General features: G+C 67.4%; 105 protein-coding genes and 3 tRNA genes (2 of these 108 cut by a window edge). 53 read left to right on the top strand and 55 right to left on the bottom strand.

The window, feature by feature from the left end:
• The 4 genes in view from QGN30_RS02820 to QGN30_RS02805 are tightly spaced (at most 26 nt apart) and all read right to left on the bottom strand, a layout consistent with a single transcriptional unit that may run on beyond the window.
• Window positions 1-1,014, bottom strand: the 5' portion of a protein-coding gene (locus QGN30_RS02820) for a thiolase family protein (RefSeq protein WP_009953155.1). Its footprint begins 147 nt before the window's first position; only the first 1,014 of its 1,161 coding nucleotides appear in the window; it begins with the start codon at window positions 1,012-1,014; the stop codon falls past the left edge of the window.
• Window positions 1,015-1,040: 26 nt separating this feature from the next.
• Window positions 1,041-1,373, bottom strand: coding sequence for a hypothetical protein (locus QGN30_RS02815; RefSeq protein ID WP_009953154.1), 333 nt, complete (start codon window positions 1,371-1,373; stop codon window positions 1,041-1,043).
• 1 nt (window position 1,374) lies between these two features.
• The gene (locus QGN30_RS02810; RefSeq protein WP_038538272.1) at window positions 1,375-3,711 is read right to left on the bottom strand and encodes a CaiB/BaiF CoA-transferase family protein; all 2,337 of its coding nucleotides are present in this window, start codon (window positions 3,709-3,711) and stop codon (window positions 1,375-1,377) included.
• A 2-nt stretch (window positions 3,712-3,713) separates the two neighbouring features.
• On the bottom strand, window positions 3,714-5,063 hold the full coding sequence (locus QGN30_RS02805; protein ID WP_009953152.1) for an amidohydrolase family protein: 1,350 nt from the start codon (window positions 5,061-5,063) through the stop codon (window positions 3,714-3,716).
• A gap of 291 nt (window positions 5,064-5,354) precedes the next feature.
• On the opposite strand from QGN30_RS02805, the gene QGN30_RS02800 reads away from it, so the two are divergent.
• Window positions 5,355-6,332, top strand: a complete 978-nt coding sequence (locus tag QGN30_RS02800; protein WP_038538275.1) for a LacI family DNA-binding transcriptional regulator — start codon at window positions 5,355-5,357, stop codon at window positions 6,330-6,332.
• Window positions 6,333-6,335: 3 nt separating this feature from the next.
• Here QGN30_RS02800 and QGN30_RS02795 read toward each other — a convergent pair whose 3' ends face one another.
• The 3 genes from QGN30_RS02795 to QGN30_RS02785 are packed head-to-tail and all read right to left on the bottom strand — an operon-like array spanning window position 6,336 to window position 10,198.
• Window positions 6,336-6,749 (bottom strand): Zn-ribbon domain-containing OB-fold protein, encoded by a 414-nt coding sequence (locus QGN30_RS02795; RefSeq protein WP_038538278.1) that lies wholly within the window; start codon window positions 6,747-6,749, stop codon window positions 6,336-6,338.
• Window positions 6,750-6,755: 6 nt separating this feature from the next.
• Window positions 6,756-7,964, bottom strand: coding sequence for a thiolase family protein (locus QGN30_RS02790; protein ID WP_038538281.1), 1,209 nt, complete (start codon window positions 7,962-7,964; stop codon window positions 6,756-6,758).
• A gap of 8 nt (window positions 7,965-7,972) precedes the next feature.
• The gene (locus QGN30_RS02785) at window positions 7,973-10,198 is read right to left on the bottom strand and encodes an acyl-CoA dehydrogenase (RefSeq protein ID WP_038538284.1); all 2,226 of its coding nucleotides are present in this window, start codon (window positions 10,196-10,198) and stop codon (window positions 7,973-7,975) included.
• A gap of 157 nt (window positions 10,199-10,355) precedes the next feature.
• On the opposite strand from QGN30_RS02785, the gene QGN30_RS02780 reads away from it, so the two are divergent.
• On the top strand, window positions 10,356-10,952 hold the full coding sequence (locus QGN30_RS02780; RefSeq protein WP_038538287.1) for a TetR/AcrR family transcriptional regulator: 597 nt from the start codon (window positions 10,356-10,358) through the stop codon (window positions 10,950-10,952).
• Here the strand turns inward: QGN30_RS02780 and QGN30_RS02775 are convergent.
• Entirely contained in the window at window positions 10,939-11,577 is a 639-nt protein-coding gene (locus QGN30_RS02775) for a TetR family transcriptional regulator (protein WP_051475349.1), read from the bottom strand. The two genes, QGN30_RS02780 and QGN30_RS02775, sit on opposite strands and share 14 nt — an antisense overlap.
• A gap of 62 nt (window positions 11,578-11,639) precedes the next feature.
• Between QGN30_RS02775 and QGN30_RS02770 the strand changes: the two genes are divergently transcribed.
• The 3 genes from QGN30_RS02770 (at window position 11,640) to QGN30_RS02760 (ending at window position 15,066) form a co-directional block, all read left to right on the top strand.
• Window positions 11,640-12,734, top strand: a complete 1,095-nt coding sequence (locus QGN30_RS02770) for a DUF1214 domain-containing protein (RefSeq protein ID WP_038538290.1) — start codon at window positions 11,640-11,642, stop codon at window positions 12,732-12,734.
• The gene (locus QGN30_RS02765; RefSeq protein WP_009953140.1) at window positions 12,734-13,906 is read left to right on the top strand and encodes a sulfotransferase family protein; all 1,173 of its coding nucleotides are present in this window, start codon (window positions 12,734-12,736) and stop codon (window positions 13,904-13,906) included. The genes QGN30_RS02770 and QGN30_RS02765 overlap by 1 nt, the downstream gene beginning before the upstream one ends.
• Before the next feature lie 80 nt (window positions 13,907-13,986).
• Window positions 13,987-15,066, top strand: a complete 1,080-nt coding sequence (locus tag QGN30_RS02760; protein WP_198347150.1) for a DUF190 domain-containing protein — start codon at window positions 13,987-13,989, stop codon at window positions 15,064-15,066.
• 19 nt (window positions 15,067-15,085) lie between these two features.
• On the opposite strand, the gene QGN30_RS02755 is transcribed toward QGN30_RS02760, so the two are convergent.
• Complete coding sequence (locus QGN30_RS02755) at window positions 15,086-15,979, bottom strand: fructose bisphosphate aldolase (RefSeq protein WP_009953137.1); 894 nt, start codon at window positions 15,977-15,979, stop codon at window positions 15,086-15,088.
• A gap of 349 nt (window positions 15,980-16,328) precedes the next feature.
• Here QGN30_RS02755 and QGN30_RS02750 point away from each other — a divergent pair, with 349 nt between their 5' ends.
• Entirely contained in the window at window positions 16,329-16,706 is a 378-nt protein-coding gene (locus QGN30_RS02750) for an STAS domain-containing protein (RefSeq protein WP_009953136.1), read from the top strand.
• A gap of 60 nt (window positions 16,707-16,766) precedes the next feature.
• Window positions 16,767-17,210 carry an ATP-binding protein gene (locus QGN30_RS02745; RefSeq protein WP_038538296.1) on the top strand — a complete coding sequence of 148 codons (444 nt, stop codon included), beginning with the start codon at window positions 16,767-16,769 and terminating at the stop codon, window positions 17,208-17,210.
• Window positions 17,211-17,214: 4 nt separating this feature from the next.
• On the opposite strand, the gene QGN30_RS02740 is transcribed toward QGN30_RS02745, so the two are convergent.
• A complete protein-coding gene (locus tag QGN30_RS02740) occupies window positions 17,215-18,294 on the bottom strand; it encodes a phosphotransferase family protein (protein WP_038538299.1) in 1,080 nt (359 codons plus the stop codon).
• Window positions 18,291-19,427 carry a DUF7064 domain-containing protein gene (locus QGN30_RS02735; RefSeq protein ID WP_198347201.1) on the bottom strand — a complete coding sequence of 379 codons (1,137 nt, stop codon included), beginning with the start codon at window positions 19,425-19,427 and terminating at the stop codon, window positions 18,291-18,293. The genes QGN30_RS02740 and QGN30_RS02735 overlap by 4 nt, the downstream gene beginning before the upstream one ends.
• Before the next feature lie 121 nt (window positions 19,428-19,548).
• On the opposite strand from QGN30_RS02735, the gene QGN30_RS02730 reads away from it, so the two are divergent.
• The 5 genes from QGN30_RS02730 to QGN30_RS02710 all read left to right on the top strand — a co-directional run bounded on the left by QGN30_RS02730 (window position 19,549) and on the right by QGN30_RS02710 (window position 25,096).
• The gene (locus QGN30_RS02730; protein WP_038538305.1) at window positions 19,549-20,169 is read left to right on the top strand and encodes a TetR/AcrR family transcriptional regulator; all 621 of its coding nucleotides are present in this window, start codon (window positions 19,549-19,551) and stop codon (window positions 20,167-20,169) included.
• Window positions 20,170-20,271: 102 nt separating this feature from the next.
• A complete protein-coding gene (locus QGN30_RS02725) occupies window positions 20,272-21,408 on the top strand; it encodes a phosphotransferase (RefSeq protein WP_179293371.1) in 1,137 nt (378 codons plus the stop codon).
• Between the two features lie 126 nt (window positions 21,409-21,534).
• Window positions 21,535-23,295 (top strand): N-acyl-D-amino-acid deacylase family protein, encoded by a 1,761-nt coding sequence (locus QGN30_RS02720; RefSeq protein ID WP_225331069.1) that lies wholly within the window; start codon window positions 21,535-21,537, stop codon window positions 23,293-23,295.
• A gap of 12 nt (window positions 23,296-23,307) precedes the next feature.
• Window positions 23,308-24,651, top strand: coding sequence for an aromatic ring-hydroxylating oxygenase subunit alpha (locus tag QGN30_RS02715; protein WP_233042310.1), 1,344 nt, complete (start codon window positions 23,308-23,310; stop codon window positions 24,649-24,651).
• Between the two features lie 184 nt (window positions 24,652-24,835).
• Entirely contained in the window at window positions 24,836-25,096 is a 261-nt protein-coding gene (locus tag QGN30_RS02710; RefSeq protein WP_014381536.1) for a hypothetical protein, read from the top strand.
• 4 nt (window positions 25,097-25,100) lie between these two features.
• On the opposite strand, the gene QGN30_RS02705 is transcribed toward QGN30_RS02710, so the two are convergent.
• A complete protein-coding gene (locus QGN30_RS02705) occupies window positions 25,101-25,757 on the bottom strand; it encodes a response regulator (RefSeq protein WP_008262428.1) in 657 nt (218 codons plus the stop codon).
• Complete coding sequence (locus tag QGN30_RS02700; RefSeq protein ID WP_225331068.1) at window positions 25,754-26,971, bottom strand: sensor histidine kinase; 1,218 nt, start codon at window positions 26,969-26,971, stop codon at window positions 25,754-25,756. Before QGN30_RS02700 ends, QGN30_RS02705 begins: the two co-directional genes overlap by 4 nt.
• A gap of 133 nt (window positions 26,972-27,104) precedes the next feature.
• On the opposite strand from QGN30_RS02700, the gene QGN30_RS02695 reads away from it, so the two are divergent.
• Together QGN30_RS02695 and QGN30_RS02690 are read left to right on the top strand one after the other, a co-directional pair.
• The gene (locus tag QGN30_RS02695) at window positions 27,105-27,485 is read left to right on the top strand and encodes a hypothetical protein (protein ID WP_014381537.1); all 381 of its coding nucleotides are present in this window, start codon (window positions 27,105-27,107) and stop codon (window positions 27,483-27,485) included.
• On the top strand, window positions 27,478-30,333 hold the full coding sequence (locus QGN30_RS02690) for an MMPL/RND family transporter (RefSeq protein WP_014381538.1): 2,856 nt from the start codon (window positions 27,478-27,480) through the stop codon (window positions 30,331-30,333). Before QGN30_RS02695 ends, QGN30_RS02690 begins: the two co-directional genes overlap by 8 nt.
• Here QGN30_RS02690 and QGN30_RS02685 read toward each other — a convergent pair.
• The 12 genes from QGN30_RS02685 to QGN30_RS02630 form a co-directional block, all read right to left on the bottom strand.
• Complete coding sequence (locus QGN30_RS02685; RefSeq protein ID WP_009953125.1) at window positions 30,314-34,528, bottom strand: type VII secretion protein EccC; 4,215 nt, start codon at window positions 34,526-34,528, stop codon at window positions 30,314-30,316. The two genes, QGN30_RS02690 and QGN30_RS02685, sit on opposite strands and share 20 nt — an antisense overlap.
• A 3-nt stretch (window positions 34,529-34,531) precedes the next feature.
• The gene (gene eccB, locus QGN30_RS02680; RefSeq protein WP_014381539.1) at window positions 34,532-36,019 is read right to left on the bottom strand and encodes a type VII secretion protein EccB; all 1,488 of its coding nucleotides are present in this window, start codon (window positions 36,017-36,019) and stop codon (window positions 34,532-34,534) included.
• A 2-nt stretch (window positions 36,020-36,021) separates the two neighbouring features.
• Window positions 36,022-36,858, bottom strand: a complete 837-nt coding sequence (locus QGN30_RS02675) for a transglycosylase SLT domain-containing protein (protein WP_014381540.1) — start codon at window positions 36,856-36,858, stop codon at window positions 36,022-36,024.
• A gap of 273 nt (window positions 36,859-37,131) precedes the next feature.
• Window positions 37,132-37,908 (bottom strand): hypothetical protein, encoded by a 777-nt coding sequence (locus tag QGN30_RS02670; RefSeq protein ID WP_014381541.1) that lies wholly within the window; start codon window positions 37,906-37,908, stop codon window positions 37,132-37,134.
• 261 nt (window positions 37,909-38,169) lie between these two features.
• The gene (locus QGN30_RS02665; RefSeq protein ID WP_225341804.1) at window positions 38,170-39,021 is read right to left on the bottom strand and encodes a DUF5631 domain-containing protein; all 852 of its coding nucleotides are present in this window, start codon (window positions 39,019-39,021) and stop codon (window positions 38,170-38,172) included.
• Between the two features lie 470 nt (window positions 39,022-39,491).
• Window positions 39,492-39,746 (bottom strand): hypothetical protein, encoded by a 255-nt coding sequence (locus tag QGN30_RS02660; RefSeq protein WP_014381543.1) that lies wholly within the window; start codon window positions 39,744-39,746, stop codon window positions 39,492-39,494.
• Window positions 39,747-41,292: 1,546 nt separating this feature from the next.
• Window positions 41,293-41,718 carry a hypothetical protein gene (locus QGN30_RS02655; protein ID WP_225331063.1) on the bottom strand — a complete coding sequence of 142 codons (426 nt, stop codon included), beginning with the start codon at window positions 41,716-41,718 and terminating at the stop codon, window positions 41,293-41,295.
• 438 nt (window positions 41,719-42,156) lie between these two features.
• On the bottom strand, window positions 42,157-42,438 hold the full coding sequence (locus QGN30_RS02650; RefSeq protein ID WP_052315301.1) for a hypothetical protein: 282 nt from the start codon (window positions 42,436-42,438) through the stop codon (window positions 42,157-42,159).
• A 175-nt stretch (window positions 42,439-42,613) separates the two neighbouring features.
• The gene (locus QGN30_RS02645; RefSeq protein ID WP_014381545.1) at window positions 42,614-42,943 is read right to left on the bottom strand and encodes a DUF2563 family protein; all 330 of its coding nucleotides are present in this window, start codon (window positions 42,941-42,943) and stop codon (window positions 42,614-42,616) included.
• A 129-nt stretch (window positions 42,944-43,072) separates the two neighbouring features.
• Window positions 43,073-45,052, bottom strand: coding sequence for a putative alpha/beta hydrolase (locus QGN30_RS02640; protein ID WP_014381546.1), 1,980 nt, complete (start codon window positions 45,050-45,052; stop codon window positions 43,073-43,075).
• Between the two features lie 39 nt (window positions 45,053-45,091).
• A complete protein-coding gene (locus tag QGN30_RS02635) occupies window positions 45,092-45,601 on the bottom strand; it encodes a hypothetical protein (RefSeq protein ID WP_009957442.1) in 510 nt (169 codons plus the stop codon).
• Between the two features lie 24 nt (window positions 45,602-45,625).
• A complete protein-coding gene (locus tag QGN30_RS02630; protein ID WP_009957441.1) occupies window positions 45,626-47,068 on the bottom strand; it encodes a CCA tRNA nucleotidyltransferase in 1,443 nt (480 codons plus the stop codon).
• Between the two features lie 191 nt (window positions 47,069-47,259).
• On the opposite strand from QGN30_RS02630, the gene QGN30_RS02625 reads away from it, so the two are divergent.
• From QGN30_RS02625 to QGN30_RS02575, 11 genes are all read left to right on the top strand, one after another.
• Window positions 47,260-48,765, top strand: coding sequence for a putative alpha/beta hydrolase (locus tag QGN30_RS02625; RefSeq protein ID WP_326566281.1), 1,506 nt, complete (start codon window positions 47,260-47,262; stop codon window positions 48,763-48,765).
• A 107-nt stretch (window positions 48,766-48,872) separates the two neighbouring features.
• Entirely contained in the window at window positions 48,873-49,115 is a 243-nt protein-coding gene (locus QGN30_RS02620) for a hypothetical protein (RefSeq protein WP_026071095.1), read from the top strand.
• Between the two features lie 65 nt (window positions 49,116-49,180).
• Window positions 49,181-49,423: a hypothetical protein gene (locus tag QGN30_RS02615; protein ID WP_020188382.1), complete on the top strand. Its 243-nt coding sequence runs from the start codon at window positions 49,181-49,183 to the stop codon at window positions 49,421-49,423.
• Window positions 49,424-49,517: 94 nt separating this feature from the next.
• On the top strand, window positions 49,518-50,252 hold the full coding sequence (locus QGN30_RS02610; RefSeq protein ID WP_014386139.1) for an NUDIX hydrolase: 735 nt from the start codon (window positions 49,518-49,520) through the stop codon (window positions 50,250-50,252).
• A complete protein-coding gene (locus QGN30_RS02605) occupies window positions 50,249-52,651 on the top strand; it encodes a hypothetical protein (protein ID WP_248923290.1) in 2,403 nt (800 codons plus the stop codon). The genes QGN30_RS02610 and QGN30_RS02605 overlap by 4 nt, the downstream gene beginning before the upstream one ends.
• Before the next feature lie 65 nt (window positions 52,652-52,716).
• Window positions 52,717-56,286 carry a murein biosynthesis integral membrane protein MurJ gene (locus tag QGN30_RS02600; protein ID WP_009957435.1) on the top strand — a complete coding sequence of 1,190 codons (3,570 nt, stop codon included), beginning with the start codon at window positions 52,717-52,719 and terminating at the stop codon, window positions 56,284-56,286.
• Window positions 56,287-56,365: 79 nt separating this feature from the next.
• Window positions 56,366-56,953 (top strand): RNA polymerase sigma factor SigM, encoded by a 588-nt coding sequence (gene sigM / locus QGN30_RS02595; RefSeq protein ID WP_009957433.1) that lies wholly within the window; start codon window positions 56,366-56,368, stop codon window positions 56,951-56,953.
• A gap of 59 nt (window positions 56,954-57,012) precedes the next feature.
• Window positions 57,013-57,783: a hypothetical protein gene (locus QGN30_RS02590; protein WP_014386141.1), complete on the top strand. Its 771-nt coding sequence runs from the start codon at window positions 57,013-57,015 to the stop codon at window positions 57,781-57,783.
• Window positions 57,784-57,886: 103 nt separating this feature from the next.
• Window positions 57,887-58,897 (top strand): thioredoxin-disulfide reductase, encoded by a 1,011-nt coding sequence (gene trxB / locus QGN30_RS02585; protein WP_014386142.1) that lies wholly within the window; start codon window positions 57,887-57,889, stop codon window positions 58,895-58,897.
• On the top strand, window positions 58,894-59,247 hold the full coding sequence (trxA, locus tag QGN30_RS02580) for a thioredoxin (protein WP_008262471.1): 354 nt from the start codon (window positions 58,894-58,896) through the stop codon (window positions 59,245-59,247). Before trxB ends, trxA begins: the two co-directional genes overlap by 4 nt.
• 130 nt (window positions 59,248-59,377) lie before the next feature.
• Entirely contained in the window at window positions 59,378-60,601 is a 1,224-nt protein-coding gene (locus QGN30_RS02575) for an N-acetylmuramoyl-L-alanine amidase (RefSeq protein ID WP_008262474.1), read from the top strand.
• Between the two features lie 4 nt (window positions 60,602-60,605).
• On the opposite strand, the gene QGN30_RS02570 is transcribed toward QGN30_RS02575, so the two are convergent.
• From QGN30_RS02570 to rpmH, 9 genes are all read right to left on the bottom strand, one after another.
• Complete coding sequence (locus QGN30_RS02570; RefSeq protein ID WP_014381551.1) at window positions 60,606-61,358, bottom strand: hypothetical protein; 753 nt, start codon at window positions 61,356-61,358, stop codon at window positions 60,606-60,608.
• 263 nt (window positions 61,359-61,621) lie between these two features.
• On the bottom strand, window positions 61,622-62,617 hold the full coding sequence (locus tag QGN30_RS02565) for a ParB/RepB/Spo0J family partition protein (protein WP_041785343.1): 996 nt from the start codon (window positions 62,615-62,617) through the stop codon (window positions 61,622-61,624).
• A 23-nt stretch (window positions 62,618-62,640) separates the two neighbouring features.
• Window positions 62,641-63,633 (bottom strand): ParA family protein, encoded by a 993-nt coding sequence (locus QGN30_RS02560; RefSeq protein WP_263645948.1) that lies wholly within the window; start codon window positions 63,631-63,633, stop codon window positions 62,641-62,643.
• Window positions 63,630-64,370, bottom strand: a complete 741-nt coding sequence (rsmG, locus tag QGN30_RS02555; RefSeq protein ID WP_248923291.1) for a 16S rRNA (guanine(527)-N(7))-methyltransferase RsmG — start codon at window positions 64,368-64,370, stop codon at window positions 63,630-63,632. Before rsmG ends, QGN30_RS02560 begins: the two co-directional genes overlap by 4 nt.
• A gap of 77 nt (window positions 64,371-64,447) precedes the next feature.
• The gene (locus QGN30_RS02550; protein ID WP_009952226.1) at window positions 64,448-65,014 is read right to left on the bottom strand and encodes a Jag family protein; all 567 of its coding nucleotides are present in this window, start codon (window positions 65,012-65,014) and stop codon (window positions 64,448-64,450) included.
• A gap of 81 nt (window positions 65,015-65,095) precedes the next feature.
• Window positions 65,096-66,193, bottom strand: coding sequence for a membrane protein insertase YidC (gene yidC, locus QGN30_RS02545; protein ID WP_014381554.1), 1,098 nt, complete (start codon window positions 66,191-66,193; stop codon window positions 65,096-65,098).
• Window positions 66,174-66,524 (bottom strand): membrane protein insertion efficiency factor YidD, encoded by a 351-nt coding sequence (gene yidD, locus QGN30_RS02540; protein WP_009952229.1) that lies wholly within the window; start codon window positions 66,522-66,524, stop codon window positions 66,174-66,176. The genes yidC and yidD overlap by 20 nt, the downstream gene beginning before the upstream one ends.
• On the bottom strand, window positions 66,521-66,880 hold the full coding sequence (gene rnpA, locus QGN30_RS02535) for a ribonuclease P protein component (RefSeq protein WP_026071092.1): 360 nt from the start codon (window positions 66,878-66,880) through the stop codon (window positions 66,521-66,523). The genes yidD and rnpA overlap by 4 nt, the downstream gene beginning before the upstream one ends.
• Before the next feature lie 22 nt (window positions 66,881-66,902).
• A complete protein-coding gene (gene rpmH, locus QGN30_RS02530; protein WP_003874369.1) occupies window positions 66,903-67,046 on the bottom strand; it encodes a 50S ribosomal protein L34 in 144 nt (47 codons plus the stop codon).
• A gap of 602 nt (window positions 67,047-67,648) precedes the next feature.
• Between rpmH and dnaA the strand changes: the two genes are divergently transcribed.
• The 9 genes from dnaA to QGN30_RS02485 all read left to right on the top strand — a co-directional run bounded on the left by dnaA (window position 67,649) and on the right by QGN30_RS02485 (window position 80,162).
• The gene (gene dnaA / locus QGN30_RS02525; RefSeq protein WP_009952232.1) at window positions 67,649-69,184 is read left to right on the top strand and encodes a chromosomal replication initiator protein DnaA; all 1,536 of its coding nucleotides are present in this window, start codon (window positions 67,649-67,651) and stop codon (window positions 69,182-69,184) included.
• Between the two features lie 534 nt (window positions 69,185-69,718).
• On the top strand, window positions 69,719-70,918 hold the full coding sequence (gene dnaN, locus QGN30_RS02520; RefSeq protein ID WP_038534613.1) for a DNA polymerase III subunit beta: 1,200 nt from the start codon (window positions 69,719-69,721) through the stop codon (window positions 70,916-70,918).
• Window positions 70,919-72,076 carry a DNA replication/repair protein RecF gene (recF, locus tag QGN30_RS02515; protein WP_038534615.1) on the top strand — a complete coding sequence of 386 codons (1,158 nt, stop codon included), beginning with the start codon at window positions 70,919-70,921 and terminating at the stop codon, window positions 72,074-72,076.
• Entirely contained in the window at window positions 72,073-72,636 is a 564-nt protein-coding gene (locus QGN30_RS02510; RefSeq protein WP_014940902.1) for a DUF721 family protein, read from the top strand. Before recF ends, QGN30_RS02510 begins: the two co-directional genes overlap by 4 nt.
• A gap of 257 nt (window positions 72,637-72,893) precedes the next feature.
• Window positions 72,894-74,927, top strand: a complete 2,034-nt coding sequence (gyrB, locus tag QGN30_RS02505; RefSeq protein WP_009954877.1) for a DNA topoisomerase (ATP-hydrolyzing) subunit B — start codon at window positions 72,894-72,896, stop codon at window positions 74,925-74,927.
• Between the two features lie 51 nt (window positions 74,928-74,978).
• Window positions 74,979-78,755: an intein-containing DNA gyrase subunit A gene (gyrA, locus tag QGN30_RS02500; RefSeq protein WP_248923292.1), complete on the top strand. Its 3,777-nt coding sequence runs from the start codon at window positions 74,979-74,981 to the stop codon at window positions 78,753-78,755.
• A 146-nt stretch (window positions 78,756-78,901) separates the two neighbouring features.
• Complete coding sequence (locus QGN30_RS02495; RefSeq protein ID WP_014378744.1) at window positions 78,902-79,786, top strand: DUF3566 domain-containing protein; 885 nt, start codon at window positions 78,902-78,904, stop codon at window positions 79,784-79,786.
• A gap of 81 nt (window positions 79,787-79,867) precedes the next feature.
• Window positions 79,868-79,941, top strand: a tRNA-Ile gene (locus tag QGN30_RS02490).
• 148 nt (window positions 79,942-80,089) lie between these two features.
• Window positions 80,090-80,162, top strand: a tRNA-Ala gene (locus tag QGN30_RS02485).
• Between the two features lie 22 nt (window positions 80,163-80,184).
• Here QGN30_RS02485 and QGN30_RS02480 read toward each other — a convergent pair.
• Entirely contained in the window at window positions 80,185-80,751 is a 567-nt protein-coding gene (locus QGN30_RS02480) for a TetR/AcrR family transcriptional regulator (protein ID WP_008262523.1), read from the bottom strand.
• A gap of 196 nt (window positions 80,752-80,947) precedes the next feature.
• On the opposite strand from QGN30_RS02480, the gene QGN30_RS02475 reads away from it, so the two are divergent.
• Complete coding sequence (locus QGN30_RS02475) at window positions 80,948-82,162, top strand: cytochrome P450 (RefSeq protein ID WP_225331057.1); 1,215 nt, start codon at window positions 80,948-80,950, stop codon at window positions 82,160-82,162.
• Window positions 82,163-82,164: 2 nt separating this feature from the next.
• Here QGN30_RS02475 and cwsA read toward each other — a convergent pair whose 3' ends face one another.
• A complete protein-coding gene (gene cwsA / locus QGN30_RS02470; RefSeq protein ID WP_248923293.1) occupies window positions 82,165-82,599 on the bottom strand; it encodes a cell wall synthesis protein CwsA in 435 nt (144 codons plus the stop codon).
• 170 nt (window positions 82,600-82,769) lie between these two features.
• Here cwsA and QGN30_RS02465 point away from each other — a divergent pair, with 170 nt between their 5' ends.
• Window positions 82,770-83,318 carry a peptidylprolyl isomerase gene (locus QGN30_RS02465; RefSeq protein WP_008262529.1) on the top strand — a complete coding sequence of 183 codons (549 nt, stop codon included), beginning with the start codon at window positions 82,770-82,772 and terminating at the stop codon, window positions 83,316-83,318.
• 21 nt (window positions 83,319-83,339) lie between these two features.
• Here QGN30_RS02465 and QGN30_RS02460 read toward each other — a convergent pair whose 3' ends face one another.
• A complete protein-coding gene (locus QGN30_RS02460; protein ID WP_248923294.1) occupies window positions 83,340-83,765 on the bottom strand; it encodes a PH domain-containing protein in 426 nt (141 codons plus the stop codon).
• Window positions 83,766-83,920: 155 nt separating this feature from the next.
• Entirely contained in the window at window positions 83,921-84,202 is a 282-nt protein-coding gene (gene crgA / locus QGN30_RS02455; protein WP_003872098.1) for a cell division protein CrgA, read from the bottom strand.
• A gap of 129 nt (window positions 84,203-84,331) precedes the next feature.
• Between crgA and QGN30_RS02450 the strand changes: the two genes are divergently transcribed.
• Both QGN30_RS02450 and QGN30_RS02445 read left to right on the top strand, forming a co-directional pair.
• A complete protein-coding gene (locus QGN30_RS02450) occupies window positions 84,332-85,075 on the top strand; it encodes a DUF881 domain-containing protein (RefSeq protein ID WP_233042313.1) in 744 nt (247 codons plus the stop codon).
• A 44-nt stretch (window positions 85,076-85,119) separates the two neighbouring features.
• The gene (locus QGN30_RS02445; RefSeq protein ID WP_014940906.1) at window positions 85,120-85,806 is read left to right on the top strand and encodes an aminodeoxychorismate/anthranilate synthase component II; all 687 of its coding nucleotides are present in this window, start codon (window positions 85,120-85,122) and stop codon (window positions 85,804-85,806) included.
• Here the strand turns inward: QGN30_RS02445 and pknB are convergent.
• The 7 genes from pknB to QGN30_RS02410 form a co-directional block, all read right to left on the bottom strand.
• Window positions 85,784-87,664, bottom strand: coding sequence for a Stk1 family PASTA domain-containing Ser/Thr kinase (pknB, locus tag QGN30_RS02440; RefSeq protein ID WP_009955363.1), 1,881 nt, complete (start codon window positions 87,662-87,664; stop codon window positions 85,784-85,786). The two genes, QGN30_RS02445 and pknB, sit on opposite strands and share 23 nt — an antisense overlap.
• Window positions 87,661-88,932 (bottom strand): serine/threonine-protein kinase, encoded by a 1,272-nt coding sequence (locus QGN30_RS02435; RefSeq protein ID WP_041297605.1) that lies wholly within the window; start codon window positions 88,930-88,932, stop codon window positions 87,661-87,663. Before QGN30_RS02435 ends, pknB begins: the two co-directional genes overlap by 4 nt.
• On the bottom strand, window positions 88,929-90,407 hold the full coding sequence (gene pbpA / locus QGN30_RS02430) for a D,D-transpeptidase PbpA (protein ID WP_009952767.1): 1,479 nt from the start codon (window positions 90,405-90,407) through the stop codon (window positions 88,929-88,931). The genes QGN30_RS02435 and pbpA overlap by 4 nt, the downstream gene beginning before the upstream one ends.
• Entirely contained in the window at window positions 90,404-91,813 is a 1,410-nt protein-coding gene (locus QGN30_RS02425; protein WP_326566271.1) for an FtsW/RodA/SpoVE family cell cycle protein, read from the bottom strand. The genes pbpA and QGN30_RS02425 overlap by 4 nt, the downstream gene beginning before the upstream one ends.
• Window positions 91,810-93,315, bottom strand: coding sequence for a PP2C family protein-serine/threonine phosphatase (locus tag QGN30_RS02420; RefSeq protein WP_225331056.1), 1,506 nt, complete (start codon window positions 93,313-93,315; stop codon window positions 91,810-91,812). The genes QGN30_RS02425 and QGN30_RS02420 overlap by 4 nt, the downstream gene beginning before the upstream one ends.
• A gap of 64 nt (window positions 93,316-93,379) precedes the next feature.
• Complete coding sequence (locus QGN30_RS02415) at window positions 93,380-93,847, bottom strand: FHA domain-containing protein FhaB/FipA (RefSeq protein WP_007771646.1); 468 nt, start codon at window positions 93,845-93,847, stop codon at window positions 93,380-93,382.
• Window positions 93,848-93,971: 124 nt separating this feature from the next.
• The gene (locus QGN30_RS02410; protein WP_248923295.1) at window positions 93,972-95,600 is read right to left on the bottom strand and encodes a DUF3662 and FHA domain-containing protein; all 1,629 of its coding nucleotides are present in this window, start codon (window positions 95,598-95,600) and stop codon (window positions 93,972-93,974) included.
• A gap of 247 nt (window positions 95,601-95,847) precedes the next feature.
• Here QGN30_RS02410 and QGN30_RS02405 point away from each other — a divergent pair.
• Both QGN30_RS02405 and QGN30_RS02400 read left to right on the top strand, forming a co-directional pair.
• Window positions 95,848-95,930: transfer RNA gene (locus tag QGN30_RS02405), tRNA-Leu, on the top strand.
• A gap of 100 nt (window positions 95,931-96,030) precedes the next feature.
• Window positions 96,031-96,468, top strand: a complete 438-nt coding sequence (locus tag QGN30_RS02400; RefSeq protein ID WP_095562359.1) for an Imm63 family immunity protein — start codon at window positions 96,031-96,033, stop codon at window positions 96,466-96,468.
• A 20-nt stretch (window positions 96,469-96,488) separates the two neighbouring features.
• Here QGN30_RS02400 and QGN30_RS02395 read toward each other — a convergent pair whose 3' ends face one another.
• Together QGN30_RS02395 and QGN30_RS02390 are read right to left on the bottom strand one after the other, a co-directional pair.
• Complete coding sequence (locus tag QGN30_RS02395; protein WP_095762687.1) at window positions 96,489-96,845, bottom strand: nuclear transport factor 2 family protein; 357 nt, start codon at window positions 96,843-96,845, stop codon at window positions 96,489-96,491.
• 66 nt (window positions 96,846-96,911) lie between these two features.
• A complete protein-coding gene (locus tag QGN30_RS02390; protein WP_248923296.1) occupies window positions 96,912-97,352 on the bottom strand; it encodes a DinB family protein in 441 nt (146 codons plus the stop codon).
• A gap of 281 nt (window positions 97,353-97,633) precedes the next feature.
• Here QGN30_RS02390 and QGN30_RS02385 point away from each other — a divergent pair, with 281 nt between their 5' ends.
• Window positions 97,634-97,897, top strand: a complete 264-nt coding sequence (locus QGN30_RS02385) for an acyl carrier protein (RefSeq protein WP_029384183.1) — start codon at window positions 97,634-97,636, stop codon at window positions 97,895-97,897.
• Window positions 97,894-99,453: a long-chain-fatty acid--ACP ligase MbtM gene (gene mbtM / locus QGN30_RS02380; protein WP_248923297.1), complete on the top strand. Its 1,560-nt coding sequence runs from the start codon at window positions 97,894-97,896 to the stop codon at window positions 99,451-99,453. The genes QGN30_RS02385 and mbtM overlap by 4 nt, the downstream gene beginning before the upstream one ends.
• 12 nt (window positions 99,454-99,465) lie before the next feature.
• Here mbtM and QGN30_RS02375 read toward each other — a convergent pair whose 3' ends face one another.
• Window positions 99,466-100,053, bottom strand: a complete 588-nt coding sequence (locus tag QGN30_RS02375; protein ID WP_248923298.1) for a GNAT family N-acetyltransferase — start codon at window positions 100,051-100,053, stop codon at window positions 99,466-99,468.
• Window positions 100,054-100,350: 297 nt separating this feature from the next.
• Here QGN30_RS02375 and QGN30_RS02370 point away from each other — a divergent pair, with 297 nt between their 5' ends.
• Window positions 100,351-102,207: a putative alpha/beta hydrolase gene (locus QGN30_RS02370; RefSeq protein WP_248923299.1), complete on the top strand. Its 1,857-nt coding sequence runs from the start codon at window positions 100,351-100,353 to the stop codon at window positions 102,205-102,207.
• Window positions 102,208-102,209: 2 nt separating this feature from the next.
• Window positions 102,210-102,644 carry a hypothetical protein gene (locus tag QGN30_RS02365; protein ID WP_248923300.1) on the top strand — a complete coding sequence of 145 codons (435 nt, stop codon included), beginning with the start codon at window positions 102,210-102,212 and terminating at the stop codon, window positions 102,642-102,644.
• Window positions 102,645-102,712: 68 nt separating this feature from the next.
• Here QGN30_RS02365 and QGN30_RS02360 read toward each other — a convergent pair whose 3' ends face one another.
• The 4 genes from QGN30_RS02360 to QGN30_RS02345 all read right to left on the bottom strand — a co-directional run bounded on the left by QGN30_RS02360 (window position 102,713) and on the right by QGN30_RS02345 (window position 105,980).
• Complete coding sequence (locus QGN30_RS02360) at window positions 102,713-103,042, bottom strand: GNAT family N-acetyltransferase (RefSeq protein ID WP_248923301.1); 330 nt, start codon at window positions 103,040-103,042, stop codon at window positions 102,713-102,715.
• Window positions 103,029-104,024: a pirin family protein gene (locus QGN30_RS02355; protein ID WP_248923302.1), complete on the bottom strand. Its 996-nt coding sequence runs from the start codon at window positions 104,022-104,024 to the stop codon at window positions 103,029-103,031. The genes QGN30_RS02360 and QGN30_RS02355 overlap by 14 nt, the downstream gene beginning before the upstream one ends.
• Before the next feature lie 61 nt (window positions 104,025-104,085).
• Complete coding sequence (locus QGN30_RS02350) at window positions 104,086-105,468, bottom strand: acyl-CoA dehydrogenase family protein (RefSeq protein ID WP_009952748.1); 1,383 nt, start codon at window positions 105,466-105,468, stop codon at window positions 104,086-104,088.
• A gap of 95 nt (window positions 105,469-105,563) precedes the next feature.
• Window positions 105,564-105,980 (bottom strand): WhiB family transcriptional regulator, encoded by a 417-nt coding sequence (locus tag QGN30_RS02345; RefSeq protein WP_008262579.1) that lies wholly within the window; start codon window positions 105,978-105,980, stop codon window positions 105,564-105,566.
• 144 nt (window positions 105,981-106,124) lie between these two features.
• On the opposite strand from QGN30_RS02345, the gene QGN30_RS02340 reads away from it, so the two are divergent.
• From QGN30_RS02340 to QGN30_RS02315, 6 genes are all read left to right on the top strand, one after another.
• On the top strand, window positions 106,125-106,916 hold the full coding sequence (locus QGN30_RS02340; protein WP_248923303.1) for a helix-turn-helix domain-containing protein: 792 nt from the start codon (window positions 106,125-106,127) through the stop codon (window positions 106,914-106,916).
• The gene (locus tag QGN30_RS02335; protein ID WP_248923304.1) at window positions 106,913-107,731 is read left to right on the top strand and encodes a C40 family peptidase; all 819 of its coding nucleotides are present in this window, start codon (window positions 106,913-106,915) and stop codon (window positions 107,729-107,731) included. Before QGN30_RS02340 ends, QGN30_RS02335 begins: the two co-directional genes overlap by 4 nt.
• A 48-nt stretch (window positions 107,732-107,779) precedes the next feature.
• On the top strand, window positions 107,780-108,142 hold the full coding sequence (locus QGN30_RS02330; protein ID WP_014381562.1) for a DUF4226 domain-containing protein: 363 nt from the start codon (window positions 107,780-107,782) through the stop codon (window positions 108,140-108,142).
• Between the two features lie 130 nt (window positions 108,143-108,272).
• Entirely contained in the window at window positions 108,273-109,730 is a 1,458-nt protein-coding gene (locus tag QGN30_RS02325) for a DUF4226 domain-containing protein (protein WP_248923305.1), read from the top strand.
• 50 nt (window positions 109,731-109,780) lie between these two features.
• Window positions 109,781-110,098 (top strand): ESX-1 secretion-associated protein, encoded by a 318-nt coding sequence (locus QGN30_RS02320; protein WP_008262603.1) that lies wholly within the window; start codon window positions 109,781-109,783, stop codon window positions 110,096-110,098.
• A complete protein-coding gene (locus tag QGN30_RS02315; protein ID WP_008262605.1) occupies window positions 110,095-110,406 on the top strand; it encodes a DUF2694 family protein in 312 nt (103 codons plus the stop codon). Before QGN30_RS02320 ends, QGN30_RS02315 begins: the two co-directional genes overlap by 4 nt.
• A 33-nt stretch (window positions 110,407-110,439) precedes the next feature.
• Here the strand turns inward: QGN30_RS02315 and QGN30_RS02310 are convergent, their stop codons facing one another.
• A complete protein-coding gene (locus tag QGN30_RS02310) occupies window positions 110,440-110,583 on the bottom strand; it encodes a hypothetical protein (RefSeq protein ID WP_014378759.1) in 144 nt (47 codons plus the stop codon).
• 82 nt (window positions 110,584-110,665) lie between these two features.
• On the opposite strand from QGN30_RS02310, the gene QGN30_RS02305 reads away from it, so the two are divergent.
• Window positions 110,666-112,372 (top strand): DUF5631 domain-containing protein, encoded by a 1,707-nt coding sequence (locus tag QGN30_RS02305; RefSeq protein WP_248923306.1) that lies wholly within the window; start codon window positions 110,666-110,668, stop codon window positions 112,370-112,372.
• Window positions 112,373-112,423: 51 nt separating this feature from the next.
• On the top strand, window positions 112,424-112,750 hold the full coding sequence (locus tag QGN30_RS02300; RefSeq protein ID WP_170320646.1) for a DUF2710 family protein: 327 nt from the start codon (window positions 112,424-112,426) through the stop codon (window positions 112,748-112,750).
• Window positions 112,751-113,004: 254 nt separating this feature from the next.
• On the opposite strand, the gene QGN30_RS02295 is transcribed toward QGN30_RS02300, so the two are convergent.
• Both QGN30_RS02295 and QGN30_RS02290 read right to left on the bottom strand, forming a co-directional pair.
• Window positions 113,005-113,778: a TIGR03084 family metal-binding protein gene (locus QGN30_RS02295; RefSeq protein ID WP_095562363.1), complete on the bottom strand. Its 774-nt coding sequence runs from the start codon at window positions 113,776-113,778 to the stop codon at window positions 113,005-113,007.
• Between the two features lie 50 nt (window positions 113,779-113,828).
• Window positions 113,829-115,115 (bottom strand): MFS transporter, encoded by a 1,287-nt coding sequence (locus QGN30_RS02290; protein WP_038534669.1) that lies wholly within the window; start codon window positions 115,113-115,115, stop codon window positions 113,829-113,831.
• A 145-nt stretch (window positions 115,116-115,260) separates the two neighbouring features.
• Here QGN30_RS02290 and QGN30_RS02285 point away from each other — a divergent pair, with 145 nt between their 5' ends.
• Window positions 115,261-115,343, top strand: partial view of a YqgE/AlgH family protein gene (locus tag QGN30_RS02285; protein ID WP_014381568.1) — the 5' end (the start) only. 523 nt of this gene lie beyond the right edge of the window; only the first 83 of its 606 coding nucleotides appear in the window; the start codon lies at window positions 115,261-115,263; the stop codon falls past the right edge of the window.

Raw genomic sequence — 115,343 nt, 5'->3', positions numbered from 1 at the left:
CATCTGCGGGTTGGAGCCCGCGTGGCTGAACGACATGGTCCCCCCGTCGGTGGTGATCGGATGGCTGCCGTCGATGGCGATGTGGCCATCGGCGACGAACGGCCCGCCCTCGCCGTCGCCGCAGAAGCCGAATGCCTCGAGCTGGCGGATGATTTCGAAGGAGAACGGGTCGTAGAGTTCCAGCACGTCGACGTCTTCGCGGCGCAGCCCGGCGTGGCTGAATGCGCACTCGGCCGCGCGCCTTCCCACCACACCGTTCACGTGATCGCCGCGCCGCCCGGCCAGGTCGTACGCCGGTGGGTGCTGGTAGGAGGGGCCGTGAAAGTCCGCGCCGCTGCCCAGGACGTAGATGGGTTGACTCTTGACGTCGATGGCTGCGACGTTGGCCACAACGAGCGCGCAGCCGCCTTCGGACGTTGTCGCGCAGTCCAGGAGATGGAACGGGTCCGCGATGGGCCGCGACGCGGTGATGTCCTCCGGCGCGAACGGGCCCCGCTGGTAGTAGACGGCTTCGGGGTTGCGCGAACCGTTGTTGCGGATGGTCGCGGCGACGAGCGAGAGTTGTTCGCGCGTGGTGCCGTAGACGTGCATGTGGCGCCGGGCGATGAGCGCGAATTCGGCGGTGGTGAACATGCCCCAGGGCGCGACGAATTCGTTTTCGGGCCGGGTCCACGGCGCGGTGGCCTCGTGGTCGCGGTATTCGCCGGCCTGCGCCGCGACCAGCACCACCACGTCCGCCATGCCGTGCTCGATCGCGGTGACCGCCTCGGTGATCATCCCGACCCCGAAAGCCAGGCCCTGCCAGGCCGGGCCGATCCGCAGGTCGTAGATCAACGAGGTCGACTGCGGGCTCGCGCTGATGCCGTCGACGTCGTCGAGGGTCAGCCCGGCATCGTCGAGCGCGCCCAGGATCGCCTTGATCGCCAGGCCGCGCGACGTTTCGCCGTCCAACCGACGTCCCTGCCGGGTGTTGTGCACCCCGACGATCGCCGCGGTGCGCCTCGTCGCGCTCACCGATGTTCCATTCCCGTTACCGCCGTTCAGTTTTCGTCCGCGACGACACCCAGGTAGGTGCCCCTGACCTCGTATCGTCTCCCGTCGCGGGTGATGGTGCCGATGATGGTGCCGGGCGCGGGGCTGTGATCGGTGCCGGCCACTTCCACGACGTCGATCCGCACGTCCACCGGTCGCGCCGTCTGCGGGTCGGTGATCTCGACGACCATCGCCACCGCGTGTTCGTCCTCGTCCCATTCCACGCTGGTGATGCGGTGGCGGGCGGTCAGCTCCATCACCACCGAATCCCGGCGCACCAAGAAGCGCACCGGCGCGCACAGCTCCCCGGCACGGGGCGGCACGCACAGGCTGACCGCCATGTCACAGGCCCGCCGGCCGGTCGCTGATGGTGCCCGAGCGCCGCAGGTCGGCCAGGTCCGCTTCGCTGTGCCCGAGAATGTCGGTGAGTACCTCTTGGGTGTGCTGCCCGTAGAGCGGTGGCACCCGCCGGATCCAGCGTCTCGGCCGGTCGAGGAATGCGAAAGGCATTCCGGTGCACAGGAAAGAACCGGCGACGGGATGGTCGACCGTCTCCCAGAAGCCGCGTGCGTGCAGGTGTGGATCGGTCAGCAGCGCCGCGGCGGGGGTGACGCGCGCGGCGGCCACGCCGGCGGCGCGCAGCGCGTCGACCGCTTCGGTCACCGAGCGCGTCGCGGCCCAGGCGCAGATCAATTTATCGATGTCGTCGGCCCGTTCGTCCCACGCGGTGTCGTGTAGATCCGGCTGGTCGAGCAGCCCGGCCAGCGACCCCCGGGCGGCGGCGTCCAGCGCGGCGAGCGCGACCCATTCGTCGTCGCCGCGACAGCGGTACACGCCCTGGGGGGACGCGCCGGGGCCGCGGTTCCCGTTGCGCCGCAGGACGATTCCGTTGCGCGAGTACTCGACCAGCATTTCGGCGGCCACGTTGAGCGCCGCCTCGACCATGGTCGATTCGACCTGCATGCCGGCACCCTCGCGGTCGCGGATCGCCAGTGCGGCCACGGCGGCGAAGGCGGCGTGCAAGCCGGCGATCGGGTCGCACACTCCGCGCGGAATCACGGGCGGACCGTCGGCGTGGCCGGTCATCCACGCCATGCCGGTCGCCTGCTCCATCGTCTGCGCGAACCCGACGCGATCGCGCCACGGGCCATCGAGGCCGAAGGCGGGCATCCGCACCATGATGGCGTGTGGGTTGGCGGCGCGGACCGCGTCCCATTCCAGGCCGAAGTTCGCCATCACCCGGGGCGAGAAGTTCTCGATGACCAGATCGCTGGCGGCGATGAGTTCCAGCGCGACGGATCGCCCGGCATCGGTGCCCAGATCGACGCTGACCCCGCGCTTGTTGTTGTTGCTGCACAAGAAGACCGGGCCCCACTCCCACCATTGATCCCAGTCGGGCGGGCGGCCCGCGGAGAACCGCATGCCGTCGGGCCGCCGGACGCCCTCGACCTTGATCACGTCGGCGCCCAGGGCGCCGAGCAGTTGCGTGGCGACCGGGCCGGCCCAGAACGCGGTGAAATCGGTGATCCGCACGTCGGACAGCGGAAGCGCGTCGGCCTCGTCGGTGCGGGGCGGCTCGGGTCGCGGCGGCCAGTGCAGGCGTGCGTTGTCGGCGCCGAGCGCCGGGGGCTGCCTGGGCGGCCTGGTCGCCATCGCCTCGCTGCGATACGGCACCCGCGGCGCCAGCACCCCGTCCCGCGATTCGACGAACACGCCGCGTTCCACGAAATGGTCCAGTTTGGGCAGCATCTCGGGAGACGCTATGGGGGCGACCGGGATCCGGAAGGCCACGGCGACGTCGACGATCTCCTGGGTGGTGCGGCTTCTGGTCCAGGCGGTGACCATGTCCAGGAACTCGTCGCGGCGCGCGACCCGTCCGGCGAAGGACGCCAGCTCGGCGTCGCCGACGAGATCGGCGCGGTCGATCATCACCAGGAAGTCCTGGAACTGCTGCGCGGTGATGGTGCAGAAGCCGACCATGCCGTCGGCGGTGGGAACGATCGACGGCAGCTCCAAACTGCGTTCGTGTAGCAGCGAATCGGGGCCCAGCACGCTCGCCGACATCGCCGATAGGCCGCCCATGGCGATCACCATGGCCTCGTACGTCGAGACGTCGATGACCCGGCCGCGGCCGCTTCGGGCGGCGTGCCGCGCCGTGGCCGCGGCGGCCGCCGCGGCGAACGTGCCCGCCAGCCATTCCCCGAGCCGCCCGCCGGCTTGCACCGGTTCGTCGTCCGGCCAGCCCCGCCCGGCGATCGATCCGCACAGTGCCTGCAGGATGAATTCGTTGGCCGCGACCTGGTTTTCGGCGTAGGGGCCGGTGGTGCCGAACGGTGTCACGGCCACCACCACCGCCGACGCGGCGCTGAGCGCGGTGATGCCGTCGAGCGTCCATCCGTCGGTCAGGTCGGTGAGCACGAGGTCGGCGCCGGCCAGCAGCGACGCGACCTCTGCCTGGCCGCGGTTGATCACCGACTTCTTGCCCGCGGCCAGATATCCGAACAGCGCCCCCGGTGGCCCGCCCGCCGCCGACCAGGCGCGCAGCGAATCGCCCTGCGGGGATTCGATTTTCACCACCTCGGCCCCGGCGTCGGCGAACATCTTCCCGCAGTAGGACACCGCCAGTCCGTTGCACAACTCCAGCACGCGCCAACCCGCGAACGGCGCCGCACCCGCCACGTTCAGTTACCCAGGGTGGTGGCGCGTCCGGCGATGCCCGCCGCCTCGGCCGTCACGGGCGCGGCCGCTCCGGCCTGCAGGGCGAACTGCGTCATCCGGGTCCACGCGTCCCGGTCGCGCTGGCTGGCTCGGCGGCCGACGTGGGTGACGACGTCGACATCGGTGGCCTGCGCGCGCAGCCGGCCGGCCCTCGCCTGTTCCTTCGGGATGTGTTGGAACGGGTCGAATGAGTACGCGGCCATGGCGTTTTCGTGGGTGATCTTGTCGATGACCCGGTCGTCGAGGTGGCCCATGGTGGCGATGATGTCCTCCGGCGCGAACGGCCAGTTGCTGTCGGAGTGCGGGAAGTCGGACTCCCAGCACAGCATGTCCTCGTTGAACCACTCCATGTTGTGGACGCCGACCTTGTCACTGATGAAGCAGGTGTAGAAATGCCGCTTGAACACATCGGTGGGACCACTGTAACCGGGCGGGAACGTCGCCAGCGTCCACCCCGAGTGACGGTTGTACACATGCTCGGCGCGCCAGAGGAAGTACGGTATCCAGCCGACGTCGCCCTCGGTGAGCGAGAACTTCAATTGCGGGAAGTCCGCCCAGAACTCCGCCCAGATCAGTTCGGTGAAGGTGAACATGCTCATCATCGACGACGCCGTCATCTGCACGCTGGGCGGCGCGTCGGTCGACACCTGCGGGGAGCGGGAGGCGGAGCCGACGTGCGTGCACAGCACCGTCTTGTTCTCGCAGGCGGCCTCGAACAGCGGATACCAGTACTTGGTGTGAATGCTGGGCATCTGCAACGCTTCCGGATTCTCCGAGAACGTCACCGCGTGACAACCCTTGTCGGCCAGGCGTTTGACTTCCTTGGCGGCCTCGGCCACATCGAACAGCGGCAGGATGCCGCACGGGATGAACCGGCCCGGGTACGCCCCGCACCATTCGTCGACGTGCCAGTCGTTGTAGGCCTTGATCATCACCAGGTTGACCTCGCGGTCGGGGCCCTGGTTGAGGACCTGGCCGGAGAATCCGGTGAAGTTCGGAAAGTTCAACCCCGCCAGCTGCCCGCCGGCGTTCATGTCGCGGACCCGCTCATCGACGTTGAAGCAGCCCGGCCGCATCTCGTCGTAGCGCGAGGCGTCGATGTTGTACATCTCGCGGGGCTTGCCGGCCACGGCGTTCAGGCCCATGTTTCGGCCGCGGACCTCGCCGTAGTACCACTGCTGGACGCCGTCGGGTTCGAGGACCACCCGCGGGGCGCGGTCCTTGTACTTGGCGGGAACGTGGGCGTCGAACATGTCGGCCGGCTCGGCGATGTGATCATCCACGCTGATCAGGATCAGATCGTCCTTGTTCATGCCGCGCTCCTCGGTCAATTTATAGTGACTAGTAGATAATGGTGCCGATCACAGTGTCAACGACGCGCGGTGCGTTGGACACAGCGCGCCGCCCTTGTGTCTTCCGCTGCATCGCAACGAGACAAGGCGCTGGCGGGCTTCGCGTCCTGTTCCTGGCGGCTCGGGCACGACGTTCCCGGCACATGTGGACTAATAGTCCACGTGATGCGGCTCCACCACACGACATCCTGCGGTGCCGGTGGGTCTCGCATGCCACCATGGGGCATGACCGGGCCCGGAAGGTGACGGAAGTTGAGCAGCAATAAGGCGGCGCGTCCGACCACCGCGGACGTGGCCCGGTTGGCCAGCGTGTCAACCGCCACGGTCAGCTACGTGCTGAACAACGCGCAGGGCCGGCGGATCTCCCCCGAAACCCGCGACGCCGTCTACCGCGCCGCCAAACTCCTCGGTTATCGGCCCAACCTCGCCGCCCGCAACCTCGCGCGCGGCAAAAGCGGTGTGGTGCTCTACGTGGTGCCGCACGTGGCCGTGGGCGAGATGCCGATGCAGGCGGGCAGCCGCATGACCACGGCGCTGGCCCGCCAGGGTCTGCTTCAGGTCCAGGTTTTCGAGACCGACGACGATCATCATGTCGTCGATGCGATCGAGAACCTGGACCCGGTCGCGATCACCAGCCTGTTCCCGCTGAGCGCGGCCGCCCGCGAGGCGGTGGCCAAGGCCGGCATCCCGCACATCGAGATCGGGACACTGCCCGCACTCAACAACCCGCATCTTTCGGTCGGCGAGATGCGAGTCGAGCACCTCGTCGAGCGCGGCCATCGGCGAATCGCCTTCGCGTACACCGGGGTTGACCGCTGGAGGCCGCTGGGCGACTACTGGTTCGAAGGCGTGTCGCGGGCCGCGCAGGCGCGCGACCTGCCACCCGTGCGAGTCGACCAGGTCACCCTGGACAACGCCGCCGACGTGGTCACCGGATGGGTGGGCGACGGGGTCACCGCCGTCTGCGCCCAAAGCGACGAGATCGCCTGCCTCGTCCTCTACGGCATCCATCGGGCGCGGCTGCGCTGTCCGAGCGACCTCGCGGTGATGGGTGTCGACGCGAGTCCCATGGGCATGGTCAGCACCCCACCGCTGACCACCGTGCAGTTCGACCCCTGCGCCGTCGCCGACGCCGCCCTCGCCGCCGTCTTCGAGCGGCTGGGGCAACCCGCCCCGCCCTCCCCCGAGCTCACGGACATCGCCCACCTGGTGGTGCGGGCGTCGACGTGAGCGTCAGTCGGCTGGCTCGTAACGCAGGAGCGTGACGTCGTGTTCCGGGTAGTCGCAGAACACCGGCTTCACCCGCATCCCCACCCGCAGGCGGGCCGGGTCGACATTGACCATTTCGGTGGAAAACCTTGGGCCCTCGTCCCATTCGACGATGGCGAGTAGCTGGGGCACGGCATCGGCGAAGTGCGGGCTGACCGGCCGGTGGGCCACGGTGTAGGAGTACAGCGTGCCCATCCCGGAGATCTCGCGCCATTCCAGGTCGTCGGCCAGGGTGCGCGGCGCGCGCACCCGCGGATAGAACACATACGCCTGCAGCGACGGCGAATACTGGATGACGATGCGGTGCTGCGCGAGCGCGTCCCAAAACGGCGCGCTGGTAGGGGTTTTGGCGGGCATCGGCCGCTCTAAGGTGGTCATCGGTGATCAGTCTCCCTCGAGGATGAGCGTGGTCTGCTCGGACAGGATCCCGCCGTTGCCGGACACGAAGGCGCGGTGGCAGTCGGCGACCTGCGCCGCCCCGGCGCGGCCCATGATTTGGCGGGTGGCGTCGCAGACGTGGTGCATGCCGCCGGCCAGACCCGCCTGGCCGAAGCCTAATTGGCCGCCGGCGGTGTTGAGAGGGAAGTCGCCGCGGAACGTGAGGTCGTGGCCGGCGACGAACTCCATCCCCTTGCCCTTCTCGCAGAATCCGGCGTCTTCGAGGGAGAGCAGCACGGTGATGGTGTAGCAGTCGTAGATCGAAACCATGTCCATCTGCTCCCGGGTCAGGTCCGTCATGGCGAAGGCCGTGTCGGCGGCGGCGGCGATCGGGGTCTGCAGCAGGTCCTGGGCGTAGGTCGGCGTCTTGAACGGCACGTGCTCGCCAAATCCCTTGACCCACACCGGCCGATTGCGGGAGCGCCTGGCGACGTCGGCGTTCGCGACCACGACGGCGGCGCCCCCCACACACGGCATCACGATCTCCAGCATGTGCAGCGGGTCGGCGATGACCGGGCTGGCCAGGACGTCATCGACGGTCAGTGGCTTGTCCTTCCAGATCGCGCCCTCGGTGTGATTGGCGTTGGTGCGCTGGTCGACGACGATCTTGGCCATCGCCCTCTCGTCGTAGCCGTAGATCGCCGCGTAGCGTTGGGCGACCTGGCCATACGGTCCGTTCTGGCCGAGATTTCCGTAGGGGATCTCGAATTCGGCCTGGGGAGAGCCGTATTGGTTGCTCGACGACCCGAAATACAATGCGTCGCCGAGCGATCTGGGTTTCTTCGGCGACATCGGGGTGATGTACCGGGCGGGCAGCGCGCACAAGACGGCGTCGCAGATGCCGAGTTCGACGGCGGCGGCGGCCCGCCACACCATGGCCGCGGCGCTGGCGCCACCCAGGTCCACGTGTTCGGCGAACCTCGCCCCCACTCCGAGGTATTCGGCGATGGTGGAGGGGACGAAGATCTCCGACTCGGCCAGGTGTGACGCCACGATGCCGTCGACAACCTCGAAGGGCAGTCCCGCATCGGCGAGCGCGGCGGCGCCGAGTTCGGCCCATTGCTCGATGACGAAGGGGGCGGGCGACGCCTTGGTCATTCGTTCGGGTGGCAGTTCGACGTACCCGACGATCGCGGCCTCGCCACGTAAACCCATGAGCTGTCCTACTTTCGGGGTAGTCCGAGGATCATCTGCGCGATGATGTTGAGCTGGATCTCCCTGGTTCCCCCGCCGATCAGCTCGGCCGGCAGATGCAGATAAGGCTCCACGACCGCGGTGTCGGGGTCGTGGACCATCGCGACCTGCCCGGTGAGCTGCAGCGTGGCCTGGAAGGTGCGCCGCAGCAGCACATTCATCGCGACCTTGGCGATGCTGGACGCCGGGCCGGATGCCTGACCGTCGAGCAGCCGAATGGTTTCGCGCACCCCGAGTGCCCTGATCGCGTTGGTGTAGGCGTCGAGCTCGCCGAGCTCACGCAACGCGTCGTCACGGTCCGGTCCGGGTCGAGCGGCGAGCCGGCGCAGCGCGACGGCCCGGTCGAACTTGACGTATCCGCTGATGGCCGAACGCTCTTCGGCCATCGTCGCGATCGCCAGGCTCCAACCATCGGTGGGGCCACCCAGCAGCATCTCGTCGGGAATGAACACGTCGTTGAGGAACACCTCGTTGAAATGCGCCTGCCCCGTCGCCGTCTTGATCGGCTGGATCTCCACCCCGGGGGAACGCATATCGAGGATGAAATAGCCGATGCCGCGGTGCTTGCTGGCTTCGGGGTCGGTGCGCGCAAGGAGCGCACCCAGGTCGGCGTATTGGGCCAACGACGTCCAGATCTTGTGGCCGTTGATCCGCCAGCCGCCATCGACCTTGGTCGCGCGGGTGGTCAGCGACGCGAGGTCGGAGCCGGCTCCCGGTTCGCTGAACAGCTGACACCACAGGGTGTCGCCGCGTTGGGTCGCCGGGATCAGCCGCTCCTGCAGGTCTTTTGGCGCGGCGGCCAAGACCGAGGGCAGGATCCATTCGGCGATGTTCAGCGAGGGCCGAACCAGGCCGGGTCGCTTGGCGAACTCCTCGTCGATGATGAGCTGTTTCAACGGATCCGCATCGATGCCCCACGGCGCCGGCCAGTGCGGCGCCATGAGGCCGGCGTCGGCGATCAGCGTGCGTTGCGGCCCGGTGGCGAGGTGCTCATAGTCGCCGTGCGGCGCGGGTTTGTCGTTGCGCAACTGCAGGGCCGCATCGAGCGTCTCGGCCACCCAGGAACGGAATTCGGGCTCGGCGTCGCCGAGGTTCACCGACATGTCGCGCGTCTGGGTGCAGGTGAGCTCCCCCAGCCGCCGCGCCCAGCGGTTCGCCGGGCCGATGGATCCCGCCAGGCTGATGGCCCGCCGCCAGTACAGGTGCACGTCGTGCTCCCAGGTGAAACCGATGGCGCCGAGCATCGTCAACGCGTCGAGCACCAGGTCCGGGGCGGGCGAGATCGCGATCACGGCCGCTCCGGCGGCGGCCATCCTGTGCTGATCGAGTGATTCGTCGACGGCGCGCACCGCGTCCCAGGCCGCCGCGGTGGCCAATTCGCTGTTGACCAATAGCATTGCCGCGCTGTGTTGCAACGCCTGGAACGTGCCGATCACCTTGCCGAATTGTTCGCGGCTGCGCAGGTGGGCGGTGACGGCCTGCAGGCACCACTGGACGATGCCGGCCGTCGTAGCGGCGACGAGACCCAACAGCACACAGCGCGCGCGTTCCGCGTCGATCCCGGTGAGTGCCTCGTCGTCTGTCGCCGTGTAGTCGTCCAGACGCATGATCCCGGCATCGGCGACGAGGTCGGTGCCGCGGACGGGTTCGACTGTCACCGCGCGCTTTTGGGTGTCGACCGGCACCCAGACGACGTCGCCTTCCCGGGTCGGCGCGCCGACCAGGATGATCCGCGCCGCGCACACGCCCGGTGTTACCTCCGACGCCCCGCTGAGAGACCACCGCCCGTCCACGGCCCGGGCGTGCAGATCCCCGTCGCCCGGAAGCACGACGGCAGCGGTGACGCCGGCCGCGAGGTCACGCACCAGTGATTGCGCGCTCGGTGTCGGATCGGCCAGCAAGGCGACCGCACCCGCGGCCACCGTCGGCAGCAGCGGGCCGGGCAACAGCGACTTGCCCGCCGCCTCCAGCACGCACGCGGCGTCGATCAGCCGTCCGCCCTGGCCGCCGAGGTCCTCCGGCAGGTGCACGGCATGAAACCCGTTGCCGACCAGCGCATCCCACCATCCGGGTGGGCGGCCTGCCGCGAGCTCGTCGAAGCTGCCGCGTGTCGTGGCGATGGGGGCATTGCGGGCAGCGAACTGCCCGACGGCGTCGCAGAGCTCCTGTTGTTCCGGGCTCAGCCCCAGGGTCATGCGGGCGGCCGCATAGTGACTGACGATGGCCGCACTGATTGCTACCCTTTCGGCTCCGGATGCGAGTCTGACAAGACGGACCGTCTCGTCTTGTGGCAGACTACCGGGGGTAGTCAGGATATGTAAAGCGGGCCAGCGCCGCAGTGAGGACCACCAGATGCCAAGCGATCTCACCGAGGTGGGCGCGCCGGCGAACACGCCCCGGCGTCGCAGCGAGAAGTCCCGCACGGCGATCGTCACGGCGACGCGCGAACTGCTCCTCGAGCGCGGGTTCGACGGCCTGTCCATCGAGGCGGTCGCCGCCCGGGCCGGCGTGGGCAAGCAGACCATCTACCGCTGGTGGCCCACCCGACCCGCGCTGGTCGCCGACGTCATGCTGGAAGACGCCGACACGCTGCTCGCGTCGGTCAACCACAGCGGCGATCTGGCTGCCGATCTGGTGAGGTGGGTCGGCAAGCTGTTCGCCAGCCTGACCACACCGCGGGGTTCGGCCATGCTGCGCACCCTGACCGTCGCCTGCATGGAGCACGAGGACACCGCCGTCAAGTTGCGCGCGGGATTCAGTGCGCCGCTGCACGATAGCGTGCGGGCCCGGTTGCTCGCCGGCGGCATCGACGAGGCGGTCGCCGAATCGGCCGCGGACGCCATCGTCGGCGGCGTGGTGTATCCGATCCTGTCCGGCGCGCAGCCCTACTCCCGACGGCGGGCGGAACGGACCACCCGGCTCATCGTGGACGCACTCACCCGGGGCTGACCGCCGCCGCGCGGTCGACCGAGATTGCGGCCAGCCCCCGGCTCACCCGGTCGGGCAACGAGCCGCCGTGGCTCAGCCAGTCGTCGAGGGCGATGCGCACCGCCGCCATCGCCAGCGCGCCGATCAGGCGCGGCCGCGGATCGTGCTCGGCCAGCCCGGCCATCCGCGGCGCGACGAGCTCGGCGATCGCCACTTCGTAGCGCACATAGACGTGCAGCGTCCACGCATCCAGCGTCTCGGATGACCTTGTCAGCGTGGCTAATTCGCGGACCTGGTTCTCGATCTCGGCGAAGTCGCGGGCGAGTTCGCCGAACGCGCCGATGACCGCCTCCATCGCGCCAAGCTCCGGAGGCTGGGCCGCGAGGGCGGCGGTGATCCGGTCGAGCCAGTGGCCATTCATGCCCTCGGCCACGGCGTCTTCCTTGGAGTTGAAGTACCGGAAGAAGGTCGCGCGGCCGATGTCGGCGGCGTCGGCGATGCGGTCCACGGTCGCCCCCGCCAGACCGCGACTGGCGACCAGCCGGGCGGCGGCGGTGGCGATGCGCTGACGCATGGCCGCTCGCTTCCGTTCGGCCAGCGACGTCACGGCCTCCGAAGCCGGCACCGACGCGGACGTTGCAGACATGCCCCCACCCTGTTCTCCCAAATCGCCACCAAAAGCCTAAGACATAGTCTTAGCATGAGACGATGTCTCAGACTGGTGTTCCGTCCGTCCAGGCCGCCCCGAAGGCCCGCGCCGCGCTGGAGTTCTTCCAGCAGATGCTCACCGACGTCAGCAAGATCGTGGCCGAGGACGCCGAGTCCGAACGCGAACTCGCCGAGGGGTTGCGGGTGGTGGCGCGGGTGTCCTCGCTGTGCGCGCAAATGTCGGTCGAGGCCGACCCGGACCGGCCGTCGTTCTTCGATATGTGTTCGGACAACCGGATGGTGGGCGGCCCCAACCCCGACGGCAACTACTACCTGGCCATGATCCGCGGGGATCGCCGCTACCGGATCACCGGCTCCCGCGGCACCAGCGCCTACCTCGGCTTTCAGATCCTGGCCGGCACCGGGCTGACCCCGCGGCGGATGGCGGGCTACGTCAGCGACACCGACCTGAAGCTGGACTCGGGCGACTTCACGCTCGTCCTGTCCGCCGACGAACCGCCCGACCTGGCCGGCGCGCAGTGGGTGAAGATCCCGGCCGACGCGTCGTCGGTGGTCGTGCGGGAGTACATCGGTGACCGGACCGCCGAGAAACTCGCCGCGCTGCGCATCGAAGCGCTGGACCCGGGCCCGCTGACGGCGCTGACCGACGACGAACTCGCCGATCAGTTCACCGCGATGGCGTGGTCCCTGATGAAGCTCACGACCCTGCACCGCACCATCAAGCCCGAACTCCTGGAAGCCCCGAACACCTTGCTGACGGCCCAGGCCGCCGATCTGGGCGCGGCCGACACCACGCCCGACAACCTCTACATGATGGGAACCTTCCGGCTCGAGCCCGGCCAGGCCCTCGTACTCGACATCGCACCACCCGACACGCGGTACTGGAACGTCACCCTGGAAAGCATCTGGCACGAATGCCTGGAGCCGCGCCGCCGGCACAGTTCGGTGACCAACCGCGGTGTGCGACCCGACGCCGACGGCCGCGTGCGAATCGCGGTCTCCGACGAGGATTTTGGGCTCGGTCATTGGCTCGACACCGGCGGCCGGCAGCGCGGGTTCATCGTCCTGCGCTGGCTGGACAACCCGAGCCCACCCGACGTGACGGTGTCGGTGCACCAGGGACGGCAGCGGTGATGACGCTGCAGGACCGGTTCGCCCCCGAACGGCTGATCGCCGCCGCCTGCGAGGAAGTCGGCAGCGACGACTTCGGCGCCGAGGGCTGGCGTCCCGGGCTGCACCGCGTCACCGACGGGTTGATCAACGATGCGCGGCTATCGGATATCGGCGTCGAGATCGCTCACCTCGACCTCATGCGCGCCCTGAAGAACCGGCTCGGCGTAATCGCTTGGCGCAAGCAACATCCCGAGGTCGCCGAGCAGAAGATCACCGCGCCGATATTCATCGTCGGCCAGCCACGCACCGGCACCACGATCCTCTACGACCTGCTCGCCCAGGATCCCGAGCTGCGCGCCCCACTGACCTGGGAGGTCGACGAGCCCTGCCCCGTCCCGCAGCCCGAGACCTATCACGACGATCCGCGTATCGCCCAGATTCAGGCCAGCATCGACATGTCCGAACAGATCATGCCCGGCTTCTTGGCTTTTCATCCGATGGGCGCCCTGGTCGGGCAGGAATGCGTGCGCATCACCGCGGCCGAGTTCGTCAGCATGATCTTCTCGGTGCAGTATCGGCTGCCGGGCTATTACCGCTGGCTGCTGTATGAAGCCGACCACGCGGGGGCGTATCGCTTCCATCGAATCTTCTTGCAGCACTTGCAGTCCGGTGTGGCCGGCCAGTGGTTGTTGAAGTCGCCCGCGCACCTGTGGCAGCTGGACGCGTTGCTGGCCGAATACCCGGACGCGCTGATCGTGCAGACACACCGCGATCCGGTCAACGTCATCTCGTCGATCGCCGCGCTCACCCATCACCTGCGCCGGATGTGCAGCGACGAATCCAGCATCACCGAGTGTGCGGCCCAGTCCTACGAGGAGATCGTCGTCGGCCTGGACCGGGAGATGGCGTTGCGCGACAGCGGCGCCGTGCCCGCGGGGCGCGTCATCGACGTGCGGTTCGCCGATTTCATGACCGACCCGTGGACCACGATCAAAGACATCTACCGGCGGCTGGACCGCGAGCTGCGGCCCGACACCGAGCAGAAGATGCGCGAGTTCCTCGCCTCCCATCCCTCCGACGGTGGGCGCGGCCGTTACACCTGGTCGGACACGGGGCTCGACGCCGGTGAGGTCCGCGAGCGGGTGACCGCGTATCAGGACCGCTACGGGGTACCGGCCGAACCGCTGCGGTGAGGCGTCCGGACGGCATCGAACGCGCCTGCGGCGCATAGCCTCTCCGAGCGGTAGGCTCGCCGCAAGCGATGGGAGCGGCGGTGGATGAAGATTGTCTGAAGCTCACCACCTATCTGGCGGAGCGCCGGCGGACCGGCGACGGCTTTGTCTCCGATGTGCTGCTCGGCCTTTATGAGCGGCACCGCATCGCTGCCGGCGTGGCGCTGCGCGGCATCAGCGGCTTCGGCACGATGCGCCGTTTTCGTACTGATCAGTCGTTGACGCTGTCCGAAGATCCGCCCGTCGTGATCGTCGCGGTCGACACCAGAACGAAGATCGAGGCACTGCTCGACCCCGTGCTGACGATCAAACAACGCGGCCTGGTCACCCTGGAGCGTGCGCGGCTCCTGCACGAGGACATCGGATCCCCGCAGCTGCCCGAGGACCTGCACGACGCCGTCAAATTGACGATCTACGTCGGCCGCAAGCAACGCGTCAACGGGACGCCGGCCTACATCGCGCTCTGCGACTTGATGCACCGGCGCGGCCTGGCCGGCGCCACGGTGCTGTTGGGCGTGGACGGTGTCGCGCACGGAGAACGCCAGCGCGCCAACTTCTTTGGCCGCAACGCTGACGTTCCGATGATGATCGTCGTCGTCGGCTCCGGCGAGCGCATCGGCCGCGTGTTGCCCGAACTCGCCGGGCTGCTGCGCACGCCGTTGTTCACCCTCGAACGGGTCCGAGTCTGCAAGCGCGACGGACAGTTTTTGGAACGACCGCACGCCCTGCCCGGAACGGACGAGCACGGCTTGCCGCTGTGGCAGAAGCTGACGATCTATACCTCCGAGTCGGCGCAGCGCGGCGGCGCGCCGATTCACCGCGCGATCGTCCAGCGGCTGCGCCAGGCCGGGACCGCGGACGGCGCCACCGTCCTGCGTGGCGTGTGGGGGTTTCACGGCGATCACCCGCCCCACGGCGACAAGCTGCTCTCGCTGACTCGCCGGGTACCCGTGGTGACCATCGTGATCGACACCCCGGCCAACGTCGCCGAATCCTTCGCTGTCATCGACGAATTGACGAGCGAAGAGGGACTGGTCACCAGTGAAATGGTGCCCGCGTTGGTGTCCGACGAAGGCGACAGCGGGCAGGGGCCGCCGCGCATGGCCCGGCACCGCTATTAGCTATTAGCGGCGCAACAGGTCAGCCGGCGACCGAGGCGTCGTAGATCGACTGGATCGCCTTGTCCAGCGTGGTGTTGAACTGCTCGTCGGTCTGGTCGACCGAAAGCCCCTCGGTAAGCGCGCGGCTGAAGCTGGCGATCAGGCCGGTGTTCTTGGCGAGCAGCTCGTTGGCCTCCTCGCGCGAGTAGCCGCCGGAGAGGGCCACCACCCGCATGACCTTCGGGTGTTCGATCAGCGGACGGTAGTAGTTGGCCTCGGTGGGCAGGCTCAGCTTGAGCATCACGCGCTGCCCGTCGGGCACGCTGTCGAGCTGCTTGGTGATCTCGTCGCGCAGGATGCGCTCGGCCTCGGCCTTGTCCGAGATCGAGATGGTGACCTCGGGCTCGATGATCGGCACCAGACCGTGCGCGAGCACCTGACGGGCGACCTCGAACTGCTGGGCGACCACGGCGGCGATGCCTTCGGCGTTGGCCCCGCCGATCACCGACCGCTCCTTGGTGCCGAACACGCCCTTGCCCACGGCCCGCTCCAGCAGCTCGTCAAGCCCCGGCATGGGCTTCATCAGCTGGACGTCGTTCGACGCGTCCGCCAGCCCCTTGTCGATCTTGAGGATCGGCACCACGCCCTTGGTCTCCCAGAGGTAGGTGGTCGACGGCTTGCCCTCGATCTCCCGGTCCATGGTCTGTTCGAACAGGATCGCCGCCAGCACCCGGTCACCGGTGAACGACGGGGCGGTGATGATCCGCGAACGCATCTCGTGGATGAGGTCGAACATCTCCTTGTCGGAGGAGTACGCGCTGTCCTCGATGCCGTACAGGCGCAGCGCCTTCGGCGTCGAGCCGCCGCTCTGGTCGAGCGCAGCGATGAATCCCTTGCCCGACGTCATCCGGTCCGCTTGCTGCTGGTTCGACATTGAACTCTTCACTCCCTCGTAATGGGCGCACCCGGCCGGGGAGGCCACGCACGCTCAAGCCTGAATCGTGCCGATCATATTCGGCCAGCCCCGACCGCAAGAGACAGGCCGTCGCGGGACCGCCGGGCGGCGGGAATCGTGCAGCATTTTGAGGCGGGATTGGTGCGTGTCCTACCATTGACCAAACACTTGTAGCTGTATCTGCACTGAGCGGCGCAGATCGACCGGGGTGGATCCCCGCGTAGGCAAGCGTGTTCCCCGAGGGGTTGAATCAGCAGCCCCCGGATATGGCAGTGGCTGTACCAGAGCTAGCGGTGTCCCGCACGGGACCGAATGTGAGTGATAGACCATGGGCGAACAATCCGGCGATGTCGTCGACCCAACCGCTTTTGAAGTGGGCAAACACCAGGTAGATCAGGCGGTCGTGCTGACCGTCTCGGGTGAAGTGGACATGCTGAGCTCGCCGCAGCTGGCCGACGCCATCCAGACCGCGTTGGCCACCAAGCCCGCGGCGCTGATCGTCGACCTGTCGAAGGTCGGTTTCTTGGCCTCGGCCGGGATGACCGTGCTGGTGACCGCGCAGGCCGAGGTCGAACCGCCGACGAAGTTCGCGGTCGTCGCCAACGGCTCGGCCACGAGCAGGCCGATCAAGCTGATGGGGATCGACAGCGTGCTCGCGCTGTACAGCAGCCTGGACGGCGCGCTGAGCGGTATCGCCGGGGAATGAGCCTCGACGCGAGTGCGAACACACCTGGGGGCGATGGGTCGGTTCGATCGGCCACATAACGTGTCGAACCTCGATGACCGCACTCTTTTCGTCCGAACGGGCGTGGCGGCCGACGCACGCAGCGCCGCCCGGACCCGCGCCGAGTTCGGCGCCTGGTTGAACCGGTATTTCTCACCGTGCGCCGATCGCTTCAGCGACCTGCTCCTCGCGGTGAACGAAGCGATCGCCAATGCCGCGGAGTTCGCGTACGTCGGCGCGACGCAGCGCGGGACCGTGGATGTGCGGGCGGCCTACGACGCCGGCTCCGACACCCTCGCCGTGACCGTCGACGACCGCGGCCGTTGGCGGCAGCAGGTGCCGGCACAGCGCAACGCGCAGATGCGTGGCCGCGGCATCCCGTTGATGGAGGCGCTCGCCGACGAGGCGGCCATCGAGTGCACACCGCGGGGCACCCGCGTCACCTTGATCTGGACCGGCCTGACCCGGTCGGCCTGCACCGCCTGAACGCCTATCCGGCCAGCACCTGCGCGATGCGGTCTTCGCGCGGCAGCACCGGCCCGTCGTCGAGGGGTTCGTCGATTCCGAGGTCGGTGAGCCCGGCTTTGGTCAGCAGCGAGGTGCCGTAGGCGGCGAGCACGAGTTTTTGATCGTCGCTGTGGCCGTCCTCGACGAGCATCGCGCCGATGAGGCAGATGACGGCCATCTTGTAGGCGTTGAACGCCCGGTACCAGGGCCGGTTGGCAACGCTGATCCCGCTGGCCGATTCGTAATGCGCCAGCAGGGCATCGATGGACAGGGCCGCGGGGTGGCTGTTGATCCCTACCGGCTGCATCCACAGCATCTCCAGCCAGCCGATGTCGGTAAGCGGGTCACCGACGGTCGTCATCTCCCAATCGAAGACGGCACTCACCTCGCCGGCGGTGAAGGCGAAGTTTCCCGGCTTCGCGTCGCCGTGCACCAGCGAAACCGTGGGGCACGGGTCCGGCTTGCCGGCGAGCAGGGCCCCATGAAGGCGCTCCAGGGCGGGCAGGCGGTCGCGCTTGACCCGGTTCATCTCCGCGGCCCAGTGGTCCAGTTCGCGCTCCAGGTGGTCGGCGCCGTCGTCCAGGGTGGCCAGCCCGGTCCGGGTGAGGTCGACCGTATGGATGGCGGCAAGTTGTTCGACGAGGCTCTGGCACATCCGAACCACCGTGTGGTCGGCCGCACCGGTGGGTGGCTCCATTTCGTACACGTCGCCGGCGACGTGTTCCATCACGAAGAACGGCCGGCCGAGGACCTCGCCGGTCGGTTCGAGCCACAGCGCCGCCGGGACGCGGACCGGCGTGCCGGCCAGGGCGCGCAGGATGGCGAACTGGCGCCCGAGGTCGTAGGGCTCCAGCAGAGCGGGTGGTCTGGGCCGCAGCCGCAACACCACGTCGCGGCGGTCGTGGCGGCCGGCGCGCCGGGTGACGACGCTGAGCGTCATCATCTCCGCCGAGTGCCCGAAGCTCACCCGGTCGATGCCCTCGAGGCGGACGTCGTCGGCGTCGCGCACCTGGGTGCGCACCCAGTCGGTCAACCGCCGTTCCCGATCGGCGTCCAGGGTCATCGCCGCGCCCCGTCGCTGTCCTCCTGCAAGCGATCGACCGGGGTCTTGTCCTGGGTGAAGGCGGACATGTCCATCGCGGTCCAGTTGGGGTAGCGGGCATAGCCCTGCCCGCCCATCAGCAATTCGAAGATGCCCCAACCGGTCTCGCCGCCCCGCTCGAATCGCATCAGCTGGTCGAGCGCCATCGATCTGCTCTCGGTCTCGGACAGCTGGTCGGGATCGCTGCTGTCCCAGGCGAAATGAATGAAGTAGGCGCCCCCACCCAAGTCTTCGTATTGGCAGTGTGCCATCGGCAGGCCGTAGTAGGCGTTGACCTGCTGGTGGGGTGCCTCGGCGATCACGCGATGGGCCTGGCCGGCTTCATCGGTGAACACGAGTATCGCGCGGGCGGGTCGCTTGCGGTCGCCGTCGAATTCGACATCGTGCTCGATCTTGACGAATCGTTTCGACAGCCTCCCATCCGCGTAGGTGATGCCGCCGTCGACGTAATTGACTGTGCCGTCGGAGGATTCGATGATCCACGCTTCGATCGCGTGGTCGTCGAACCCGGCGTCGAGCCACAACCAGAAGTCGATCTTGTCCGAGACCCGCACGCCGAAGGTGCGGTCGCGGCCGCCGTGGAAGCCGTCGACGCTGACGCGTTCCCCATCGATCGTCACCCAGCCGCTCCATCGCCCGGGTTCTTTCATGTGGTACATATCGGCGAGCAACTCGCCGTTTTTGCCGCGCACCTTCATGGGCAACAGCTCCCACATCGGCGCGGTGGGTTCGTAGTAGAGCTCCCACTCGATCCCGGAGTTGTTGGGCTCGACGTCCAGCCGCCACTTCTTCAGCGGCTCGACGCAGGTCCAGCGCATCGGTCCGGCGCTCAGGTCGCCGCGGTCATCGCCGGTGACGGGCCGCCCGGACAGCAGGTCCCAGTGCCGGCCGTCGGCGAGGCTGACCTTGACGTAGCCCAGCCCGGTGCCGGTGTTCGGGTTGTTGCCGTAGCCGCTGGCCAGCAGCAAGGTGCCGTCCGGCGACGCGGCGAAGAAGTAGCAGCGATCCGACCACGTCGGGTCGGCGTTGTGCACCTGGTCGAACGTGCTGGGGAGCTGGTGGGTGAACGACTCGTCGGCGGCGGAATACGCCATCATTCGGCCTTTCTGGCGGGGTTTGTCGTTGCGCCGCAAGGCGTTTCGGCAAGGGACTGCGGCCGGGGCAAATTGGCATCCGATACCGAAGCAGCACAACGCATCCCGTAACATCGCCGCCATGGAACCGAGCCGGCGGTGGGGCGACGACCGCGCGATCCTCGACGACGAGGAGGCCCGTAGACGGATCCTGGATGCCGCCGGGCGCTGCATCGTCCGGCGCGGCAACACCCAGTTCCGCATGGGCGAAGTCGCCGACGAGGCCGAGGTGTCGCGCTCGACGGTGTACCGCTACTTTCCCGGTCGCGACGACGTCCTGCTGGGATTGATGCTGGCGCGGATCGACACCGCGCTCGGCGAGTTGGTGCGCTCGCTGCCCGCACCCGACGACCCCGTTCGGTCGGTGCCCGAGATGGTGCTGGCAAGGGTGGAATCCGTGGACGGCAACCCGCTGAACGAAGCGCTGTTCGCGGCCGAGAGCACCGCGGTGGCCTCGGCGCTCGAGAAGGGTTCCGAACCGATCGTCGAACTGCTGTTGCGGCATTACGGGCCGTTGCTCGACCGTTGGAAGGCGGCCGGGCTGCTCTACCCGGACGTCGATTTCCGCTCGATCGTCCAGTGGCTGCACGCCGCGACCCTTTTCCTGCTGGCGCCCTCGTGGCGCTACCGCCCCGCGGCCGACAAACGCGAATTCGTCGAACAGCTCGTGGTGAGGGCCCTGGTTCCACAGATCAGACAATAATCGTATATTGTCTGATGTCCAGATGTTCGATTGGATTTCTCCGACGGCGTCGGTGTCGCTGGCGCAGCACCGGCGTCGGGTTGAGAGCCGGGATGGATGGACATGAAAAACCCTGTGGGACAAGCCTTCTCCTTCGTCGGCCTGGCCGCGCACCTGGGCCGGGGCGCGGGCCGGGTGGCGACCGACGCGCTGGTGGGCGGCCGGTTCGGCTTGCCTCGATCGGCCGACGAGATCGATCCCGCGGTCCTGTCCCGCGTCATGGGAACCACCGTCCGGTCGGTGCGCGTGCTGAGCAGGGACGCGGGCACGTCCTCGCGCGCGCGGCTGGTGCTGACCGGCAAGAACGTCCCGGAGTCGGTGTTCGTCAAGGTCGCGGCGCAGACCGCCGCCACCCGCCTGATGGGTGAGCTCGGCCGGCTCGGGCACACCGAGGTGCGTTTCTACCGCCAGCTCGCGCCGCAGGTCATCGGCGTTCCCTACTGCTACGGCGCGGCCTTCGACCCGTGGACGGGCCGGTACCTGCTGGTGCTGGAGGATCTCCCGGCAGAGTCGTGCGAGTTCCCCGACACCTTGCACCCGCTCTCGACCGACCAGGCCGGCCTCATCGTCGAACTGCTGGCCGAACTGCACGCCACGTTCTGGGACCGGCTGCCGCGCGACGGGCGTGGGCCGCTGGGCTGGCTGTACACGCCGTCCGGCGACGTGACGTCGTTGTTGACCGGCTCGCTGATGCACACCTCGATCAAGCGCCTTGCCGAGCGGACCACGATCCCGGTCGAGAACGGGGCGTTCATCGCCGACAACTACCGCGACGTGGCCGCGCTCATCGACACTCCCCCGCACACCGTCATGCACGGCGACGCCCATCCCGGCAACATGTACTTCCACGGCGGCAAGGCCGGGCTGCTGGACTGGCAGGCGGTGCGACGCGGGCACCCCAGCCGCGAGCTCGCCTACACCCTGATCACCAGCCTGACCCCGGAAGACCGGCGGGCCAGCCAACGCGAGCTGCTCGACGACTACCGGCGGGCGCTGGTGGCGGCGGGAGGCCCCGAGCTGGACCGCGACGACCTGTGGCTGCGGTTCCGCCAGGGCGCGCTGTATGCCTATGTCGCCCCGCTGATCACCACCGGGATGGGCGGAATGCAGGTCGAAGACATCGCCATGGAAGGCCTGCGCCGGGGCGTCGCCGCGCTCGACGACCTGGAAACCGTCGCCGCCCTGAAGAGTTCTCTGTAGGGCGTGCGAATTCCGCTGAAGCTATTGCCTTCGCCGCGCGACGAGTTACGCTACCTACCGTAGCGAAATGCGGTATGCCTTCCGCTCAGCCCTCCGAGACAGCCCGCGGCGGCGAAGAGGAGTCTCATGTTCGACCTCAAAATCACCGGTGGAACCATCGTCGACGGCACGGGAGCCGAGCGCTACCGCGCCGACATCGGTATCAAGGGCGGCAAGATCGTCGACGTCGTCCGCCGCTCCGCTGACGGGCCCGAGATGGGCGGGGAGGCGGCCGAAACCATCGATGCGACAGGGCATGTGGTGGCCCCCGGTTTCGTGGACATCCACACCCACTACGACGGCCAGGTGACCTGGGACGGCCTGCTGGAGCCGTCCAGCGGCCATGGCGTCACGACGATCGTGACCGGTAACTGCGGCGTCGGCTTCGCGCCCGTGCGGCCCGGCACCGAGCAGTGGCTGATCGAACTGATGGAGGGCGTCGAAGACATCCCCGGCACCGCGCTGACCGAGGGCATCACGTGGGGTTGGGAAACCTACCCCGAGTACCTCGACGCGATCGACAAGCACAAGTTCTCCGTCGACGTGGGCAGCCAGGTCGCGCACGGCGCGATCCGCGCCTACGCGATGGGCGAGCGGGGTGCGCGCAACGAGCCCGCGACCCCCGACGACATTGAGGCGATGGGCCGGTTGGTCCGCGAGGCGATCGAGGCCGGCGCGCTCGGCTTCTCGACGTCACGCACGATGGGGCACCGCGCGATGGACGGCGAGCCCGTACCCGGCACGTTCGCCGCCGAGGAAGAACTGTTCGGCCTCGGCCGCGCCATGGCCGCCGGCGGCCAGGCGGTGTTCGAGCTGGCCCCGCAGGGCGCCGCGGGTGAAGACATCATCGGCCCCAAGAAGGAGCTCGATTGGATGCGACGGCTGAGCGGCGAGATCGACCGCCCGGTGTCGTTCGCGCTGATCCAGGTGGACGCCGATCCGAACCTGTGGCGCGAGATGCTGGACCTGTCCGCGGACGCACACGCCGCGGGCGCGCGCCTGTATCCGCAGATCGCGGCGCGCCCGTTCGGCATGATGATCGGTTTCCAGGGCCACCACGGCTTCAGCCACCGGCCCACGTACCGCCGGTTGAAGGCCGAGTGCAGCCGCGAGGAGCTCGCACGGCGGCTCGCCGATCCCGCGGTGAAGGCGGCGATCCTGTCCGAGGACGACCTGCCGGTGGACCCGACCCTGTTGTTCGACGGGATGTTCGCTTTGGTGCAGCACTCGCTGGGGCGGCTCTACTCGCTGGGTAACCCGCCTGACTACGAGCCCACCCCGGACCGCACCGTCGCCGCGATCGCCCAGGCCCGCGGTGAGGACCCGCTGTCCACGCTGTACGACCTCATGCTCGAGTCCGACGCGACCAACATGCTGATGCTGCCGCTGTTCAACTACGCCGACGGAAACTGCGACGCGATCCGCGAGATGATGCTGCACCCCGCCGGCGTGCTCGGGCTGTCCGACGGCGGCGCGCACTGCGGGATGATCTGCGACGCTTCCTATCCGACGTTCCTGCTGACGCACTGGGCGCGGGACCGTAAGCGGGGCGAGAAATTGTCGCTGGAATACGTGATCCGCAAACAGTCCCGTGACACCGCGCATCTGTTCGGCCTCACCGACCGCGGCACCATCGAACCCGGCAAGAAGGCCGACATCAACGTCATCGACATGGACGCGCTGAGGCTGCACCCGGCGGCGATGGCGTTCGACCTGCCGGCCGGGGGAAACCGGATCCTGCAGGGCGCCAGCGGTTATGCGGCGACCATCGTCAGCGGGACCGTCACCCGCCGCAAGGACGTCGACACCGGGGCCCGCCCCGGACGCCTGGTTCGCGGAGCCCGCTGAGAGCTCCGAACCATGGCAACGGCCGCCCGCAACCCGACGCGCACCCGCTCGCACGTCCAGGAGGATGCGATCGGCACGCCGCCGGAGAACCCGACGCTGGTGCCGGCCGAGCGGTACTACTCCCCGGCCTTCGCCGCACTCGAGGTGGAGCGGATGTGGCCGAGGGTGTGGCAGCTCGCGTGCATGGTCGACCACATCGCGGCGCCCGGTGACTATTTCGAGTACCGCTGCGGGCCGTACGGGGTGCTGATCGTCCGCGACGACGACGGGGAGATCCGCGCGTTCCAGAACGTGTGCCGGCATCGCGGCAACTCGTTGTGCACGGGCTCGGGTTCGGGCCTGCGCGAACTCAAGTGCGGCTATCACGGGTGGACCTGGGACCTGGCCGGCGCGCTGAAGCGGGTGCCGAACCGCAAGGGCTTCGGCTCGCTGCGCATGTCCGACTTTCCGCTGATACCGGCCCGGGTAGAGACGTGGGCGGGGCTCGTCTTCGTCAACCTCGACCTCGACGCGATGCCCCTGATCGAATACCTGGAGGCGGTGCCCGACGACATCGCCTGGTGCCGGCTGGAGGATTTCCGCTGCTACGCCACGCTCACGGTCGACGTCGACGCCAATTGGAAGACGATCGCGGACGGCTACAGCGAGACCTACCACATCCAGACCCTGCATCCCGAGCTGCTGCGTTGCGTCGACGACACCCATGCGCCGCAACGGATTTGGGGCCATACCGGAAAGTCGGATCAGCCCTACGGCGTGCCGAGCCCTCGCCTGCGCGGCACGCTGACCGACGAAGAGGTGTGGGACGCCTACGTCTACACGCAGGGAGCGCTGATGGGCGCGGCCGAGGGCACACCGTTTCCCGCCGACGAACGCCGGCCCGGGCAGACGGTGGCCGAACTGATCGCCGAGCGAACCCGGGCCTTCGCCGCGGGCCGCGGCGTCGATCTCAACTGGGCCGACACCGACCGAATGACCCGATTGCACCAGTACAACGTGTTCCCCAACATGACCCTGCTAGCCAACGCCGACCACCTGACCGTCATGTGTTCGCGCCCGGGCGCCGACCCCGATAAGGGCGAGCTGGTGATGTTCTTGACGACCCGGATGCCGCCGGGCGCGCCGCGCGCCAAGCCGGCCGATGTGCGCATGGCCGCCGACGCGGCCGAGCCGGGCGTCGTGCTCACCCAGGACATCGCGGTGCTCCCCGGCCTGCAGCGCGGCATGCACCAACCCGGCTTCACTCACTTGGTGTTGTCCAGCGAGGAACGCCGCGTGATCAACATGCACCGCAACCTGGAGCGCTACCTCGACCTGCCGGCCGCCCAGCAAATGAGCGGCGGCGCGGCGAAATGATCTGTCGCAACATAGTTCGTGTACACAGGGCGAAAGTGCCCTCGGGCGATTTAGAATCCCGCTTGTGATGACCCCGTCTTACCCCTGGGGGGACGATCGAGGGCAACTTGCGCGGCAGCTACGGCTGCCGTATCACACACTCCGCCGCAGGCGGGAGCGGCGCCTGTGCCACCGTTTCGCGCGGGTGGGCGTCCGCACGGCGCCGGAGCGGCTGCGGGCAATGCTGGAGGGCGCGCCGCTGGCCGCTCACGAAATGATCAACCTGAATTTTGCGTTGATCGCGATCCGGCTCGACCGCGAGTCTCGCGCCGCCAGGTACAAGCGGCTCCGGCAACGCGGCGCCCGATCGCTGATGTTCGCGGGCCTGGTCATGGTGGTGCTGAACTTCCTGGTGTGCATGGCCTACCTCCTGCTGAACCTCGCGGAGCCGACGGCGCCGCTGTAGCTCCTCAGCGCGGGGCGACGATGCCGTTGTCGTACGCATAGACGATCGCGGCCGCGCGATCGCGCAGGTCGAGCTTGCCGAAGATCCGCCCGATGTGGCTCTTGACGGTGACGCCGGAAATGCAGAGTTTGCCGGCGATTTCGGTATTGGACAGGCCCTGGCCGATCAATGTCAGGACGTCGAGCTCGCGGGTCGTCAGCTCGGCGATCGCCGCGCCGCGCGGGCCGGGAGCCGCCTTGCGGTAGGTGGTGAGCACCCGCGAGGTCACCGCGGGATCCAGGTAACTGTCTCCCCTGGCGACCGCGCGCACCGCGCGGATCAACTCCTCGGCCGAGGAGTCTTTGAGTACGAAACCGGCCGCCCCGGCGCGCAGCGCCCCCGACAGCAGCTCGTCCTCGTTGAAGGTGGTGAGCGCAAGCACCGGCGGCCTGCCGCCCAGCCTGCGGGTCGCCTCGATGCCGTCGACGCGGCGCATCCGCAGATCCATCACGACGACGTCGGGTCGATGCTCGGCCACCGCGGCGGGCACCTCGTCACCGTCGGCGCACTCCGCGACGATGACGAAACCGTCCTTGCGGCGCAGGATTCGGCGCAGGCCCGAACGCACCAGGTCTTGGTCGTCCACGAGGAGGACGGTGATCTCGGGCGCCGGGTCGGTCACAGCTTGCACCACCGCGGGCGCCAGGTGGTGTCGCCTTCATGCAGCGGGATCTCGGCGCGCACCGACCACCCGTCCCGGGTCGGGCCGACGTCGAGGGCGCCGCCGAGCAGGTCGACGCGCTGGCGCATGCCGCGCAAGCCACGCCCCTCCGCCGATTTCGCGGCCACCAAGGCGGCCGGGAGCAGATTGCTGACCGCGAGCCGTGCCGACACCGGCGAAATATCGAGCACCACACTGGCTTTCGACTCCGGCGCGTGCTTGGCGATGTTTGCCAGCGACTCCTGGGTGATGCGGTAGAGCGCGAGACCCACCGCGGCCGAGACGTGGTCCGTGGGCCCTTCGACGCACAGCGTGACGGCCAGGCCCGCTTGCTGAAAGCCCGCGACGAGCGCCGGGACGTCGTCGATGCCGGGTTCGGGCGTGGTCTGCGCCGTTTTGGTCGGCCAGTTGTCGAGCAGGCCGACGGTGCGGCGGATGTCGGCCATCGCCTGGCGGCCGAGCTTCTCGGCCTGCTCCAGCGCATCGACTGCGTCATCGACGTCGCGATCCTGCTGCAGCGCGCGGCGCGCGCCCGTCACGTGCAACAGGGTGATGCTGAGCGAATGCGCGATGACGTCGTGCACTTCGCGCGCGATGCGGCGGCGTTCGTCGGCGGCGGCGTGCTCGGCCAACAAGTTCTGCGCCTCGATTTGTTCGGCCAGCAGCAGCCGCTGGGCGCGCATCACGTAGCCCAGTAGCCAGCCCACCGCGATGAAACCCAGGTACAACGCGATCGCGTCGAGGCGGTGCAGCGCGGACGCCGTGAGCAACAGCGCGGCCGCCGAGACGGCCGCCAGCAAGCCGGCCAGAACCGAGGCCAACGTCGCGACGACCAAGACCATCAGGATTAACAACGCCGGTGCGAAATCGGCCTGTATGGGCGTCGACGTGCCGAACAGCGTCAGCGCGGTGGCCGCCGACCAGGTCGCCCACAACGGCCCCGGCGTGATCTTCATGTTGAAAACGAAGAACGCCAGCTCGGTTGACAGGGCCAGGGCGAACGCGGACAGCGACACGGGCAGGTCGGCCGCGGGCCGCTGCAGCGTCCCGATCACGCCGCCGAGCACGAGGCTGACATCGACGGCGATCAGCGACGTCCACGTGATGCCGACGGGAAGCAGCTCGCTGCGTCGGCGAAGCTGCTCCCGCAGGTGATCGGCTGCGGCGCGCAACATCGTCCAATCCTAGAAGAGCTGGGCGTCCCGCCACATCCTGCTGGGGTCGGCGCCGGTCTCCGCCCGTGGTAGGAGACAAAGACTGCACTTCGGCACGACGCGCAGCCAGGGCCCGCATTCCTAACGTCGAGTCATGACATGGACACTGCTGCACGACCGCATGGCCTTCATGGCCGAAGTGATCAAGGCCGCCGACACGGACCCGCAGGCGGCACTTGCGTTGATCGACAACTCATCCGAGGTGCCCGAGCTGTTCGGCGACGAGGAAGGCCTGATGCTCTCGCTCGGCCAGCGCTGGATCACCATGCTGGTGGCCAAGCTGGACCAGGCGGCCTACGAGGGCGCGTCGGCCGAACAGGTGCGGGCCGATCTCGAAGCCGCCGAGCCCGGCCTGCACGCTCTGGTGAAGATCGGCTCGCGCCGGTCGATCCGGGTGCGGTCACTGTCTCGCGGCGAACACGTGGCGGTGGGCCTCTTCGGCGGCCCGACCGGCGATCGGCAGACCGTTGCATGACCGCACCGGATTGCTTGCGCGACTGACCGGTCGGTACGCGGTTCTGGTCGTCGGTCTATGGGTGCTGGCGGCCGCCGCCGCCAATCTGGCGGTCCCCCAACTGGAGCGAGTCGTCGACTCCCACGCGCGCTCCTTCATGCCCCCCGAGGCACCGAGCGCGGTGGCCGCCGCCCGGGCGGCCCAGCTGTTCAACCAGACGCCCAGCAACAACTTCGTTTACGTTGTGCTGGAACGCGATCAGCGGCTGGCCCCGGGCGACCGCCAGTTCTATGATGCGCTGACGACGAAGCTGGGTTCCGATCACCGTCACGTGTATGCGGTGACCGATCTCTGGTCGCAACCCGCGACGGCCGCCGGCGCGCAGAGCTCCGACGGTCGGGCCGTCAGCGTGATGGTGCGGCTCGCAGGAATGCTCGGCACCTCCCAGGCACGCGACTCGGTGAATTCCGTGCGCGCCGCCATCCAGACCCTGTCGCCGCCGGCCGGCCTCGAAGTCCATGTCACGGGTCCCGGCGCCACGATCGTCGACGAGTTCTCCGCGATCGACCGGCAGATGCTCGGAATCACCGCAGCCACCATCGGTCTCATCCTGCTGCTGTTGCTGATGGTGTACCGCTCGCCGGTAGCCGCCGCGATTCCGCTGATCTCGGTCGGGCTGGCGCTGGCGCTGGCCCGCGCGATCGTCGCCGCGCTGGGCCGGGCCAATGTCGTTGAGGTGTCGCTGTTTTCGGTGGCGCTCATGGCGGCGATGACGTTGGGCGCCGGCACCGATTACGCGATCTTCCTGGTCGGGCGCTATCACGAAGGCCGCCGCCACGGCATCCCGCCGGAGCGGGCGCTGACGCAGGCCTACCGTTCCGTCGCGCCCGTCGTGATCGGATCGGCGCTGACCGTGTCGGTGGCGCTGGCATGCCTGGTGTTCGCCCATGTGGGCGCTTTCCGCAGCGCCGGATTGCCCTGCGCCATCGGGATTCTGGCGACGATGGTGGCCGCGCTGACCCTGACGCCCGCGCTGATGGGTCTGGCCGTGCGACGCGGGTATCTCGAACCGCGCCCATCGAGAACGGCGCGGCGCTGGCGCCGGGTCGGCACCGCCGTGGCCCGCTGGCCCGGGCCGATTCTGGTTGCCGCGCTGGGATTGACCCTGCTGGCCGCGCTGCCGCTGGCCGGGATGCGCGTCGGCTTCAACGAGCCCGCGGCCACGCCGTCGTCCACCGACTCCAACCGCGGCTATGCCAGCGCCGACCGGCATTTTTCGGCGAACGCGCTGTTGCCGGACGTCATCGCGATCCAGGCGGATCACGACCTGCGCAACCCGGCCGGTTTGATCGCGATCGAGCGGGTCACCCGCCACATCATGGCCCTACCGGGTGTGCGCGCGGTCCAGTCCGCGAGCCGCCCCGACGGCAAGGTGCCCGAACAGGCCACGCTCAGCTATCAGGCGGGCGTGCTGGGCCGTCAGTTCGGCGACACCATGGACTCGCTGACCCGTCGCCTGCAGCGGGTCTCCGAGCTGGACGGCGCGCTGGCGCAGACTCAGGCCGCGGTCGACGGTCTCGGCAATGGGTTGCGCGGCGGCAGTGCGGGGCTGGCCGACATGTCGGGGGCCGCCGAAGACATGCGCGCCGGGATGGACGGCTTGCAGCGCAATGTCACGACGGTGTCGGGCTATCTCGACCCGCTGCGCGACATCGTCGGGCGGACCCCCGACTGCGCCGCCAATCCGATCTGCTCGACGGTGGACCGGGTGCTGCAGCCGGTCGACAGCCTGGTGCAGACCTCCGCGCGGCTCGATGCCGGCGCGACGAAACTGACCAGCGGCTCCAGCACGGCCGCCACGGCGATGGCCGGCCTGCCGCAAAGTGTGTCCGCGATGAAAGGGGCGTTGGGGCAGGCACGTTCGGCCGCCCATGACCTGCTCGAGCTCACCGACACGCTCGGCCCGCAGATGCGTCAGTTGACCGACTACATGAACGAGATCGCCACGCAATTTCAGGGCAGCGCCGCGGCGGACTTCTACATGCCGCAGCGCGCGCTGACCGATCCGCGCTACACGGCCGTGCTCGGCCATTTGGTCTCCGAGAACGGACGCGCCGCTTACCTTCTCGTCTACGGCGACGGGTCGGAGTGGGGCGCCGATGGGGCCAACCGGGCGGACCAGGTTCGCGCCGCCATCAAGGAGGCCACCAAGGAGGGAACCCTGACGCCGCTGGAGGTCGACCTCGCCGGCGTCGGGCCGGTGACCGCCGATCTGCAGCGCTTCGTCGCCAGTGACACCACGCTGCTGGTCGGCGCCGCGCTGGTGCTCATCTTCTTGATCGTCACCGCGATGCTGCGCAGCCCGGTCGCCGGACTCGTCGTCGTCGGCACCGTCGTGTTGTCCTACGCCTCGGCCGTCGGTGCCAGCGTGCTGATTTGGCAGCACCTGCTTCATCAGGATCTGCATTGGTCCGTCGCCCCGATCGCGTTCATCGCGCTGATCGCCGTCGGCGCGGACTACAACCTGTTGCTCGCCTTGCGCATCAAGCAGGAGGCGGCGGCGGGCCTGCGCACCGGCATCATTCGCGCTTTCGGCGGCACCGGCGGAGTGGTCACGGTCGCGGGCATCGTCTTCGGTCTGACCATGCTGGCCTTGCTGAGCAGCAGCGTGCTCAGCATCGCCCAGATTGGCACGACGATCGCCGTCGGGCTGTTGCTCGACACCCTGGTGGTGCGGGCGTTCGTCGTGCCGTCCATCGTGGCGCTGCTGGGCCGGTGGTTCTGGTGGCCGAGCCGTCCGCCCCGCCGCGCCATGGCCGAGGCGGTGAAAACGCCTGAGCCGCAGCTGCTTACTGCGGCGGGGGTGTGAACGTCGACGGCAGCCCGACCAGCACGCCTTCGACGTCGCCGTCGGCGCTCACCAGCAGGCCGCGTCCCGGTGGGAGCGCCTGGGCGCGCACGTTGCGGTTGATCCGGTTCTGCGGGTCGTTGTCCATGTAGAGCTGGGCGACTTTCGCCGAGTTCTGGAACCTGATCCATGGATCCATTTGCAGCGTCGCCCAGTTCGCGCTGTTGCGGGTGGTGAACACGTGCAGGCCGATCTGGCGGGCACGTTCCATCAGCTTCCACAATGCGGCTCCCACCGGCGGTTTGGGCGGGTAACTCTGATCCGGGCGCAGGTCTCCGATGTCGTCGATGAGCACGAAGTGCCGCGGCCCTTCCCACGGCTTGAGCGCGCGCAGCTCCTCCTGGCTCAGACCCTTGGGAGGCAGCCGGGGCAGCAGCACCTGCTGCGCCAAGGCGGTGATCACCTCGTCGATCTCGTCCTGGTCGTATGCGTAGGCCCGCACGTAGCCCGGCCCGTGCAGATCGCGCAGGCCGTGCGGGGCGGTCTTGGGGTCGATCAGGGTCAGCTGCGCTTCCTCGGGGCTGAAGCGATTCATGATCGCCTCGCCAATTGAGACCAGCGACAACGTTTTTCCGCAGCCCTGCCGGCCCAGGATCATCACGCCCGGGCTTTCGCGCAGCTTGATCGGCACCGGCCCGAGTTCGTGGCGCTCTCCGATAGCAAAAGAGATCGACAGATGGTCGCCGGTCGGGTGGGCGGCCTCGTATTCCAGGATCGCCTTGAGTTCCACCCGCTGCGGCAGCCGCTGCAGGGTTGCGTGCTTGGTGACGCCGGCGACGTCCGCGATGCGGGCTCCGACGTCCACGATGCTGACCATCGCGCCGGTCGCCGGGTCGGACAGGGCCGGCACGCCGACGCGCAGCTCGTGCAGGCTGTCGGTCAGACCAAAGCCGGGGCGGTTCAGTGTCCGGCGGGCCGCGTCGCGCGACTCGAGCGACGAGTGCCCCATCTGGCTTTCGCTCGGATCTGCCAAGCGCAATTGGATTCGCGCCGTGGCGTTTTGCAGCAGGCTTTGCCGTTGCCCGTGAATCCAGCCGCCGGCGCTGCACATGACGTGCACCCCGTACTCGGGACCCCGGCTGCTCAACGAGATGATGCGGTCACCCAGAACGGTGTCCTTCGAATACAGATCGTCGTAGTCGTCCACCACCACGAAGACATCGCCGAACGGGTCGTTCGCGTCGGTGCCGCCCAGCCCGTCGCTGCCGGGCGCGAACCGGCGCTCGCGGAACCCGTCGAGGTCGATCTTGAGCCGCCGGAACGAGTCTTCGCGGGCATCGATCAGCGCGTCCATGCTGCTCAAAATGCGTTCGATGCCCTCGGCGTCCTTCGGCGACACGATGTCGGTGACGTGCGGCAACGACGCGGCCTGCGCGAGGGTCGCCCCGCCGATGCAGAAGAACGTGACGCGGGCCGGGCTGTACATCGTTGCCGCCGAACACATCAGCGTCATCAAGGTGGTCGTCTTGCCGCGCTGCTTGGCCCCGACCACGATCACGTTGCTGCGCAGCGCGTCGACCGCGTGCACCACCTGCTTGGACTCTTCGGGGATGTCCATGACACCCACCGGGAACATCAGGCCCGGGTTTTGCCCGTAGTCGACGTGCCAGGGCTTGCCCCGGTAACCCGCGACCAGAACGTCGATCGGCTCCGGATCCTCCAGGGGCTCCAGCCACGGCCGGCGCGGCGAGCGGTGCGGCACGTTGTGCAACGACTCCCGCAGCACGTCCACGATCTTCTTCCGCTTGAAACCGTCGTCGTAGTACAGGAATTCGTCGGGCTCGGCGTCCACGGCGGCGGCGGCTTCCAACGCCGTGGCGTCCGCGGCGTCCAACGGCTGGAACTGCCAGTTGTACAGGCGGGGCTTGGTCAGCGTCATGTCGACCGTCTCGGCGACTTCCTTGGTCTTCGGCACCACGAACGGGGCGGAGAGGTAGAAGCAGCGGAACGGCTCCAGATCGCGCGGCCCCACCTTCAGCAGGCCGAAGCCGTTCTCCTTCGACGGCAGGTGGTAGGCGGCGTCCGAGCCGATCACCTCGCGGCTGTCGTCGCCGGACTCGGCGCGCAGCGCGATGCGGAAGGCGATGTTGGACTTGACCTTTTGCAGCGAGGACAGGTCCAGGCGCTGGCCGCCCAGCATGAAGAACACGTTGGCGCCGCGGCCTTCCTGACCGATGTGGATGATGAGGTTGATCCACTTCTCGTGGTTGGCGAACAGCTCCAGGTACTCGTCGACGATGACGAGCAGCACCGGTACCGGGGGCAGGTCGCGTCCGGCGAGGCGGATCTCCTCGTAGTCGTTCGCGTCGCGGGCGCCCACCGAGGTGAAAAGCTCGTAGCGCTGTTTGATCTCACCATCGATGACCCGGCGCATCCGCTCGGCCAGGTGGCGCTCGTCCTTGCCGAGGTTGGACAGCGCGGCCACCACGTGGGGGATGCCCAGGATGTCCTGGGCCGCCGACTCGAACTTCATGTCGACGAAGATGACGTTGAACGTCTCCGGGGAGTGGGTCAGCGCGATGCCGTAAACCAGCGACAAGAAGAACTCAGACTTGCCGGACCCGCTGGTGCCGATCACCACCGAGTGGAAACCGAAGCCGCCGAAGTCCTTGGCGCGGATGGTGATGTTCTGCAGCTCGCCGTTGGGTTTGGCCCCGACCGGGACCTCGCACCAGCGCTCGTCGCCGCGGCCGCGCCGCTCGGCCCATAGCCGGTCGACGTCCAGGTCGCGCGGGTCGCTGATCCCCAGGGCGCGCAGCAATTCGGTTGCGCCGCTGACGGAATCGGCGATCTCGCTGCGGCTGGTCGGTGACCAGCGGGCCATCGCGCGCGCGTAGCGGTAGGCGCGGTGCACCGAAAGCTGGTCGGCGTGCGCGAAGAACTTGTTGCGCACGCGCAGCAGGGGCGCGGGGCGGCCGTCTTCCCCGTCGGAGTCCGATCCGTTCCGGCGCAGGGCCACTTCGCCGTTGACCGAGCCGTTGGGTGAGCTGTGCCGCTCGCTGAGCTCGAACACCTGGTCGGTGGCGAAGCCCACGCCGGTGCCGACGCGTGAGGCGATGCGCAGCAGGGTGATTCCCGCCTTGCCGACCTGGCCGACGACGCTCTCCCAGGCGTCGGGGCTGCCGGTGTTGTCGTCGACGATTACCAGGTGTGGTCCCAAATCGACGGTGTCCGTGGCGGTTTCCAGGGCCGAGCCCATGGCGGTGGGGCTGGCCGCGGCCAGCGGAGTCCAGGCGCCGCGCTTGCCCTTCATGTGCAGCTCGGCGCCCAGGGTCTCTTCGAGTTCCTCCGGCGTGGCGAAGACCAGGCGCCGAAAACCGCACGCGTCGAACAGTTCGTCGTGCAGGTTGTGCGGCAGCCACACGATCCACGACCACACCTCGGGGTTGCGGGTCACCACCATCAGCTTGACGTCGCGCGGGTTGTGAAACACCGCCAGCGAGCACAACACGGAGCGCATCAGTGACCGCAGCCGGTCCAGGTCCTCGCCCACGAAGCTGAATCCGGGCGCCGACCGCAGGTTCACCACCTTGGCGATGTCGCGAATCTTGCGCTGCTCCAAAATGAAATCGCGCAGCGCCTGCCCGGTGACGGGTTCGAGCTCCTCGTCGGACGCGATGTCGGGCCAGGTCACCGACAGCACCGAGTCAGGGGCGTGCTGGACCCCTGTGCCGAGCCGTACCTCCAGGAAGTCCGCGTCGGCGCGGCCGCGTTCCCACATGCGTGGGCCGCCGATGATGGCGCCTAGGCCGCGTGGGTCGGAGTGCACGGAGTTCTGCCACTCGCGTTGCGCGCACACGGCGGTCTGGATTTCGTCGCGGTTGCTGTCGAGGTCGCGAAGGTAGCGTCGGCGGCCCTTTTCCATTTCGCCCCAGGTGATCTTGCGGGCTCGGCCGAAGCGTCCGGAGAACGCCAGCATGCTGAAGGCGCCGATGCCCATCAGTGGGAAGAAGCCGGTGGTCAGGCTGCGGACGCCGGAGACATAGAGCATGACGATGGTGCCGATGAGCGCGACGATCAGCGCCGGCACACCGATCATCACCCAGATGTTGCGGGGCTCGCGTTCCGGCAGCGCGATGGGCGCGCTGGGGGCCACCCGAACCGGTTTCGGCGGCTCGATCTTGACGCGGTTGATGGGGAACGCTTTCTTGGACATTCTCTAGCCTCCCGGCTTCGCCGATGTCGTCACCACAGCCACCTTGCCCAGCGCCGGCACAGTGTCGCGCGCCAAAAGCGCTGCCTCCCGAGACAGCGCGGGACCCGCAGCGAAAGTCCGCAGCAGCGGCCAGGGCGCCTGGACCGCCGAGCCCGGATCAAGCCCGAGGGCCCGCAGCGTGGTCTCGTCGTTCGCGATCCCGAACCGAACCCCGTTGTCGGACACCCAGAACAGCGATTCACGCGAGTCCGAGGTGACCACGCCGCTGGTCGATGTCACGAAGTTCGCCGCGCCCGGCAACACCAGCACCTGGTTGGCGACTACCGATGCCGGGTCGTTGTCGTCACGCACCAAATGGACGATGCGGTTGTCCAGGTAGGACGGTGTCGGCAGGCCGCGCCCGTTATAGACCACGACGCGCGCCCGCGGATCCGTCGACGCCTTCTCCCAGCCGACGCAGGTGGTCGGATCGGCCGCCGTGTCAATGAAATTCAGGCGCTTGGTCGGGTAGTAGTCGACGGCCAGCGACGTCACCTCGGGGATGTTGACCAGCACGTCGGGGGTCACCACGCGCGGCGCCGTCGACCCGTAGGAGTTGGCGCTGCGCAACAGGTCGGCCACGAAGCTGGTGATCTTTTGCACGCCCTCGGGCAGCAGGACGTAGAACTGCTTGCCGCCGCTGGCGGTTTGGGCCTGCAGCACCGCGCCCACCTGTGATCCCGAGACCCATGTCGACGGGGTCCCCGCCAGGGGCACTTGCGGGACGCCGAGCGGCTCGGTCGCCGGCAACGCGTCATACAGGGCCCGCGAAATCTCCACCGGCAGCGTCACTCCCGGGTCGAGCCCCAGGCTCAGCGTGACCGCCCGGTTGACCGGATCGATCTGGGAGCGTTTGCCGCCCCAGATGACAAAGGTGTTGCCCTCGAACGTGACCAGCAGCCCGGCGTCGTCGCGCAGCGGAGTGGCGCGATCGTAGGCGTCGAGCTGGCCGGCGATCGAGGTCACCACGGGCCTTTCCGGGCTGCGCGGGCGTCCGGCGGTGTCGCACACCGCCCAGGCCGAGGTGGCGCCCCGATGGACCGGCATCGCCGCCGGCGCGCCGGGGATACCGACCAGTGGCCCGGTCGGATACTTCGCTATCTCAGCGGGTTTCACCCACGTCGGCTGGTTCGCCGTTCCCGTCGCCAGCCGCGCGGAGGTCAAATTCAACGCCGGGTAGAGCCGACCGTCGATCTTGGCGTAGAGCGCCCCGGAGTCGCGGTCGCCGATGATCGCCGAATCGCCCACGATGCCAGTGGGTTTCAGCACGTTCAGCAGAAGCATCCAGCCCGAGGCGATAGCCACGAGGAGTATGGACAGCATCAGCGCGGCCGTCTGCTTGCGGTCGTCGTGTTTCATGCGGACCGAGAACCGGGTGGTCGCCGCCCGCAGCCGCCGGTTGTAGAACAGGTGCCCGGAGTTCTGGTCGCGATTAGACAAACTCAGCGGCATGCTCAGTACCCCTTGGGTGATCGGCGAGGATCGGCCTGCTGAATCCGATCGGCGAGATTCGACGCGTCGACCGCGACCCCGTAGCGGCCCATCGCGTAGTTGATGAACGCGCATGCCTGCGCGACGAGGTTGTGAATGTCGCGCGAGGTCCCTGGCTGGTGGTAGGCCGCGAACGTGGGCGCGATGAATTGAAAGGCACCCTTGCTGGGGGTTCCCCGCGCCGCGTTGGAATCCCAGTTGTTGATCGCGTTTGCGTTGTAATTGGACTCGCGGCGGGCGACCAGGTCCATCCCGCGTTCCCAGCGGGCGCGCGCCGCCGGGTCATGAATGCCTTTGATATCCAGCGCTTTACGGATGGCCGCCAAGACCGCCTGGCGCCCGCTCGCGTGATTTCCGTGCATCGAGCGCCTCTGCGGGTAGTGCAGGCGTCGCAATCGGTGCGCGAGCAGCTTTGCGCGCCGTCGTGCTTTGGTGACGTGGCGGTGTTGGGTGCGCAGCCGTGTCGCCGTGCGCGCCATGGCTTCCCGCCGGCCCATCGGCGTATCGGCGGCCGGGGTCACGTCCGATTCGGCGGCTTCGAGCACCGCGCGCGTCGCCGCCCGAGCGTGCACGTGATCGGCGCGCGCCGCCGCGATGATGTCCCCCACCGTCCGGTCGGCGTGGCTTGAGTGGTTCAGCAGTTTTATCGAGGCGCCCGAGCGTGCGGACGCCGTTTTCGGCAGCCCCGCGGCGTGGCGCGCTATCGCGTGCGTCTGCTCCGCCACGTCACCGATGTGCGGGCTGATCGGGGTGCCCGCGAACAGGTTGTGGGCGCGGACCAATGCCGCGACCGCTTGCATTCTCGGGGGATCGGTCATCGACGTCCCCGCCCCAATCCACCTGTGCGCCGCCACGGCGCCGCATCCTTGCCGGACACTCGAGCTAGTACTCCCACACCCTCCTGGCCGCGGATTCCGCGGTCGCTGCAGACGTACCTCATAGCATGCACGTATCGACAGTTCTGCTGTCAATAACGGGCAACCCAATATGACTTGGGGCCGGCCGGCCGCGATTACGTAGCGACCCTACTGCCGGACGGACTACCGAACCACTCACCTATCGGTCGGTTGGGACTAGTCCTTCGGCTCGTCCTCGGACGGCATGATCACGATCCGGCGATTGGGCCTGTTGGTGACCACCGTCGGCTTGGCCTCGCCGGATTTGCTGCCCGGGGCGCTCGGCGGGACCGTCAGGCGGCCCTTGACCGGCTGGCCGTTGGGCACGCCCGGGGCGGTCACCCGCTTCTCGACCGGCTTGTCCTTATTGCCGCCTTCACCACCGGCGCCCATCGCACCCGGCGGCATCATCGGCATCCCGGTCATTCCCGTCTGTCCGGGCATGGCGGGCATGCCACCGGTTGCCGGCATTATCGGGGCCTTCGCGCCGGCTGGCGTCGTCGGTGGCGACGATGTCGGCACTGGCGGCGGGCCCAGTGAGCTGGCCGGAACCGTGCCGCCACCGCCGAGGCCGGCGCCGCCGCCGGAACCGCCGCCGAGTCCGGCGCCGCCGGATCCGACACTGTCGACCAGGTGCGCGCTGTCGGCGAGGGAGGCGGCGCCGTGCGCACCTTGAACGGCGCTCATCAGCGGCTGGAGCGCGCTCTGGCCGGCCTGCATCGCCTGCTGGGGAAGCTGGGTCATCGGCCCCATGACGCCGCCCATTGCGCCGCCCATGGCGCCGGTCACGCTGGACAGCATTTGCTGGATCATCTGCATCTCTTGCTGCCCGTTTGCCTCATTGGCCGGGAACTTCGCCGCGGCGTCGGCGGCGTGCGCGCGGCGATCCGCGTCGGCCGCTTCGGCATCGGCGGCGTCTTGCGGGACGCCGGCGTTGCCGGCTGCTCCGACCATCCCGTGCCCACCGTCTGCGGGCGAGGCGCCGCCAGGCGGAATTGGGAACGGCGTCGGGATATACGCTGGGGGTCCGCTGCCTAGCCCCAAAGTAGTTTGCAAGTCGGATCGGATGGGTCCCCCGGGAGTACCCACAATCTCACCTCCACCCCAATCGGAGAGCGCGCGGACGTTCGAGGCTTATCTAGGCGCTACCGATTACTCGTACCGCCATTTTGGCATAAGACGCCGCGAACGGTATTCACCCGAGAATGCGGGCCGCTACGAACCGCTGCGGTGGCTGATCGCCTCGAACCAGGCCAGATGGTAATTGGTGAGATACTCGTGCCCATCGATCAACGCCTCAATCGCCGCTAAAAGCATCCAATCGCCGACCGCCGCTGGATCGTGATTGGGATATGCACTCATGACCGAGTGCTGAATGTCGGCGACGCATTCGTGCAACATCTCGATTTCGCTTTCCAGCACACCCGTCTTTCGCACCGCGGGCGCGGCAACGGCCTGCGCAATCCGCGGTAGTCCGTCGCGACGGCGGACCGCTTCGACCAGGGTGGGCCCGAGTTCGTCGACTTGGGGCGCGGCCGAGCGCGCCGGCCGGTCGCCACTGAGCGCGGGTTCGTCGGAACCCGGTTCTGCGACATAGGTGTTGGCGTGGTGCGCGGCCGCGACCGTGATGGCGCCGAGCAGGTCGACGACGTTGGCGTCATGGCGCCGCGCCGACGGCTCGAGCAGGGATACGTGGGCGGGCAACCGGACGTGGGGCGGAATCCACCCTCCTGCGAGGTCGGTGACGAGCAGCGTGGTGGTGCCGTCGTCGCGGAGCCCCGCTGCCCATGACAGGCGCGGCTCCTGGCGGGCGACCGCATCAACGAGCCGCTGGAGCCGCTGCTGTTCGGCAGCCCTTGCGGATGTCGCGCCGGCGGTCGCGCCCGTTGCCGCGGACGCAGCCGATGCGCTGGCCATCGCTGACGAGCCCGTGCCGGCCTGCGCGGCGGCCGCCCCGGATGCCGTGCGCTCCACCGGCGAGACCAGCGGTCCGCCCGCCGAGGGGGACGACGCCGGCGACGGTGCTACCGGCGCGCCCGAGATCGGACCAGCCGGGGCGGACGGCATCGATGGTGGCGTCACAACGGGCGGACGTAGGTCAGAGCCGTAGGCGGGCAACGATCCTGATGGGATGGAGGACCCACCAACTGGCGCCGCGGACGACGACCACGAACTACCGGTCATGACCGCCGGCGCTACTGAAGTGGTTCCGCCAGTTGTCATTGGCGCGGGCGCCGCGGGTGGCGGCGCGTCGACGGGAGGCGTTGCCGCGACGAATGCTCCCGCGCTGGGCACGGTTGGAGCAACTGCCGGTACACCCTGGGCAGTTTGGGGCGCCCCGCCATCGAACGCGTTAAAGGCCCCCGCTGAAAACGCTTGCCCCCCAGGACCTGTCGATTGGCCCGTGGCGAAGCCGGACGTGAAAGATTGAGCTAGGTTGGGCTGAGCGCCTTGGCCGAGGCCGGCTGGTGAGATGGACATACCGCCGCTTTGTACGCCTGGCATCCCTGGCGAGACGGTTCCGCCGCCGCCGTGCGTTAACCCGGCGGCCGGCAGTGGCGCTGGACCACTGCCCGGGCCGCCACCCCCGCCAACAACCGCATGCGCGGGGCCTGATCCACCACCAGCCGTGCCACCCGAACCACCGCCTCCGCCACCAACAACCGCATGCGACGGTCCTTGCGTACCACCACCCGCGCCGCTCCCAGGGCCACCCGAACCACCGCCGCCATGACCAACGACCGGATGCACGTGGACTGATCCGGCGCCACCCGATTCACCACCGCTGCCACCAACTACAGCGTCCGAGGGTCCTTGCGTACTACCGCCCGTGCTGCCCCCGGAACCACCCGAACCGCCTTCGCCGCCGCCTTTGCCGCTAGCACCACCAACGGCGGATTTAAGGTCGCTTTCGCTGATCTGGGGAGGTGGCGAAGCGTCGTCGGTGTTGAAGCCGTTTGCGCGTGCCCAACTCCGAGCATCGCCGCCCGCACCGTCAGCGTCGAGGATTTTTTGCGTCGCTGCCATCATCTTGTCGATGGCGTCCCGACTAGCGTTGGCACCATCGGCGTTGCAGCGCGCCTGCACCGCTTGTATTTCCGCTAGCTTCTGCGGAGGCAGCTTCTTCGATGCGAGGATGTCATTGATCTCTTTGTTGCCCGAATCCGCAATGTCTGTTAATCGACTTCGCAAATAGTCAGTGGCATCAGCGGCAGAATTGAAGGCTGACGCCTTAATTTGATACTTCTCCGCCAGATCCATGTGAAATTTCTCGCCCTGCCGGAATCGGTGTACAAGGTCGTCCGCCGTATGACCCAAATTGTGCGCCGCGAACAATGTCCACTGCGTGCGCAGAGACTGCGAATAGAGCTGCTGCTCGGCACATGCTTCACTCCAGTGTTGGGCGCCGGCCCGGAGAGCCGACGATGGCGCTGGCCACCACGGTCCAATTAGTGCAGCCGTCCAGGTGCCGGGTGGAAGGTCAACCGCCACCACATACCTGTTTCATTGCGGCATCTTTTGCTTTTCCGCCGTCGAGTGCGATCTGCCACACAGTGTCGGCGGCAACGCCGTTGGTGGCCTTCGCAGTGGCTGTGAGGTTCGCGGTAGCCAGGACGCGCGTGGCGTCGCGTGGTTGCGCGTGGGCTGGATCAGCGACCGCGTTCTTGGGCATTACCGAGGCGTCTGTCGTGGCGGTTCGAGCCTGTGCCTCGTCGCATCCGTTCGTGGAGGCCTGCAAGGCATGTGCGGCTAGCTCGTTTGTGTTGCACGGCTGCTGATGCGCGACGGCGGTACGGGTGGGCGCCGTACTAGTGGCCAGGGCCGAAGGTGAACCTGTCGACCGCGTCACTGCCACGATTAATGCAGCGACGGCCACCGCCGCCGTAATTATCAGCGGTGGACGTGGGCGCGACGTGGGCTGCCCGACATACGGTGGTGGCCAATTCCGTGCGCATAGCTCGGCCGGTCCCTGACGAAGGCCTGAAGGCCGGCCGCCCACCATGTCTCCTCCTGTCCGTCTGCTGGCACGGTGCGTAGCGTTTCCGCGTGCTCGTGCGCCGTATGGTTCCAATAGTGAGGCAGGCGTCGGTGTGGCAGCAATTCACTGCGCAGCGATGTGCCCCAGCTAGCCCTGGTACTGGACCTTCATCAGTAATGGGGTACACCTGCGGGCGGCACAGTCCACGGTCCTAGACCGCTAGAACATGGTATGCGTCTCGTGTCGATCGGTGGCAATGCTTTCCCTGACATAAACATTCGTGCGCCCTGCACGATTCGGAGACGGCCGAACGCGCCCCTAACAATTCCAATGCTGCTCCCTGCCTACAGGGCTGAAAGTCAGCTCCCACCGCACGCCTTCTTCATAATGGCATCTTTAGCGACGATGTCATCGAGCGATCTTTGATACTCAGCGTCGGTGGCACCGCTGCTAACTGCATTCGACGTCCGGTACGCCGTTGCTAATTCACGCGCGGCGTCGCGAAGGTTTGTATCAATAGCCGGGTCGGCAGCTCCGGCGTCCAGCATGCCCGCGGCATTCGATAGTGCGATGCGGGCCAGTGCTTTATCAGTTCCGTTCGTATCGATCTGAACAGACCGCGCCGCCAGCTTGTATGTATCGCAGAGCTGCCGTTGAGACTTCGACACTTCGGCTTCTGTGTAGCTCGGCGGGGTGGTCCTAGTCGATGTGCCAGCCGTCACTGGACGTGCAAGGCTGACGATGAGTGCAGCGATCGCTATTAACGCCGCGATTCCGGCCAACATTACTGCCGGCCACATCCGCGAGTGTGGCGGTGGCTGAGTGGGAAATACGGGTGCCCACTGCGTCGGACCGAGCGGGCCGGCAGGCGGCCCGTCCCCGGGAGGTGGAGGCAAATGCCCCGCCATGCGTCCTCCTCAATCAATTAGCAAGTTCGACCGACTCGTCAAACTGTGTAGGCCACATGCCCCAATAGTGGAACAGCAATCCGAGCGATGAGCAATCACCCGGCGCGGCAGGGCGCAAAGTCAGCCGCCGCTACAGACTTTTTCATTGCTTTGTCCTTGGTATTGACATCATCGACCTCTGACCGAAGGACGGGATGATCGACTGCAGCGTGCTTCCCACGGCTATAACTTTCGTGTACGCAGCCGCTGGTGTTAGCGCAGCAGCGCGATCGCCGGATGGGATCGCCGGGTTCGCATCTACTGTCTGTTGAGGAACTACTGCCGCATTTGCGCTCGCAACTCCGGCCAACGCTCGACCGTCGCCGTTTGCGTCGATTGGACCTCGCGCACGGCCAACTTATAGGTATCGCACAACTTCTGATGCGCGGCGGCAGTCTGCTCCGGGGTATCGGAAGGGGCAACCGAGGTGGCCGCTGACTGACTGCTTGTGGATCGTGTCAGCGCGACAACGAGAGCTGCCTCGTCCAAGAAGTACGGCGACCGCAGCCAAGGCGGTGGGCCAAGCGTTGCTGCGGGCTGGATAAAATCCACCACCATGTGTCCTCCATCGTTTGCAGCGGCCTTCAGGGCCCCGTTTCCCGGATGGGCTGCTGTCCAACAGTCGAGCAGCTAAGTAAGGGACATCAATCGATAACACGGAAGGCGTGCGTCGCCTCCGCGTGCAATTTTCATACAGCTCCACCACCGCCGACGCTGGCCGACGCTGAGGTCCTCAGGCGTTCAGCGCTGACGGGCCCGAACTCGGCCGCACCGCCTTCAGCTCCTCAGCGTTGTTCTGATCCATATTGGTGAACCCGTTGGCCGCGTGGTGTGCCTTCGTCCCGACACTGGTGAGCGTCTCGCTGTGTCCCTGCAGGTTTTTCACGTGCTGCCCGTGCGCGGTAGTCACGGCGTTGTGGAAGGAGTTGGCCGCTTCGAAGTCGCCGAACATCCCCGATTCCAGGGTTCCGCCGGCGAGGTGATCGGCCCCTTCTTGGGCGTGTCCACCAGCGCGGTGGGACTGGTTGCCTCCCGAGTGCAACTGCTCGGTATTGACGAACATTGGCACTCCTTCCGAACTTCGACCGGTACGGCCTCTTATGGCCTAAAGGCCTTTTGACCAGCCTAAACGCAGGCCGGTCAGTGGTCAATTCACCGGGTGTCGGTCCGGCGAATCGCAGCCTCCATCGCCCTAGAAGCCGTGCCCGTTGGTGACGGCCGGCCCAGGGCGATCCCATTCCGGGTCGACGGCGATGGGCATCTGAATATCGACATGGGGCAGCGAGACCGTCCCCCACGGCAGGTGGACCTGGCGAGGAATCGCAATCCGTGCCTGGGCTCGATCGGCCGCCAGCATGCCTTCGGCCGCCAACCGATCGCCGTGCCCGGTGACGATTTGCGTCATGTTGTGCAGCGCTTCGCTGCCCACGTCGTAATAGTGCGCGTGGTCGGTGAACCATGGCGTGAGGCTGTGCGAGCCGGCGACTTCGGCACGGAAGCGCACCGCTCCGAAAGCTTCGTGGGCCGGGTCGGCGCCCAGCCCGGCCCACGGGCCCAGCGGTCCCCCGAGTGTCTTGTTCAGCCCGTTCGGCAGCCCGCTGCCGGACTCCCCGATCCAACTGATCGCATCGGTCGACGCGGCGCCCACGTACAAGCTGCCGCCCTCGAGACGAAAGTCTGCGGCGCGGTGCGCCAAATCGGTTCCCGGGCAACCGGTTAGCACGGCATCATTGGCGCGCATACCGCTGTTGACAAAGGCATCGGCCACGGTCGTGGATCCGTAGGAATGCCCGAGGACGGTGACATGACTCGGTGTCGACCCTTCATGGGTTGCTGCCAGACCGTTGACATCGGCGGCCAGCAGCGCCCCCGCCTGCCGTGCCCTCCATGGAGTGCCTACCTGCTCCAGTTCGGCTGGCTCGGTGAGGGTTCGCTGCCAATGCGGATGGTCGAATTCCGGTGCGTCATAGCCCATCCACGCCAACACCGCGGTGGTGTGGAAGGGGTCGGCCTTCAACGACTGCTGGTAGAGCTTGATGGCGTCGTCGGGGCCGTCGGACATCCACCCTCCCCTGACGCTGCTGTTGGTCCCCGGAACCATGACGGCCGTGTTCCGGGACTTGTCCGGGTTGCCGATTGCAATCGCCGCCCTGCCCTTGCCGCCGAACGCCAGCGGGTCATAGGCCCACAACATGATCGGGAGCCCGTGCTGGGGCGCGGATCCCTCGTCGCGCGTGAGGAAATCGTTGGTCTTCACCGCATTCTGGTATCTGGTGATGTCGGTGACGCATAGGCCATACTCTGCGGGGTTGGCGAACACATCGGCATCCCTGTTGTTGAGCGCGTTGTCTCGAAGCGCGTCCGGGACTACCCCGCGCCGACGGACGGCATCTTCGACCCTGCGCAGATCGTCGTTCATCGCCGTCTGGTTCACCGAGTTCCGCACGTCGGCCGGAATCCCGTTGAGGTTGCCCAACTCGGGCGGATGCTGATCGGTCAAAAGCCGCTTCTGGTTAGCGCTCAACGAGTCCCACCACCGTTTGACCCGATCCGCGCTGGTGTCCGACGGCGGGATCAGCAGCTCGTCGACGCCGTTGACCTCGGCCGGGTCGGCGCCGTCGGTTCGCAATCCGTCCAGCGCCGCCCGAAGTGCCGCCGCATACCGATCGCGAATCTGGCCGAGCGCGAACACGATCGCCCTGCTCTCGGCGACGGCTTCCCCGCGCAGACCGTCGACGCCGCAGTGGTTCCCGTCGGCAAGGGCTTCGCAGATCTCGTCGTCGATGTCTTCGAGGTCGTATTCCAGCGCGACGATGTACCCCGCGGCCGCCCATTGGACTTCGGCCAGCGTTGCGGCAATCACCTCCAAATCGATTGCGATCTTCGGTAATTGCGCGGCTTGCAGACCGAGCGACCGGGACACGCGTTGCACTTCATCGGAGTCATTGATGGGATGCTCGCCGTTCCGGTGATTCCACGCCGCGTCGAACCGCCGGCGGGCTGCCTCGAACGCGGCGGCGGCCTCGCTAGTGCTGGTCCCAGCGGCACGGAAGGCCCGCGCTAGATCGGAGATCCGTGCAGGGCGGCCGGCCTGCAGGCCGGCATTGAGCGACCACGGATCACCGCCGGCCTCGGCGACGAGAAACGGGATGCTGATGTAACGGAGTTCCATCGCAGCGGCCGTCGCAGCGAAATCGCTACGCCAGCAACCTCATAGGGAACTCGCACCGTCGGCGAGCCCGTCGCCGTCGCTGTCGGTCAGCCGGACGTTCCACTTGCCGTCGCCGTCGGTGTCGACGTATCCGGTCACACCGGTGTCGTCGGAGCGCAGCACCCGGTCGGCCAGCCCGTCGCCGTCGGTATCGAGGAGCCGATCATCGGGACGCCCGTGGCCGTCGAGATCGATCAGCGGGCCACCGGTGTGCTCGACACCGTCGAGGCCGAACCAGCGCAGTTGCCCGCCGCGGTCCATCGCCACCGCCCACGTCCCGGATCCGTCGTCGGTGAAGTAGGCCTCGGGCGTGCCGTCGTTGTCGACGTCGAGCACGGCGTGATCGACGAGGCCGTCGCCGTCGAGATCGGCGAGCGCGTCGTCGCGCAGCCCGTCGTGGTCGAAGTCCATCCCGATCGATTCGAAGCGGCCGTCACCGTCGAGGTCGAGGTCGGGTTGGCCGTGCCAGATCGCCGCCGCGCCATTATCACCAGCCAAGCAGTAGTCCACGACTAGTCGGACGCGACGCCGCCGCTAAGCGTTCCCCCGAGATCGCCACCACGCCAACAGTTCCGCGGTGGCCTCGTCGGTGTCCAACGGGCCGCGCTCGAGGCGCAGCTCCTTCAAGAACCGCCATGCCTCGCCGACTTGGGGGCCCGCGGGGATGCCGAGCAGTTCCATGATCTGGTTGCCGTCCAGGTCGGGACGCACCCGCGCCAAATCCTCCTGGGCGGCCAGCTCGGCGATCCGCGTCTCGAGCCGGTCGTAGCTGGACTGCAGCCGCGCGGCCCGCCGCTTGTTGCGGGTCGTGCAGTCGGCGCGGACCAGTTTGTGCAGCCGTGGCAGCAGCGGGCCGGCATCGGTGACGTAGCGGCGCACCGCGGAATCGGTCCACTTCCCATCGCCGTAGCCGTGGAACCGCAGATGCAAATACACCAGCTGCGAGATGTCCTCGACCATCTGCTTGGAATACTTCAAGGCGCGCAACCGCTTTCGGACCATCTTGGCGCCGACAACCTCGTGGTGGTGGAAGCTCACCCCGCCGTTGGCTTCGTGGCGCCGGGTGGCCGGCTTGCCGATGTCGTGCAGCAGCGCGGCCCAGCGCAGCACCAGGTCCGGCCCGTCGTCTTCGAGTGCGATCGCCTGGCGCAGCACGGTCAGCGAGTGCTGGTAGACGTCCTTGTGCTGGTGGTGTTCGTCGATGGCCATCTGCATGCCACCGATCTCGGGGAGTACCACCTCACCCATGCCGGTTTGGACCAGCAGATCGATCCCGGCCGTCGGGTCGTCGCCGAGCACCAGTTTGTCCAACTCGGCGGCTACCCGTTCGGCGCTGATCCGGCCCAGCTGCGAAGCCATCTGTTCGATCGCTGCGCGCACCCGCGGCGCGACGGTGAAGCCGAGCTGGGAGACGAACCGCGCCGCCCTCAGCATCCGCAACGGATCGTCGCCGAAGGACACCTCGGGTGCGGCCGGGGTATCCAGCACCCTCTCGCGCAGCGCCGCCAAACCGCCTAGCGGATCGAGGAATTCGCCCGGACCCTCCGGCGTGATGCGCACGGCCATCGCGTTGGCCGTGAAGTCGCGGCGCACCAGATCGTCCTCGAGGCGATCGCCGTACTGCACGTCGGGGTTTCGCGACACCTGGTCGTAGGTGTCGGCGCGGAACGTGGTGATCTCCAAGCGATGGTCGCCCTTGCCGACCCCGACCGTGCCGAATTGGATGCCGGTGTCCCACAGGTTGTCGGCCCATCGCCGCAGGATGTTTTGCACCTGCTCGGGGCGCGCGTCGGTGGTGAAGTCGAGGTCGGGACTCAACCTGCCCAGCAAGGCATCCCGCACGGAACCGCCGACGAGGTAGAGCTGGTGGCCCGCGCCCTCGAACGCGGAGCCCAGCTCGGCCAACACGGGCGCATGCCGATTGAGCGCGACCGCGGCGGCGGTCAGCAGCTCGGCATCCTGGGCGGCGTCAGGCACGTTCGATCAGCCTAGTCGGCTGGAAACGAAAAGCCCGTGTGAGGAGCCTCGCACCGGCTCGCATCATGGCGGATCCGCACTGAAGGTGAGTTGACCTGGTGATTTGCGATAGTAGCCTTACGTCCGACAAGAAGGGTGAACGACGGGACGATGCGGTGCATCTCCGATACATAAGCGAGGGCGCGCTGATCATGTTCGCGGGCGGCGACCCGTGGAAGATCAACAGCACGTTACAGAGCGGCCGGCCAGCGCGGATCTCGAACCTTGCGAAAGCGTTTCATGACGCAGGCCAATCGACGGCCGAAGCCGAAGCCGCATTTAATCAGGCGCGGGACCGCTTCGCTCGGGCCTGGACACACGAGGACGGCGAGAATCCCATCAACGATTCTGCCGAAGTCCAGCGCGCCAAAACTTCACTCGGGGTGCAAGCGGCACAGCTTCCCAAGATCGCGGCTGATCTGGAAAACATCGCGGCCGCTCTGGCCGAAGCCCAGCGATCCGGAAACGGTGAAATTTCAGCGCTCGAAGCCGGGCTACAAGGTCTCGATGATCAGATTGGCGAGGCCGTCGAGCTCGAAAAAGATCCGCATTTAACCGCGTCGGAGAGGCAGCTGCTCGATCACTACATTGAGGGACTCGAGAAGCATGCGATCAACGACACCAAGGCGGCGCTGAACAAACTGCAACAAATCCGTGAGCAATACTCTCAACAGCTGCAAGCTTCGAAATCCAACCTGCGTACGCAGGACGGATACGAGGCACCGATCCGGGCCCTCGATGGCGACATCCCGGAGGCGCCCCCGCGAGACGTGCCGGACGACCAACGCCTTCACAATCAGATCGAGGCATTTAAACAGGTCTTTGGACGGGAACCGACATCAGCAGCTGACTGGAAGACGGCGGCCGCCCTAGACCCTCAGACCTACGACCCCAAGTTCAAGGGCGTGAAATCGCAGGTCGAGGTGGTGAAGATTCGGCCAGTGCCCGGCCAGGGGGTCGTCCGTGTCTCGCAGTGGATCGAACAACGGGACGTCACGAGTTCTCCTTTTGGGAACCGGGATCTTGGGAACAATCGCGGAGCGAACATAAACTTTGACCCAGAGGACACCAAGGTAACGACTTATATCGACTACGAAAACGGTCTCGTGATCCTGCGTCAGAACCCCTCCGTCGAGGAGACTTCAACAGGTGCTCCAGGCGCCGTCAAGGTTGGCACACCGAAGGGCAGCGTTACGCAGCTGTCCGATGGATCGGTGCGGATCAAATACGATGCCGGCAATCCTTTCGCGCCTGGGTTCACAGCCGACCCAAACGGTCCGTTGGCGGGGCACACAATCACTGTCAATGGCGACCTCGTGTTCACGCCGGGACCGGAAGGCGTCCAAGTGAATGGCACACGCACTAACTACCCCTCCCTCGAGGCTTATCAAGATTTCCCAGGTGGCGGGACGCGCACACTGTTGCTTGACCCCGCAAGGTCGGGTAGCTCAGCGGGTCCTGCTTTGAACCTGTTCCGGCATCACGATGTAGGTCCCTTGGGCGGCAACGCGTTTGCGCCATTCGACAGTGGCGGATGGAATCAGCGATATGACGTGCCCACTCCTCTACCCGCCACTGAAATTGGACCTACGACTAGCCCCCCCCACAGTGCCACCGATAACCACGGGCGGCCTTGTCCCAGCATGACCGTCAAATGACAAAAAGCGACGACATGACGTCTTCTGCGCTGCAGCATTTCTCCGATGCTGGTGCCTGGCGCGCGGCCACATGGTCAGCGCCGTTTGTCGTCCAACCCGTCTTAGGGATATTGCTGATCGTCATGTGGCTGCTGGGCAAGTGGCCGTTCGAAACGCATAGTGCGCACGCCGGAGAACGCGCATGGATGCTGGCCGCCGTCGCCATCACAACCCTGACGTCGCTCTTGGTCAGCGCCGCACTGCTCAGGTCGCGGTCGCCGCTCAATCGCGGCCTCGGTCTCAGCCTCGCGAGCTGTTCAGTCGTTGTACTGGCGGGCGGCACGATTTTCGCCTATATGGTGCTGCGCTGATGACCGATAACAAAACAATGCACACATCGATGGGCCTATACGGTCCGCTGACTTTTGCAGTAGCCATGGTCCACGTTTTCGCGGTCGACCTTGCCACCTGGCTGTTCGTTCTGCCGATGTGGCCCTTCGTATTTATCGTTCTTCCAATAACGCTGGCGTACATCGGCGTCAGCGCGCTGGTTGCTAGGGCACCAGGTCGATGGGGCCAGGTTGGCCGCGGAATGATGATTGGCAGCCTGTCCGGACCACTCTCACTCTTGGTCTTCATTCCCGCTTTCATCATCGCCGGGGCGATAGGCCCGCTCTGACGCGACGGAACCGTTACGGCTACTGCGCCATCGCGCACCCACCCAGCGGCGAGTATGTCCAGGAGAGCATGCCGTGCCAGCTACTATCGCTTGGGTGTCGGACGGCGAACAAGGCAAACCACGTCGGCGCCGGGGACGGCGCCGCGGTCGTGGCGCTGCGGCTTCGTCCGAGAAGCAGACCAACGGTCAAGTAAACGGCGATTCGACAGCCACCAAACCGCGCCGATCGCGCGGGTCCCGCCGCGGGCCGGAGCGGTTGCGCACGGTCCACGAGACATCCGCGGGCGGGCTGGTCATCGACGGGCTCGACGGACCGCGCGACTCGCAGGTCGCCGCCCTGATCGGCCGCATCGACCGGCGCGGACGGATGTTGTGGTCGCTGCCCAAGGGCCACATCGAACTCGGTGAGACGGCCGAACAGACAGCCATTAGAGAAGTAGCCGAAGAAACCGGCATCAAGGGCAGCGTGCTGGCCGCGCTTGGGCGCATCGACTACTGGTTCGTCACCGACGGCCGCCGCGTGCACAAGACCGTGCATCACTACTTAATGCGCTTCTCCGGCGGCGAGCTCTCCGACGAGGACCTTGAAGTCGCCGAAGTGGCCTGGGTGCCCATGCAAGAACTGCCGTCACGGCTGGCCTACGCCGACGAACGCCGCCTGGCCCGGGTCGCCGACGAACTGATCGACAAGCTGCAAAGCGACGGCCCGTCCGCGCTTCCCCCGCTGCCGCCCAGCGCGCCGCGGCGCCGCCCGCAGACGCATTCGCGGACCCGGCATTCTGACAAACCGGCCACGGGCCGGAAGAACGGCCACGGACCGGGGCCGTGACGGCGCCGCTTCTCCGTCGGGCCGGCTTGCTGCGCATCGCGGCCGTGCTTGGCATCGTGGCCGGACTCGCGGTACTCGCCGGGCCCGTGGTTCCACCCGCGGCCGCGGGCGAGCCGGGGGTGACGCCGTTCGTGCGGGTTCGCATCGACCAGGTCACCCCGGACGTGGTCACCACGACCAGTCCACCCGTTGTGACGGTCAGCGGCATGGTGATCAACATCGGCGACCGCCCCGTTCGCGACGTGATGGTCCGCCTTGAGCACGCCGGCGCGGTCACCACGTCCGCGGGCTTGCGAACCACCCTGGACGGCGACACCGACCGGTACGAGGCGGCCGCCGATTTCCTCACCGTGGCGCCCGAACTGCAGCGCGGGCAAAAGGTCGGCTTCACCCTGTCGGCCCCGCTGCGCGCGCTGACCAAACCGTCGCTGGGAGCCGAAAAGCCGGGCATCTATCCGGTTTTGGTCAACGTCAACGGCACGCCCGACTACGGCGCTCCAGCCCGGCTGGACAACGCGCGCTTCCTGCTGCCGGTGGTCGGGGTGCCGCCCGACCGCGCCGACGACGTGGGCTCCGCCGTCGCGCCCGATACCTCCAAACCCGTGGGGATCACCATGCTGTGGCCGCTGGCCGATCGGCCACGGCTGGCCCCCGGCGTGCCAGGGGGAACCATCCCGGTCCGGCTGGTCGACGACGACCTGGCGACCTCACTGGCCAGCGGTGGCCGGCTCGACATCCTGCTGTCGGCGGCCGAGGTCGCGACCAGCCACGACGTCGACCCCGACGGCGCCGTCGGCCGCGCGCTGTGTTTGGCGATCGACCCCGACCTGCTGGTCACCGTCAACGCGATGACCGCGGGTTACATCGTGTCCAATTCGCCCGACGGCCCGGGTCAAATTCCGGGCACCCCGACCCACGCCGGCACGGGACAGGCCGCCGCGACCGAATGGCTGAACCGCCTGCGCGCGCTCGCGCACCGGACCTGCGTGGCCCCGCTGCCCTACGCACAAACCGACCTGGACGCGTTGCAGCGCGTCAACGATCCCGGCCTCACCGCCACGGCCACCACCACCGGCAACAGCATCGTCGACAAAATCCTGGACGTCTCTTCAACCCGCGGCGCCACGCTGGTGCCCGACGCCCCGCTGACCAACCGCGCGGTCAAGCTGCTCGGCGCCAACGAGAGCACGGTCGCGATCACCGCCGCCGACCTGTCGGCCGCCGACGCGCAGGGCTCCTCGGAGACCGCCGTCGACACCGCGCCCCGGCGATTGTCCCCACAGGTCGCGGTCGCGCCGTTCGATCCGGCCGTCGGGGCCGCGCTGGCGGGCGCGGGATCCAGCCCCGAGGTGCCCACCTACCTGGACCCGTCCCTGACGGTCCGGCTGGCGCACGATTCGGTGACGGCACGCCGCCAGGACGCCTTGGGCTCGATCTTCTGGCACGCGCTCCGGCCCGACGACGCGCCGCGCGCCCAGATCCTGGTCCCGCCGGCCACGTGGAACCTGCAGGCCGACGACGCGCAGGTCATGCTCACCGCGCTGAGCACCTCAGTCCGCTCCGGTCTGGCGGTGCCGCGCCCCCTGCCGGCGGTAATCGCCGACGCCTCGTCGCGCACCGAAGCCCCCGAGGAAGCCGGCGCCTACGCCTCCGCGCGCGGGCAGTTCAACGACGACGTCACCGCCGCGATCGCCGGCCAGGTCGGCCGGCTGTCGGGATTGACGTCCGCACTGATGACCGACGACCGCACCGGACTGACCGGCGTCCAATACACGGCGCCGCTGCGCGAGGACATGCTGCGCGCGCTGAGCCAGTCCGAACCGCCCGACTCCCGCAACGGGTTGGCGCAAGAGCGCCTGGCCGTGGTCGGTAAGACGATCAACGACCTGTTCGGGGCCGTCACGATCGTCAACCCGGGTGGCTCGTACACGCTGGCCACCGAGCACAGTCCGCTGCCGTTGGCGCTGCACAACGGCCTGAGTGTTCCGATCCGGGTGCGGGTGCACGTGGACGCCCCGCCGGGGATGAACGTCACCGACGTCGGGCAGATCGAACTGCCGCCCGGTTACCTCCCGCTGCGCATTCCGATCGAGGTGAACTTCACCCAACGCGTCGCCGTCGACGTGACGTTGCGGACGTCGGACGGTCTGCGGCTGGGCGAGCCGGTGCGGCTGTCCGTGCATTCCAACGCCTACGGCAAGGTCCTGTTCGCGATCACGCTGTCGGCTGCGGCGGTGCTGGTGCTGCTGGCGGGCCGGCGGCTGTGGCACCGCTTCCGCGGCCAGCCCGATCCCGCCGACCTGGATCGCCCCGACCCACCCCACGCCCGGCACGCGGCCGAATCCGGCGCCACGCACGACGACGCCGACCAACGGGTCGAACAAGAGCACCGAGTATGACCCCCGCCTACCGGCAGGCCCCCTCGCACCACCACCGCCCGCCACAGCCGCCGCGCCGTTCCCCGATGCAGGGCTCGCCGCCGACCGGGCCGCTGCCGCCCGTGCCCGCCGGGATCGATCGCCGACGCCCGGAACTGTCGGACGCCGCGCTGGTGTCGCGGTCCTGGGCGATGGCCTTCGCGACATTGATCAGCCGGCTCACCGGCTTCGCCCGGGTGGTGCTGCTCGCCGCGATCCTGGGCGCCGCCTTGTCCAGCGCGTTCTCGGTGGCCAATCAGCTGCCCAACCTGGTGGCGGCGCTCGTCCTGGAGGCGACGTTCACCGCGATCTTCGTGCCGGTGCTCGCGCGCGCCGAGCAGGGCGACCCCGACGGCGGGGCTGCGTTCGTGCGGCGCCTGGTCACGCTGACGACCGCGCTGCTGGTCTTCGCCACCGCGGTCTCGGTGCTGGCCGCCCCGCTGCTGGTGCGGCTGATGCTGGGCCGCGACCCGCAAGTCAACGAGCCGCTGACCGTCGCCTTCGCCTACCTGCTTCTCCCCCAGGTCCTCGCCTACGGACTCACCTCGGTGTTCATGGCGATCCTCAACACCCGCAACGTGTTTGGGCCCACCGCGTGGGCGCCCGTCGTCAACAACGTCGTGGCGCTGGCCACCCTGGCGATCTATGCGGCCGTCCCCGGTGAGCTGTCGGTCGATCCCGTGCGGATGGGCAACGCCAAGCTGCTGGTGCTCGCCATCGGCACCACGCTCGGCGTCTTCGCGCAAACCGGGATGCTGCTGGTCGCGCTGCGCCGGCAACGCATCGACCTGCGCCCGCTGTGGGGCATCGACGCACGCCTCAAACGATTCGGCACCATGGCAGCCGCGATGGTGCTCTACGTGCTGATCAGCCAGCTCGGCCTGGTGGTCGGCAACCAGATCGCCAGCACCGCAGCGGCATCCGGGCCCGCGATCTACAACTACACGTGGATGGTCCTGATGCTGCCGTTCGGCATGATCGGGGTGACGGTGCTGACGGTGGTGATGCCGCGGCTGAGCCGCAACGCGGCCGCCGACGACACCAAAGCCGTGCTCGCCGACCTGTCGCTGGCCACCCGGCTGACGTTGATCACGCTGATCCCGATCGTGGCCTTCATGACCGTCGGCGGCCCCGCGATGGGCAGCGCGCTGTTCGCCTACGGTCATTTCGGCAACGTCGACGCCGGATACCTGGGCGCCGCGATCGCGCTCTCGGCGTTCACGCTCATCCCCTACGGCCTGGTGCTCTTGCAGCTGAGGGTGTTCTACGCGCGCGAACAGCCCTGGACGCCGATCGTGATCATCCTCGTCATCACCGCGGTCAAGATCCTCGGCTCGGTGCTGGCGCCCCACCTCACCGACGACCCCAAGCTGGTAGCCGGTTTCCTGGGGATGGCCAACGGTGTCGGCTTTCTCGCCGGCGCTCTCGTCGGCTACCTGTTGCTGCGACGCGCGCTGTTGCCCGCGGGCGGCCACCTGATCGGCGTCGCCGAGGTGCGCACGATCCTGGTGACCCTCACCGCATCCATGCTGGCCGGCCTGACCGCGCACGTCGCGGATCGGCTGTTCGGGCTCGACGGGCTGACCGAGCACGGCGGCGCCGGCTCTCTGGTCCGCCTCTTCGTGCTGGGGCTCATCATGCTGCCGATCACGGCCACGGTCATGCTCCGCGCGCAGGTCCCCGAAGCGCAGGCCGCGTTGGACGCCCTGCGGTTCCGCATCACCGGCCGGGGGCCGCGGCCCCGCAGACCGAAGCCAGCGGATCGATCGTCTCACCGGCGCCCGGTCACGTACCCTGAGCAGAGGAATTCGTCCCCGCCTGGGGTCAATGCGGTCCAGGAGCCGATCCGGCGCAGGCCTCCGGAGCGGGCAAACCGAGCCCGGCTAGCGAAAGGACCGGAGGTGACCGACCGACCGATGGAGAGCCCCGCATCCAGCGCCGGCCCCGGCACAGGGTCAGGGACTTCGCGGCCGGTCGCCGACGACTTCCAGCCCGACATCCCCGCCGACGAGCCGCAACGCTCGACGTCCCGCCCGCCCGAACCCGCCAACGGCGACATCGGTGGCGAAACCCGGCGCGGCCCGGCCTCTTTCGACGCGCCCCGCGAGCGCGCCGCGGACTCGCCGGGCGACGACGTCCACCTGGTTCCCGGCGCCCGGATCGCCGGCGGCCGGTACCGGTTGCTGGTGTTCCACGGCGGCGCGCCGCCGCTGCAGTTCTGGCAGGCGCTGGACACCGCGCTGGACCGGCAGGTGGCGCTGACGTTCGTCGACCCGGACGGCGCGCTGCCCGACGAGGTGCTGCAGGAGATCCTGTCCCGCACGCTGCGGCTCAGCCGCATCGACAAACCCGGCATCGCCCGCGTGCTCGACGTGGTGCACACCGGCTCCGGCGGCCTCGTGGTCTCCGAGTGGATCCGGGGCGGCTCGCTGCAGGAGGTCGCCGACACCGCGCCCTCACCGGTGGGCGCGGTGCGGGCCATGCAATCGCTGGCCGCCGCCGCCGACGCGGCCCACCGCGCCGGCGTCGCGCTGTCGATCGACCACCCCAGCCGGGTGCGGGTCAGCATCGAAGGCGACGTCGTGCTGGCCTACCCGGCGACCATGCCCGACGCCAACCCCCAAGACGACATCCGCGGCATCGGCGCCGCGCTCTATGCCCTCCTGGTCAATCGGTGGCCCTTGCGGGAGAGCGGGGTGCGCAGCGGGCTCGCGCCGGCCGAACGCGACTCCTCGGGCAATCCCGTCGAACCCATGGCCGTCGACCGCGACATCCCGTTCCAGATCTCCGCGGTCGCCGTCCGGGCGGTCCAGGAGGACGGCGGAATACGCAGCGCCTCAACGCTTTTGAACCTCCTTCAGCAGGCCACCGCGGTCGCCGACCGCACCGAGGTGCTCGGCCCGATCGACGATTCCCCCTCGCCGTCGACGGCGCTCATCTCGCCCGGTCAAGAGCAGGCGACCTTCGCGCGCCGGCGGCGCAACCTGCTCATCGGCGCCGGCGCCGGCCTGGCCGTCATCGTGGTGGCCCTGCTGGTGCTGGCGTCTGTGGTGAGCAAGATCTTCGGCAACGTCGGCGGTGGCCTCAACAAGGACGAACTCGGGCTGAACGGCCCCTCGTCGTCCGCGTCGGCGTCATCGTCGACCACCCCGTCCGCGGCCGCCGGCAGCGTCGTGAAACCCACCCGGGCGAGCGTCTACTCCCCCGACGGCGAGGTCGACAACCCGGGCACGGCCGGACAGGCGATCGACGGCGACCCCTCCACCGCCTGGGCCACCGAGGTGTACACCGACGCCGTGCCCTTCCCCAGTTTCAAGCAGGGCGAGGGCCTGATCCTGCAGCTGCCCAACCCCACCGTCGTCGGCCAGGTCACCATCGACACGCCCAGCTCGGGGACCAAGGTCGAGATCCGGGCGGCCTCCTCGTCGGCCCCGGCCTCCCTCAACGACACCAAGCTGCTGGCTCAGGCCTTCACGCTCAAGCCCGGCCACAACGTCATCCCGGTCAGAGCAGGTTCGCCGACGTCGAATCTGCTGGTCTGGATCTCCACGCTGGGAACCACGAACGGCAAGAGCCAGGCCGGCTTTTTCGAGATCACGGTCCAGGCCGCGTCCTGATCCGCGCGCGTTCCACACACTCACACCACCGCTCCCGAGTGAAGTGCCGCCCGATACGGGATTAGTTAATGTCCGCCCCGTGGGCTTCGGGGGAGACGTCAAGCGGGACCGCAGTGACGCCGAGCTGCTGGCAGCCCATGTGGCGGGTGACCGCTACGCCTTCAGCGAGCTGTTCCTGCGTCACCAGCGCCACCTGCACCGGCTTGCCCGGCTCACCACTCGCACCCCCGAGGACGCCGAAGACGCGCTGCAAGACGCCATGCTCTCCGCGCACCGCGGCGCCGGCGCGTTCCGGCACGACGCCGCCGTCGGCAGCTGGCTGCACCGCATCGTGGTCAACGCCTGCCTGGACCGGCTGCGCCGCACCAAGGCCCACCCGACCGTTCCGCTGGAGGACGTCTACCCGGTCGCCGATCGGACCGCCCAGGTCGAGACGACGATGGCGGTGCAGCGCGCCTTGATGCGCCTTCCCCTCGAGCAACGGGCCGCGGTGGTGGCCGTCGACATGCAGGGCTACTCGGTGGCCGACACCGCCAGGCTGCTCGGCGTCGCCGAGGGCACGATCAAGAGCCGGTGTGCTCGCGGCCGCGGCCGCCTCGCCGAACTACTCGGCTACCTCAACGCCGGCGCCCACGCCACACCGGAGGGCGCTACCGGCCAGGCCTGACCGTCGCCGCGCGGGCCCATCCGTGGCCATCCGCCGGCGCATGACGGACACTGGGTCCGATGGATGCGGCGGACAACGACGGGGCGGATCACCGCAGCGCGGAATCGGACCCGCCGCTGACCGTCGAACTGCTCGCCGATCTGCAGGCCGGCGCGCTCGACGACGAGGCCGCCGCCCGGGTCCGCCGGCAGGTCCGCGCCGATCCGCAGGCCGCGGGCGTGCTCGCCGCGCTGAACCGGGTTCGTCGCGATCTCGCCGCCGTGGGCGCCGACCCGGCCTGCGCACCGGACCCGCCCCCGGGTGTCGCCGCCCGGATCTCGGCGGCCCTGCGATCCGCGGAGCCCCCGCCCGGACGGGCCGCCCACTCCGCACGCCCGCGTCTACGGCCGGCGCGCCTCATCGCGACGGTCGCCGGTCTGTGCGCCGCGCTGGCCGCGATCGGCTTCGGCACAGTCGCGCTCCTGCACGCTCCCGAACCCGCCCCGAGCACCCCGGGCGACGTCCAGCACATCACGGTGTCGACGCCGCCGATGGAGGTCCCGCTCTCCGCGGACGAAATCGTCGGCCTGCTCGACCGCGCACCCGACTTCGGCTCCTCCGGAGGCACGCTCAGCGACCCCGCCCGGCGCGCCTCCTGCCTCACCGGCCTCGGCTATCCGGCGGCCACACAGGTGCTGGGCGCGCGCCCGGTCGAGGTCAACGCGCGCCCCGGCGTCGTTCTGGTGATACCCGGCGACAGCCCGCACGTCCTGGCCGTCTACGTCGTTTCACCAAATTGCAGCGCCGCCGATACCGGGCTGTTGGCCAATACCCAGGTGCCGCGCCCCTAATGTGGTGCCATGGGCGGTGCCCCCGCTGTTGCGAACTCCCGGGAACAGCCGTACCCACGCTGGCGTTTATACGGGTCCAGAGACGATCGCTCGAAAGGTTTTCATGACCGCCGACACTGTGCATGACGTGATCATTATTGGTTCGGGTCCTGCTGGGTATACCGCGGCGTTGTATGCGGCGCGGGCGCAGTTGGCGCCGGTGGTGTTTGAGGGGACGTCGTTTGGTGGGGCGTTGATGACGACCACCGAGGTGGAGAATTATCCGGGTTTTCGTGACGGGATCATGGGTCCGGAGTTGATGGATCAGATGCGTGAGCAGGCGTTGCGGTTTGGTGCTGATCTGCGCATGGAAGACGTCGAATCGGTGTCGCTGGAGGGCGCGGTGAAGTCGGTGACCACCAGCGAGGGGGACACCGTTCGGGGGCGGGCGGTGATTTTGGCGATGGGCGCGGCGGCCCGCTATTTGGGGGTGCCCGGTGAGCAGGAGTTGCTAGGTCGTGGGGTGAGCTCGTGTGCGACCTGTGATGGGTTCTTTTTCAAGGATCAAGACATCGCGGTGATCGGTGGTGGGGATTCGGCGATGGAAGAGGCCACGTTTTTGACCCGCTTTGCCCGCAGTGTGACGTTGGTGCATCGCCGTGAGGAGTTCCGGGCCTCGCGGATCATGCTGGAGCGGGCCCGGGCCAACGACAAGATCACGTTTGTGACGAATAAGGCGGTCGAGGCGGTCGAGGGTGCCGAGACGGTGACGGGGTTGCGGTTGCGTGACACGGTGAGCGGTGCGGAGTCGACGTTGGCGGTGAGCGGGGTGTTCGTGGCGATCGGGCATGACCCGCGTTCGGAGTTGGTGCGCGAGGTGCTCGACACCGACGCGGATGGGTATGTGTTGGTGCGTGGCCGCACCACCAGTACCTCGATCGAGGGGGTGTTCGCCGCCGGTGATCTGGTGGATCGCACCTACCGCCAAGCCGTCACCGCCGCCGGCAGCGGCTGTTCGGCCGCCATCGACGCCGAACGCTGGCTCGCCGACCACGAAGAGTCCAGCGCCGCCGCCCAGGGCGACGCAACCGAATTTCCGGGCAGTACCGACACATTGATTGGAGCACCACAATGACCGATGCCGAAAAGGCCGGGGCCACAATAGAAGTCTCGGACGCATCATTTTCAACCGAGGTGCTGTCCAGCAATAAGCCTGTGCTAGTGGACTTTTGGGCCACATGGTGCGGACCCTGCAAAATGGTGGCGCCGGTCCTCGAGGAGATCGCCGGCGAGCGCAGCGATCACCTCACCGTCGCCAAGCTCGACGTGGACGCCAACCCCGAAACCGCCCAGAACTTCCAGGTCGTCTCCATCCCCACCATGATCTTGTTCAAGGACGGCCAACCGGTGAAGCGGATCGTCGGCGCCAAGGGCAAGGCCGCGCTGCTGCGCGAGCTTTCTGACGCGGTCCCCGGCCTCAGCTGATCGTTTCGATCGTCGCACCACGCCCCGGCGCATAGCCTGGGGTTTTCTGGAATTCGCGAACCGTCTGCGACAATACGGTTAGCTGTTGCCCATCTATGAGCGTGTCAGTTTGTCCCGGAGGGCCCTTGGTATGTCGAGTCCGCGCCGCGAATACGGCGACGCGCTGCGCTGTGGTGACCGCAGCGCCGCTGTGACCGAGATCCGGGCCACCCTCGCCTCATTGGGGATGCTGGACGGCTCCGACGACGAGGATCTCACTACCGGCCGGCACGTGGCCCTGGAACTCTTCGACGCCGAACTTGACCAGGCAGTTCGCGCTTTCCAACAGCATCGCGGCCTGCTCGTGGACGGCATTGTCGGCGAGGCCACCTACCGCGCGCTCAAGGAGGCGTCCTACCGACTGGGCGCGCGCACGTTGTATCACCAATTCGGCGCCCCCCTCTTCGGTGACGACGTCGCCACGCTGCAGGCACGGCTGCAGGATCTCGGTTTTTACACCGGCCTGGTCGACGGCTATTTCGGGTTGCAGACACACAACGCTTTGATGTCGTATCAGCGCGAGTACGGGCTGTCGGCCGACGGTATCTGCGGCCCGGAAACGTTGCGCTCCTTGTACTTTCTGAGTTCACGGGTCACCGGCGGGTCGCCCCACGCGCTTCGCGAAGAAGAACTGGTGCGCCGTTCGGGTCCCAAGCTGTCGGGCAAGCGCATCATCATCGATCCGGGCCGCGGCGGTGCGGATCACGGCCTGATCGTGCACGGTGCGTCCGGTCCGGTCAGCGAAGCGGATGTGTTGTGGGACTTGGCGAGTCGACTTGAGGGCCGAATGACCGCCATCGGGATGGAGACCTTTCTGTCCCGTCCGGTCAACAGCAGCCCCTCGGACGCCGAGCGTGCGGCCACCGCCAACAATGTCGGCGCCGACCTGATGATCAGCCTGCGCTGCGAAAGTCAGCTCAGCGCCGCGGCCAACGGGGTGGCGTCCTTTCACTTCGGCAACTCCCATGGCTCGGTGTCCACCATCGGCCGCAACCTGGCCGACTTCATTCAGCGAGAAGTGGTGGCACGCACGGGTTTACGGGATTGCCGCACGCACGGCCGGACGTGGGATCTGCTGCGTCTGACCCGCATGCCGACGGTCCAGGTCGACATCGGATACATCACCAACCCGCGCGACCGCGCCATGCTGGTCTCTACCCAGACCCGCGATGCCATCGCCGAGGGAATCCTCGCCGCGGTCAAGCGGCTCTACCTGCTGGGCAAGAACGACCGGCCCACGGGCACATTCACTTTCGCCGAGCTACTGGCCCACGAATTGTCGGTGGAGCGCACCAGCCAGCTGGGCGGTTCGTAGCCCCTCAACCACCCAGGGTGGTTCCCAACGCATTCCCCGCCGTGGAGCCGGCCCCGACCGGCTGCTCCAGATGCGCGCTTTCCAGCAGACGTTCGAGGGCCGCCTCGACTTCGGCCTTCCATCCCAGGCCCTTGTCGAGCTCGAGCCGCAGTCGCGGGAAATACGTATGTGGCGCCACCACAACGAATCCCGCGTCTTTCAAGAATTCCGCGTCCATCACACAGCGCTCTACCGAGCAATCGCCGACGGCCTCCAACACCGCCCGCACATCGGGACCCACCAGTCGCGGATCCTGTAATTCCGACGCCGCCGGGGTGCGGCCGAACGCCTCGAGCGCCCGTACGCCGCGTCGCACCAACTCATCGATGACCCGGGCGATCAAGCCGTGCGGCAGGTCGTCGGCGGCGGGGCCGGGTTCGATGCCCATCGACGTCAGCATCACCGCGTCCGCGGACACCGGGCCGGTCGGAAATCGTTGCGCCCGCGGCACCGCCCGCGGCGGCGCGTAGAACACATAGCCCAGGCACGGCGGCTCGGCCTGGCTTCGCTCGTCGGGGATCGCGGTCGCCACCTGACCGCACGAGCCCCACTCCAGCATGACCATGGACAGCCACGCTTCTTTTTCGAATTCGGGGTCGGTGAGGTGATCCTGGTTGCCGAGGGTCGCCGGATCGACTTCCCAGAACACGCACCGGCGCGCGTGCTTGGGAAGCTGCTCGAAGGCCTCGAGCCGCAGCGGCATGATTCGAGCGGACACTAGCCTCCTGCTCCTGTGCGGTACGGCAGCCATCTGCACCGACAACCCCTCCAGGATAGGAGAGGTGGTCGTGATCGGGCCAGCTTTAGCCCGGCCACATGCGTCGGGGCGCCCGAACCGCCGCAATAACGCGGTCGCGGGCGGTCGGTCATCGAAAGTCGTTGCTACCCATGCTGTTTCGCCAAACCGCGGCATCGGGGCGCGGAAATTTCTCGCCGCGTCGGCCCCAGTGTCACAGTGACGTAATTACACCGTGTCCTAGCTCAGGCCTTCGGCGGGGACATGACCTCGATGATTCGCTGTAGGTCGTCCACCGACCCGAACTCGACGACGATCTTGCCCTTGCGTTTGCCCAGGCTGACCGTCACTCGGGTATCGAAGGCGGTCGAGAGCCGGTCGGCGACATCTTGCAGGCCGGGCATCTGGATCGGCTTGCGCCGCGGGGGCGTCGGCGCGGTCGCGCCGGACCGGTTGGCCAGCGTGACCGCCTCCTCCGTGGCCCGCACCGACAATCCCTCCGCGACGATGCGGGTGGCCAGTTCCTCTTGGGCCTCGGGACCGGCCTCCAGGGACAGCAGTGCGCGGGCATGACCGGCGGACAGGACCCCGGCGGCCACGCGCCGCTGCACCGCGATCGGCAGCTTGAGCAACCGGATCATGTTGGTGATCAACGGCCGCGACCGCCCGATGCGGGCCGCCAGTTCATCGTGGGTGACCCCGAACTCGTCGAGCAGCTGCTGGTAGGCGGCCGCCTCTTCCAAGGGGTTCAGCTGCACGCGGTGGATGTTTTCCAACAGGGCGTCGCGCAGCAGATCGTCGTCGCCGGTCTCGCGCACGATCGCGGGGATGGTCGCCAGCCCGGCCTCCTGGGCCGCCCGCCAGCGCCGCTCCCCCATCACGATCTGGTAGTGCGCACCGCTGGCCGAATCCTTGACGGCCCGCACCACGATCGGCTGCAAGAGCCCGAACTCGCGGATGGAGTGCACCAGCTCCGCCAGCGCTTCCTCGTCGAAGACCTGACGGGGCTGACGGGGGTTGCGCTCGATATCGGCCGGCGCGATCTCGCGGTAGACCGCCCCCATGGAAGCGGTGGCCGACGCGTCCTGCGGCGGCGGTCCGCCGATCAAGACGTCGGCGGCCGCGTCCCCCATCCGGGGGCCGAGGGTCGCCGGACCGGAATCACCTTCCGCGGGACCGGTCGGAATTAGCGAAGCCAGGCCCCGGCCGAGGCCACCCTTTTTGCGTAACGGCTGCGTCATGGTCGTCCCTTCACGGATGGTGGTCAATCGCGCTCGGCGAGTTCGCGGCTCGCGTCGAGGTAGCTCATCGCCCCGCGGGAACCGGGGTCGTAATCGATGATGGTCATGCTGTAGCCCGGCGCCTCGGAAACCTTCACGCTGCGCGGAATCACCGTCCGCAGCACCTTGGCCCCGAAGTAGCGGCGCACCTCCTCGGCGACCTGGTCCGCCAGCTTGGTGCGGCCGTCGTACATGGTCAGCACCACGGTGCTCACCTCGAGCTTCGGGTTGAGGTGGGCCTTGACCATCTCGATGTTGCGCATCAGCTGCGAGACGCCCTCGAGGGCGTAGTACTCGCACTGGATCGGGATCATGACTTCCGGTGCCGCGACGAGCGCGTTGATGGTCAGCAGGCCGAGCGACGGCGGGCAATCGATGAAGACGCAATCGAAGTCGAGGCTGTCGAGGTCGGCCAAAGCGGTACGCAACCGATTCTCGCGCGCAACCATGCTCACCAGTTCGATCTCGGCGCCCGCCAGGTCGATTGTCGCGGGGATGCAGAACAGCCGGTCGTTGTGCGGGCTCTGCCGCAGGGCATCGTGGACGGAGACCTCACCCAACAACACCTCGTACGACGACGGCGTCCCCGACTTCCGGTCGGTGATGCCCAGCGCCGTGCTCGCGTTGCCCTGGGGGTCGAGGTCGATGACGAGGGTCTTGAGGCCTTGGAGCGCGAGGGCGGCGGCGAGGTTGACCGCCGTGGTCGTCTTGCCCACGCCGCCCTTCTGGTTCGCGACGGTGAAGACGCGGCGGCGGGCCGGCCGGCGCAGCGGCGGATACGTCGTGTGCAGGACCCGCATCGCCCGTTCGGCGGCCGCGCCGATCGGGGTGTCGTATTCGGCGCTTGTTTCACGTGAAACATTCGGCTGTGCGGCCGGTGCGGCCGCCGGCTCGGCTGGGGGCGCCGGCGTAGGAGCCGCCTGCGGGGCGGCCTCGGCTGGCTGTGCCGTCACCGGCCTGTCTTCTGGAAAAGTCATCGCGTTCGGGCCTTCCCGGTCCGTGCCGACTTGCGGTGCGGCGGCTGCCCGCGTCGCGCTGAAACTACAATTGCGGGGGGACGCAAATAGTTCGCGCCACATGTCACCACCCTGACATCAGCGGCGCCCGATGCTGCCATCACACGCCGGAATTGTTCAACTTCCTCGGACGCCCGCTCCCCCTTGATGGCCAGCATCCGACCGCCTGGGCGTAGCAACGGCATGCTCCACTTCGTCAGTTTGTCCAACGCCGCAACCGCTCGTGATACCGCCGCATCCCTCGACCCGAACCGGTCACGCACCCCCGGCTCTTCCGCGCGGCCGCGGACCACCTCGACGGCTAACCCTAGTTCGTCGACAACCTCGTTGAGAAATTCGCTGCGTCGCAGGAGCGGTTCGAGCAACACGACCTCGAGATCGGGCCGTGCGATCGCCAGCGGTATCCCGGGCAAGCCCGCCCCACTGCCGATGTCGATGACGCGCTCGCCCGCGCCGAGGAGTTCGGCGACCGCGGCGCTGTTCAATATGTGGCGGTCCCAGATCCGGTCGACTTCCCGCGGCCCCAGCAGCCCGCGCTCCACGCCCGCACCCGCAAGGAGCGTGGCGTACCGTTGCGCGATTCCGACGCGCTCGCCGAAGGCGTCGACCGCGGAATCCGGGGCGGCGCCGCTGCCCGGGTGCGAGCCCGCGCGTTCCCCCGCGGCTTCGGCCGGGCCGCCATGTTTCACGTGAAACATCCTCGAGTTGGCGCGTGCACTTTCAACCTTCGGCCACCCTCCGCACCAGACGAACTACACCGCTGTAACTCTGGGCGTCAGTCGTGCAGCACGACCACGCGGCGCGACGGTTCGACGCCCTCGCTCTCGCTGTGGACTCCGGGAACCGCCGCGACGGCGTCGTGCACGATCTTCCGTTCGAAAGGTGTCATCGGTGCCAGCTCTTCGCGCTCCCCCGACTCGAGCACCCGCCGCGCCACCTTGTCGCCCAGCGCCGCCAACTCTTCGCGCCGGCGCCGGCGCCAACTCGCGATGTCGAGCATCAACCGACTCCGCACGCCGGTCTTCTGGTGCACCGCCAACCGGGTGAGCTCCTGCAGCGCGTCGAGCACCTCGCCGCCGCGGCCGACCAACTTGTTCAAGTCGTCGCCGCCATCGATGCTCACCACGGCCCGGCTCCCCTCGACGTCCAGGTCGATGTCGCCGTCGAAGTCCAAGAGGTCCAACAACTCCTCGAGGTAGTCGCCGGCGATCTCGCCCTCGGCGACCAACCGCTCCTCCAGGTCGTCGCCCTCCTCGGCGTCACCCTGGACGGTGTCCTCGGCCGCCGCTTGGGTCTCGAGGTCCGTGTCCACGTCGCGCTCGGTGGTGTCGGCGTCTGTCATGTCTTTCTCTCCCTCATCCATGGGTCTGAGCCCGGTTGGGGCCGCCCTGCCCAGGGTCGCCCCGGTAGCTTGTCCGCCGTATCAGCGTTTGCGTTTCTTCGGTCGCGCGCCCGGCCGCGGGGTGCGATTGCTCGGAGTGTCGGTGGCTTCGGGCGCCTGCCCGTCGGCGTCATCGGACTCCGCCTCCGCCGAACCGGACCCCTCGGTATCCCCACCGGCCTTCGCCGAACCGTTCCCGCCCGGCGCTGCCGCCTTCGGTGTGCGCTTCGGCTTCGCTCCGGGAGCCGGCGCGTTGGCCGCCCGGCGCGCGATCGCTTCCTGCTTCTTGGCTTCGTCTTCTTTTTCGATCATCCCGAAGACGTAGTGCTGCTGCCCGAAGGTCCAGATGTTGTTGGCGAACCAGTACAGGATGATCGCCAGCGGAAGGAACGGCCCACCGACCACCACGCCGAGCGGAAACACATACAGCGCAAGCTTGTTCATCATCGCGGTCTGCGGGTTGGCCGCCGCCTCCGGGCTCTGCCTCGCCACCGACGCCCGACTGTTGAAGTACGTCGCCACCCCGGCCAGGATCATCACCGGCAGCCCCACGGCGATCACGGCCGGCCGGCTGAAAACGGTGAACGCGTCCAGGCCCGTGCGCTGCGTCATGAACGCGCCGATCGGTGCGCCGAACAAGTTGGCGTCCAGGAAATGCGCGACGTCCGTCGGGGTGAAGACGTAGTTTCCGGTGAGCCGGTTCTCGGCCACCGACAGGTGCGGCTGCCCGAACCCACCGGTGGTTCGGTTGAACGAGCGCAACACGTGATACAGACCGATGAACACCGGGATCTGCGCCAGCATTGGCAGGCAGCCGAGAATCGGGTTGAAGCCGTGTTCGCGCTGCAGCTTCTGCATCTCGAGCGCCATGCGCTGCCGGTCCTTGCCGTACTTCTTCTGCAGCGCCTTGATCTGCGGTTGCAACTCCTGCATCTGGCGCGTGGTCCGGATCTGTCGCACGAAGGGCTTGTAGAGCAACGCGCGCAGGCTGAAGACCAAGAACATCACCGACAGCGCCCAGGCGAAGAAGTTCGACGGCCCCAGCATGGAGGCGAACAACTTGTACCAAACCCACATGATCCACGACACCGGGTAGTAGACGAAGTCGAGGCTGAAAACGTCAAACGACAAAAGACTCACTCTCCCCTCGCGTCGCTCGGACCACCCGAGCGTCGCTGGCGTCTTGGCAATCCCCTTGGCAGCCGGGGCGATCCGGTATCGGATCCCATCCGCCCTCGTGCCATGGTCCGCACTTGGCGAGCCTGACCGCAGCCAACCAGCTCCCCCGGATCAACCCGTACTCGTTCAGCGCATCGACCGCGTACTGGCTGCAGGTCGGAACGAAGCGACAGGTCGCCGGGCGCAGCGGCGACACCATATGCCGATAGAGCTGGATGAGGAAAATCAATCCCCGCGCCACGGACCGTCCAACGGTGTGGGTCAACGCACCCACCGCAGAGCGTCCGGTCACGGTGCGATCCCCGTCGCCGGCATCCGTCGCAAACACCGCCGCAGTTCCTGTTCCAACCGGGCCGACGACGCGGTCCGGCTACTGGGCAGCGCCCGGATCACCAGCCGGTCGGAATCCTGAAGGTCACCGAGAATCGTGCGGGCCACATGTCGCAGCCGGCGGGCGACCCGGTGACGTTCCACCGCCGACCCGACGGGCTTGCCGACAACGAGTCCGACGTGGGGCGCCGTCGCGTCGCCGCCGTCGGTTTCGCGCCGGAAGTGCACGACAATGTCGGGCTGTGCCATGCGGATCCCGTGCTTCACCGTCGCGTCAAACTCAATTGACCGCGTCATGCGGTTGCGTGCGGGAAGCACCGCCGAAAGACCTGACCCGCGATCAGGCAGATAGCGCGCGGCGGCCCTTGCGACGCCGACCGGACACGATCGCGCGTCCGGCACGAGTGCGCATCCGCAAGCGGAAGCCATGCACGCGGGCTCGGCGCCGGTTATTCGGCTGGAAGGTCCGCTTGCCCTTGGCCACGACGTTCTCCTCGTTGTTTGCCATCCGGCCGATCAGACGGTTCGCTTCGGGCTCGTCTGCGGTCCGACCGGAGGTGGTCTTGCTGCTGCTGGCCGGCGCGGTCCCCGGGTGGTTCCGGGTCGCAGCCGTATCGCCGACTTTCGGGCGACTGTTTGAGGGTACTGACGAGCCCTCGCCTGGTCAAACCTGGCCTGCCGCAACGCCGCCGCGCGGACCCGGCGAAAGATTTTCCGTTCCGGTCACACTCGGCTCCGGGGTGACTACGATAACGACCCGAACCAAGGCCCCACTCACCCTAAACGACCCGATTGGAATGCAGCGGAACGGTTGGCAGCCGCACGGAAAACTGTTAGCTTCTGCCAAAGTCGTTTTAGACTGAAGCAGCGCTCGACAACGAAGCGAGGATGGTGGATCGACTAGCTGCCTAGACAACCTTTGTGGGTTTTCTTCCAGCGCGGAGATCGCGAGCCGTCGCCGGTAGGTTGTGGCTTGCAGACGACCACCCTGTCCACACCTGTGTATAACTATGTGGACAGCCGTTTCGTCGCCAAGCGTGAGTTGTACTTCGACCCGGGACGTTCGAGAACCAGGGAGATGCGTCGTTGACCGATGACCCCGGTTCAGGCTTCACGACAGTGTGGAATGCGGTCGTTTCCGAGCTCAACGGTGACCCGACCGCGGACGGCGTAGCCGCCAACCGCACCACCCTGGTCACTCCCCTCACCCCGCAGCAACGGGCGTGGCTGAATTTGGTCCGGCCGCTGACGATCGTCGAGGGATTTGCCCTGCTGTCCGTTCCGAGCAGCTTCGTGCAAAACGAGATCGAACGGCATCTGCGGGCCCCGATCACCGATGCGCTCAGCCGCCGGCTCGGACAACAGATCCAGCTGGGAGTCCGCATCGCTCCCCCACCCGACGATGTCGAGGACGCCCTGATCCCGCCGGCGGAGCCGTTCCCGGGATCCGACGGTTCGATTCCCGGCGACGACGCCGCGCTCGACACCGACGAGCCGTTCGAAAACGGCGAGGCCGTCGACGGCGCCCAGCCGGGCTGGCCGAATTACTTCACCGAGCGGCCGCACGCCATCGACCCCGCCGTCGCCGCCGGCACGAGCCTCAACCGCCGCTACACATTCGACACGTTCGTCATCGGCGCCTCCAACCGGTTCGCCCATGCCGCGGCCCTGGCGATCGCCGAGGCCCCGGCCCGCGCGTACAACCCCCTGTTCATCTGGGGCGAATCCGGTCTCGGCAAGACCCACTTGCTGCACGCCGCCGGCAATTACGCGCAGCGCCTGTTCCCGGGGATGCGGGTCAAGTACGTCTCCACCGAGGAATTCACCAACGACTTCATCAACTCGCTGCGCGACGACCGCAAGGTGGCCTTCAAGCGCAGCTATCGCGATGTCGACGTGCTGCTCGTCGATGACATTCAGTTCATCGAGGGCAAGGAAGGTATCCAGGAAGAGTTCTTCCACACCTTCAACACGCTGCACAACGCCAACAAGCAGATCGTCATCTCCTCGGACCGGCCGCCCAAGCAGCTCGCCACCCTGGAAGACCGGCTGCGAACACGGTTCGAATGGGGTCTGATCACCGACGTGCAGCCCCCGGAGCTGGAAACCCGGATCGCCATCCTGCGCAAGAAAGCCCAGATGGAGCGGCTCGCGGTCCCCGACGACGTCCTCGAACTCATCGCCAGCAGCATCGAGCGCAACATCCGCGAGCTCGAGGGCGCCCTGATCCGGGTGACCGCCTTCGCCTCGCTGAACAAGACCCCGATCGACAAGGCGCTGGCCGAAATCGTGCTCCGCGATTTGATCGCCGACGCCAGCACCATGCAGATCAGTGCGGCCACCATCATGGCCGCCACCGCCGAATACTTCGACACCACCGTGGAAGAACTCCGCGGCCCGGGCAAGACGCGGGCGCTCGCCCAGTCACGCCAGATCGCGATGTACCTGTGCCGTGAGCTCACCGATCTGTCGCTGCCCAAGATCGGGCAGGCCTTCGGCCGCGACCACACCACGGTCATGTACGCGCAACGCAAGATCCTGTCCGAAATGGCCGAGCGGCGTGAGGTTTTTGATCACGTCAAGGAGCTCACCACCCGCATCCGGCAGCGCTCCAAGCGCTGAATCCCCGGTTTCGGCGCCCCTGCGCGCAAATTTTTCGAGAAACTTCTCGCGCGTCCGTCACATCCGCAACACCCAGGGCATGTGCGCAGCCCTGTGCACACAGCATTCAAACTGCGGTGCAGTACCGGGCGTTCCGTGCACACTTGTCGTTCGTCCCCACCGGACCAACACCTGACTCACAGGCGCCACCGCGACGATCCACATCCCGATCGTCGCGCTAGCTGGGCCGGGGCGACGCTGTCCCCAGAATGCACAGGCCTTAATACTGTTACTGAGATCTCTACATCGGTTCTTCTTGGAAATACAGGCCTGGGGACGTTCGGTGCACACCCCTCGCCGAGTCCGTCGTCAGATCGTTTTGTCGGCCTTCGCGATTAGCTTTCAAGATGGCCCCGGAGGATCTACGGTTGTTCTTCGACTGCCGTTACGGTCGTCGTCGGCGCGTTGCGTCGCCGGCGCTCGTGGCGGAGCCCCGTGCTAGCGGGGGGAGGCTAGCCACAATGGATTCGAAAACGCTGAAGGTGAAGGGACGCTATGGACGTGGCGACGACAACGGCTGGCCTCAGCGACTTGAAGTTTCGTTTGGTGCGGGAGTCTTTCGCCGACGCGGTGTCGTGGGTGGCGAAGAACCTGCCGTCCAGACCCGCGGTGCCGGTGCTATCCGGCGTGCTGCTGTCCGGGACCGATGACGGCCTGACGATCTCCGGATTCGATTACGAGGTATCCGCGGAAGCTCAGGTCGCAGCCGAAATCGCTTCTCCCGGAAGCGTTTTGGTCTCCGGACGGCTCTTGTCAGACATCGTTCGGGCGTTGCCGAACAAGCCGATCGACTTCTACGTCGACGGCAACCGGGTGGCGCTGAACTGCGGAAATGCCAGGTTCTCGTTGCCGACGATGGCGGTCGAGGATTACCCGACACTGCCGGCCCTCCCGGACGAGACCGGGACGCTGCCCGCCGATCTGTTCGCCGAGGCGATCAGCCAGGTGGCCATCGCGGCCGGGCGGGACGACACGTTGCCCATGTTGACCGGGATCCGGGTTGAGATTTCGGGCGACACGGTGGTGCTGGCCGCCACCGACAGGTTCCGGTTGGCGGTTCGCGAGCTGACCTGGTCGGCGGCCTCGCCAGACATCGAAGCCGCGGTCCTGGTGCCGGCCAAGACGCTGGCCGAAGCCGCCCGGGCCGGCACCGACGGCGCTGAGGTTCGGTTGTCGTTGGGCGCGGGTGCCGGCGTTGGAAAGGACGGGTTGCTCGGCATCAGCGGGAACGGCAAGCGCAGCACCACGCGCCTGCTTGATGCGGAATTCCCGAAGTTCCGCCAGCTGCTGCCGGCCGAGCACACCGCCGTCGCGACGATCGATGTGGCGGAGTTGACCGAGGCCATCAAGTTGGTCGCGCTGGTCGCCGACCGCGGGGCGCAGGTGCGGATGGAATTCAGCGATGGATTGCTGCGGCTGTCCGCGGGGGCCGACGACGTCGGCCGGGCCGAAGAAGACCTGGCGATCGATTTCGCCGGCGAACCGCTGACCATCGCCTTCAATCCGACCTACTTGACCGACGGACTGGGTTCGGTGCATTCCGAGCGGGTGTCGTTTGGTTTCACGACTCCGGGCAAGCCAGCGTTGCTGCGCCCGGCGCTGGACGACGACAGCCACCCGACCGGGCCGGGACCGTTCAGCGCCCTGCCGACCGATTACGTCTACCTGTTGATGCCTGTCCGGTTGCCTGGCTAGGTGTACGTCCGGCATTTAGGACTGCGCGACTTCCGGTCCTGGGCACACGCCGACCTCGAATTGCAACCCGGTCGGACGGTCTTCATCGGTTCCAACGGATTCGGGAAGACGAATCTCCTTGAGGCGCTGTGGTATTCGAGCACTCTGGGTTCACACCGGGTGGGAACTGACGCGCCGTTGATCCGGGCCGGTGCCGCCCGGGCGGTCGTTTCCACGATCGTGGTCAACGACGGCAGGGAATGCGCCGTCGATCTGGAAATCGCCGCGGGGCGGGCGAACAAGGCGCGGCTGAATCGCTCACCGGTGCGCAGCACCCGCGAGGTCATCGGCGTCTTGCGCGCGGTGTTGTTCGCCCCCGAGGACTTGGCGCTGGTGCGCGGCGACCCGTCGGAGCGACGCCGCTACCTCGACGACCTGGCAACGCTGCGTCGGCCGGCCGTGGCGGCGGTGCGTGCCGACTACGAGAAAGTGCTGCGGCAGCGGACCGCGCTGTTGAAATCCCTGTCTGGCGCGCGGTACCGGGGCGATCACAGTGCGCTGGACACGCTCGAGGTTTGGGACAGTCGCCTGGCCGAACACGGGGCCGAATTGATGTCCGCCCGTATCGATTTGGTGAACCAGCTGACGCCCGAGGTGGAGAAGGCTTATCAACTGCTGGCTCCGGGATCACGTGCCGCGTCGATCAGCTACCGTTCCAGCCTGGGCGCCGACGCCGCGGCGGACATCGCTGGCGGGGACCGCGAATTCCTCGAGGCCGCTCTGTTGGCCGCGTTGGCGGAGCGCCGCGGTGCGGAGTTGGAGCGCGGCATGTGTTTGGTCGGTCCGCACCGGGACGACCTGGAGCTGTGGCTCGGCGATCAGCCGGCGAAAGGCTTTGCCAGCCATGGGGAATCGTGGTCGTTCGCGTTGGCGCTGCGACTCGCCGCCTACGAGCTGTTGCGCGCCGACGAAAGCGACCCCGTGTTGTTGCTCGACGATGTCTTTGCCGAGCTCGACTCGACCCGGCGCCGCGCCCTGGCAACCGTGGCCGAATCGGCCGAGCAGGTGCTGGTCACCGCCGCGGTTGTCGAGGACATCCCGGCGGGCTGGGACGTTCGACGGGTCTACGTCGACCTGCATGACGGCGACTCGGGCCGGGTATCGGAGATGCGCGCATGACCGGCACGGGCGCGGGTCCAGGTCCCGGCCCCGGCGGGCCGTCGGGCGAGCTGAGCGGGATCGACTTGGTCAGGCGCACCCTCGAGGAGGCCCGGGCGGCGGCGCGCGCGCAGGGGAAGGACGCCGGCCGCGGCCGCGCGGTGTCGTCTTCCCCGCGCCGGGTGGCGGGCCAGCGGCGAAGCTGGTCGGGGCCCGGGCCGGACGGGCGCGACCCGCAACCGCTGGGCAGATTGGCGCGCGACTTGGCGAAAAAGCGGGGCTGGTCCGCGCAAGTCGCCGAGGGCACCGTGCTGGGCAACTGGACATCGGTGGTCGGCCACCAGATCGCCGACCACGCCGTCCCGACCGCCCTCAAGGACGGCGTGCTGAGCGTCTCCGCGGAATCGACGGCATGGGCCACGCAGTTGCGGATGATTCAGGCGCAGCTGTTGGCGAAGATCGCCGCCGCGGTCGGCAACGGGGTGGTGACGTCGCTGAAGATCACCGGGCCGGCCGCGCCGTCGTGGCGCAAGGGGCCGCGCCACATCGCCGGGAGAGGCCCGCGCGACACCTACGGTTAGCGCCATTCGGGGCGCCGCCCGATCCCCGGGCAGACGTTTATCCACAGGCCGCTCAAATCGGCCAGAATCCCGTAGACACCCTTGATGCACGTCGGGACGCGGCCAGAATAAAGAAATCGTCCGCACGGCGCGGTTAGCTGGGTAGAAACGCGGCTAGAAAATCGGTGCGGACGGGGGATCACGCTAGACTAGCCGCATGCGACTGTTGCGGTGATGAGGAACCGCCCGCATGAAACCCCAAGGAGAGCATTCCGACCGTGGCTGCCCAGAAGAAGAAGGCGCAAGACGATTACGGCGCTTCAGCGATCACCGTGCTCGAAGGCCTCGAAGCCGTCCGCAAACGCCCCGGCATGTACATCGGGTCCACCGGCGAGCGTGGTCTGCACCACCTCATCTGGGAGGTGGTCGACAACTCCGTCGACGAGGCGATGGCCGGCTATGCCAACAAGGTCGACGTGCGGATACTCGACGACGGCAGCGTCGAGGTCGCCGACAACGGGCGCGGCATCCCGGTCGCGATGCACGCGACCGGCGCCCCCACCGTCGACGTCGTCATGACCCAACTTCACGCCGGCGGCAAGTTCGGCGGTGAGAACAGCGGTTACAACGTCAGCGGTGGCCTGCACGGCGTGGGCGTCTCGGTGGTCAACGCGCTGTCGACCCGGCTCGAGGTGGACATCGCCCGCGATGGCTACGAATGGTCGCAGTTCTACGACCACGCCGTACCCGGAACGCTCAAACAGGGTGAGGCCACCAAGCGGACGGGCACCACGATCAGGTTCTGGGCCGACCCCGACATCTTCGAGACCACCGAGTACGACTTCGAGACGGTGGCGCGCCGGCTGCAGGAAATGGCGTTCCTCAACAAGGGGTTGACCATCAACCTCACCGACGAGCGGGTGAGCAACGAGGAGGTCGTCGACGAGGTCGTCAGCGATACCGCCGACGCACCCAAGTCGGCCCAGGAAAAGGCGGCGGAATCGACTGCGCCACATAAGGTTAAGCACCGCACCTTCCACTACCCCGGCGGTCTGGTCGACTTCGTCAAGCACATCAACCGCACCAAGAGCCCGATCCAGCAGAGCATCATCGACTTCGACGGCAAAGGTCCCGGCCACGAGGTCGAGATCGCGATGCAGTGGAACGGCGGCTACTCGGAATCCGTGCACACCTTCGCCAACACCATCAACACCCACGAGGGCGGCACCCACGAAGAGGGCTTCCGCAGCGCGCTGACGTCGGTGGTGAACAAGTACGCCAAAGACAAGAAGTTGCTGAAAGACAAGGACCCGAACCTCACCGGCGACGACATTCGCGAAGGCCTGGCCGCGGTGATCTCGGTCAAGGTCAGCGAACCGCAGTTCGAGGGTCAGACCAAGACCAAGCTGGGCAACACCGAAGTGAAGTCGTTCGTGCAGAAGGTCTGCAACGAACAGCTCACCCACTGGTTCGAGGCCAACCCCGCGGACGCCAAGGTGGTGGTCAACAAGGCGGTGTCGTCGGCGCAGGCCCGGATCGCCGCGCGCAAGGCGCGAGAGTTGGTGCGTCGCAAGAGCGCCACCGATCTGGGCGGGCTGCCCGGCAAGCTCGCCGACTGCCGCTCGACGGATCCGCGCAAGTCGGAACTGTATGTGGTGGAGGGTGATTCGGCCGGCGGCTCGGCGAAGAGCGGCCGCGACTCGATGTTCCAGGCCATCCTGCCGCTGCGCGGCAAGATCATCAACGTCGAGAAGGCCCGCATCGACCGGGTGTTGAAGAACACCGAGGTGCAGGCCATCATCACCGCCCTGGGCACCGGCATCCACGACGAGTTCGACATCACCAAGCTGCGCTATCACAAGATCGTGCTGATGGCCGACGCCGACGTCGACGGCCAGCACATCTCGACGCTCTTGTTGACTCTGCTCTTCCGTTTCATGCGGCCCCTGATCGAAAACGGGCACGTGTTCTTGGCGCAACCGCCGCTGTACAAGCTGAAGTGGCAGCGCAGCGACCCCGAATTCGCCTACTCCGACCGCGAGCGCGACGGCTTGTTGGAAGCAGGGCAGAAGGCCGGCAAGAAGATCAACAAGGACGACGGCATTCAGCGCTACAAGGGCCTCGGTGAGATGGATGCGAAGGAATTGTGGGAAACCACAATGGATCCCACCGTCCGGGTGTTGCGCCAAGTCACGCTGGACGACGCCGCGGCCGCCGACGAGCTGTTCTCGATCCTGATGGGCGAGGACGTCGACGCGCGCCGCAGCTTTATCACCCGTAACGCCAAGGACGTTCGCTTCTTAGATGTCTAAGACGGCTGAGCGATGCAGACCTGCCACCGTTGACCGACCAACGAGGAATACATGACTGACACCACGCTGCCGCCAGGTGACGACTCCGTCGACCGGATCCAGCCGGTTGACATTCAGCAGGAGATGCAGCGCAGCTACATCGATTACGCGATGAGCGTGATCGTCGGCCGCGCGCTGCCCGAGGTGCGCGACGGCCTCAAGCCGGTGCACCGCCGGGTGCTCTATGCGATGTATGACTCCGGCTTCCGGCCGGACCGCAGCCACGCGAAGTCGGCGCGGTCGGTCGCCGAGACGATGGGTAACTACCACCCGCACGGCGACGCCTCGATCTACGACACCCTGGTGCGGATGGCGCAGCCGTGGTCGCTGCGCTATCCCTTGGTCGACGGGCAGGGCAACTTCGGTTCGCCCGGCAACGACCCGCCGGCGGCCATGAGGTATTGCGTCACGGCGGATGCATTGGTGCGGTTGCCGTTCGGGCAATCCGTGCGGATCGACGACGTCGTCCCGGGCGCGAAGCCGAATACGGACAACGTGACCGACCTGAAAGTTCTCGATCGGCACGGTAACCCGGTTCTGGCGGACCGCTTGTTCCATTCGGGCGACCATCAGACCTACACCGTGCGCACCGCCGAAGGCTACGAGGTCACCGGCACCGCAAACCACCCGTTGCTGTGCCTAGTCGACGTCGGTGGCGTACCGACCCTGTTATGGAGGCTGATCGAAGAGATCCGGCCCGACGACTGCGTCGTGATGCAGCGCACTCCCCCAACGGAACTCGGTCCCGCCGACTGGGAGCCGACGATGGAGGCCTTGCTGCTCGGGGCATTTATCAGTGAAGGCTTCGTATCCGAGGCGCGCGCCGGTTTCAACAACCTCGATCGCGACTTCTTCAACACGGTGGTCACCGCGTATGACGCGGTCGTGGGCGGCACCCGTTACGTGTCCGAACGGACGATTGCGTCGGGATCGTTGCTGTACGAGCTCGATATCCACAATGTCAACGCCCTGCGGGGTAGCCGTCTTTGGGATGTCGTCGGACAGCGTTCAGCCGACAAGGCTGTACCGGAATGGCTTTGGCAGGCGCCGGCCTGCGTCAAGCGCGCATTCCTGCAGGCGCTGTTCGAAGGCGACGGGTCGTGCTCCGTCCTGCCCCGCAACACGATTCAGATCTCGTACTCGACGCGCAGCGAGCGGCTGGCGAAAGACGTCCAGCAGATGCTGCTCGAGTTCGGCGTCGTTTCGCACCGCTACCGGCACGCCGTCGGGGAGCACAAGGTCGTCATCACCAACCGTGCACAGGCCGAACTGTTCGCCGCGCAAATCGGTTTCGGCGGTGCGAAACAAGCCAAGCTGACCAGGATTCTGGGCGCGATGCCGCCGTGTGCCGGAATGGACGGCGACCACGTTCCCGGCTTGGGACGGTTCGTCCGCCGACACTCCGGCAGCCGCTGGGTCGACAAGGACTGGCTGAACCGCCACAACGTCGACCGCATCCAGCGGTGGCGCACACGGGGCGCGGAGATCCTTTCGCACATCGCCGACCCGGATGTCCGCGCAATCGCAACGGAACTCACCGACGGACGCTTCTATTACGCGAAGGTCGCCTCTGTCACCGAGGCCGGCGTCCAACCGGTGTACAGCCTTCGCGTCGACACCGAGGACCATGCGTTCCTCACCAACGGTTTCGTCAGCCACAACACCGAGGCGCGGCTGACCCCGCTCGCGATGGAGATGCTGCGCGAAATCGACGAGGAGACAGTCGATTTCATCCCCAACTACGACGGACGGGTCCAGGAGCCCACCGTCCTGCCCAGCCGGTTCCCGAACCTGCTCGCCAACGGTTCCGGCGGCATCGCGGTCGGGATGGCGACCAACATCCCGCCGCACAACCTGCGCGAGCTGGCCGAGGCCGTCTACTGGTGCCTGGACAATCACGAGGCCGACGAAGAGGCCACCCTCACCGCGGTCTGCGAGCGGGTCAAGGGCCCCGACTTCCCCACCCACGGCCTGATCGTCGGGTCACAGGGCATCCACGACGCGTACACCACCGGACGCGGCTCGATCCGGATGCGCGGAGTCGTTGAGGTGGAAGAGGATTCACGTGGACGCACCTCGCTGGTCATCACCGAGCTGCCGTACCAGGTGAACCACGACAACTTCATCACCTCGATCGCCGAGCAGGTCCGCGACGGCAAACTCGCCGGCATCTCCAACATCGAGGACCAGTCCAGCGACCGGGTCGGCTTGCGCATCGTCGTGGAGATCAAGCGCGACGCCGTCGCCAAAGTGGTGCTGAACAACCTCTACAAGCACACCCAGCTGCAGACCAGCTTCGGCGCGAACATGCTGTCGATCGTCGACGGGGTGCCGCGCACGCTGCGCCTCGACCAGATGATTCGCCACTACGTGGCGCATCAACTCGACGTCATCGTGCGGCGCACCACCTACCGGTTGCGCAAGGCCAACGAGCGTGCGCACATCTTGCGCGGTCTGGTCAAAGCGCTCGACGCGCTGGACGAGGTCATCGCCTTGATCCGCGCGTCGGAGACCGTGGACATCGCACGGGCCGGGCTGATCGAGCTGCTGGATATCGACGAAATCCAGGCGCAGGCGATCCTGGACATGCAGCTACGCCGCCTGGCCGCCCTGGAGCGCCAGCGCATCATCGACGACCTGGCCAAGATCGAGGCCGAGATCGCCGACCTCGAGGACATCCTGGCCAAGCCCGAGCGGCAGCGCCGGATCGTGCACGACGAGCTGTCCGAGATCGTCGACAAACACGGCGACGAGCGGCGCACCCGGATCATCGCCGCCGATGGGGACGTGAACGACGAGGACTTGATCGCTCGCGAGGACGTCGTCGTCACCATCACCGAGACCGGCTACGCCAAGCGCACCAAAACCGACCTGTACCGCAGCCAGAAACGCGGCGGCAAGGGCGTCCAGGGCGCCGGGCTCAAGCAGGACGACATCGTGCGGCACTTCTTCGTGTGCTCGACGCACGACTGGATCCTGTTCTTCACCACGCAGGGCCGGGTCTACCGCGCCAAGGCCTACGAACTGCCGGAGGCGTCCCGCACCGCGCGCGGTCAGCACGTCGCCAACCTGCTGGCGTTCCAGCCCGAGGAGCGGATCGCCCAGGTCATCCAGATCCGCGGCTATGAGGATGCGCCGTACCTGGTGCTGGCCACCCGCAACGGCCTGGTGAAGAAGACCAAGCTGACCGACTTCGATTCCAACCGGTCGGGTGGAATCGTGGCGATCAACCTGCGCGACAACGACGAGCTGGTCGGCGCGGTGTTGTGCTCCTCCGACGAGGACCTGCTGCTGGTATCGGCCAACGGCCAGTCCATCAGGTTCTCGGCGACCGACGAAGCGCTGCGCCCGATGGGGCGCGCCACCTCCGGCGTGCAGGGCATGCGCTTCAACGCCGACGATTATCTGTTGTCGCTCAACGTCGTTCGTGAGGGCACCTACCTGCTGGTGGCGACCTCCGGCGGGTACGCCAAGCGCACCGCGATCGAGGAGTACCCGGTGCAGGGCCGCGGCGGCAAGGGCGTCTTGACGGTGATGTATGACCGGCGGCGTGGCCGGCTGGTCGGCGCGTTGATCGTCGACGAGGACAGCGAGCTGTACGCGATCACCTCGGGAGGCGGCGTCATCCGGACCGCGGCCGGCCAGGTCCGCAAGGCGGGACGGCAGACCAAGGGTGTGCGGCTGATGAACCTGGGCGAGGAAAACACCCTGTTGGCCATCGCCCGCAATGCCGAAGCGAACGCGGACGAAGCCGTCGAGGAGGTCGAGGGCGCCGAGTCGGAGAGCTAGTCGGTGTAAAGCCACTAGACTCAGCCCGATGACGATGCGGGCCGCGGCGCGGCCCGAGGAGGACCGGGGCATTTAGACTCAGCCCGATCAGACATGACGCGACTGCACCGCCTGCGCGGCCGGGGTAGCAGACCTAAGGAGTCGGGGTGACTTCACCGAACGAGCCGGGCGCCCCCAAAAAGGGAGACGTTCCCAACGGGGATGGTGCGGCCGAGCGCGCCGGGGTGCGCCGCGCGGCGCCGTCCGCGCAGGGTGGCCGTCCCCAGGAGCCCGGGGACGGACCGCCGTGGCAGCGTGGCGGCACCCGGCCCCAGCAGCCACCGTCTCGCCAGAACGAGCCTCCGACCGAGAAGCGGCCATCGGGTCCGGCCGGCGGGGTCGAGGCGAGGCTGAACCGTTTCATCTCCGGCACCGCGGCACCCGGAGCCGGCGCCGCGGCGCATGCGAAAGACGCCGACGCGGCACCGGCCCGCGAAGGATCGCCCGCTGAGGCCTACGCCAGCGAGTTGCCGGACCTGTCCGGCCCACTACCGCGCGGCCCGCACCGCAAGCCCGCACCCGAACAGCGGACGCCGGAGAGTCCGTCGGGAGCCGGCCGGCCTTCGACCTCGGAAAGCCGGGAAGCCCGGGAGAACCGCGACCGCGTGCAGGTGTCACGGCGGACGCGAGGACCCGTCCGGGCCAGCATGCAGATCCGCCGGATCGACCCGTGGAGCACGTTGAAGGTGTCGCTGCTGTTGTCGGTGGCGCTGTTCTTCGTGTGGATGATCGCCGTCGCGTTCCTCTACCTCGTGCTCGGCGGCATGGGCGTCTGGTCGAAGTTGAACAGCAACGTCGGCGACCTGCTGAACAACACCAGCGGCAGCAGCGGCGAACTGGTATCCAGCGGCACGATTTTCGGCGGCGCCGTCTTGATCGGCCTGGTCAACATCGTGCTGCTGACCGCGATGGCGACCATCGCCGCGTTCGTCTACAACCTGACCACCGATCTGATCGGCGGCATCGAAGTGACGCTGGCGGATCGCGACTAGCTGATGGCTAGCTCTGGTGCTGCGTTTTTGGGAGTCGGGCGGCTAGTGCGGTAATCTCGTCGCTCGGCCGTACGCGAGTACGGGCCTATAGCTCAGGCGGTTAGAGCGCTTCGCTGATAACGAAGAGGTCGGAGGTTCGAGTCCTCCTAGGCCCACAACCATGTGCCCGTCAAGACGTTGCGTACGACTCGCACTGCCACTGGCACTGATCGCCGTATTGGCAGCGGTGGCGTGGTCACGACGTGGAGTCGAGGTCTGGCACGTGGCTGTGGATGACCCCGGTCAACCACCCAGTCACGATGAGGGGCCTTAGCTCAGTTGGTAGAGCACCGCCTTTGCAAGGCGGGTGTCAGGGGTTCGATTCCCCTAGGCTCCACAAGCCGATTCCCTTTGCACGCCTAATTGGCCATCCCTGTCCGCGGCGCGTAGGACGGGCCGAGGAAGCGTTCCACCAAGGCGCGTTCGGCGGCCGGATCCTTGAGCGGCCAGGCCCACAGCCCCAGGAAGACGCGAATCAGCCACTGCGCGGCCAGCGGATGATGGTTGCCGGGGCCGAGCATCTCGGCGGCCAAGCTCGTCACGGTCGGCGAGCTGATCACCCAGTCGCTGACCGGGGCCGCGTGGATCGATCGCATGAGCTGGGCCAGTGGGTCCGACCGCAGGCGTTCTAACGCGATGATCGTGGCGGCGACGACACGATCGGGCCCGCGGAGGTCCTTGATGGCTTCCCGTGTGGTGTCGACGATGCGAGCCGCGTGGATGGCGACGACGGCATCGCGGATGGTGGCCTTGCCGCCGGCGTGCCGGTAGATCGTCGCGGGTGAGCAGTGAACCCGGGCGGCCAGGGCCTCGATCGTGAAACCTTCATACCCCCGGCGAGCGATGAGATCAGCCGCGGCGCTATAGATCCGCTCGGCCGCTTCGCTACGGCGATCACGGCCCACCAACCAGTCGTCGCGTGGCATCCACCCATGCTCCCCTACGCTGCGGGATGCGAAAATAGCTCTCGCAGCATGAGAAGTATTGGCCTATTTTTCTCACACAAACGTCCTGCTGGCGACCGGTGTCCCTGGTCGCGCACCTTCGGCGTCGGTCGCGCGGGTTCCTCAACTTCTGCGCGATCCATTGACCCCGCGGTGGGCCGCGTCGAGCCTGAAACGCGTGGCGGTCTTGGACAGTGCGATTCGGTTCTTCGGTAGCGAGGCGATACAGGATCCCTACCCGCTCTATGACCGCATGCGGGCGGAGGCGCCGGTGCATCGCATCGGTGGTTCAGAGTTCTACGCCGTCTGCGGTTGGGACGCGGTGCAAGAGGCCGTCGAGCGGGTCGAGGATTTTTCGTCGAACCTCACGGCGACCATGGTCTTTCACGAGGACGGCACCGTCGCTCCGCTCGACATGGGACCGCCCGGGGATTCGATGCACGCATTGGCCACCGCGGACGACCCCGTGCATGCGATGCACCGAAAGATCTTGTTGCCACACTTGTCGGCCAAGCGCGTCCGGATCATCGAGGAATTCGCGGCTCAGACCGCCGACCGGCTGTGGGAGCAGAACCTGCGCGACGGCGAGATCGAATGGATGAGCGGCATCGCCAATCGGCTGCCGATGATGGTGGTCTGCAAGCTGCTCGGTCTTCCCGATGACGACGTCGACAAACTCATCCGCCTCGGCTACGCCACCACCACGCTGCTTGACGGGATCGTCACGCCCGCCCAGCTCGCAGAGGCCGGAGCCGCGGCGATGGAACTCTTCGGCTATGTCCTCGAGCGTTTCGAAAGGACAAGCGCCAACGGTGAATACGGCCTGATCGCCGACCTTGCGGCTCGTTACGCCTCGGGGGAACTCGAACAAACACCGGCGCTAGGAATCATGCTGACCCTCTTCAGCGCGGCCGGCGAGTCGACGGCGTCTCTGCTGGGAAGCGCGGCGTGGATCCTCACCGATCGCCCCGCGATCCAACAGCAACTCCGCGAAAAGCCGGAATTGCTAAGCGCTTTCATCGAAGAGACCTTGCGCTTCGAGGCGCCGTTCCGGGGCCACTACCGACACGTGTGGCGCGACACCACGCTCGGTGGGGTCGCGGTGCCGGCCGACTCACATCTGCTGTTGATGTGGGGAGCGGCCAATCGCGACCCGGCGCACTTCGAGGCCCCGAACGAATTCCGGCTCGACCGCGCCGCGACCAAGAGCCACATGAGTTTCGGCAAGGGCGTGCATTTCTGCGTGGGCGCCGCGCTGGCCCGCTTGGAGGCCCACATCGTGTTGCGGATGCTGCTCGAGCGCACCACCTGGATCGACGCCGCCGAGGTCGGAGAATGGTTGCCCAGCATCCTGGTTCGGCGCCGCGAACGCTTGCGCCTCAGCGTGCGGTGAACCTACGGACGCGGCTGTACCTCGACACTGGGCGGGCGCGACTGCGGCTCCTGAGGCTTCGCCCGCACCGAGCGCCGGACGATGCTGAATGCCACGGCGCCGCCCGCGAGGACCGCGACGGCCACCCCCGCAATGACCAACGGCCGCTTGCCGCGACGCTGCGCTCGCCGCGCCTCCTGCAGTGCCTGGGGCAGGTTGGTGACCACTTCCTGCGCCGCGGCCAGTTCCTGGGCGAGGGCCTCTTGGGCTGCCGCGATGTCCGCGGCCAACCGCCCCTCCTGATAGCGGCGACGCAGCTGCGCCGCGGTCGACTGCGCCGACTGGACGCTGAGGCCGACGACTCCGCGGGTGACGTCCACCGGCCCCCTCGCCGAGTAGGTCAGGCCGCGGGCGAGTCGCTCCCGGGGGGTCAGCCGGGACTCCGTCTTCGCGCTCATCTGCCGCCCTTCTGTTCCGCTGGTGACGCTTGTCGTGAGGCCGGCGCGCCGGGCCGGCCCGATACTGAACAGACTGCCAGCATAGGGACGTCGGCGGCGCGGGTGCGCGTTCGCGGGGTTTCGTCGGCGGGTCGGATGGGTGGCACCGCGTGCGGGCGCGCTCACCCGTAGTGGCAGACTCTCATGCCGTGACTAACAGCCCCTTTCAGACTGCTACCGCCACGCTCCACACCAACCGCGGCGACATCAAGGTCGCCCTGTTCGGAAACCACGCGCCCAAGACAGTCGCCAACTTCGTCGGCCTGGCGCAGGGGACCAAGGAGTACTCCACCCAGAACGCATCGGGAGGCTCGTCCGGCCCGTTCTACGATGGCGCGGTCTTTCACCGGGTGATCCGGGGCTTCATGATCCAGGGCGGCGACCCGACCGGCACGGGCCGCGGTGGCCCGGGGTACAAGTTCGCCGACGAGTTCCACCCCGAACTGCAATTCGACAAGCCTTACCTGCTGGCGATGGCGAACGCGGGCCCGGGCACCAACGGCTCGCAGTTCTTCATCACGGTCGACAAGACGCCGCACCTGAACCGGCGCCACACGATCTTCGGCGAGGTGACCGACCCGGACTCCCAGCAGGTGGTCGACGCGATCGCCACGACGAGCACCGACGGCAACGACCGCCCCTCCGAGCCGGTCGTCATCGAGTCGATCACCATCTCGTAACCGACCCGCCCGCGCAGGCGTTCAGGGCTGCGAACGGCCCGCGTAGCCGGCTGCGGTCAGCGCGTCCAGCACGTCCAGCGGGTCGGTCCCAAGGTCCCAGCGGGAGAACAGCACCAGGCCGCCATCGGCGGTCTCGACCTCCAGCAGCCGCACTTTGCGTCCGTAACGGCGGAACTCGATGATGCGGATGATCTTGATGTCGGATTGCAGCAATAGCTGCGTCCGGAACCAGCCGCGCAACGCCAGGCCGTCGGGCGTGATTGCCAGTTTCGGGCGCGCGCGCCACGACATCCCCGCAAACAACAGCAGACCCCCCGCGGCAACGCCCGCCAGAACCCGCCCCGGCGGGTCTGTGATTAGGGTCACACCGGCGATAGCCAACAAGACGCCCGCGGCTCCACAACCTGCGATTCCGGTCGCGTGTGGCTCCCATTGAGTTTGCTGCATGCGGTCCTTAGCCCCTCCCACCACTGCCGATGCAGTTATCCACAATCTCTATCAACAGTGGGGATAAATCACACGCGTGTGATTGGGTGGTCGGAAAGTTGCTGGCGCAACGACAAATCAGCCCGAAAATGAATTCATTCCGTCGGTCGTGCTGCTCAGTGCCAGCGCATCGTGAGCAACAAACCGGTGATCATGAAAGCGAACGCGATGGCGTAGTTCCAGGGGCCCAGTTGAGCCATCCAGTTCAGCGCGGTCGGCGCCTGGGATCCGACGGCGGCTAACTGAAACACCATCAGCCAGACGAGCCCGATCAGCATGAGGCCGATGAACAGCGCGACAAACCACACGCTGGACGGTCCGACCTTGACCTTCACCGGGGTGCGGCTGACCGCGCTGACGGTGAAGTCGTTCTTCTTGCGGACCTTGGACTTGGGCATGATTACCTCGCGGATTACCTCAACGACACGGTGAGCGGGACGGGGTGCAACGATGAACACGGCAGCTGCACCCATAGCTTGGCTACGAGACTAACGCACCTGGGGCGGTGACCAGGAAATGGAGACTCGATGATCCAAACGCGCCAGTCGCCATGGCGCTTCGGCGTCCCGGTGGTGTGCGCGCTGGCGGGGTTGCTGCTCGCCGCCACGCACGGGGTATCCGGCGGCGCCGAGATCCGGGGCAGCGACGCCCCGCGCCTGGTGGACCTGGTCCGTGAGACCCAGTCGTCGGTGAACCGCCTCAACGCCGAACGCGAGGAACTCGCGAAGAAGATCGACACGGCGCACGGGCGCTCTTCGGACGCCGCGCTGGCCGCGATGCTGCGGCGCTCAGCGCAGGTCGCCGGTCAGGCGGATATGAACCCGGTGCACGGCCCGGGCCTGGTGGTCACCCTCGAGGACGCGCAGCGCGACGCCAACGGCCGGTTCCCGCGCGACGCGTCACCCGACGATCTGGTGGTGCACCAGCAAGACATCCAGGCCGTGCTCAACGCGCTGTGGAGCGCGGGCGCCGAGGCGATCCAGATGCAAGACCAACGGCTCATCGCCACCTCGGTGCCCCGCTGCGTGGGCAATACGCTGCTGCTCAACGGGCGCACCTACAGCCCGCCGTACACGATCACCGCGATCGGCAACTCCGCGGCCATGCAAGCCGCCCTCGCCGCCGCTCCCCTGGTGGTCCTCTACAAGCAGTACGTGGTCCGGTTCGGCCTCGGCTACCGCGAAGAGGTCAAATCGGACGTGCAGGTCGTCGGGCACTTCGAGCCCGACCGGCTGCATTACGCGCAGCCCAACGGCCCGATCGCCTACTGACGCCGCCCGACCGGTGGCGCGCCCTCGGGCGGTAACCTGGCACGATGCGGATCCTGGTTGTCGACAACTACGACAGCTTCGTGTTCAACCTGGTGCAGTACCTCGGGCAGCTCGGTGTGGACGCGGACGTCTGGCGCAATGACGACGACCGGCTCTCCGACGAGACCGCGGCCGCCCGGCAGTTCGACGGCGTGCTGCTCAGTCCGGGGCCGGGCACCCCGGAGCGCGCGGGCGCTTCCATCGGGATGGTTCGCGCCTGTGCCGCCGAGCGGACCCCGCTGCTCGGGGTCTGCCTGGGGCACCAAGCCATCGGCGTGGCCTTCGGCGCCACCGTCGACCGCGCCCCCGAACTGCTGCACGGCAAGACCAGCAGCGTTCACCACACCAATGTCGGTGTGTTGCAAGGTCTTCCGGATCCCTTCACGGCGACCCGCTACCACTCGCTGACCATCCTGCCCGAATCGCTGCCGCCGGTTCTGGAGGTCACCGCCCACACCGACAGCGGCGTGATCATGGGGGTGCGCCACGCCGAACTGCCGATTCACGGCGTGCAGTTCCATCCGGAGTCGATCCTGACCGAGGGCGGCCACCGCATGCTGGCGAACTGGCTGGCCGTGTGCGGGTTGGTGCGCAACGACACGCTGGTGCGCCGGCTCGAGAATGACGTGCACGCCGCGGTGCGGCCGTATTTCCCGGCCGACCCGGCGGCTACTGACCGAACTTCAGCGTGATGATCCCGTCCCGGTTCACCCCGGAGCCGGCCGGCGGGTTCTGATACACCACCCGGTGGGACTGGGAGCCACCGGCGTCGACGTCGGCGCCCTTGTCGAGGATGCCCGTCCAGCCCAGCGCCCGCAGCCGGGGTTCGGCGTCCGTCCAGAACATGCCGGACAGGTCGGGCATGACGAACTGATTGCCCTTGGACACCTGCAGCTCGATGACCGAGTCCACCGGAACCATCTGTCCCTTGGGCGGATTGGTCCCGATCACCTCACCGGCCGGCCGGGGGCTGTCCACCTGCACCTGGGTCACCTTGCTGAACCCGTAGACGGTCAGGTTGCGTTGCGCGATGTCCACGGTCTGGCCCGCGATGTCGGGAACCTGCTTGGTCTCCGGCCCGGAGCCGACGATGACGGTGATGACGTTGGTGATCGCCGACGTCTGGTTGGCCGGCGGGTTGGTCCCGATCACCTTGCCCAGCAGCTCCGGTGTCGACGGCGAATTGGCCTGCTTGAACTTGGTGAATCCCGCGGCTTTGAGCTTGGTGACCGCGTCGGAGTAACTCAACGAGGACACGTCGGGCACCTCGCGTTGCTCCGGGCCGGTGGAGACGTTGACGGTGATCTCGTCGCCGGCGCTCACCGACGCGTTGGCGCCGGGGTCGGTGCCGATGACGTGGTCGGGCGGAACGATCGAATCCGGCTTTTGCAGCGTGCGCGTTTTGAAGCCGCGGTTTTGCAGCGCCGCGATGGCGTCGGCGGACACCTGCCCGCGCACGTCGGGCACCTGAACGTCACGAGCCCCGCCACCGAAGGTGTTGAACGCGATCACCACAACGATCGTCAGGACGGCCAGTGCCGCCACCGCGACGATCCAGCGACCGACCGACCCGACGGTGCGGTCCTCGCCCGCGTCGGCGAGGACCTGGCGGGGCAGCGGATCGGTCCGGGGCGGGCCCCCGCTGCCGGGGTTCGATGACAGCATCGAGCTTCGGTCGGCGTCGGTGAAAACCTTTGGCGCCTCGGGCTTTTCGCCGTTGTGCACCCGGACCAGATCGGCGCGCATCTCCGCCGCGGTCTGATAGCGGTTTTCCGGATTCTTGGCCAGCGCCTTGAGCACGACGGCGTCGAGGTCGGGCGAGATGCCGTCGTGGCGCTGCGACGGCGGCACGGGGTCCTCGCGGACATGTTGGTAGGCAACCGCGACCGGCGAGTCTCCGACGAAAGGTGGTTCGCCCGTGAGGATTTCGTAGAGGACGCACCCCAACGAATACACATCGGAGCGGGCGTCGACGGCGTCGCCGCGGGCCTGCTCGGGCGAGAGGTACTGCGCGGTGCCGATCACCGCGGCGGTCTGGGTGACGCTGTTGCCGCTGTCGGCGATCGCGCGGGCGATACCGAAATCCATCACCTTGACCGCGTTGGTGGTGCTGATCATGATGTTGGCCGGCTTGACGTCGCGGTGGATGATGCCGTTCTGATGACTGAAGTTCAGCGCCTGGCACGCGTCGGCGATGATCTCGATCGCCCGCCGCGGCGGCAGCGGCCCGTCGGTGTGCACGATGTCGCGCAGGGTGACGCCGTCGACGTACTCCATGACGATGTAGGGCAGCGGCCCGGTGGGGGTCTCCGCCTCGCCGGTGTCGTAGACGGCGACGATGGACGGGTGATTCAGCGCGGCGGCGTTTTGCGCCTCCCGCCGAAAGCGTAGGTAGAAGCTGGGATCGCGGGCCAGATCCGCGCGCAGCACCTTGACCGCGACGTCGCGATGCAGGCGGAGGTCGCGGGCCAGGTGAACCTCGGACATCCCCCCGAAACCGAGGATCTCGCCGAGCTCATAACGATCGGACAGGTGCTGCGGGGTGGTCATTGCGATGTCCCGTGTCCCGCCGGTCCACCGCGGAATCCCGACATCCCTATCGTGCCGTCATCCGGCCACTCGAGACGCATGCCTGCCGAACCGCTCGGGGTGTTGGTCGGCGCGGGCGCCGATGCCGGCGGGGTGCCGGTGTCGGTGACCGTCGGGGGCTGTTGCTGCTGATCCCCCCGGGAATTGATGACGATGAGCACCGCGATGATGATCGCCAGCGCGCCGAGTACCCCGGCGGCCCAGAGCAGCGCGCGCTGCCCCGACGAGAAGGTGCGCCGGGCCGGGGGCGGGCGGTGCCCGCCGGTGGTCGGGCGGGATCGACGCGGCGCCGCGCTGCGCGGGGACACCGCCGCCGCCCGCGTCGTCGGGCTGGACGGTATCGCCGCCGGCGAGGCCCGGCCCGGAGGCGGCGACTGGCTGGGGCGGGGCGGACGGCGACCGGCGCGCACCGCCGCGACGGCGTCGGCGAACGGCCCCCCGCTGCGGTACCGCATCGCCGGGTTCTTGACCAGCGTGATCTCGATGAGTTCTCGCACGTTGGGCGGCAGCTCCGCGGGCAGCGGCGGCGGCGGTTCCTTGATGTGCTTCATCGCCACGGTCAGGGCGCCGTCACCGGTGAACGGCCGCTTGCCCGAAACAACCTCGTAGCCAACAACTCCCAGCGAGTACACGTCGCTGGACGGGGTGGCATCGTGCCCGAGCGCCTGTTCGGGCGCGATGTATTGGGCGGTGCCCATCACCATGCCGGTCTGGGTCACCGGCGCGGCGTCGACGGCCTTGGCGATGCCGAAGTCGGTGATCTTCACCTGGCCGGTCGGGGTGATCAGGATGTTGCCCGGCTTGACGTCGCGGTGGACCAGACCGGCGGCGTGCGCGACCTGCAGCGCGCGGCCGGTCTGTTCGAGCATGTCCAGGGCGTGCCGCAGGGACAGCCGGCCGGTGCGTTTGAGCACCGAGTTCAGCGGCTCGCCGTTGACCAGCTCCATCACCAGGTAGGCGGTGCGGCCCTCCCCGTCCAGCTGGCTCTCGCCGTAATCGTGGACCGCCGCGATCCCGGGGTGATTGAGCATCGCCGTGGTCCGCGCCTCAGCGCGGAAGCGCTCGATGAACTCGGGGTCTTGGGAGAACTCCTGCTTGAGCACCTTGACCGCGACGCGTCGGCCCAGGCGGCTGTCCACGGCCTCCCAGACCTGACCCATGCCGCCGGTGGCGATCAGGCGCTGCAGGCGGTATCTGCCAGACAGCGTCACACCAACTCGCGGGCTCATGGTCCTCCCTGTAGCGCGGCCTGGATCACAGCCCGTCCGATCGGCGCGGCGAGTGCACCCCCCGTCGCGGACAGGCGGTCGGCGCCATTCTCCACCAACACCGCCACGGCGACTTTCGGGGTCTGTGCGGGCGCGAAAGCGATGTACCACGCGTGCGGCGGTGTGTGCCGCGGATCGGTGCCATGTTCTGCGGTACCCGTCTTGGATGCGATCTGCACGCCGGGAATGGCCCCTTTCTGCTGTGCGACCTTCTCGGCGCCGACCATCAGCTCTGTTAGCTTAGCGGCGACCTGCGGCGACACGGCGCGCCGCTGCTCATACGGTGCCGTGGTGCTGATCGTGGTCAGGTCCGGCCCCTTGAGGCTGTCGATCAGATACGGCTGCATCGTCACCCCGCCGTTCGCGATGGTCGCGGCGATCTCGGCGTTCTGCAGCGGCGTCATCGCGACATCCTTCTGCCCGATGCTCGACATGCCCAGGGCGGCCGCGTCCGGGATGATCCCGATGGTCGACTCCGCGACCTGAAGCGGGATCACGCTCGGGGTGCTGTCCAGGCCGAATGAGCGCGCCATGCCACGCAGCGCGTCGGATCCGGTGAGCATGCCGAGTTGGACGAACGCGGTGTTGCAGGACAGGGCGAAGGCCTGCTGCAAGGACACGGTCGGCTCGTTGCCACACGACTGTCCACCGTAGTTCTCCAGCGTCGCGGTGCTGTTCGGCAGCGGAATCGACGGCGCGGCGGTCAGCTGCTCGGTGTCGGAGGCGCCGGCCTGCAGCGCGGCCGCGGTGGTGATCACCTTGAAGGTGGAGCCGGGCGGGTAGGTCTCCGAGATGGCACGGTTGGTCATCGGGTTGTCGGGATCGTCGCGCAGCAACTGCCAGGCCTTGGCCTGCACCTCGGGATCGTGCGACGACAGCAGGTTGGGGTCGTAGGACGGCGACGACACCATCGCCAGGATCTTGCCGGTGGACGGTTCGAGGGCGACCACGGCGCCTTTGCACGGCGGGCCGCCGCAGCCCTGCTGCATCCCGTCCCAGGCGGCCTGCTGGACGCGCGGCTTGATCGTGGTGTCGACGTTGGCCCCGCGCGGGTCGCGGCCGGTGAAGAAGTCGGCCAGCCGGCGCCCGAACAGCCGTTCGTCGGAGCCGTTCAACAGCGGGTCCTCGGCGCGTTCCAGGCCGGTGCTGGAATAGCGCAGCGAGTAGAACCCGGTGACCGGCGCGTACGTCGCGGGGTTGGGGTAGACCCGTAAGAAGCGGAAGCGGTTATCGGTGGCGACGGAGTACGCCAACAGCTGTCCGCCCGCCACGATCTGGCCGCGCTGGCGCGAATACTCATCGAGCAGCACGCGCTGGTTGCGCGGATCGGCGCGTAGCGAGTCGGCGGCGAAGACCTGCGTCATCGTGGCGTTGATCAACAGCAGCACGATCAACGCCATCACGGTCACCGAGATCCGGCGCAGGGAGGCGTTCATACTTTCTCGATCACCTCGGTGCCGGCCGCCGCGATCGGCGGCTCATGGCGCGCGGGGGCGCGCAGGGGACGACGGGCGCTGTGCGAGATGCGCGCCAGGATGGCCAACAGCACGTAGTTCGCCAGCAACGACGAACCGCCATAGGACATCCACGGGGTGGTCAACCCGGTCAGCGGAATGAGTTGCGTTACCCCGCCGACGACGATGAACAACTGCAGGGCCAGCGTCGACGCCAGGCCCGCCGCGAGCAGCTTGCCGAAGCTGTCCCGGGTGGCGATCGCCGTGCGCATGCCCCGCACGATGACGATGGTGTAGAGCATCAAGATGCTCGCCAGGCCCACCAATCCCAGCTCTTCGCCGAACGCCGCGATGATGAAGTCGGTCGACGCGGCGGGCACGGTGTCGGGCTGACCGTTGCCGAGCCCGGTGCCGAAAATCCCGCCGGTGGCGAAGCTGAAGAGCGACTGCACAATCTGATAGCCACTGCCGTCGGGGTCGGAAAACGGGTCCCACCACATCTGCACCCGGACCCGGACGTGGCTGAAAATGAAATACGCGACAACGCTTCCCGCGACGAACAGGACCAGACCGATCCCCACCCAGCTGAACCGCTGGGTGGCGAGGTAGACCACCACCAGAAACGACGTGTACAGCAATAGCGAAGTGCCAAGGTCTTTTTCGAAGGCCATCACGCCGACCGAGATCACCCAGGCCGCCAGCAGGGGCGCGAGGTCGCGGGGGCGGGGCAGGGTCAAACCCATGAAGTGCTTGCCGACGCTGGTGAACAGGCCGCGTTTGGCGGTCAGCACCGCGGAGAAGAAGATCAGGAGCAGGATTTTGGAGAACTCAGCGGGCTGAATTGAGAAGCCGGGCAAGCGAATCCAGATCTTGGCGCCGTTCTGTTCGGACAGCGAGGCCGGCAACAGGGCGGGAATCACCAGCAAGACCAGACCGACGAGTCCGCAGATGTAACCGTAGCGCGCGAGCTGGCGATGGTCTTTCAAGAAGGTGACCACCAGGGCAAAGGTCACCACCCCGACCAGGGTCCACAGCATCTGCTGGGTTGCGCTGGGGTGGTGACGGCCGCTGAGTTGATTGGTGACCAGATCGAGCCGGTGGATCATCACCAGGCCAAGCCCGTTGAGTAGAGCCACGATTGGCAACAGGAGCGGATCGGTATAGGGCGCGAAGCGCCGGATCGCCATGTGCGCCGATCCGAAGACGACGAGAAACACCAGCCCGTAGTTGATCGCGTCCCAGTGCAGATCGCGGGTTTGATTCGCCTCGACGATCAGCAGCGCGGGGACGGTGATCAGCGAGGCGAAGCCCAGCAGCAACAGCTCGGCATTGCGCCGGGTAGGCAGAGGAGGTGTGACCGCGACCGGCGGTTGAAGCTGTGTTGTCATGCCACCGTCCGGCAATCGATGCCCGGTTGGGGTGGGGGCCCGGGGAGAGCGGTCACCGTTTGCGAGGTGGTCGTCGGACCTGCCGGTGATGAGGTCGCGGGGCCGTTGGAGGCGCTTGTGCTGGGTGGGGGGCTGGCGCTGGTGGAACTGGTGGTCGGGGGTGATGGCGTTGCGGTGGTGCTGGATTGGGGTGTACCGCCGGTGGACGGGGATCCGGGCGGCGAGGTGGCGCGCGGCGGCGGACAGATCGGCAGCAGGTATTCGGCCAGCAACTGGCGCAGCTGCGATTCCGCTTGGTCCAGGCTGCCGCCCGGCAGTCCGGTTTGGACCTGGACCTGTCCGGGACGGCGCAGATCTTGCAGGGTCATGAGCTGGCAATTGGGATGGTCGGATTGTCCGTAGCTGACCAGGGCCAGTTCGTTGCGCGCGTTGAGGCAGCCGACCAGGTAAGGCCGTTGCAACGGGACGCCCAGCAGCGTCCCCTGGATGCCCCGGACGATGGAGACCCTGCCGTTGTATTCGGCGACGTAATAGTTGCGCTGGATGACCCACCACCCCACGGTGAGGCCCGCGACGACCAGCAGCACCGCCAGCGCGGCGACGACGACCATCCGTCGGCGGGACCACCGCGGCCGGTGCGGCGTTTCGGGTTGCGGCGCAACACGTTTGGCCGACTCGTCGCGCGGCCTGATCGCCGAGGCCCGCCCGGCCGAGGTGTTGGGCAGCGTCATTTGATCCTCGTCACCCGAGACCGCGCCGGCCAGAATCGGCTGGGTCTGCCCGTAGTCGTAGTCGACGACGTCGGCGACCACGACGGTGACGTTGTCCGGCCCACCGCCACGCAGCGCCAACTCGATGAGGCGATAGGCGGCCTCGGCGACGTCGGGAATCTGCAATGCCTCGAGGATGGTCTCGTCGCTGACCGGGTCCGACAGCCCGTCGGAACACAGCAGATAACGGTCGCCGGCGCGCGCTTCCCGCATGGTCAACGTCGGCTCGACCTCGTGGCCGGTGAGCGCCCGCATGATCAGTGACCGCTGCGGGTGGCTGTGCGCCTCTTCCCGGGTGATGCGGCCCTCGTCGACGAGGGTCTGAACGAAGGTGTCGTCCTTGGTGATCTGGCTCAGTTCGCCGTCGCGCAGCAGGTAGCCCCGCGAATCGCCGATGTGTACCAATCCAATTCGGTCGCCCGCGAACAGGATCGCGGTAAGAGTGGTGCCCATCCCCTCGAGTTCGGGCTCCGCCTCTACCTGCGCTGCGATGGCCGCATTGCCGGAGCGCACCGCGTTGTCGAGCTTGGCCAGCAGGTCGCCGCCCGGCTCGTCGTCATCGAGGTGGGCCAGTGCGGCGATCACCAACTGGGATGCCACCTCGCCGGCCGCATGGCCGCCCATGCCGTCGGCCAGGGCCAGCAGCCGGGCGCCGGCATAGACAGAGTCTTCGTTGTTGGCGCGCACCAGGCCACGGTCACTCCGGGCGGCGTATCGCAGGACCAGGGTCACGGGCGCCACTCCTCGATCCCGGCCGGAAAATCTGCCGAGCCGGCATCATTGTCATTGGCGCGGGTCACGGGCGTAACTCGATCGCCGTTTTGCCGATTCGAATCGGCGTTCCTATCGGGACTCGTACCGCTGTCGTCACTTTCGCCCTGTCAAGGTAAGTACCGTTGGTCGATCCTAGATCCTCGACGTACCACTCCGAGCCGCGCTGAGACAGCCGGGCGTGCCGGGTTGAGGCGTAGTCGTCGGTGAGCACCAGGGTGGAGTCGTCGGCTCGTCCGATCAGCACCGGCTGGCCGCTCAGCGTGATGCGCCCCCCCGCCAGCGCGCCTTCGGTCACCACCAGATAGCGGGCCGCGTGGCGGCGCTGCCGCGACGGAAGCAGCGTGCTGCGCAGCGCCAGACCGCGACGCACCATGACGGCACCGGTCGGGGCGTAGATATCGGTCCGCAGGATTCGCAGCACGGACCAGATGAATACCCAGAGCAACATCAAAAATCCGGCGCGCGTCAGCTGCAGTACCAATCCCTGCATCTGGCGTCCTTTCCGTCCTAGCGTCGTGTTCCCGGCGCCCGTGACTCCGCGCACATCGGCTACGTCACGATACTTGGACGGTGGTCGACACGGGGCGAAGCACGGCAGCGTTGAGCCCAGCGACTTAGTGGATCCGGACGATGATTTCCGAATGGCCCAAACGGATGACGTCGCCGTCGGCCAATTGCCACTCCTGGACCGGCGCGTTGTTCACGGTGGTGCCGTTGGTGGAGTTCAGGTCCGACAGCAGGGCGACCTGCCCGTCCCAGCGGATCTCCAGGTGGCGCCGTGACACGCCCGTATCGGGCAGTCGGAACTGGGCGTCTTGCCCGCGGCCGATGATGTTGGAGCCCTCGCGCAACTGATAGGTGCGGCCGCTGCCGTCGTCGAGCTGAAGGGTGATCGTGGTGCCCGTCGCGCCGTAGCCGCCCTGCCCGTATCCGCCGTAGCCGCCCGCCTGTTGACCGTAGTCGGCGGGTTGGCCGTAGTCGGCGGGCTGGCCGTACTCCGCCTGCTGGCCGTAGTCGGGCTGCTGACCGTAGTCGTACTCGGGGCTGGCGGCCTCGGGGTATCCCCCGCCCTGGCCGCCGTACGTCGTGCCCTGCGCGTGCTCGGCGTACTGGGTGTATTCGGGCGAGCCGTAATCCTGGCGGCCGTATCCCCCGCCCTGTTGGTAACCCTGGTCGTACCCACCACCCTGCTCGGGGTAGGCGGGGCGCTGCTCCGGCGGGGCGTAGCCGCCCTCGTCCTGGCGGGCCGGTCCGCGACCGTAGTCGGCGTAGCCGCCGCCGTAGCCCTGCGGGCCACCGCCGGGCTGGCCGGCGGGAGGGCCGTAACCTCCCTGGCGGTATCCCTGCTCGTAGCCTTGCCCACCGCCATAACCGCCCGGCGCGGGCGGCCGCTGTTCATACGACTGCGGGTAGCCGCCCTGCCCCTGGTCGGGGTAGCCGCGCTGGTCCTGGTAGCCCGGCTGCGGCGGGTAACCGCCTTGCCCCTGGTCGGGGTAGCCAGCCTGGCCCTGGTAACCGTCCTGGTCTTGGTAGCCCGGTTGCGGCGGGTAGCCGCCTTGCTCCGGGTAGCCGCCCTGCTCGGGCTGGCGCGGCGGGTAGCCCTGCTGAGGTGGGTAGCCGCCCTGCTCAGGCGGATATCCCCCGCGGGGGTCGGGTGCACCCTGCGGGTCCGGGCCACCGCGCGCGTCGTCCTGGGGACGCCGGTAGCGGTCGTCGTAATACTCGTCGCCGGGCCGCCCCGGCCCCTGATCCCCGCGGTAGCTCGAATTGTCAGTCATTGGTGCTACTCCTCGTTCATCGCCGAACGCGTTATTTGATTGTGGCCGGACGGCGTCTTTGTCCGTCGGGCGGGGCTGGACATCGGGGTTGACAGCACCACGGGCGCGGTACTGGCCGGTACGCAGGTTCGACGACTGCTCGAACCGGACGACCACCTCACCATACGTTTGCCACCCCTGTTCGTGGATGTAGTCAGCCAAGTACCTCGCGAATGAGCTCGACGTGAGATCGGGATCGGTGCTCACCTTTCCGAAGTCGTGCATACCGAGGGTAATGATGTATTCGTTGGGGGCCAAAAGGCGATTTCCGTGAAGCTTCTGAACTCCGTCGCGGGCCTCGCGGCACAACAGGGCTTCTACCTCTTGCGGGACGATCGATCCGCCGAACACCCGGGCGAAGGCGTTGTCCACCGACGCCTCGAGTTTGCGCTCGATCCGCGCGGCCAGCCCCCGTTGGCTACTCATGTCCTACCGTTCGCCTGCACTTGCAGAACGTATTGCCGGTGCGCGGCAAACGAATCGCCCGCGTGCTGGTTCACTCCCGCATGGTATCGGCACATCGCGACGGCGCGGCACTGTCGAAACAGTGAGAACTGGGTCCCCGCAGCTCAGGGGTGCGCCTGCGGCGAGGGCAGGGCGCCGAAGGGCATCCAGGCCCGCTGCGTTCGGGAATCGGGCCATTACAGTGGTATGGTCCATCGGTTGTTTTTCCGGGCGAGTGGCGGAATGGCAGACGCGCTGGCTTCAGGTGCCAGTGTCCTTCGGGACGTGGGGGTTCAAGTCCCCCTTCGCCCACATTGAGCGGTGCTACGCAAAGTCACGACCTCGCAAGGGGTCGTGACTTTCGTGTTTGGGCGACCGGCCACGGCAGCCGAAAAAACGTAAGGTCTGGCGCATGGTCGACGACAAGACGGCCCACTTGCAGTCCGAAATCAATCGCATCGCCGCGCTGCTGAACGCCCGGCCGATCCAGGCCGGAGTCGTGCTGAAGGATGATGACCGCAACATCTATATCGATGACGATGGGCGATACCACTACGACTATTGGGAGCGCGGCAGGCAGAGGGTCGATCACGTCGGCGACATCGACGAGGCCCTCTACTGGTTCGCTTGCGATATAGCTTTCGACATCGGCGGTTCGTACGCCGCCAGACATCGTCCACGGGATCAGGACCCGCGCATCCTGATGTGGGCCAAACAATATGAGGTTCTGAACCAAGTGAATCCGGATTGGGCCGCACGCTGCGTACGCCAAACGGCGGAACTATTACGGCGTTGGGGCAAGCACGACGACGTCGCGTTGTTGCCGAACATCCCCGGTCGCGACGGGTAATCCGCGGCGGTAAGTGTCCGCTATTCGCCCACTCGATACGTCCCGTGGCCCTCGACGATCACCTCGCCGTCGAAGATCAAGACCTCGTTGACGAGGTCGCCGTTCTGGTTGCGGTAGGCGATGACGATCGTGTTGACGCCTTGGTAGACGCCTTCGACGGTGAACCGGAGGTCCGGAACGCGTTCGAGGGCGGCGATCCAGTACCGACGTAGCGCCGCCTTTCCGCGGACCACTCCCTGCGTTTCCGGCAAGAGCTTGGCGGCCACGGGCGATGTGAACACCACGTCGTCATGGAAGTCGTCAAGGACGGCGTCGACGTCGTGGGCGTTCCAGTGTTGTGCCCATCGTTTCGAGAAGGCGTCCGCGTCGACGTTCATGGCCGGCACTGTAGCGCAGGTGAATTGGGCCGGCCGAGCGGCTTTGATGCGCATCGTGTGTGGCGGTCACAGTTGGCGGCGGATGTCGAGAAGATGGTGCTGGAGTTCGTGCACGGTATGTACCGCGACCCAGCGCAGCGACCGCTCGTGGGTTTCCGGATAGTGGTAAATCACCGTTCGGTCCCAGTCATCGTCGGATAGCCGAGCGAGGACATTGCTGAATAGTGCTGCCGCGTCGGCAAGTTGACGCGCGACCTCGGCCGGATCCTGTTCGCTGTACCCGTCGTGTTCGGCGCGCTCGCCGCGCCCCATGGACGCACAATCGTGGCCGTTCGTGCGCCGTGCTGCGAGCACTCGCTCGCGTTGCACCAGCAGCACGTCTCGCAGATGGCATGCGTACTCCAGCGGTGACCACACGTCGGGACGCGAGCGGGACCGCACGTCAATCTTGTTGTTAGACAGAAGTACAACGGCTTCGGCCGCCAACGCCCGGATGTCGTGGCGCACTGAGGCGGCTCGGCGCAGGTCATAGGCGAAACCGCACCCCGCGCAAGGTTCTGTCACAGCACCATCATTTCAGCGGACTCAACACGAGGTTGGTGGGCCATTCGCCACCGATCGCGCGGCGTTCAAAGTCGTTGTGCCTGTGGGACAATCGTCGGCGCGGGCAAGCCGCAGCTGGCCGACGTCAATGGGCGGCCCATTGCTGTCGGCCTCGACGGTGAGACAACCCACACCTACCCAATGAGGGTAGCCTTACCTAAATCAGCACGGTATGGTCGCGGCTCATGACCTCCTTCAATCCCCCTGTGCCCAGCACCGTCGACGATCAGTTGGTCAGCGTCCTTCGGGATGACCTGGACCTCAAATTCGAATCCGTCACTGCCGCAACGCGTCTGATAGACGACCTGGGAATGGACTCCGTCGCCTTTGCCGCCGGCCTGGTAGCCATCGAAGAACGGTTCGGCACGCAATTGAGCGAGGAAGACCTGTTGACCTGCACGACCGTCGGTGACTTGCAGGCCGCGATCGGAGTCGGGGTCGACGCATGAACGTTCTCGCGGCCGCCATGCGCGATGCGATGACGCGATCGCCCCATGACTTGGTGGTCCTGGACAAAGACACCGACAAATGGACCGCCCGCCCCTGGCCCGAGGTCCACGGGATGGCCGAAAGCATCGCAACGCATCTGCTCCAGCAGGACCGCCTCGGTGCTGTGGGAATTGTCGGTGAACCGACCGTTGAGCTGGTCGCCGCCATACAGGGCGCGTGGCTGGCGGGTGCCGCCGTATCGATTCTGCCCCGTCCCAGGCGCGGTGCCGACCCGGCCGAGTGGGCGCACAGCACCCTGAGTCGGTTCTGCGGAATCGGAGTCAGCACGGTATTCAGTCACGGCGCGACCCTGCGCACGCTCGGCGATGCGGAGTCGACGCTGTCTGTCTCCAGCCTCGCCGAGGCCGCTCGCACCCCGGCGTCGAATGACCTTCAAAGTCACTCCGATTCGAACGCCGCGATCCTCCAGGGTACTGCCGGCTCGACCGGTGATCCGCGCACTGCCGTCTTGTCGCCGGAGGCCGTGCTGAACAATATGCGCGGCCTCATCGAGCGGCTACAACTCGACGGCTCCGACCGGGCGTGTTCGTGGCTGCCGATCTACCACGACATGGGCTTGGCCTTCCTGTTGACCGCCGTCCTGAGCGGGATGCCGCTTTGGCAGGCGCCGACGGGCGCGTTCTCTGCGGCACCGCTTCGCTGGGCGGATTGGCTTTCGGCCAGCGCGGCAACCTTCACCGCCGGACCCAATTTCGGGTACTCCATGCTCGGTCGCTACTCCGGCCGCGTTTCGGACGTGGACCTGGGGGCGCTGCGGATTGCCATCAATGGCGGCGAACCCATTGATTGCGAGGGGTTTCAGCGATTCGCCGACGCGATGGCTCCGTTCGGATTGCGGGCGTCGGCGGCGACGCCGGCGTATGGGATGGCCGAGTCAACCTGCGCCGTGACGATGCCCGCCTGCGGGCAGGGGTTGCGCATCGATGAGCGGACGGAATCGGATGTGCGGCAACGCTATGCGCTGTTGGGGCGCCCCATCCCCGGTATGGAGCTACGCATTAGTCCGACCCATCAATCAGCGGATGATGGTGTTGGGGAGGTCGAGATCCGCGGCTCATCGATGATGACGAAATACTTCGGCGACCCAGCCACAGGGTCCGATCGCGGTGCGGAGTGGTTCCGCACCGGAGACATCGGTTATCTGGTCGACGGTGAGCTGGTTATCTGCGGTCGGTCCAAAGAGGTCATCACGATCGCCGGCCGCAACATCTTTCCCACCGAAATCGAGCAGGTGGCCGCGCAGGTGGATGGAGTGCGACACGGTGGCGTGGTTGCGGTCGGTTCGAAATCCGGTGCCGCCCAGTCACGGTTGCTCATCGCCGCCGAATTCGTGGGTGCGGATCACGACGTGACCCGCAGCGCTGTCATCAAGCGGGTCATCTCGGTGTGCGGGGTGACTCCGGCCGATGTCGTCTTGATGCCACCAGGCTCATTACCGCGTACGTCGTCGGGCAAGCTCAGACGGCTGGAGGTCCGCAGCCAACTACAGGCCTGAGCGCGAACGCTGTTACGGCGCTGGCCGATTCAGGGCGTAGAGCGCCATCCTGCGGTTCGGCATGTCGTGTTCGCCGAGGAATTCACAGCGCAGGAACTCGCAGAGCCGCCGCACCGTCGTATTGCGGTGGTCGGGGTCGAACATGATCCGTTGGCACGGCGGGTCGGCGGCCAGGATGCTGGCGATCACCTTCCGGAGGATCAGTGGGCCCAGCCCGCGGTTCACGAGCTCCTCGTCTGCGATCGCCCCGTGCAGGCCAAGGTCGTGTGGCCGGCTGTCGTAGCAGCGGGCGATGGAATCCTTGGCAGCACGGTAGATCTCCATGTACGCGCGGTCCACCCCGTTGATGCTGAGGATCAGCGGTCGCGAGTAGGCGCCATCGACCTGTGCGCGCAAGTGGTTACGCCAACGCGCGACCGGCCAGTCGTACTCCCACGTCGTGACCAAGTGGGGCCGGTTCATCCACTCGGCAACCAATTCCGCGTCCGCTCCGTCAGGGTCAGCGACGCGAATTCGGCTCGGCGGCAGCAGTTCAGGTACGGGAGGCGCCGGCACCTGCCGGACGCTGTCGGTGATGTCGGTGAGCTCACGAGCGAGCACAGCCCCGGGGGCGCCTGTCACGAGAGCGCCCCCGTCCCGCAGGCCGTTCTCACCGCGGTACGCGTAACACCGATATGCACTGAGCCGCTCCTTCTAACGGTTGCGAGGTCAGGTCCATCGTTTCATGTGTAACTCAGGGGTTCCAGCGGTAAGTGACTAGCGAAGCGTTTCGATCGGTCGTGAATTGACGAGCGCGTTTGCGCCAGTAGCCTTATGAGCTAGCTCAGGGAGGGTTGGAATGCGCGCAATGCAATCACTAGGACCGGAGTTTATTGCTGCGCGGCGACCAGCGGTGCTGTGGGACTTCCGTATATAGATGAGCAGGCGCTAATCGCCGAGGCTGGTGGTGACCCCTGGGCGATCAACGCCAGCCTGCAGGCGGGTAGCCCACTGGAGATTTCCAATCTGGCCGGAGCCTTTCACCGCGCGGGCCGATGCACGGCGGAGGCCGAGAACGCTTTCCAGCAAGCACGCGCACGCTTCGAGGCCGCTTGGAACCACCACGACGGCGGCGGTCATCCCATCAACGACTCTGACGAAGTTCAGCGCGTCACGAAATCCTTAGGGGCGCAGTCGTTACAGCTGCCCAAGATCGCTGCGGACCTGGAAAACATCGCCGCGTCGCTGGCCGATGCGCAAAAGGCCGGGGCCGCGCGCATCGCCACCTTAGAAGCCCAGTTGAAGAACATCTCGGACATGGTCAGCCAGGCCGTCTCCATCTTGCAAAACGACAAAAGCCTCAGCGCAGGGGAAAAGGACGCGCTGCATGCCCTCATCAACACTTGTGAGGACGACGCGCTGCGTGACACCAAAGCTGCGCTCGCAGCCCTGCAATCGATCCGCAACGGATACGCCGATGGCCTTCAGAAATCGCTGGATAACCTTCACGCCGAAGGGTACGACGGCGCCCCGCTGCATGGTGCCGACGCTGACGGCGTGGCCCCACCGTCTCCCGCCCAGCAGGCCGCGTTGGCTGACATTCGCCAAGCCACTAACCAGGCCGTCGTCGACCAAATGGCCAAGGTGCGCGCCGCACAGGAGGCGCTCAGTAAAGCCGCGGCCGACCTGTATACGCATGGCCCGGGTTCGCCGGAAGGCGAGGCGGCCAGCGCCAAACTGCCCAAGCTCAAGGCGGACCTCGCGCGTGCCCTCGACGACCTGGGCAAGATCCCCGACTACAACAGCATTGACCCGGCGTCCGTAAGTGTTTCCCCCGACGGGCATTTCACGTTCACCTACAAGGTCAACGGGCAGCCGGTGCAGGCTTACGGCCAGCTCAAGAACGGCACGGGCGAGTTCTTCGACCAAGCCACCGGCACGTATTACACCTTCAACGGCGGCAAATTGACCGGCATGCGCACACCGGATCCCGGGAAAGTGGAAGCGACTGCCGAGCCCCTTTTTACGGCCGTCACCCTGGCGGCCGGGGCGCCAGCGCTCAAGGCGGGCGGCGAGGCGGCCTTTCAGGGCCTGAAGATGCTTTTCAGCCGCGAGATGTTGGAGGGTGTGACGGCCGACAACGTGTTTCCCCGCGCACTCGCCGGGGCCGAGGAACGCGTCCAAGCCGCAGAACAGAACCTGGCTTCTCATGCACCGCTGCCCGGGGAGCCGGTCCCGGGCACTCACCCTCTCGAGCCGCCCCCGGTGGAGCACGCGCCGCCGGCCCCGCACGGCGACGTACCCGTCGAACATGCGCCGGCCGGGCCTCACGTAGGGGCCTTACCTGATAGCCCGGCGCCGGTTGTCATAGATCCAGCCCATCCGGAATTCCACTTGGACAACCCGCTCAACTACATGCCTCCCGAGTTGCGAGCGCTGTCCGAAGCGCATCTGACCGGAAGTGGTGAAACAGTTCTCGGTCCATTTAAGAACCCATTAGGGGGCCCGTCGTACATCGAGCTCGCTCAGGAGCGAGGCGCAAGCTACTTCGATATCGGAGACGCATGGAACTCGGCCACGCCAATTCAGCGACTCGCGGCTAATCAGCATGTACTCGACATTGCAATCGCAAATCGGGACACTATTAAGCTGTCGACTCCCATCGATAGTGTTATCGATAATACGTATACTGCCGCCGAACTCAGATATCTGATGGCACACGGATACCAAGTAACGGATGGCTACACCCTAGTCCCGCCCAAGATTGGAGGTTAGCGATGAAAACGCTTCTGGAATTTATCGTTCAATATGTGGGCATTCTTTACCTAAACCCAAAGTACAGAATTACGGATTCATCCAACCGAGGGCTCGCCGATATTGATGCATCGATCTCGTTCACCGGCGCTCAGATCAGGTGGGACGTGGTCAATGATCGCGGACTTATTAATTTCGCCGCAGTTCCGGTCCATCAGACGGCCTCCGACGAGTGGTTTGCCCTACCGTTGATTCGCCAATACTTAGAAGGTGGTGACGACCCGGGAGCAAGCGGCGCGATAGATCAAGCCAATTGGCTGTCGATGAACCTAAAGCGTGTCGAGGAGCTATTCGCGGATCAGTCGGCAACCGCACGCATTTGCGAGGAACTCGTTACATTACGCCGGTCCAATTCGTCTAAAAAATGGGGTTGGCCGAAACCGGACGAAATCAGCTAAGCGTAAATGCGGTAACGTCGTATCGACGTAAATGTTCTGTCGTAACCGGACTTCGCCGTTGTGGACCCCTAAGACCGCACCCACTGCGTGATTTCCGGAGTGACCGGGTCGGTGATGTCATCGAACTCGGGATGCTTCTTGAGCACGGTGCCGATCATCGAGCACACCGGAACAATGCGCTTGCCCTCATCGCGCGTCTCGTTGAGCGCCTCCTCGACGAGGATCGTCGCCAGGCCACGTCCGCCGTAAGCCGGATCGATTTCGGTGTGGTAGAAGACGCGTTGCTCGCCGCGGTCGGCGAAATCGGCGAGCCCCACCGTCTTGCCCTCGACGGCGATCGTGTACTTCCCGTCCTCAAGGGTGACCGTGGTTTCCGCGCCGATCTTATCGGTTGTCATTTGTGCTTTCCTTTCGTCGGGGTATCGGGCGAGGCCGCAGCCGAGCGGTCGGCAGCGGCGGGGCGGGCAGTCGGGCGAGCGCTCCCCGGTATCCGTGGACGGCGCCGAAGCGGTCGTCGCCGTCCTCCCACAGTCGGCGGTAGTTGACGATGTCCTCGTGGCTTCGTCCGACGAAGTTCCACCACATCACCAACTCTTCGGTGAACGGCGTGCCGCCGAGTAACAGCACCCGCGCGGGCCGCTCCCCCACGTTGTGCACGTGCAGCTGCGTGTGGCCGGGACTTAGGTAAGCCAGGTCGGCGATCGCCAGGGACGTCTCGTCGACCTGGACGGTGCCCGAATCGCAGAGCACTCCGTGCTCGAAGGTGGGATCCACGTCGATATCGAAACCTGCGTCGGCGTCGAGGTCGAGTTGGGCGCCCAGCAACGGACTGAATGTCTTTGTGGGCGAACGACTCCCGGCCAGCTCGCCGAAGAACACGCGCGCCTGGGCGCCCGGTAGCGGGACCGCGGGGGGTGCGTAGTGGGCAAAGTCTCGCGCCGTGTCGCGGGCGGCAGCGGGAAGCGCCACCCAGAGCTGGACGCCGTGCAGGACCGGCCCTGCGTCAACCGACACCTCGGAGTGGCAAATGCCGGCACCGGCGGTCATCAGATTCAGCTCGCCGGGCCGAACGACCGCACGGACGCCGGCGCTGTCACGGTGCTCCACTTCCCCACTGAACAACCAACTCACGGTTTGTAGTCCCGTATGCGGGTGCGGCGGCACATCCATCCTCGCCGCGACGGGGCCGTAGTGGTCGATGAAACACCACGCACCGATCAGCGAACGCCCGCGTTGCGGCAACGTGCGTTGCACCCGGATCGCCCTGGGGCCGCCCAAGGGAACCTCCCGCGGATGCAGCACCTCCACCCTGGGCGAGGCGTCCCGGCGTTGCGAAGCGGCGCAGGCGACTTCGGCCGGCGCGGCTTCCAGGTTGCTCATCGCCCATCCTCCGTCGCAGGCTCGCCAAAGGCGCCGTCATCCGCGACCGTACCCGGCCATCTCACTTGCCCGGTGGCCGCAGCACCTTCATGGCCAGCCGCATGACAGGCTCGGGCACCCGATCCTGCATGGACAGGGCGGTGTCGGCGACGCGGGACCGCAACGGCGTACCCCGCCCGAAGACCCGGTTCAGCGGTCCCCCGGACGGCTCGAGGACCACATGCAGCGGCGGGGTGCCGACGGCGGCGCCCAGGGCGTTGGAGATGACCATCCGCTGGATCTCGCTGGTTCCTTCAAAAATGGTGTACAGCTTGGCATCCCGATACCACTTCTCAACCGGGTGATCGGTGATATAGCCCCAGCCGCCCATGGTTTGGATCGCGCGCTCGGTGGCCTTGACCGCTACCTCGCTGGCGGCCATCTTCGACATCGAGCCCTCACCCCGTTCGAAGGGGACGTTGTTGGCCGCCATCCAGGAGGCACGCCAGGTGAGCAGCCGAGCTGCGTCGATCTGAGTGGCGAGTTCCGCGAGCGGGAACGCGATGCCCTGGTTGTCGATGATGGGCGCGCCGAACGCCTCCCGCTCGGTGGCATACGCCGTCGCGTACTCCAACGCCGCCCGGGCGATCCCGATGGCCTGGGCGGCGACCATGGGTCGCGTCTGCTCGAAGGTTCCCAACGTCGCTGAGCCGGAGCGCTTTCCACCCGCCACGACTTCGCGCGCCTTGGCGAGTTTGTGTTCGAGTTTTTCCTCCCCGCCGAGCAGGTTGGCGCGCGGCACGCGCACACCTTCGAAGAGCAGCTCGGCGGTGTGGGAGGCGCGGCAGCCCAGCTTGTCGAGCTTTCGCAGCAGTTTCAGCCCGGGCGTGCCGCCCGGCACCACGAAGAGCGCCTGACCCCGATGGCCGAGCTCCTCGTCGACCACCGCGTTGACCACGTGCACATTGGCGATCCCGCCGTTGCCGATCCACATCTTGTGGCCGTCGATGATCCAGTCATCACCGTCACGACGTGCACGCGTGCGCAGGTTGCGCACATCGCTGCCGCCTTCGGGCTCGGAGATCGCCAGCGCAGCGAGCTTGAGATCGCCTGGGGTGCCGAAACATTCGGGTGCCCACTCCAGCATCTGTTCCGGGGAGGCGGCCTGGCCGATCGCCGAGAGCGCCAGGGCCGGCATGACGATGGCTAGCCCGATCCCGGCGCACCCCCAGAACAGTTCCTCCATGAACATGGGCAGGGAGATACCGGTCGGATCGCCGATCAGGTCGCGATAGAACAGCGGGCTATAGAAACCTTGCTGGGCCGCCTCCTCGAGCACCGGCCAGGGGAACTCCTGGCGCTGGTCATAGTCGAGGGCTACCGGGCGTATTACGGATTCGGCGAACTCATGCGTGCGTCGGGCCAGATCATGTTGTGCGGCCGTCGGGGTCAGGTCGAACGTCATGGGCGCGCCTTTAAGGTCGACAGACTGGTCTTGCCGACCCCGACTACCCCATTGACCGGTTCAACAAACTGCGGAGCTGGGATTTCGCCGGACGGTCAGGCGGCCGTACGAGGCCCGACCTGGGCCAGCGGCAGATGCAACACGACCGCGGCCACCGGGACCGCCTCGTGTTCGTGCCGCGCCAGCAGCGCCGCGTTCTCGGGCAGCTGCCGGGAGTTGATTTCCCCGGACGCGATACGCCGCAGGACGTCGTGGGCGTGCGCGAGCTGGTCACGCTTGCGGTACTGGCCGCCCGGCAGCTTCACGCCTGCCCACACGCCGTACTCCTCGCGGTGCGCGATGGCGTGCTGGGCGCAGCGGCGCTGTTGCGCCAGTGGGCAGCGCCGCAGGCATTGCAGGCGCGCCTCGGTGGCCGACCGTTCGTATGCGCGCGCCTTCGCCGCGCCGTCACCACCGTCGTCGTCGGGGTAGCCAAACCAAAGCTCCGGGTTGGCTGCGCACGGGTGTCCCATGTCGGTCTCCTTGTCGAGCGTGAAACGTAGGCAAAAGCGTATATGGCGAGATGGGCCCGACGCAAGAGAAACAACGACAAAAACGTATATCCGCATATCCGAGACCGTGGCTGTGTACTATCCGGCCTATGGCCGGAGCGTGTGGTGAGCCGTGAGTCGGCCGGCGCGGCGATCCGCGCGTTGCGAGAATCGCGGGATTGGTCACTAGCCGACCTCGCCGCCGCGACCGGGGTCAGCATCATGGGGCTCAGCTTCTTGGAACGCGGCGCCCGCAAACCGCACAAAAGCACAGTTCAGAAGATCGAAAACGGGCTCGGCCTGCCGCCGGGCACCTATTCGCGGCTATTGGTGGCCGCCGATCCGGATGCCGAGTTGGCGCGCCTGATGGCCGCGCAAGCGTCGGCCGCAATGCCGGCGCGGCGCACCGGACCGGTCGTGGTCGACCGTCACAGCGACACCGAAGTGCTGGAAGGTTATGCCGAAGCCCAGCTCGACGCCCTCAAATCCGTCATCGATCGGCTTCCTGCGACAACATCAAACGAATATGAGACGTATATTCTGTCTGTGATCGCTCAGTGCGTGAAAGCGGAGATGCTCGCCGCCAGCTCCTGGCGGGTAGCGGTGAGCGCGGGCGCGGATTCGACCGGCCGGCTGATGGAGCATCTGCAGGCCCTCGAGGCGACGCGCACGGCCCTGCTGAAGCGGATGCCCGGCAGCCTGAGCGCGCGTTTCGACCGGGCCTGCGCGAAGTCCTCGCTGCCGGAAACGATCATCGCCGCGCTGGTCGGCGTCGGCGTCGACGAGATATGGGACATCCGCAATCGCGGGGTCATTTCGCCGGGCGCCCTCCCCCGCGTGCGCGCCTTCACCGAGGCGGTCGAGACGGCGGGCCAAGGACAACAGGGAAGCCACGACGGCGCCGAGGGGGCACAGTGAGCCATAGCGAAGTCGAGGCGTTGAGCCGCGCGCATCAACTCTTCGCCGGCAGCACGACGCCTGCGTCCCTGGACGCGGACACCGGGCACTATCGCAGCCTGTTGCGCCGCGCGGCCCGACTGAACGACGGACTGGCCCACGGCGGCTACCAGCTCGCAGTGGACCACGGTCGCGAACGCCTCGCGTCGGCGGCCGGGACCGACGCCGCTGTTACCGAGGTGCTCGCCGGCGCCCACCGAGACCGCGTGCAGGCGCGCGGCCTGACCCAAAACGTCCTCGACGCGGCCCGCGCCGATGCCACCACGCGCCCGTCAACCCCGTTGGCGCAGCGGGAGGAGATGCGCCGCCGCGTGGCGCGACTGCGTACGCAACGGGCCCACGTCGTAACGGCGAGGTCGCGTGCGCGACGGCACCACGCGGCGCTGCTGGCGTTGCGGTATCGGTTGTGGCATGGGCGTGGCCCCGGGTTACCGCCGAACGACCGGGCCGCGCTCGCGGTGCGGGCGGCGTTGTCGCGGCTGGGCCGCCCCTACGTCTGGGGCGCCAGCGGCCCGGAGGCGTTCGACTGCTCCGGGCTGGTTCAGTGGAGCTACGCGCGGGCCGGTATTCACTTGGACCGCACCACATATCAGCAGATCAACGACGGCATTCCGGTACCGCGTTCGCAGGTGCGACCGGGTGATCTGGTCTTTCCGCACGCCGGTCACGTCCAACTCGCGATCGGCAACAACCTGGTTGTCGAGGCGCCGTACTCGGGGGCGTCGGTGCGAATAAGCCGACTGGGCAACAACGTTGCGATCCGCCGACCGTTATGACACGCCAACTTCGCCCGGCGATGCGGGCACGACGAGAAGGGTGAGCCGATGCCGGAACAACCCGGGCACTCGTTAGAGGCCGTCGAAGCACGGCGATCGACGCTGGCGGGCCAGCACGGCGCCGTGTCCGAAGCCGACCTTGTGCTGACCGACGTGCTGAACACCGCTCACAGCGCAGCGCGCGAAAGCGTCCGGCGACTGGACGCCATCGCCGAACAGATCGACCACGCCGTCGTCCAGCAAGCGAACCTCGCCGTGGATACACCCATGGGGGCGCGAGAGTTTCACAAGTTCCTGCTGGACAAGCAGCGCGAGATCGCCGCGGTCGTCGCCGGAGCGCGCGAACTCGCTCAGGCGAAAAGGGCTGTGTTGGAGAACCTTCGGGCGCAGTACACCACCGGCAGCAGTTAACCGGAACTAGTCCACAGCCATGCTGCTCAGTGAATTGTCGGCAGGAACGCCCGCCACTACTGTCGCCGGACATGGAGGGGTCGCGTCACTTTCCGCAGCGAGTGCCGCTGCAGCGCCGGCTGCGCGGCTGATGTCGGCATACGACGACCTGCTGGCCACGGTCAAGTCCGTCCGAGACCGCACCGGCGATCCCAACGCGTGGCAGACGGGATTGGCGCCGACCGAAGTCTCCGCTGTGATCACGCCGACCACCCGCACCGACCAACTCGAGGCGATCGCAGCCAAGATCCGCCGACAGCACGCGGACGTGTTCGGCGCCGTGCCCGCGAGCGGGCCGCCGACGGGTCGATCCCTGGCGGGAACCGCGACACCGCCGAACCGGGAATCGGGTGCGGCGGCGGACGCCATCGCCAGCGCCGAAGCCGCTCTCGCACAGCAGAATTCCGCGAGTTCGCAACTGGACATGCAAGTGGTGTCGGCCATCTTGAACGCGCACCTGAGTGCGGTCGACGGCAGAGAAGCGCTCACCAAGTTGCAGCACGAAACCGAAGCCGCGGTGCTGATGAGATCGGACCTGGACACTCCGGCGGGAGCGCGCGATTTCCAACGTTTCCTGATCGGCAAGCTCAGAGACATTCGCGCGGTGGTCCTGAACGCCAGCCTGGACGACACGTCGAAGTCGGCGCTGATGGCGGCCTGGACGTCGCTCTACGACGCGTCCAAGAATGAGCCGAATCGCCCGGGGGAACACGCGCCGGCGGCGTCCGTTGGTGATGCGCCCGCGGTCGGTGCGGCCGCCGAGTCGAGCGATACCGACGCCGGATGGGATCCGCTGCTGGACTCGCTGTTGGCCGATGATGACGGACTGTGGCCCGAAGACGCCCCGGCGCCAGATCCGGCGGCGGGCGCCCCGATCCCAACGGCGACGGAAACGCCGATGGCGCCCCCGATGCCCAACTTCGGTGGTGGGCCACTTCCGGGTCTGGGCACCATGCCCGCCTCCACGGCGGGATGGGAAGCGCCGGGCGGCCTTCCCTTTTCGGGCGGCGGCGCGGACGATCCGGCGCTGCAGGACTTGGCCGGCGAAGAACTACCGGACGCGCAAGAGGAAGACCCCAGCGCGCACGACGCCTCGGACAATCCCGACGAGGACAACGACCCGCAGGATGTGTCATCCGATGAGCCAGCGGCCGGCCCGACGCCGGTGACCCTGCCCGACGGCGAGACAGTGACCGCCGCGAGCCCACAGTTGGCGGCGGCGATCCAGGCCGCCGTCGGCGGCACGCCGATCGCGGAGGCCTTCCAACAACAGGGAATGACCATTCCCCCACCGGGAACGGCGGTCGCCAACCCAATCGATGCCCTACGGGTGGGCCCGGGCGACATCGGTATGTTCACGGACCGTCACGCGCTTGCCCTGGGCTCTGACAAGGCGCTTCTCGATGGCCAAATTCAGCACATTGCCACCGTGAGCGGACCGAACTTTCTAGGCTGGGAGCATCCGCCGGCGGCGGCCGTGCCCGCGACCACGCCGACTAAGCCTGAACCACCGACACCTACCCGGCCGGCAACCTCGTCGACCACCTGAGAAAAATGAACTCGCCGGCACGAACGGCGGTCGTCAACAGGAGACAGCGGATGGCAGATTCGATACATGTGGTGCCCGCGCACTTACGTCAGGCCGCCGCGCATCATCAGGACACCTCGGAGTACTTGCGCACCGTTCCGTCGTCGCACGCCGCGATCCAGGAGAGCCTCGATTCGCTCGGGCCGATCTTTAGTGAGCTTCGCGATGCCGGCCGCGAGCTGCTCGAGCTGCGACGGCAGTGCTATGAGCAGCAGGCCGCTGACCACGCGGATTTGGCCGACCAATTGACCGTATCGGCGACGATGTGGGAACAGCACGAGCAGGAGGCTGCACGCAAGTTCGGCGACGTCGTCGACCGCGGTCGATGACCGACGCGAATCCCGCTTTCGACACCGTTCACCCGAGTGGGCACATCCTGGTCCGCTCTTGCCGCGGCGGATATATGCACAGCGTCGCGCTGAGCGAAGAGGCGATGGAAACCGACGCCGAGACTTTGGCGCAGGGCATCGTGCTCACCGCGGATGTGTCGTGCCTCAAGGCGTTGCTGGAAATCCGCGACGAGATTGTCGCGGCAGGGCACACCCCTTCCGCCGAGGTTCCGACCCCCCGGGACCTCGATGCCGCCATCGAGAAGTTGCTGGCGCACAAACTGCGCCGCCGCAACGGCGGACGCTAGCCGGGCTGCACGAATCTCAAATGCAACGCGGCGCTAGCGCAGCCACGGCTTAGCTGCGCTGGGATCGGGAGCGATCCCCGTGGGCGGTTCGACGGGATTGGGGCCGAACAACTCTCGCGCGCGGGCGAGTAGGGCGCGCACCTCGTCGAGTTGCTGCTGCAGTGCAGATTCAGCCATGTCCCCACGCTACCCAGGCCGTTGCGGGCGCACAATTCACTGACCGCACAAGTCGAACGCCCGCTGCCGGTACGCTTAGCTGGTGGCGATCTTCGGTCGGATGACGGCGCGTCAGCGCCTCCGGAGGGCTACCCGGGAATCGCTGGCGATTCCGGCTTTCAGCGCTCCCATCGACTGCACCCCTTGGGTGACAGGCGGGCTGTGGCCTGCCGAATTGTCGACGGTCACCGCCGAAACCGCAACTCTCGCAGACTATCTCAAGGCCGACCTGCAGCGCATCGCCAACGGCGCCAACGACCAACTCAAGATGCTCAAGCGGGCGGGCATGACCGACCCGGCGCGGCAGGCGGCCGAGGCGCGAGTCATCGAGGAGGCACGCGGCCGCGCCGTGCGCCGAGTCGAATCGACGATCCGCTATCTGCACACGGTGCGGAGCGGCGCGCAGCCCCCCGCCGCCGCCCCGCCCGCCCTCGAGGGTCCGGGCGCTGACCTGGAAAGGACGCAGGTGCTGCCCGCGGTCCGCGAGGTCGACGACGTCGCCGAGCCACCCCCGCCGCCCCCGAGATGGCGTCCCCGCCCGGCCGAACCGGTCGAATCGGTCGAGCCGGTCGAACCAGCCGAACCGGTCGAACCGGAGGCGGGCGAACCGGAAGCCACCCACGCTGAGGAGCCGGCCGCGGCCCCCGATGTGTCCCATCTCGAGGAGACTCAGGTCATCCCGGTCGTCTCCGAAGCGGAGCCGGTCGTCGAGACGCCGGTGGACCCCGAGCCCGAGCCGGTCGAGGAGCCCGCCGCAACCGGCCGCCACCATGCGGTGGTGGACGAGCCCGCAGGCGGCGACGAGCCGACGGCCGGGCCGGAAGCAACCCCCGCCGAGGACGAGCCGGCCGACGTCGCCGACGCGTCGCACCTCGAGGAGACGCAGGTCATTCCGGTGGTCACCGACGCGGAGCCCCCGTTCGCGGCGCCGGCCGATCGCGCGCCGGCGCCCGTCGAGGAACCCGTCGAACCCGTCGAGAACGGGCGCCACCACGCGCCCGCGGAGGAACCGGCGGAGGACACCCGCGACGAGCCGGCCGCGGTGAGCCAGGAAGCCCCGGCCGAGGAGGCCGAACCCGTCGTAGCCGCGCCGACCGCCATCGAAAAACCGGTGACCCCAACGGGTTTCGACAACGCCCGGCTGAACCGGCTGCTTGAGTTCGTGGTCCGGCAAGAGCCACGGCTGAGTTGGGCGATCGGGGATCGCGCCGACGGGACCACGGTCTTGGTCACCGACCTCGCCCACGGCTGGATCCCGTCTGGCATCAGCCTTCCCGCAGGCGTGCGGCTGTTGGAACCCGAGCGACGCGGCGGCAGGGTCGCCGCACTGATCGGCGACACGGCACGCGTCGTCACTTACGCTCCCGGTGATTCGTTGCGCCGCTCGGCCGACTTCGCCGCGACGCGATCGTCGGTGGAGCCGCGCCAGCTGCCGGCCATCGATGACCTGGCAAGGGTGCTCAGCCAGGCCACCCGGGCGCACGCCGAACTGCCCAAGATCGTGACGCGGCTGGCCGACGCCACGGCCGCTGGGACGTTCGTCGTCGATCAGGAGGTCGACGTGCTACGCGTGCACCTCGACACGGCGCGCTATCAGCTGCTGGTTCAGTATCCGAACGTCAATCCGGGATTGCTGCTCAAGTGCATGTTGATGGCCGCCACCGAAGGCATTGCCAGCGGCGACACGGTGTCGGCGAACTATCACCTCGCGTGGTATCGCATGCTCGCCGGGTCGACGCCCGGCGGTTGAGCCGAGAACCCATCGCGTATGAATTGACGCTGGTCGGAGGGGTCGACGATACTGTTCCTCGTGTCGGGTTCGGGCAGTCGCGCGAATCTCAGCGATAAGGATCTCGTCGAATCGGTTCTTCGGGAACTGAGCGAAGCGGCCGACAAGTGGGAAGCCCTCGTGGCGCAGGCCGAGGCGGTGACCTACAGCGTCGACCTGGGCGACGTGTACGCCGTGGCAAATTCCGACGGTCGCCTGATCAAACTGACCCTCCATCCCGGTGTGATGACCGGGTACGGCCACGGCGAGTTGGCCGACCGGCTGAACCTCGCGATCACGGCGCTGCGAGAAGAGGCCGAGGCCGAGAACCGGGCGAGTTACGGCGGCCCCCTGCACTGATGGCGCTCACGCGCTCATCGCGCGGGCTCGGTTGACGGGCCCCCCGCGTTGGTCACACCGGGCGTCTCTCCGGGAAGGGACATGCCTGCTGCCCACCTCGTAGCGACACCGTGTGGCGTTCGACGGGCCGGCGGCACCGCGCTGGATTTTGTCGCTGTGAGGCGGGCAAGGACGGGTGCCGACTCCGAGCGACGCATGAGACAGAAGTGGCGCTCCGCGTGGCCGGCACCCGCGGGTTCAGCCAAATCGCGCGCTCATCGCCCGACGCCGGGAGGCCCCGCGAAAGCTTGCGCGATCTCCAGCCAGCGCCGCGCGTCGGCGCCTTGGGCCGTGATGTCCAGGGCGCTCAGCGGGCGCCGCTGGGTGACCAGGTAGCAGAAATCCTCCGCGGAGCCGCTGACCCGTTGCTCAGCCTCCGGCGGTCCCCAGGACCAAATGTCACCGCCGGGTCCGCGCAGTTCGACCAGGAACGGTTCGGCCGGGGGCGCGAGATTGTTGACGGCGAAGGCGAAGTCGCGGGTGCGGACCCCCAGATGAGCGATCGACCGTAGGCGGTCGGTCGCGGGCCGGGTGACGCCGAGCGCGTCGGCGACGTCGAGACCGTGCGCCCACGTCTCCATCAACCGCGCGGTGGCCATCGAGGCCGCACTCATCGGTGGGCCGAACCACGGGAGTTTGCGGCCGGCGGTGACCCCGAGCAGCTCCTCGTGCAGCCGGTGTCGCGTGGTGCGCCAGTCGGCGAGCAGCTCGGCCGGCGCCAGGCCCGCAAGCTCTTCGGCACCCTTGTCGACGAAGCCCGTCGGGTCGGCGGCCGCACCCGCCAGCACGTCGGCGAATCCGGGCTCGTCGGTCACCGCGATCAGGGCGACGCGGTCGGTCCACAGCAGGTGTCCGATCTGGTGCGCGATGGTCCAGCCGGGCGCGGGCGTCGGGTCGGCCCAGCGCTCGGGCTGCAACGGCGCGACCAGGGCGTCGAGCGCCTCGCTCTCGGCGCGCAGGTCCTCGACCATGGGTGCGGGACCGGTCATCGCTGCGCTCCCCTGCCGGCCGCGGCCGTTGGACACCTCACGTCGTCACCCTAGCGATCATTCGCCTGCTCGCCGCGGCGGCCGATGAAGCTGTGCACCGCCAGGCCGGCCAGGTAGAGCACCGAGCCGAACAATGCGAACGCGGGCGCGTGTCCGTCGCCGGGGATCAACGTTCCGGCCACCGTGATCGCGACGATGAACGCCACCCAAAACAGCGCGTCCTGCACGGCGAACACATGCCCGCGAAGAGCGTCGTCGACATCCATCTGGATCGCTGTGTCGGCGCAGAGTTTGACCACCTGACCGGTGACGCCGAGGAGAAAGCCACACGCCACCATGACGGGGACCAGCAGCTGGGCGCCGGCGATCTCGATGATCGCCGAGGCCGCCAACGCACCGTTTGCCGTGGCATAGCGTCCCCACCGCCGGATCGCGGGCGGTGTCAGCAGGTTGGCCAAAAAGGCGCCCAAGCCCGCCGCGCCGAAGAACAGCAGCGCGGTCCCGAATCCCCCGCCATCGGCATCGGGCATGTGATGGACCAGCAACAGGACCAGCAGCGAGTTGATGCCGACCACCATCCGGTGCGAGGCCAGCCCCGACAGTGTGGCGCCGACCGTCGGGCGCTGCGCCACCGTGCGCGCACCGTGCAGCCAGCCGGTGACCACCGCGTAAATGACGGGGCCGTGGATCGCGCGCCGGGTGTCGTCGGGGCCCAGCGCCCGCGGACCGAACCGCCACGACAACAGCAACGCGATCGCCACGGGAATCGCCGTGATGAAGACGATGGCCGAGGCGCCCTTGTCGCCGGCGCCGAAGACGAACCGCGGCACCAGCATGAAGTTTGCGCCGACGAACGCCGCGATGGCACCGACCGCGGTGGCCACCGAGTTCATCGTCACCACCTGCTCGCGCGGCACCACATGGGGCAGCGACGCGGACAGCCCGGACCCGACGAATCGGGCTAAGCCGTTGGCGAACAACGCGCCCAGCAGCAGCGGCAGGTCGCCCGCCCGGACCGCCAGGATCGTGCCGATCGCGGCGATGAGGATCAGGCGGCCCGCGTTGGCTCCGACGAGCACGAGCCGGCGGTCCCACCTATCCATCAGTGCGCCGGCGAACGGCCCCAGCAGCGAGTAGGGCAGAAACAGGACCGTGAAGGCGCGCGCGATGGAAAGCGGATCGGCCGCGCGATCCGGGTTGAACAGCAGCGCTCCGGCCAGCGCCGCCTGAAACAGTCCGTCACCGAACTGGCTCGCCATGCGCACCTGCAGCAGCCGCCAGAAGTCTGGCAAACCGCGCACGGACCGCCAGATTTCGACGGGTGCGCTGGACTGCATCCGGGTTGGGATCACCGAAACCGACTTCCGCGATTGGGGCTGGCAAACTCGTGCGCTCAGAGCTGTCCCAACAACAGTACAAATCGCCGTGGCCCGCGGTCGCGATTGCCCTGGGCGACGATCGGCCGGATGCGATGATGGTGGGGTGCCGCCGCCGGAGGATCCAGAGGACTATGTCGCACCCGCCGCGCAACGGGTGCGCGCGGGGACTTTGCTGCTCGCCAACAC

It is taken from the genome of Mycobacterium sp. 3-98 (assembly GCF_035918355.1).
Lineage (GTDB): Bacteria > Actinomycetota > Actinomycetes > Mycobacteriales > Mycobacteriaceae > Mycobacterium > Mycobacterium intracellulare.
The sequence above is the reverse complement of the archived record's forward strand: the minus strand, read 5'-3'. Positions and strand labels throughout refer to the sequence as shown.

Coding starts and splice junctions, on each gene's coding strand:
- QGN30_RS02815 (WP_009953154.1), bottom strand. CDS start 1,373: ATGGCGGTCAGCCTGTGCGTGCCGCCCCGTGCCGGGGAGCTGTGCGCG.
- QGN30_RS02805 (WP_009953152.1), bottom strand. CDS start 5,063: ATGAACAAGGACGATCTGATCCTGATCAGCGTGGATGATCACATCGCC.
- QGN30_RS02795 (WP_038538278.1), bottom strand. CDS start 6,749: ATGACCACCTTAGAGCGGCCGATGCCCGCCAAAACCCCTACCAGCGCG.
- QGN30_RS02790 (WP_038538281.1), bottom strand. CDS start 7,964: ATGGGTTTACGTGGCGAGGCCGCGATCGTCGGGTACGTCGAACTGCCA.
- QGN30_RS02785 (WP_038538284.1), bottom strand. CDS start 10,198: ATGACCCTGGGGCTGAGCCCGGAACAACAGGAGCTCTGCGACGCCGTC.
- QGN30_RS02780 (WP_038538287.1), top strand. CDS start 10,356: ATGCCAAGCGATCTCACCGAGGTGGGCGCGCCGGCGAACACGCCCCGG.
- QGN30_RS02775 (WP_051475349.1), bottom strand. CDS start 11,577: ATGTCTGCAACGTCCGCGTCGGTGCCGGCTTCGGAGGCCGTGACGTCG.
- QGN30_RS02770 (WP_038538290.1), top strand. CDS start 11,640: ATGTCTCAGACTGGTGTTCCGTCCGTCCAGGCCGCCCCGAAGGCCCGC.
- QGN30_RS02765 (WP_009953140.1), top strand. CDS start 12,734: ATGACGCTGCAGGACCGGTTCGCCCCCGAACGGCTGATCGCCGCCGCC.
- QGN30_RS02755 (WP_009953137.1), bottom strand. CDS start 15,979: ATGTCGAACCAGCAGCAAGCGGACCGGATGACGTCGGGCAAGGGATTC.
- QGN30_RS02750 (WP_009953136.1), top strand. CDS start 16,329: ATGGGCGAACAATCCGGCGATGTCGTCGACCCAACCGCTTTTGAAGTG.
- QGN30_RS02740 (WP_038538299.1), bottom strand. CDS start 18,294: ATGACCCTGGACGCCGATCGGGAACGGCGGTTGACCGACTGGGTGCGC.
- QGN30_RS02735 (WP_198347201.1), bottom strand. CDS start 19,427: ATGGCGTATTCCGCCGCCGACGAGTCGTTCACCCACCAGCTCCCCAGC.
- QGN30_RS02730 (WP_038538305.1), top strand. CDS start 19,549: ATGGAACCGAGCCGGCGGTGGGGCGACGACCGCGCGATCCTCGACGAC.
- QGN30_RS02725 (WP_179293371.1), top strand. CDS start 20,272: ATGAAAAACCCTGTGGGACAAGCCTTCTCCTTCGTCGGCCTGGCCGCG.
- QGN30_RS02720 (WP_225331069.1), top strand. CDS start 21,535: ATGTTCGACCTCAAAATCACCGGTGGAACCATCGTCGACGGCACGGGA.
- QGN30_RS02715 (WP_233042310.1), top strand. CDS start 23,308: ATGGCAACGGCCGCCCGCAACCCGACGCGCACCCGCTCGCACGTCCAG.
- QGN30_RS02700 (WP_225331068.1), bottom strand. CDS start 26,971: ATGTTGCGCGCCGCAGCCGATCACCTGCGGGAGCAGCTTCGCCGACGC.
- QGN30_RS02695 (WP_014381537.1), top strand. CDS start 27,105: ATGACATGGACACTGCTGCACGACCGCATGGCCTTCATGGCCGAAGTG.
- QGN30_RS02685 (WP_009953125.1), bottom strand. CDS start 34,528: ATGTCCAAGAAAGCGTTCCCCATCAACCGCGTCAAGATCGAGCCGCCG.
- eccB (WP_014381539.1), bottom strand. CDS start 36,019: ATGCCGCTGAGTTTGTCTAATCGCGACCAGAACTCCGGGCACCTGTTC.
- QGN30_RS02675 (WP_014381540.1), bottom strand. CDS start 36,858: ATGCAAGCGGTCGCGGCATTGGTCCGCGCCCACAACCTGTTCGCGGGC.
- QGN30_RS02670 (WP_014381541.1), bottom strand. CDS start 37,908: ATGGTCGGAGCAGCCGGCAACGCCGGCGTCCCGCAAGACGCCGCCGAT.
- QGN30_RS02665 (WP_225341804.1), bottom strand. CDS start 39,021: ATGCCGTCCGCCCCGGCTGGTCCGATCTCGGGCGCGCCGGTAGCACCG.
- QGN30_RS02655 (WP_225331063.1), bottom strand. CDS start 41,718: ATGTTGGCCGGAATCGCGGCGTTAATAGCGATCGCTGCACTCATCGTC.
- QGN30_RS02650 (WP_052315301.1), bottom strand. CDS start 42,438: ATGGTGGTGGATTTTATCCAGCCCGCAGCAACGCTTGGCCCACCGCCT.
- QGN30_RS02645 (WP_014381545.1), bottom strand. CDS start 42,943: ATGTTCGTCAATACCGAGCAGTTGCACTCGGGAGGCAACCAGTCCCAC.
- QGN30_RS02640 (WP_014381546.1), bottom strand. CDS start 45,052: ATGGAACTCCGTTACATCAGCATCCCGTTTCTCGTCGCCGAGGCCGGC.
- QGN30_RS02625 (WP_326566281.1), top strand. CDS start 47,260: ATGTTCGCGGGCGGCGACCCGTGGAAGATCAACAGCACGTTACAGAGC.
- QGN30_RS02615 (WP_020188382.1), top strand. CDS start 49,181: ATGGTCCACGTTTTCGCGGTCGACCTTGCCACCTGGCTGTTCGTTCTG.
- QGN30_RS02600 (WP_009957435.1), top strand. CDS start 52,717: ATGCAGGGCTCGCCGCCGACCGGGCCGCTGCCGCCCGTGCCCGCCGGG.
- QGN30_RS02590 (WP_014386141.1), top strand. CDS start 57,013: ATGGATGCGGCGGACAACGACGGGGCGGATCACCGCAGCGCGGAATCG.
- trxB (WP_014386142.1), top strand. CDS start 57,887: ATGACCGCCGACACTGTGCATGACGTGATCATTATTGGTTCGGGTCCT.
- trxA (WP_008262471.1), top strand. CDS start 58,894: ATGACCGATGCCGAAAAGGCCGGGGCCACAATAGAAGTCTCGGACGCA.
- QGN30_RS02575 (WP_008262474.1), top strand. CDS start 59,378: ATGTCGAGTCCGCGCCGCGAATACGGCGACGCGCTGCGCTGTGGTGAC.
- QGN30_RS02565 (WP_041785343.1), bottom strand. CDS start 62,617: ATGACGCAGCCGTTACGCAAAAAGGGTGGCCTCGGCCGGGGCCTGGCT.
- QGN30_RS02560 (WP_263645948.1), bottom strand. CDS start 63,633: ATGACTTTTCCAGAAGACAGGCCGGTGACGGCACAGCCAGCCGAGGCC.
- rsmG (WP_248923291.1), bottom strand. CDS start 64,370: ATGTTTCACGTGAAACATGGCGGCCCGGCCGAAGCCGCGGGGGAACGC.
- QGN30_RS02550 (WP_009952226.1), bottom strand. CDS start 65,014: ATGACAGACGCCGACACCACCGAGCGCGACGTGGACACGGACCTCGAG.
- dnaN (WP_038534613.1), top strand. CDS start 69,719: ATGGACGTGGCGACGACAACGGCTGGCCTCAGCGACTTGAAGTTTCGT.
- QGN30_RS02510 (WP_014940902.1), top strand. CDS start 72,073: ATGACCGGCACGGGCGCGGGTCCAGGTCCCGGCCCCGGCGGGCCGTCG.
- gyrA (WP_248923292.1), top strand. CDS start 74,979: ATGACTGACACCACGCTGCCGCCAGGTGACGACTCCGTCGACCGGATC.
- QGN30_RS02480 (WP_008262523.1), bottom strand. CDS start 80,751: ATGCCACGCGACGACTGGTTGGTGGGCCGTGATCGCCGTAGCGAAGCG.
- cwsA (WP_248923293.1), bottom strand. CDS start 82,599: ATGAGCGCGAAGACGGAGTCCCGGCTGACCCCCCGGGAGCGACTCGCC.
- QGN30_RS02460 (WP_248923294.1), bottom strand. CDS start 83,765: ATGCAGCAAACTCAATGGGAGCCACACGCGACCGGAATCGCAGGTTGT.
- crgA (WP_003872098.1), bottom strand. CDS start 84,202: ATGCCCAAGTCCAAGGTCCGCAAGAAGAACGACTTCACCGTCAGCGCG.
- QGN30_RS02450 (WP_233042313.1), top strand. CDS start 84,332: ATGATCCAAACGCGCCAGTCGCCATGGCGCTTCGGCGTCCCGGTGGTG.
- QGN30_RS02445 (WP_014940906.1), top strand. CDS start 85,120: ATGCGGATCCTGGTTGTCGACAACTACGACAGCTTCGTGTTCAACCTG.
- pknB (WP_009955363.1), bottom strand. CDS start 87,664: ATGACCACCCCGCAGCACCTGTCCGATCGTTATGAGCTCGGCGAGATC.
- QGN30_RS02435 (WP_041297605.1), bottom strand. CDS start 88,932: ATGAGCCCGCGAGTTGGTGTGACGCTGTCTGGCAGATACCGCCTGCAG.
- pbpA (WP_009952767.1), bottom strand. CDS start 90,407: ATGAACGCCTCCCTGCGCCGGATCTCGGTGACCGTGATGGCGTTGATC.
- QGN30_RS02425 (WP_326566271.1), bottom strand. CDS start 91,813: ATGACAACACAGCTTCAACCGCCGGTCGCGGTCACACCTCCTCTGCCT.
- QGN30_RS02415 (WP_007771646.1), bottom strand. CDS start 93,847: ATGCAGGGATTGGTACTGCAGCTGACGCGCGCCGGATTTTTGATGTTG.
- QGN30_RS02410 (WP_248923295.1), bottom strand. CDS start 95,600: ATGAGTAGCCAACGGGGGCTGGCCGCGCGGATCGAGCGCAAACTCGAG.
- QGN30_RS02400 (WP_095562359.1), top strand. CDS start 96,031: ATGGTCGACGACAAGACGGCCCACTTGCAGTCCGAAATCAATCGCATC.
- QGN30_RS02395 (WP_095762687.1), bottom strand. CDS start 96,845: ATGAACGTCGACGCGGACGCCTTCTCGAAACGATGGGCACAACACTGG.
- QGN30_RS02385 (WP_029384183.1), top strand. CDS start 97,634: ATGACCTCCTTCAATCCCCCTGTGCCCAGCACCGTCGACGATCAGTTG.
- mbtM (WP_248923297.1), top strand. CDS start 97,894: ATGAACGTTCTCGCGGCCGCCATGCGCGATGCGATGACGCGATCGCCC.
- QGN30_RS02365 (WP_248923300.1), top strand. CDS start 102,210: ATGAAAACGCTTCTGGAATTTATCGTTCAATATGTGGGCATTCTTTAC.
- QGN30_RS02360 (WP_248923301.1), bottom strand. CDS start 103,042: ATGACAACCGATAAGATCGGCGCGGAAACCACGGTCACCCTTGAGGAC.
- QGN30_RS02355 (WP_248923302.1), bottom strand. CDS start 104,024: ATGAGCAACCTGGAAGCCGCGCCGGCCGAAGTCGCCTGCGCCGCTTCG.
- QGN30_RS02350 (WP_009952748.1), bottom strand. CDS start 105,468: ATGACGTTCGACCTGACCCCGACGGCCGCACAACATGATCTGGCCCGA.
- QGN30_RS02345 (WP_008262579.1), bottom strand. CDS start 105,980: ATGGGACACCCGTGCGCAGCCAACCCGGAGCTTTGGTTTGGCTACCCC.
- QGN30_RS02330 (WP_014381562.1), top strand. CDS start 107,780: ATGCCGGAACAACCCGGGCACTCGTTAGAGGCCGTCGAAGCACGGCGA.
- QGN30_RS02325 (WP_248923305.1), top strand. CDS start 108,273: ATGTCGGCATACGACGACCTGCTGGCCACGGTCAAGTCCGTCCGAGAC.
- QGN30_RS02320 (WP_008262603.1), top strand. CDS start 109,781: ATGGCAGATTCGATACATGTGGTGCCCGCGCACTTACGTCAGGCCGCC.
- QGN30_RS02315 (WP_008262605.1), top strand. CDS start 110,095: ATGACCGACGCGAATCCCGCTTTCGACACCGTTCACCCGAGTGGGCAC.
- QGN30_RS02310 (WP_014378759.1), bottom strand. CDS start 110,583: ATGGCTGAATCTGCACTGCAGCAGCAACTCGACGAGGTGCGCGCCCTA.
- QGN30_RS02295 (WP_095562363.1), bottom strand. CDS start 113,778: ATGACCGGTCCCGCACCCATGGTCGAGGACCTGCGCGCCGAGAGCGAG.
- QGN30_RS02290 (WP_038534669.1), bottom strand. CDS start 115,115: ATGCAGTCCAGCGCACCCGTCGAAATCTGGCGGTCCGTGCGCGGTTTG.